110 protein-coding genes and 1 riboswitch (2 of these 111 running past the window's edge) are annotated in these 111973 nt (G+C 63.7%); of the genes, 63 read left to right on the top strand and 47 right to left on the bottom strand.

What is annotated here, in order from left to right:
* Together BGO64_RS14975 and BGO64_RS14970 are read right to left on the bottom strand one after the other, a co-directional pair.
* Window positions 1–579, bottom strand: the 5' portion of a protein-coding gene (locus tag BGO64_RS14975) for a calcium:cation antiporter (protein WP_010672612.1). Its footprint begins 519 nt before the window's first position; only the first 579 of its 1098 coding nucleotides appear in the window; it begins with the start codon at window positions 577–579; the stop codon falls past the left edge of the window.
* A gap of 151 nt (window positions 580–730) precedes the next feature.
* On the bottom strand, window positions 731–2266 hold the full coding sequence (locus tag BGO64_RS14970) for an EAL domain-containing protein (RefSeq protein WP_286700937.1): 1536 nt from the start codon (window positions 2264–2266) through the stop codon (window positions 731–733).
* A gap of 513 nt (window positions 2267–2779) precedes the next feature.
* On the opposite strand from BGO64_RS14970, the gene BGO64_RS14965 reads away from it, so the two are divergent.
* Entirely contained in the window at window positions 2780–4699 is a 1920-nt protein-coding gene (locus tag BGO64_RS14965) for an EAL domain-containing protein (protein WP_010672614.1), read from the top strand.
* Here the strand turns inward: BGO64_RS14965 and BGO64_RS14960 are convergent.
* Window positions 4696–5610, bottom strand: coding sequence for a 1-aminocyclopropane-1-carboxylate deaminase/D-cysteine desulfhydrase (locus BGO64_RS14960; RefSeq protein ID WP_193758469.1), 915 nt, complete (start codon window positions 5608–5610; stop codon window positions 4696–4698). The genes BGO64_RS14965 and BGO64_RS14960 overlap by 4 nt on opposite strands.
* Before the next feature lie 120 nt (window positions 5611–5730).
* Between BGO64_RS14960 and BGO64_RS14955 the strand changes: the two genes are divergently transcribed.
* The 27 genes from BGO64_RS14955 to BGO64_RS14825 all read left to right on the top strand — a co-directional run bounded on the left by BGO64_RS14955 (window position 5731) and on the right by BGO64_RS14825 (window position 35805).
* Window positions 5731–6594, top strand: a complete 864-nt coding sequence (locus tag BGO64_RS14955) for a hypothetical protein (RefSeq protein ID WP_041214302.1) — start codon at window positions 5731–5733, stop codon at window positions 6592–6594.
* Window positions 6594–7187: a PilN domain-containing protein gene (locus BGO64_RS14950; protein ID WP_010672617.1), complete on the top strand. Its 594-nt coding sequence runs from the start codon at window positions 6594–6596 to the stop codon at window positions 7185–7187. Before BGO64_RS14955 ends, BGO64_RS14950 begins: the two co-directional genes overlap by 1 nt.
* Window positions 7187–7834 (top strand): type II secretion system protein M, encoded by a 648-nt coding sequence (locus BGO64_RS14945; RefSeq protein WP_128312907.1) that lies wholly within the window; start codon window positions 7187–7189, stop codon window positions 7832–7834. Before BGO64_RS14950 ends, BGO64_RS14945 begins: the two co-directional genes overlap by 1 nt.
* A 28-nt stretch (window positions 7835–7862) precedes the next feature.
* A complete protein-coding gene (locus tag BGO64_RS14940) occupies window positions 7863–8192 on the top strand; it encodes a SctD/MshK family protein (protein ID WP_042015443.1) in 330 nt (109 codons plus the stop codon).
* A gap of 70 nt (window positions 8193–8262) precedes the next feature.
* The gene (gene mshL / locus BGO64_RS14935) at window positions 8263–9939 is read left to right on the top strand and encodes a pilus (MSHA type) biogenesis protein MshL (RefSeq protein WP_010672620.1); all 1677 of its coding nucleotides are present in this window, start codon (window positions 8263–8265) and stop codon (window positions 9937–9939) included.
* Window positions 9918–10100, top strand: a complete 183-nt coding sequence (locus BGO64_RS14930) for a hypothetical protein (RefSeq protein ID WP_128296304.1) — start codon at window positions 9918–9920, stop codon at window positions 10098–10100. The genes mshL and BGO64_RS14930 overlap by 22 nt, the downstream gene beginning before the upstream one ends.
* Window positions 10091–10981 (top strand): ExeA family protein, encoded by an 891-nt coding sequence (locus tag BGO64_RS14925; RefSeq protein ID WP_286700936.1) that lies wholly within the window; start codon window positions 10091–10093, stop codon window positions 10979–10981. Before BGO64_RS14930 ends, BGO64_RS14925 begins: the two co-directional genes overlap by 10 nt.
* Window positions 10978–12114: a tetratricopeptide repeat protein gene (locus BGO64_RS14920; RefSeq protein ID WP_286700935.1), complete on the top strand. Its 1137-nt coding sequence runs from the start codon at window positions 10978–10980 to the stop codon at window positions 12112–12114. The genes BGO64_RS14925 and BGO64_RS14920 overlap by 4 nt, the downstream gene beginning before the upstream one ends.
* Before the next feature lie 73 nt (window positions 12115–12187).
* Window positions 12188–13900: an MSHA fimbrial ATPase MshE gene (gene mshE, locus BGO64_RS14915; protein WP_042015316.1), complete on the top strand. Its 1713-nt coding sequence runs from the start codon at window positions 12188–12190 to the stop codon at window positions 13898–13900.
* A 47-nt stretch (window positions 13901–13947) separates the two neighbouring features.
* Window positions 13948–15168, top strand: a complete 1221-nt coding sequence (locus BGO64_RS14910) for a type II secretion system F family protein (RefSeq protein ID WP_043154386.1) — start codon at window positions 13948–13950, stop codon at window positions 15166–15168.
* Between the two features lie 100 nt (window positions 15169–15268).
* Complete coding sequence (locus BGO64_RS14905) at window positions 15269–15730, top strand: hypothetical protein (RefSeq protein ID WP_286700934.1); 462 nt, start codon at window positions 15269–15271, stop codon at window positions 15728–15730.
* 77 nt (window positions 15731–15807) lie between these two features.
* A complete protein-coding gene (locus BGO64_RS14900) occupies window positions 15808–16467 on the top strand; it encodes a type II secretion system protein (RefSeq protein ID WP_286700933.1) in 660 nt (219 codons plus the stop codon).
* A gap of 19 nt (window positions 16468–16486) precedes the next feature.
* Entirely contained in the window at window positions 16487–16954 is a 468-nt protein-coding gene (locus BGO64_RS14895; protein ID WP_045522947.1) for a prepilin-type N-terminal cleavage/methylation domain-containing protein, read from the top strand.
* 60 nt (window positions 16955–17014) lie between these two features.
* Window positions 17015–17485, top strand: coding sequence for a pilus assembly FimT family protein (locus tag BGO64_RS14890; RefSeq protein WP_045522946.1), 471 nt, complete (start codon window positions 17015–17017; stop codon window positions 17483–17485).
* Window positions 17472–18044, top strand: a complete 573-nt coding sequence (locus BGO64_RS14885; protein ID WP_214004966.1) for a prepilin-type N-terminal cleavage/methylation domain-containing protein — start codon at window positions 17472–17474, stop codon at window positions 18042–18044. Before BGO64_RS14890 ends, BGO64_RS14885 begins: the two co-directional genes overlap by 14 nt.
* The gene (locus BGO64_RS14880) at window positions 18044–18889 is read left to right on the top strand and encodes a PilW family protein (RefSeq protein ID WP_103244113.1); all 846 of its coding nucleotides are present in this window, start codon (window positions 18044–18046) and stop codon (window positions 18887–18889) included. Before BGO64_RS14885 ends, BGO64_RS14880 begins: the two co-directional genes overlap by 1 nt.
* Entirely contained in the window at window positions 18879–19343 is a 465-nt protein-coding gene (locus BGO64_RS14875) for an MSHA biogenesis protein MshP (RefSeq protein ID WP_286700932.1), read from the top strand. The genes BGO64_RS14880 and BGO64_RS14875 overlap by 11 nt, the downstream gene beginning before the upstream one ends.
* A gap of 25 nt (window positions 19344–19368) precedes the next feature.
* A complete protein-coding gene (locus tag BGO64_RS14870) occupies window positions 19369–23691 on the top strand; it encodes a DUF6701 domain-containing protein (protein WP_286700931.1) in 4323 nt (1440 codons plus the stop codon).
* Window positions 23692–23907: 216 nt separating this feature from the next.
* A complete protein-coding gene (locus BGO64_RS14865; protein ID WP_005308111.1) occupies window positions 23908–24948 on the top strand; it encodes a rod shape-determining protein in 1041 nt (346 codons plus the stop codon).
* Window positions 24949–24989: 41 nt separating this feature from the next.
* Complete coding sequence (gene mreC / locus BGO64_RS14860; protein ID WP_029313545.1) at window positions 24990–25898, top strand: rod shape-determining protein MreC; 909 nt, start codon at window positions 24990–24992, stop codon at window positions 25896–25898.
* On the top strand, window positions 25898–26383 hold the full coding sequence (mreD, locus tag BGO64_RS14855) for a rod shape-determining protein MreD (RefSeq protein WP_010672635.1): 486 nt from the start codon (window positions 25898–25900) through the stop codon (window positions 26381–26383). The genes mreC and mreD overlap by 1 nt, the downstream gene beginning before the upstream one ends.
* A gap of 52 nt (window positions 26384–26435) precedes the next feature.
* Window positions 26436–27023 (top strand): Maf family protein, encoded by a 588-nt coding sequence (locus BGO64_RS14850; RefSeq protein WP_010672636.1) that lies wholly within the window; start codon window positions 26436–26438, stop codon window positions 27021–27023.
* A 79-nt stretch (window positions 27024–27102) separates the two neighbouring features.
* Complete coding sequence (rng, locus tag BGO64_RS14845) at window positions 27103–28572, top strand: ribonuclease G (RefSeq protein ID WP_010672637.1); 1470 nt, start codon at window positions 27103–27105, stop codon at window positions 28570–28572.
* Window positions 28573–32472 (top strand): YhdP family protein, encoded by a 3900-nt coding sequence (locus BGO64_RS14840; RefSeq protein ID WP_286700930.1) that lies wholly within the window; start codon window positions 28573–28575, stop codon window positions 32470–32472.
* 125 nt (window positions 32473–32597) lie between these two features.
* A complete protein-coding gene (locus BGO64_RS14835) occupies window positions 32598–33404 on the top strand; it encodes a carbon-nitrogen hydrolase family protein (RefSeq protein WP_043154366.1) in 807 nt (268 codons plus the stop codon).
* 57 nt (window positions 33405–33461) lie between these two features.
* On the top strand, window positions 33462–34910 hold the full coding sequence (gene tldD, locus BGO64_RS14830) for a metalloprotease TldD (protein ID WP_041212218.1): 1449 nt from the start codon (window positions 33462–33464) through the stop codon (window positions 34908–34910).
* Between the two features lie 31 nt (window positions 34911–34941).
* Window positions 34942–35805, top strand: a complete 864-nt coding sequence (locus tag BGO64_RS14825) for an SIS domain-containing protein (RefSeq protein WP_010672641.1) — start codon at window positions 34942–34944, stop codon at window positions 35803–35805.
* 88 nt (window positions 35806–35893) lie between these two features.
* Here the strand turns inward: BGO64_RS14825 and BGO64_RS14820 are convergent, their stop codons facing one another.
* The 8 genes from BGO64_RS14820 to BGO64_RS14785 all read right to left on the bottom strand — a co-directional run bounded on the left by BGO64_RS14820 (window position 35894) and on the right by BGO64_RS14785 (window position 42954).
* Window positions 35894–36499 (bottom strand): DUF2057 family protein, encoded by a 606-nt coding sequence (locus BGO64_RS14820; RefSeq protein WP_286700929.1) that lies wholly within the window; start codon window positions 36497–36499, stop codon window positions 35894–35896.
* 47 nt (window positions 36500–36546) lie between these two features.
* Window positions 36547–37203, bottom strand: a complete 657-nt coding sequence (locus BGO64_RS14815; RefSeq protein WP_286700947.1) for a porin — start codon at window positions 37201–37203, stop codon at window positions 36547–36549.
* Window positions 37098–37613: a porin gene (locus BGO64_RS14810; protein WP_286700928.1), complete on the bottom strand. Its 516-nt coding sequence runs from the start codon at window positions 37611–37613 to the stop codon at window positions 37098–37100. Before BGO64_RS14810 ends, BGO64_RS14815 begins: the two co-directional genes overlap by 106 nt.
* A gap of 102 nt (window positions 37614–37715) precedes the next feature.
* On the bottom strand, window positions 37716–39170 hold the full coding sequence (murP, locus tag BGO64_RS14805) for a PTS N-acetylmuramic acid transporter subunit IIBC (RefSeq protein WP_286700927.1): 1455 nt from the start codon (window positions 39168–39170) through the stop codon (window positions 37716–37718).
* A 98-nt stretch (window positions 39171–39268) separates the two neighbouring features.
* Complete coding sequence (gene murQ, locus BGO64_RS14800; protein ID WP_103244120.1) at window positions 39269–40165, bottom strand: N-acetylmuramic acid 6-phosphate etherase; 897 nt, start codon at window positions 40163–40165, stop codon at window positions 39269–39271.
* A gap of 266 nt (window positions 40166–40431) precedes the next feature.
* Window positions 40432–40635: a hypothetical protein gene (locus tag BGO64_RS14795; protein ID WP_041212219.1), complete on the bottom strand. Its 204-nt coding sequence runs from the start codon at window positions 40633–40635 to the stop codon at window positions 40432–40434.
* Between the two features lie 159 nt (window positions 40636–40794).
* Entirely contained in the window at window positions 40795–41517 is a 723-nt protein-coding gene (locus BGO64_RS14790) for a MarC family NAAT transporter (RefSeq protein WP_268451453.1), read from the bottom strand.
* Between the two features lie 120 nt (window positions 41518–41637).
* Entirely contained in the window at window positions 41638–42954 is a 1317-nt protein-coding gene (locus BGO64_RS14785; protein ID WP_143238169.1) for an MFS transporter, read from the bottom strand.
* Between the two features lie 154 nt (window positions 42955–43108).
* Here BGO64_RS14785 and BGO64_RS14780 point away from each other — a divergent pair, with 154 nt between their 5' ends.
* Window positions 43109–43783 (top strand): Dph6-related ATP pyrophosphatase, encoded by a 675-nt coding sequence (locus BGO64_RS14780; RefSeq protein ID WP_286700926.1) that lies wholly within the window; start codon window positions 43109–43111, stop codon window positions 43781–43783.
* On the opposite strand, the gene BGO64_RS14775 is transcribed toward BGO64_RS14780, so the two are convergent.
* From BGO64_RS14775 to BGO64_RS14755, 5 genes are read right to left on the bottom strand one after another with little or no spacing between them, the layout of a single operon-like run.
* On the bottom strand, window positions 43780–44910 hold the full coding sequence (locus BGO64_RS14775; protein WP_043154351.1) for an HD-GYP domain-containing protein: 1131 nt from the start codon (window positions 44908–44910) through the stop codon (window positions 43780–43782). The two genes, BGO64_RS14780 and BGO64_RS14775, sit on opposite strands and share 4 nt — an antisense overlap.
* 9 nt (window positions 44911–44919) lie before the next feature.
* Window positions 44920–47586 (bottom strand): response regulator, encoded by a 2667-nt coding sequence (locus BGO64_RS14770; RefSeq protein ID WP_286700925.1) that lies wholly within the window; start codon window positions 47584–47586, stop codon window positions 44920–44922.
* On the bottom strand, window positions 47587–48657 hold the full coding sequence (locus tag BGO64_RS14765; protein WP_286700924.1) for an ATP-binding SpoIIE family protein phosphatase: 1071 nt from the start codon (window positions 48655–48657) through the stop codon (window positions 47587–47589).
* Window positions 48658–48663: 6 nt separating this feature from the next.
* Complete coding sequence (locus tag BGO64_RS14760; RefSeq protein WP_076361671.1) at window positions 48664–49038, bottom strand: STAS domain-containing protein; 375 nt, start codon at window positions 49036–49038, stop codon at window positions 48664–48666.
* Window positions 49039–49047: 9 nt separating this feature from the next.
* Window positions 49048–50268, bottom strand: coding sequence for a PAS domain S-box protein (locus BGO64_RS14755; RefSeq protein ID WP_286700923.1), 1221 nt, complete (start codon window positions 50266–50268; stop codon window positions 49048–49050).
* A gap of 164 nt (window positions 50269–50432) precedes the next feature.
* Between BGO64_RS14755 and BGO64_RS14750 the strand changes: the two genes are divergently transcribed.
* Window positions 50433–50570 carry a hypothetical protein gene (locus BGO64_RS14750; protein WP_286700922.1) on the top strand — a complete coding sequence of 46 codons (138 nt, stop codon included), beginning with the start codon at window positions 50433–50435 and terminating at the stop codon, window positions 50568–50570.
* Window positions 50567–50911 carry an HAD family acid phosphatase gene (locus BGO64_RS14745; protein WP_286700921.1) on the top strand — a complete coding sequence of 115 codons (345 nt, stop codon included), beginning with the start codon at window positions 50567–50569 and terminating at the stop codon, window positions 50909–50911. The genes BGO64_RS14750 and BGO64_RS14745 overlap by 4 nt, the downstream gene beginning before the upstream one ends.
* Window positions 50912–50971: 60 nt before the next feature.
* On the opposite strand, the gene ypfJ is transcribed toward BGO64_RS14745, so the two are convergent.
* Together ypfJ and BGO64_RS14735 are read right to left on the bottom strand one after the other, a co-directional pair.
* Complete coding sequence (gene ypfJ, locus BGO64_RS14740; RefSeq protein WP_286700920.1) at window positions 50972–51823, bottom strand: KPN_02809 family neutral zinc metallopeptidase; 852 nt, start codon at window positions 51821–51823, stop codon at window positions 50972–50974.
* Window positions 51824–51897: 74 nt separating this feature from the next.
* On the bottom strand, window positions 51898–52161 hold the full coding sequence (locus tag BGO64_RS14735) for a hypothetical protein (protein ID WP_039040440.1): 264 nt from the start codon (window positions 52159–52161) through the stop codon (window positions 51898–51900).
* 140 nt (window positions 52162–52301) lie between these two features.
* Between BGO64_RS14735 and BGO64_RS14730 the strand changes: the two genes are divergently transcribed.
* Window positions 52302–52823, top strand: coding sequence for a GNAT family N-acetyltransferase (locus BGO64_RS14730; RefSeq protein ID WP_042015334.1), 522 nt, complete (start codon window positions 52302–52304; stop codon window positions 52821–52823).
* A 101-nt stretch (window positions 52824–52924) separates the two neighbouring features.
* Here BGO64_RS14730 and BGO64_RS14725 read toward each other — a convergent pair whose 3' ends face one another.
* Window positions 52925–53101: a hypothetical protein gene (locus BGO64_RS14725; RefSeq protein WP_010672653.1), complete on the bottom strand. Its 177-nt coding sequence runs from the start codon at window positions 53099–53101 to the stop codon at window positions 52925–52927.
* Between the two features lie 471 nt (window positions 53102–53572).
* Window positions 53573–54850, bottom strand: coding sequence for a cation:proton antiporter (locus tag BGO64_RS14720; RefSeq protein WP_042880492.1), 1278 nt, complete (start codon window positions 54848–54850; stop codon window positions 53573–53575).
* Window positions 54851–55054: 204 nt separating this feature from the next.
* Between BGO64_RS14720 and metH the strand changes: the two genes are divergently transcribed.
* The 3 genes from metH to rimK all read left to right on the top strand — a co-directional run bounded on the left by metH (window position 55055) and on the right by rimK (window position 60985).
* Complete coding sequence (gene metH, locus BGO64_RS14715) at window positions 55055–58750, top strand: methionine synthase (RefSeq protein WP_286700919.1); 3696 nt, start codon at window positions 55055–55057, stop codon at window positions 58748–58750.
* Window positions 58751–58817: 67 nt separating this feature from the next.
* Window positions 58818–59885, top strand: a complete 1068-nt coding sequence (locus BGO64_RS14710; protein WP_286700918.1) for a Gfo/Idh/MocA family oxidoreductase — start codon at window positions 58818–58820, stop codon at window positions 59883–59885.
* 203 nt (window positions 59886–60088) lie between these two features.
* Window positions 60089–60985 (top strand): 30S ribosomal protein S6--L-glutamate ligase, encoded by an 897-nt coding sequence (rimK, locus tag BGO64_RS14705; protein ID WP_010672657.1) that lies wholly within the window; start codon window positions 60089–60091, stop codon window positions 60983–60985.
* 154 nt (window positions 60986–61139) lie between these two features.
* On the opposite strand, the gene BGO64_RS14700 is transcribed toward rimK, so the two are convergent.
* Both BGO64_RS14700 and BGO64_RS14695 read right to left on the bottom strand, forming a co-directional pair.
* Window positions 61140–62396, bottom strand: a complete 1257-nt coding sequence (locus BGO64_RS14700; protein WP_124245175.1) for a sensor histidine kinase — start codon at window positions 62394–62396, stop codon at window positions 61140–61142.
* Window positions 62393–63061, bottom strand: coding sequence for a response regulator transcription factor (locus BGO64_RS14695; RefSeq protein WP_039040446.1), 669 nt, complete (start codon window positions 63059–63061; stop codon window positions 62393–62395). Before BGO64_RS14695 ends, BGO64_RS14700 begins: the two co-directional genes overlap by 4 nt.
* A gap of 90 nt (window positions 63062–63151) precedes the next feature.
* Between BGO64_RS14695 and BGO64_RS14690 the strand changes: the two genes are divergently transcribed.
* From BGO64_RS14690 to thiH, 8 genes are all read left to right on the top strand, one after another.
* Window positions 63152–63580: a hypothetical protein gene (locus BGO64_RS14690; protein WP_286700917.1), complete on the top strand. Its 429-nt coding sequence runs from the start codon at window positions 63152–63154 to the stop codon at window positions 63578–63580.
* Window positions 63581–63658: 78 nt separating this feature from the next.
* Complete coding sequence (locus BGO64_RS14685) at window positions 63659–64147, top strand: hypothetical protein (RefSeq protein ID WP_039040448.1); 489 nt, start codon at window positions 63659–63661, stop codon at window positions 64145–64147.
* Window positions 64148–64209: 62 nt separating this feature from the next.
* A riboswitch (TPP riboswitch) is annotated at window positions 64210–64323 on the top strand.
* A gap of 257 nt (window positions 64324–64580) precedes the next feature.
* Entirely contained in the window at window positions 64581–66572 is a 1992-nt protein-coding gene (gene thiC, locus BGO64_RS14680; protein ID WP_286700916.1) for a phosphomethylpyrimidine synthase ThiC, read from the top strand.
* Window positions 66569–68197 (top strand): thiamine phosphate synthase, encoded by a 1629-nt coding sequence (thiE, locus tag BGO64_RS14675; RefSeq protein WP_286700915.1) that lies wholly within the window; start codon window positions 66569–66571, stop codon window positions 68195–68197. The genes thiC and thiE overlap by 4 nt, the downstream gene beginning before the upstream one ends.
* The gene (locus BGO64_RS14670) at window positions 68187–68966 is read left to right on the top strand and encodes a HesA/MoeB/ThiF family protein (RefSeq protein WP_042864550.1); all 780 of its coding nucleotides are present in this window, start codon (window positions 68187–68189) and stop codon (window positions 68964–68966) included. The genes thiE and BGO64_RS14670 overlap by 11 nt, the downstream gene beginning before the upstream one ends.
* Window positions 68967–68968: 2 nt before the next feature.
* On the top strand, window positions 68969–69169 hold the full coding sequence (gene thiS, locus BGO64_RS14665) for a sulfur carrier protein ThiS (protein WP_039040452.1): 201 nt from the start codon (window positions 68969–68971) through the stop codon (window positions 69167–69169).
* 85 nt (window positions 69170–69254) lie between these two features.
* Complete coding sequence (locus tag BGO64_RS14660; protein ID WP_286700914.1) at window positions 69255–70022, top strand: thiazole synthase; 768 nt, start codon at window positions 69255–69257, stop codon at window positions 70020–70022.
* Window positions 70019–71290, top strand: a complete 1272-nt coding sequence (thiH, locus tag BGO64_RS14655; RefSeq protein ID WP_286700913.1) for a 2-iminoacetate synthase ThiH — start codon at window positions 70019–70021, stop codon at window positions 71288–71290. Before BGO64_RS14660 ends, thiH begins: the two co-directional genes overlap by 4 nt.
* A 443-nt stretch (window positions 71291–71733) precedes the next feature.
* Here the strand turns inward: thiH and BGO64_RS14650 are convergent, their stop codons facing one another.
* The 7 genes from BGO64_RS14650 to BGO64_RS14620 all read right to left on the bottom strand — a co-directional run bounded on the left by BGO64_RS14650 (window position 71734) and on the right by BGO64_RS14620 (window position 75535).
* Window positions 71734–72054 carry a helix-turn-helix domain-containing protein gene (locus tag BGO64_RS14650; RefSeq protein ID WP_139735912.1) on the bottom strand — a complete coding sequence of 107 codons (321 nt, stop codon included), beginning with the start codon at window positions 72052–72054 and terminating at the stop codon, window positions 71734–71736.
* 3 nt (window positions 72055–72057) lie between these two features.
* Window positions 72058–72363, bottom strand: coding sequence for a hypothetical protein (locus tag BGO64_RS14645; protein WP_139735913.1), 306 nt, complete (start codon window positions 72361–72363; stop codon window positions 72058–72060).
* A gap of 459 nt (window positions 72364–72822) precedes the next feature.
* On the bottom strand, window positions 72823–73047 hold the full coding sequence (locus BGO64_RS14640; protein ID WP_160881181.1) for a hypothetical protein: 225 nt from the start codon (window positions 73045–73047) through the stop codon (window positions 72823–72825).
* Window positions 73048–73259: 212 nt separating this feature from the next.
* The gene (locus BGO64_RS14635; protein ID WP_286700912.1) at window positions 73260–73775 is read right to left on the bottom strand and encodes a hypothetical protein; all 516 of its coding nucleotides are present in this window, start codon (window positions 73773–73775) and stop codon (window positions 73260–73262) included.
* 4 nt (window positions 73776–73779) lie between these two features.
* The gene (locus BGO64_RS14630) at window positions 73780–74193 is read right to left on the bottom strand and encodes a GNAT family N-acetyltransferase (protein WP_286700911.1); all 414 of its coding nucleotides are present in this window, start codon (window positions 74191–74193) and stop codon (window positions 73780–73782) included.
* A gap of 155 nt (window positions 74194–74348) precedes the next feature.
* Window positions 74349–74780, bottom strand: coding sequence for a GNAT family N-acetyltransferase (locus tag BGO64_RS14625; RefSeq protein WP_286700910.1), 432 nt, complete (start codon window positions 74778–74780; stop codon window positions 74349–74351).
* Window positions 74781–74902: 122 nt separating this feature from the next.
* The gene (locus tag BGO64_RS14620; RefSeq protein WP_286700909.1) at window positions 74903–75535 is read right to left on the bottom strand and encodes a Vat family streptogramin A O-acetyltransferase; all 633 of its coding nucleotides are present in this window, start codon (window positions 75533–75535) and stop codon (window positions 74903–74905) included.
* 222 nt (window positions 75536–75757) lie between these two features.
* Between BGO64_RS14620 and BGO64_RS14615 the strand changes: the two genes are divergently transcribed.
* Both BGO64_RS14615 and BGO64_RS14610 read left to right on the top strand, forming a co-directional pair.
* Window positions 75758–76342: an LpoB-related protein gene (locus BGO64_RS14615; RefSeq protein WP_039040515.1), complete on the top strand. Its 585-nt coding sequence runs from the start codon at window positions 75758–75760 to the stop codon at window positions 76340–76342.
* A 394-nt stretch (window positions 76343–76736) separates the two neighbouring features.
* Window positions 76737–77627 carry a sensor domain-containing diguanylate cyclase gene (locus BGO64_RS14610; RefSeq protein WP_042015352.1) on the top strand — a complete coding sequence of 297 codons (891 nt, stop codon included), beginning with the start codon at window positions 76737–76739 and terminating at the stop codon, window positions 77625–77627.
* A gap of 63 nt (window positions 77628–77690) precedes the next feature.
* Here the strand turns inward: BGO64_RS14610 and BGO64_RS14605 are convergent, their stop codons facing one another.
* Window positions 77691–78329 carry an exopolysaccharide biosynthesis protein gene (locus tag BGO64_RS14605; protein ID WP_286700908.1) on the bottom strand — a complete coding sequence of 213 codons (639 nt, stop codon included), beginning with the start codon at window positions 78327–78329 and terminating at the stop codon, window positions 77691–77693.
* A 201-nt stretch (window positions 78330–78530) separates the two neighbouring features.
* Between BGO64_RS14605 and BGO64_RS14600 the strand changes: the two genes are divergently transcribed.
* Window positions 78531–79145 carry an outer membrane beta-barrel protein gene (locus BGO64_RS14600; RefSeq protein WP_270835311.1) on the top strand — a complete coding sequence of 205 codons (615 nt, stop codon included), beginning with the start codon at window positions 78531–78533 and terminating at the stop codon, window positions 79143–79145.
* Window positions 79146–79190: 45 nt separating this feature from the next.
* Window positions 79191–79721, top strand: a complete 531-nt coding sequence (locus BGO64_RS14595; protein ID WP_128313311.1) for a GNAT family N-acetyltransferase — start codon at window positions 79191–79193, stop codon at window positions 79719–79721.
* Here the strand turns inward: BGO64_RS14595 and BGO64_RS14590 are convergent.
* Complete coding sequence (locus BGO64_RS14590) at window positions 79702–80007, bottom strand: monooxygenase (RefSeq protein WP_103261951.1); 306 nt, start codon at window positions 80005–80007, stop codon at window positions 79702–79704. The two genes, BGO64_RS14595 and BGO64_RS14590, sit on opposite strands and share 20 nt — an antisense overlap.
* A 121-nt stretch (window positions 80008–80128) precedes the next feature.
* On the opposite strand from BGO64_RS14590, the gene BGO64_RS14585 reads away from it, so the two are divergent.
* On the top strand, window positions 80129–80485 hold the full coding sequence (locus BGO64_RS14585) for a winged helix-turn-helix transcriptional regulator (RefSeq protein WP_039040461.1): 357 nt from the start codon (window positions 80129–80131) through the stop codon (window positions 80483–80485).
* On the opposite strand, the gene BGO64_RS14580 is transcribed toward BGO64_RS14585, so the two are convergent.
* From BGO64_RS14580 to BGO64_RS14570, 3 genes are all read right to left on the bottom strand, one after another.
* Window positions 80457–81494 (bottom strand): acyltransferase, encoded by a 1038-nt coding sequence (locus tag BGO64_RS14580; protein ID WP_286700907.1) that lies wholly within the window; start codon window positions 81492–81494, stop codon window positions 80457–80459. The two genes, BGO64_RS14585 and BGO64_RS14580, sit on opposite strands and share 29 nt — an antisense overlap.
* A 176-nt stretch (window positions 81495–81670) precedes the next feature.
* Window positions 81671–82291, bottom strand: a complete 621-nt coding sequence (locus BGO64_RS14575) for a PepSY-associated TM helix domain-containing protein (RefSeq protein ID WP_286700906.1) — start codon at window positions 82289–82291, stop codon at window positions 81671–81673.
* Window positions 82292–82356: 65 nt separating this feature from the next.
* Entirely contained in the window at window positions 82357–84399 is a 2043-nt protein-coding gene (locus BGO64_RS14570) for a TonB-dependent receptor (RefSeq protein WP_286700905.1), read from the bottom strand.
* Between the two features lie 273 nt (window positions 84400–84672).
* Between BGO64_RS14570 and BGO64_RS14565 the strand changes: the two genes are divergently transcribed.
* Together BGO64_RS14565 and BGO64_RS14560 are read left to right on the top strand one after the other, a co-directional pair.
* Window positions 84673–85155 (top strand): GNAT family N-acetyltransferase, encoded by a 483-nt coding sequence (locus BGO64_RS14565; RefSeq protein WP_286700904.1) that lies wholly within the window; start codon window positions 84673–84675, stop codon window positions 85153–85155.
* A gap of 470 nt (window positions 85156–85625) precedes the next feature.
* Entirely contained in the window at window positions 85626–86363 is a 738-nt protein-coding gene (locus BGO64_RS14560) for a class I SAM-dependent methyltransferase (protein WP_286700903.1), read from the top strand.
* Window positions 86364–86422: 59 nt separating this feature from the next.
* Here BGO64_RS14560 and BGO64_RS14555 read toward each other — a convergent pair whose 3' ends face one another.
* Complete coding sequence (locus tag BGO64_RS14555; protein WP_029313567.1) at window positions 86423–87481, bottom strand: porin; 1059 nt, start codon at window positions 87479–87481, stop codon at window positions 86423–86425.
* A gap of 218 nt (window positions 87482–87699) precedes the next feature.
* Between BGO64_RS14555 and glpX the strand changes: the two genes are divergently transcribed.
* A complete protein-coding gene (gene glpX / locus BGO64_RS14550) occupies window positions 87700–88710 on the top strand; it encodes a class II fructose-bisphosphatase (RefSeq protein WP_039040467.1) in 1011 nt (336 codons plus the stop codon).
* A 141-nt stretch (window positions 88711–88851) separates the two neighbouring features.
* The gene (locus tag BGO64_RS14545; RefSeq protein ID WP_010675884.1) at window positions 88852–89103 is read left to right on the top strand and encodes a YkgJ family cysteine cluster protein; all 252 of its coding nucleotides are present in this window, start codon (window positions 88852–88854) and stop codon (window positions 89101–89103) included.
* A 167-nt stretch (window positions 89104–89270) separates the two neighbouring features.
* On the opposite strand, the gene BGO64_RS14540 is transcribed toward BGO64_RS14545, so the two are convergent.
* From BGO64_RS14540 to hemC, 4 genes are read right to left on the bottom strand one after another with little or no spacing between them, the layout of a single operon-like run.
* Window positions 89271–90434 (bottom strand): heme biosynthesis HemY N-terminal domain-containing protein, encoded by a 1164-nt coding sequence (locus tag BGO64_RS14540; protein ID WP_286700902.1) that lies wholly within the window; start codon window positions 90432–90434, stop codon window positions 89271–89273.
* Between the two features lie 10 nt (window positions 90435–90444).
* Window positions 90445–91521, bottom strand: a complete 1077-nt coding sequence (locus tag BGO64_RS14535; RefSeq protein WP_039039811.1) for a uroporphyrinogen-III C-methyltransferase — start codon at window positions 91519–91521, stop codon at window positions 90445–90447.
* Window positions 91518–92252, bottom strand: a complete 735-nt coding sequence (locus BGO64_RS14530) for a uroporphyrinogen-III synthase (protein WP_039039810.1) — start codon at window positions 92250–92252, stop codon at window positions 91518–91520. Before BGO64_RS14530 ends, BGO64_RS14535 begins: the two co-directional genes overlap by 4 nt.
* A gap of 46 nt (window positions 92253–92298) precedes the next feature.
* Window positions 92299–93228, bottom strand: coding sequence for a hydroxymethylbilane synthase (gene hemC, locus BGO64_RS14525; protein ID WP_286700901.1), 930 nt, complete (start codon window positions 93226–93228; stop codon window positions 92299–92301).
* Between the two features lie 322 nt (window positions 93229–93550).
* Between hemC and BGO64_RS14520 the strand changes: the two genes are divergently transcribed.
* On the top strand, window positions 93551–96070 hold the full coding sequence (locus BGO64_RS14520) for a class I adenylate cyclase (RefSeq protein ID WP_042879398.1): 2520 nt from the start codon (window positions 93551–93553) through the stop codon (window positions 96068–96070).
* Between the two features lie 187 nt (window positions 96071–96257).
* Here BGO64_RS14520 and BGO64_RS14515 read toward each other — a convergent pair whose 3' ends face one another.
* Both BGO64_RS14515 and cyaY read right to left on the bottom strand, forming a co-directional pair.
* Window positions 96258–96911, bottom strand: a complete 654-nt coding sequence (locus tag BGO64_RS14515; protein ID WP_286700900.1) for an alpha/beta hydrolase — start codon at window positions 96909–96911, stop codon at window positions 96258–96260.
* A complete protein-coding gene (gene cyaY, locus BGO64_RS14510) occupies window positions 96908–97222 on the bottom strand; it encodes an iron donor protein CyaY (RefSeq protein WP_010672698.1) in 315 nt (104 codons plus the stop codon). Before cyaY ends, BGO64_RS14515 begins: the two co-directional genes overlap by 4 nt.
* Before the next feature lie 73 nt (window positions 97223–97295).
* On the opposite strand from cyaY, the gene lptM reads away from it, so the two are divergent.
* From lptM to BGO64_RS14475, 7 genes are all read left to right on the top strand, one after another.
* Window positions 97296–97496 (top strand): LPS translocon maturation chaperone LptM, encoded by a 201-nt coding sequence (gene lptM / locus BGO64_RS14505; protein WP_010672699.1) that lies wholly within the window; start codon window positions 97296–97298, stop codon window positions 97494–97496.
* Window positions 97497–97516: 20 nt separating this feature from the next.
* Window positions 97517–98767, top strand: a complete 1251-nt coding sequence (gene lysA / locus BGO64_RS14500) for a diaminopimelate decarboxylase (protein WP_039039806.1) — start codon at window positions 97517–97519, stop codon at window positions 98765–98767.
* Window positions 98768–98829: 62 nt separating this feature from the next.
* Entirely contained in the window at window positions 98830–99660 is an 831-nt protein-coding gene (gene dapF / locus BGO64_RS14495) for a diaminopimelate epimerase (RefSeq protein WP_029313578.1), read from the top strand.
* 79 nt (window positions 99661–99739) lie between these two features.
* Complete coding sequence (locus BGO64_RS14490) at window positions 99740–100420, top strand: DUF484 family protein (protein ID WP_010672702.1); 681 nt, start codon at window positions 99740–99742, stop codon at window positions 100418–100420.
* Complete coding sequence (gene xerC, locus BGO64_RS14485; protein ID WP_286700899.1) at window positions 100413–101390, top strand: tyrosine recombinase XerC; 978 nt, start codon at window positions 100413–100415, stop codon at window positions 101388–101390. Before BGO64_RS14490 ends, xerC begins: the two co-directional genes overlap by 8 nt.
* Window positions 101391–101485: 95 nt before the next feature.
* On the top strand, window positions 101486–102196 hold the full coding sequence (locus BGO64_RS14480; RefSeq protein ID WP_045523035.1) for an HAD-IA family hydrolase: 711 nt from the start codon (window positions 101486–101488) through the stop codon (window positions 102194–102196).
* Between the two features lie 71 nt (window positions 102197–102267).
* On the top strand, window positions 102268–102672 hold the full coding sequence (locus tag BGO64_RS14475) for a hypothetical protein (protein WP_043154050.1): 405 nt from the start codon (window positions 102268–102270) through the stop codon (window positions 102670–102672).
* 151 nt (window positions 102673–102823) lie between these two features.
* Here BGO64_RS14475 and BGO64_RS14470 read toward each other — a convergent pair whose 3' ends face one another.
* From BGO64_RS14470 to BGO64_RS14460, 3 genes are all read right to left on the bottom strand, one after another.
* Window positions 102824–103594, bottom strand: coding sequence for a gamma-glutamyl-gamma-aminobutyrate hydrolase family protein (locus tag BGO64_RS14470; protein ID WP_039039802.1), 771 nt, complete (start codon window positions 103592–103594; stop codon window positions 102824–102826).
* A gap of 363 nt (window positions 103595–103957) precedes the next feature.
* Window positions 103958–104767 carry a sugar-phosphatase gene (gene yidA, locus BGO64_RS14465; RefSeq protein WP_041214347.1) on the bottom strand — a complete coding sequence of 270 codons (810 nt, stop codon included), beginning with the start codon at window positions 104765–104767 and terminating at the stop codon, window positions 103958–103960.
* 113 nt (window positions 104768–104880) lie between these two features.
* On the bottom strand, window positions 104881–106545 hold the full coding sequence (locus BGO64_RS14460) for a flagellar assembly protein A (protein ID WP_353743888.1): 1665 nt from the start codon (window positions 106543–106545) through the stop codon (window positions 104881–104883).
* A 394-nt stretch (window positions 106546–106939) separates the two neighbouring features.
* On the opposite strand from BGO64_RS14460, the gene BGO64_RS14455 reads away from it, so the two are divergent.
* Window positions 106940–107455 (top strand): metal-dependent hydrolase, encoded by a 516-nt coding sequence (locus tag BGO64_RS14455; RefSeq protein WP_010672710.1) that lies wholly within the window; start codon window positions 106940–106942, stop codon window positions 107453–107455.
* On the opposite strand, the gene BGO64_RS14450 is transcribed toward BGO64_RS14455, so the two are convergent.
* Together BGO64_RS14450 and BGO64_RS14445 are read right to left on the bottom strand one after the other, a co-directional pair.
* Complete coding sequence (locus tag BGO64_RS14450; protein WP_286700898.1) at window positions 107452–108627, bottom strand: competence/damage-inducible protein A; 1176 nt, start codon at window positions 108625–108627, stop codon at window positions 107452–107454. The genes BGO64_RS14455 and BGO64_RS14450 overlap by 4 nt on opposite strands.
* Before the next feature lie 28 nt (window positions 108628–108655).
* Window positions 108656–109900 (bottom strand): HD-GYP domain-containing protein, encoded by a 1245-nt coding sequence (locus BGO64_RS14445; RefSeq protein ID WP_182951455.1) that lies wholly within the window; start codon window positions 109898–109900, stop codon window positions 108656–108658.
* Between the two features lie 144 nt (window positions 109901–110044).
* Here BGO64_RS14445 and metA point away from each other — a divergent pair, with 144 nt between their 5' ends.
* On the top strand, window positions 110045–110992 hold the full coding sequence (metA, locus tag BGO64_RS14440) for a homoserine O-acetyltransferase MetA (RefSeq protein WP_010672713.1): 948 nt from the start codon (window positions 110045–110047) through the stop codon (window positions 110990–110992).
* 6 nt (window positions 110993–110998) lie between these two features.
* On the opposite strand, the gene BGO64_RS14435 is transcribed toward metA, so the two are convergent.
* Window positions 110999–111517, bottom strand: a complete 519-nt coding sequence (locus BGO64_RS14435; protein WP_286700897.1) for a phosphatase domain-containing protein — start codon at window positions 111515–111517, stop codon at window positions 110999–111001.
* 149 nt (window positions 111518–111666) lie between these two features.
* Here BGO64_RS14435 and BGO64_RS14430 point away from each other — a divergent pair, with 149 nt between their 5' ends.
* Window positions 111667–111973: the 5' portion of an Lrp/AsnC family transcriptional regulator gene (locus BGO64_RS14430; protein ID WP_010672715.1), read on the top strand. The gene runs 164 nt beyond the window's last position; only the first 307 of its 471 coding nucleotides appear in the window; the start codon lies at window positions 111667–111669; its stop codon lies off the right edge, out of view.

The following is a 111973-nucleotide window of genomic DNA, read 5'->3' as shown; positions in this document are numbered from 1 at the left end:
GCGGGTCTGGATCAGCAGGAAGACACCATAGAGCAGGATGGAGATGATGATCAGCATCCATGACATGGCCTTGGAGAGGCTGCCCAGAGTGCCGCCCTGGGTGAAGTTCGGCAGGACCAGACAGAGCAGTGCCAGGGGAATGATGGCCACCAGATAGGATTTGACCCCGTCCAGATTGAAGTTCTGGGTGTGATAGCGCCAGCCGCCAAACAGCAGGGTGAAGCCCACCAGACCGTTGGTGACCAGCATCACCACCGCGAACATGGTGTCCCGGGCCATGGTGGGATTGGGATCGCCGGTCAGCATGACGGAGGAGATCATCACCACTTCCAGGGAGATGACCGAGAGGGTCAGGATCAGGGTACCGAAGGGTTCCCCGAGCTTGATGGCGAGGGCGTCAGAGTGACGCACGACGGAGAAGATGGCCCAGGTTACGATGGCAAGCAGGGCCAGCGACACCGGCAGGTAGACCGCAAGGGGGGTTGTCTCTGCCAGCAGGTCGCTCCCCAGGGTTTTGAAGAAGAGCAGGGTCAGCAGACCGGCAGGCAGAGCAATCTCTTGTCGGATAAAAGACTTCATAGGCAGTGGTTCTCATCTCGGGGCGGCCTCGGCCGACGGGGTATGGAGCGACTTGGTGCACCCAAGGTGCACAGACCCATGATAAGGGGAGATGCTCCTCATGCGGAGCATCATTTTGTTGCAAAGGGTGAGAGACGGGGCAGATACCGCCTCAGTGCGGGTCGGAGGGGCTGGTTGTCTCGCCCTCTTGCCATGCCATCAGCCAGATCTTCAGTTTGCTCAGGGGCATGGGCTTGGCATAGACGTAGCCCTGGATCAGGTGGACTCCGTGGCGATGCAGGTATTCCACCTGCTCCTGGGTTTCGACCCCTTCGGCGATCATCTCCATGCCCGATTTGAGGCCGAAGGCGATGGTGGCATCCAGCACGCTGCGCTTGAGGTCGTCCGTGCCTATGGTATCCACGAACATCTTGTCGATCTTGATCTGGCGAATGCCGAGCCGTTGCAAGTAGGCAAAGCCGCCATAACCGGTGCCGAAGTCATCCAGCTTGAAGTGATAGCCCCTCTCCTGCAGGGCTGCGATCTCCGCCATGGCCCCCTGGATGTGCTTGATGGGATCCCGCTCGGTGAGTTCGAAGGTGAGGCGGGCCGGCGAGGGCCAGCCATGGCGCTGCAACTGGGTGCGCAGACGAGGCTGCTCGATATGGCCCGCCACCAGATTGACGCTGACCCACTGGTGCGGGGCCAGGACGGGGAGATCCGCCAGGATGCGCTCCAGCAGTTGATCCGTCATCGGCAGGATCAGCCCCTGCTCCTCTGCATAGGCGATGAAGGTGCCTGGCGACACCAGATCCCGTCCTCGCTGCCAGCGCAGCAAGGCCTCGAAGCCCACCACCCTTCGGTTTCTGCTGTCCACTATGGGCTGATAGAAGGGGATGAACTCCCGCCGAGCCAGCCCTCTTTGCAGCAATCCTTTGAGGGAGCGCCGGTAGTTTCTAAGGCTCCAGTAGAGGGCCGCCAGCAGCGCCCCCAGCGCCCCGGCCGACCAGAGGCCATCACGGTGTATCTGTGAGCGGGCGTAGCGTTTCAGTGCCTCGCCAGCCCAGAGGGTCTGTTCCACCTGATGCTGGGGATCGAAACTGAGCAGCCGCATCGGGTGTGCCTCTTCTCGAATGTGCTTGTTGCCACGGGGGAAAAAGAGCCCGGACTGGGTCGGGTGCTTGTGGTTGAACTCCAGGTAGAAACAGTCGTTGCAGGGGGTGCGCAGCAGCTCATGGCTCCAGCTGCTGTCGAGTACCCAATAGGCCAGATTGCCGTTGCGCCTCGCATAGACCAGGGTTTCGCGTTCGGTATCGAACATGGGGGCCGTGCTGGATATATGAAAGTCGGGGGAGACCGGTATGCCGGCGTCGGCAAGCTGGGGGAGGGCGGGGCCCAGAGTGGAGCAGCCGCTCCCGTTGGCAAGCTGCAGGCCGGCCAGGCGAATATGGCGGTTGTAATACTGGGGTGAGCGCAGCAGCGCCATGTCTTTGGGGCCGCAATCGAAGGCAAAGTGGGCGAGTTGAGCGGGGACATCGTGATCCAGGAGCTGGTTGCGCTCCTGCTGGTAGTCGAGCAGAGCCCTTTCCTTTGTCTGCAACAGGTGGTGAGCCAGCTTGTCGCTCAACAGGGGGGTGAGCAACAGCATCAGCAGCGGGGGCACACAGAAGAGGCCCAGAGGAATCCATAACGGAGATCGTGCAGACATGGTGGGCATCCTTCTTCCATGAAATGAAACAACCCGATTGAGACTCAAGCATCATAGCATTAGCTGCATCGATTTGAGCCAAGTTGGTCACACTTGGAACAAAAACGATAATTAATTGATAAATAAAGGATATGGCTACACACCTGAACAAGATTCAATCGCTGACCTGTCATAAATGACAATTGTCCAGCTTATCTGAAGTGGCTAAAGTAGCGGTGCGGTTTGACTCACCGTGTGTTCAATACTCCTGTATCTATTTTTGTCAGTAGCACAGAGTGTTAGTTTTGATATGAGTGTTTCTTTTGGTCCCCGTTGTGGGACCATTTTTCTGTCCGCTCCTCAGCCTGTGTCCCCTCGTTCTCTCCCTTGATGCCTGTTTTGCGGCCCGCACAACGGCGCCGCATGACGCATCCGCCCGCTTATTTGCAGAAGCGGGATCTTCATCCATAGGCGGCGTTTGGTCTGGGCTGATACCATGATGCCCTATGGATGCTGTCGGCTACGGAAAGGCACATGAAACTGACCACTCAACTCGTCTCTTTTATTACGCTGTGCGTGATCTCGGCCATGGCCATGGTGATGCTCGGCGGGGTCTTCAGTTTCCGCCAGATGGGAATGGAGCTGCAGCAGAACCGGGTCGACTCCCTGGTAGAGATCATCGACAAGCAGCTCGGGGTGACCGATGACCAGCAAGCCCTTGCCCGCTGGCTGCCCTCCCTGTTGCGGGCCTCCCATGTGGTGGAGCTGGAGATCCGTCAGGACAAGCAGCGAGTCTACTGGTTTCGCGATGTGCAGCAGCAGACGGACGAGAGTCTGCTGATCGCCTACAGCGAGGCGATCCCCAATCAGGCCGGGATGCGGGCCGACTTCAAGCTGGACAGGCCGTTCAAGGAGTTCGAGTACTCCATGAAGGCGATGTTCGGCATCTCTCTGGGTATCTTCATCGTGGTGTTCGGGCTCTGGTACTCCATCCGCTGGCTCCGCCAGCAGTTGCGCGGTGCCGAGCTGCTGGCGGAGCGTGCCCAGCTGATCCTGGATGGCAAGCTGACCAAGCTGGCCCATGATCCTGCCGAAGAGTGGCCTGTCTCGGCCAGTCAGGCCCTCACCCATCTGCTGACCGAGCTGGCCGACGCCCGCAAGGAGCGCAGCCGCTTCGACAACTTCATCCGCAGCAACGCCTTCGTCGACAAGACGACGGGCATCGGCAATCGCCTCTTCTTCGACAACCGGCTGGAGAGCGCCATCATGGAGGCAAGCGTGATCAGCGGCGGCGTGTTGCTGATTGAGCTGGCCGGTCTGGAGGAGCTGGATCCCGAGCTGAGCGGGCGCCCGAGCCAGGAACTCCTGATGGAGGCGAGCGCCACCATCGCCGCCTTCGTGCGCAAGCACAGCGGAGCCCTGCAGGCGCGCTATGCCGGTCAGGTCTTTGCCGTGCTGCTGCCGAACATGTCAGAGAGCGAGATGGTGGACGGCGCCAGCCAGTTGCTCAAGAGTCTGCAACGACTGCACTGGCCCGAAGCGGTCAATGCCGACACCGCCGTCTATCTCGGTGCGGTCTGCTATCAAGCACAGGATTCCCTGCTCAAGGTGCAGGAAGAGGCGGAGCTGGCGCTCAAGAGCGCGCGCCTGCAAGGACACAGCGGCTGGTTCCTGTTCGAGAAATCCCTCAACGAGGAGGCGAGCAGCAAGGGAACGGTGCGCTGGCGCACCCTGATCAGCCGTCGCATCGAGGAGCAGGGCATCGACTTCTACGTCCAGCCTGTGCAGCAGGAGCGGGATCAGGTGGTGTTGCAGCAGGAGCTGCTCATCCGCCTTCACGACGAGCAGGGCCGGGAGCTGCAGGCGGGGGTCTTCATGCCCATGGCGGAGAAGGCCGGTCTGCTGCTGCCGCTGGACAGGCTGGTGGTGGCCCGAGCCTTGCGACTGCTGCGCCAGCGACCGGCATCGAGCTGCCCCATCAGCCTCTCTCTGTGCGCCCAGAACCTGCTCACCCGCGAGTTCCAGCGCGAGCTCTTCTTCGAGCTGTTCCAGTTGCCGCGCAGTACCAACGAGGGGTTGATCCTGCAGTTGTCGGAGTCTCAGGTGACCCGCCACTACGAAGCCCTCAAGCGGCCGCTTCGGGCGATGCGCATGCTGGGGTGCAGGCTTGCCATCGATCATGCGGGCCAGGACGTGGTGAGCACCCAGTACATCAAGGAGTTCGAGATCCACTTCCTCAAGCTGCACCCCAGCCTGGTGCGGGAGATCCACCTGCGCCAGGTCAACCAGATGGCGGTACGCAGTCTGGTGGGGGGCTGTGCCAATACCCAGGCCCGGGTCATCGCGGTGGGGGTGGAGAGTGGCGACGAGTGGAAGATGCTGCGACACCTAGGCGTGCATGCCGGTCAAGGTCCCTGGTTTGCCGACCCCGAGCCCCTCAACCTGCCTGACTAGCGCCCCGGCCGGGGTGACAGGCGGCCCTGCTCCTCCAGGCCCGCCAGCCCCTGCAAGCCACCTGTGTGGATGAAGATGATCTTGCTGCCGCGCGCAATGCGGCCTGCCGCCAGTTCGCGAAACAGCCCCCACATCGCCTTACCACTGTAGATGGGTTCCAGCGGCAAGCCGGTTTCGGCACTGAATGCCTGCACCCATTGCCAGAGTGCCGGACTGAACCTGGCATAGCCGCCGTCGTGGTGATCCAGCGCAATGCGCCAGCCCGGAGTAGTGGCCGCTGCCGGATGCAACCGGCATACCTCGCCGGTGATGAAGTCGGCCCCCTTGAGCACCGCGATGGCCAGGATCTGCTCCTGCGCCCGCTTGCCCGCGATGAGCCCCGCCAGGGTGCCGCCGCTGGCGCAGGGCAGCACCCAGAGATCCGGCGAGAAGGGCACCTCGTCGACCAGCTCGGCCACCCCGGGGATGGCCAGCGGGCTGCTGCCTCCTTCCGGTACCAGCAGGGTGTCGTCATCCTCGAACCGGGCAAGCCATTCGGGATCCTGGCGCCGGCGATAGTCCTGCCGGTCGACAAAAACGAGATCCATGCCCCAGCCTTTGGCCGCTTTCAGGGTGGGATTGCTGACGGTATCCCCTTCACCGCGTATGATGCCCGTGGTACGCAGTCCCAGTCTGAGTCCTGCTGCGGCCAGGGCGTGGATGTGATTGGAGTAGGCGCCGCCAAAGGAGAGGATGTGGCCCTTGCCCAGCATCTGTGCCTGTTGCAGATGGTATTTGAGCTTTCGCCACTTGTTGCCGGAGAGGGTCGGGTGGATCAGATCATCCCGCTTGCACCAGAGCGTGACGTCATGGGCGGCCAGCAGAGGATGCCGGATCCGGTGCAGGGGGGAGGGGAGCTGAAGGGGAGCCATGGGATCGTCTCCCGTGGGTGCCAGCGTGGCCGTCGATGCATCGTTTGTCATAAAGTTGGAGGCTAATAGCCTGTTTATGTTAAGGTTTAGTCCGTTTTACGCGGCCAGGTGAAGATCCAGATGAAGTCACTGTTCAGGCGTTCTCCCTCCAGCCATCAGGTCGGGATCCTGCTGGCCAGCGATCGCATTCTGCTGGCCTGCGTGGACCCCGTTCCTGTGTTTGCCAGCCAGCCTGTCAACGGCCCCCACGACTGGTCCAAGGCCCTGGCCGAGCTGTTTTCCCGGCACGGTCTGGCCAAGTCTAAGGTGCGGGTGGCCCTCGCGGCCAGCCTTTATCAGCAGATCCAGATCGACAAGCCCGCCGTCCCCGATGCCGAGATGGCGGGGGCCCTGCCCTGGGCTATCAAGGATTTCGTCAACGAGCCGGTGTTGCAGCTCGCCATGGATTATGTGGACCTGCCGACGCCCCCTGCCGGGCGTCCGCGCATCAACGTTGTCTGCATGCCCAAGAGCCGGGTGCAACAGGTGGCGGATGCGGTCAACGGCGCGGCGACCCTGGAGGCCATCGTCAGTGACGAGCTGGCCATGACGGCCCTCTACGAGGCGGACCAGATGGTGCGCATGCTGCTCTGGCAACCCCGGGGGCAGGAGCTGCAACTGCTGGTCTTCCATCGGGGCGGACTCTGTTTCTCCCGCCAGTTGCGCGGATTTGCGAGCCTCACCGGCAGCCATGAGCCAGATGCCGACCAGCTCGACGCGCTGGCGCTGGAGATCCAGCGATCCATCGATTATCTGGCCGGCCATCTCAAGCTGCCCGAGCCCGGCCAGTTGCAACTGGCCATCGCCTCCTCCGCCATGGGGGTATTGGTGCGTCACCTGGAACAGACATTCGGTTTCCCGGTGTCGGCCATGGCAAACAAGGCGGTACTGGCAGGAGTCGAATACCTCAGTGCCTATGGCGCGGCCCTGGGCAGGAGCGACTGATGAAACACCATATCAACCTCTATGGCGCCGAATTCCGGCCAAGACGCCTGTGGGCCAGCCTGCCCCAGATGGCGTTGGTCTGGGGCGGCGTCCTGGTGCTGCTGCTGGGGGCCACCCTCTTCTATGGCTGGCAACAGCAGGGCCTCGATCGTGAATTGGCTGGCGTGCGGGCACAGCTCGACGTGCAGCGCGGCGAGGCCAGGCGTCTCGATGCGGAGCTGGCGCGCCATCTGGCGAATGCAGACTTGCAGCGGCAACTGGCCGACAAGCGGGAAGAGCTGGGGGCCAAACAGGCGCTGATGCAGCAGCTTGGCCACCTCTCCCTGCAAAAATCCCAGGGCTATGCGGGGGTGATGGCGGACCTGGCCCGCCTGCGGGATCCCCGCCTCTCCCTGCAACGGATCGAAATAAGCGACGGGCGCATCAACCTCGCGGGCGTGGCCGAACGCAGTCAGGACGTGCCCGCCTGGGTGAACCGCTTCAAGCAGACCCCCTCCCTGGCGGGCAAGCAGTTTGGCGAGCTCACCCTGAGTCGGGACAAGGAGGGCCAGCTTGCCTTCCAGCTCAGTGGCATAGCGCGGGAGACTCCCTGATGGACATGAAGGCACAATGGCAGGGATGGGCGCAGCAGATCGCAGCCCTCAGCCTGCGTGAGCGGATCCTCATTCTGTTGACCGGGGTCGTGCTGCTCGGGGCCATGGGCATCTATGGCTGGCTGGATGACGCCGACACCCGGCTGGACCAGGATCGGCAGGCCCTGGCTGCGGCGCAGCGGGATCTGGAGATCCTGACCCTGGAAAACCAGGGCAAGCAGGCCAGGCTGGGGCGGGATCCCGATGCCCAGGTACGCGAGCAGCTCGCCGGTGTCGAGACCACTCTGCGCCAGATGGATGCCGAGCTGCTGGCTCAGACGGTGGATCTGATCCCCGCCCACGAAATGCCCGCGGTGCTGGAGGCCCTGTTGTCCCGCTCCGCCAACCTGCATATGCTGGCGCTCACCTCCCTCAAACCCGAGCCGCTGATGGCCGGGGAGCAGAAGGTGAACCTGTTCAGGCACGGCATCCGGCTTCAGCTGGAGGGCGGCTATTTCGATGTCTACCAGTACCTGAAAGCGCTCGAAGCCCTGCCTCGGCACTTCTACTGGAAGGGCTTTGACTACCGGGTGGTCGAGCATCCCAAGGCGGCGGTAGCGATGGAGATCTACACCCTCAGCACCAGCAAGGAGTTCATCCGTGGTTAAGCGGCATGTCGGCGGGACGGGATCCCGCATTTTTGCCTTCCCATCCTGGCGCTGGCTGGCCCTGTGGGGGAGCCTGCTCGCGCTGCAGGCCCAGGCCGAGGTGCTGCAGGATCCCACCTTGCCCCTGGCGGGATCCGGCTCGGCGGCGAGTGTCGCCAAGGAGGCCGGTCTGCCCAGGTTGCAGAGCGTCATCCTGGGGAGCGGGCCTGCCCTGGCGGTGCTCGACGGTCAAAGCTACCGGGTCGGCCAGCAGGTCAACGGATTCCGGCTGGTGGGGATCAGCGCCGACAGCGTGGTGCTGGAAAAAGCGGGCAAACGCCAGACACTGACCCTGTTTGGCAGCAAGATCCGGATGTGAAGTGGGTGTCGCACGGGATGGTGCGGGCCAGGTTTGTCGAGTTTCATAGCGAGTCAGGTGCACGAATAACATGAAAAAACACCCTTTTTGTCTGCTTCCCCTCGCGCTGGCGGTGGCGGGTTGCACTACCTATCGTCACCCCGAGCCGGTACAGGCCAAAGATGCACTCAAGCAGGCGATGAGCGAGCAGAGCCCGACCGCCCCCCTGACTTCCCTGCCGCCCTCGGTGCAGAGCGAGCTGTTGCAGCTCAATCGTCCTCAGCAGCCGATGACCATTCCCGAGAAGCGGATGCGCATCGCGGCCCATGACGTGGACGCGGTGGAGTTCTTCGGCTCCCTGTTCAAGGGCTCCCGCTACAGCGTGGCGGTCCATCCCGGTGTGGCGGGTGTCATTTCGGTAGAGCTCAAGGATGTGACCCTGCAGGAGGCGCTGGCGACCGTCGGCGACATGTACGGCTTCGACGTACAGCGCAAGGGCAACGTGTTCCACGTCTATCCCGCCGGTCTGCGCACCGAGACCATTCCGGTCAACTACCTGATGATGGCCCGGCGCGGTCTCTCCCGTACCTCGGTGAGCACAGGCGGGGTGACGGCCAACGACAACAACAATGGCAATAACAACAACTTCGACAACGGCCTGAACAACAGCGGCAACAACAACAGCCAGGGCAACACCGCCAGCGGTGACAACAACACCAACAGCAACGGCACCCGCATCGAGACGGACAGCAACAACGACTACTGGACCGATCTGCGGGATGCCCTGCAGACCCTGATCGGCACAGGGGAAGGGCGGGCCGTCATCACCAGTCCCCAGGCGGGCCTGGTCACGGTGCGTGCCTATCCCAAAGAGCTCAAGGCGGTGCGCGAGTTCCTGGACCAGTCCGGCGAACACCTCAAGCGCCAGGTGGTGCTGGAGGCGCGGATCCTGGAAGTGTCCCTCAACGAGGGTTACGAGCAGGGGGTGGACTGGAGCGGCCTCTCCGCAAGCTGGGACGGCGGCAAGGGCATCACGGGGGGCGGCTCCCTCATGGACAGCCCCATCGCTTCGACCCCCAACCAGATCTTCCGGGCTCTGGGGGGCGGCGCCGGCTTCACCATCTCTGATGGCAACTTCAACGTCGCGGTCAGCCTGCTCAAGACCCAGGGGGATGTGAACACCCTCTCCAGCCCGCGTGTGACGGCCACCAACAACCAGAAAGCGGTGATCAAGGTGGGGACGGACGAATACTTCGTCACCAACGCCTCGACCACCACCACCACCTCGGGGACTTCGGCCCCCATCGTCACCCCGAACGTGGAGCTGACCCCCTTCTTCTCGGGGATAGCCCTGGACGTGACGCCCCAGATCGACGAGCAGGGCAAGGTATTGCTGCATATCCACCCCTCCGTCATCGACACCGAAGAGCAGAGCAAGACCATCAACGTCGGCACCGCCGATCCCCTGGTGTTGCCGCTGGCCAAGAGCTCCATCCGCGAGTCCGATACCGTGGTGCAGGCCAACAATGGGGACATCATCGTCATCGGTGGTCTGATGAAGACCGACAGGCAGGAGATTGTCAGCAAGGTGCCCCTGCTGGGTGACATCCCCTGGGTCGGCGAGGCCTTCACCAACCGCCGGGAGAGCAACCGCAAGGTGGAGCTGGTGATCCTGCTCAAGCCCACCGTGGTGGAAAAGGACACCTGGCAGAAAGAGCTGCAACGCTCCTCGGAGCTGCTCGACAAATGGTATCCCCCCAAGGGCTGATCCGGGATGACGCGCCTGTTGAGCACTCCTTCTCCCATGTGGCGGCGCCTCCCGGCTGTCGCCAGTCTGCCCTGCCCGACGGCGGTGGCGCCATGTCGCTGATCCGGGGCTGTCTGCGGCTGCGCGCCCTGGACTCTGGCCGGGAGGGTGCATGTATCTGAGTCACTTCGGACTGCGGGAGGCCCCCTTCGGCCTGACCCCGAACACCGGTTTCTATTACGGCCTGCCCCCCCACGAGGAGGCCATGCAGGTGCTCAACTGGGCGCTTTCCCAGGGGGAGGGGTTCATCAAGGTGACCGGCGAGGTCGGCACCGGCAAGACCCTGCTCTGTCGCAAACTGCTGAGCGAGCTCGGCTCCGAGGCCTGCCCGGTGCGCCTGGCCTGGCTGCCCAACCCCCATCTCACTCCGGGGGAGCTGCGCATGGCCCTGGCCCTGGAGCTGGGGTTGACGCTGGCGGGGGAGAGCGAGCTGGATCTCACGGATCGTATTCACCGCCATCTGATCTCCCTGCATCGTCAGGGGAGCCGGGTGGTGGTGCTGATCGACGAGGCGCAAGCCCTGCCGGACGAGACCCTGGAGGCGATCCGGCTGTTTGGCAACCTGGAAACCGAATCCAGCAAGCTGCTGCAAATCGTGCTGTTCGGCCAGCCCGAGCTGGATGCCAGGCTCGGGCAGCCCCGTCTTCGCCAGTTGCGCCAGCGCATCGGTTTTTCCTACCGCCTGCGGCCGCTGCGGCTCGACGAGACCCGGGCCTATCTGGAGTACCGGCTGCAGGTGTCCGGCTATCGCGGGGCCGCCCTGTTCGATGGCCTCGCCTTGCGCAGGCTGTGGCGCGCATCCCGCGGCATTCCCCGCCTCATCAACATACTGGCGCAGAAGTGCCTGATGCTGGCCTATGGCCGCGGTGTGCGGCGGATCGACAGCGCCCTGGTCCGGCTCGCCATCCGGGATACCGATGATGCCCGCCGTGGCCGTCTCACCCTCTGGTGGCCCCTGTTGTTGTTGCTGGGCACTGCCCTGGCGTATGGAGTCTGGTCATGAGCGTGATCAATCAGATGCTGAAAGATCTGGATAGGCGTCAGCAAGAGGCCGAGGGCGCCGCCGTCTATGTGGCGCCGGTGCGCCAGCAAGGCTGGTGGATGCTGGTGCTGACCCTGCTGTGTACCCTGGCCCTGGGGATCCTCGGCTGGCGCACCTGGATCTTCTGGCAGCAGAGCCAGCGAGCCTCCCTGCCAGCGGCGCAGGTCGAGGCCCCCCGCATCGCCCCTGCGGTGGCGCCATCCGCGCCCCTGGCGGTGGTGGCCACCACGCAGGCGGTCTCCTCTGCCGCGCCAGTGGCAAAGGTGCCCGCCGCCAGTGCCGAGTCGACCGCCGCCAGAGTGGCCCCCTCCGCAGCCGAGCAGGCTCCGGCCGATGAGGCCGTGCTCGCCGATGAGGGCAATCCGGAGGAAGCGCTGGGGGACGAGACGATCCCGAGCGACGAGGAGCTGCAACCGGACCTCTATGCCGAACTGGCTGCTGAGCAGGGCGCCGAAGAGGCGCCTGCACCCGCCGCGCCGCGCAAACCCGGGATCCTGAAGATCGAGACGGTGGAACTCTCCGACGCCGAGCTGGCCACCCTGGCCGAGCGCAAGGCGACCACGGCCATGGCCAAGGGACGGATGGAGGAGGCGCAGGATGGCTACTACGAGGTGCTGGCCCACGATCCCCACAACCAGGGGGCGCGGGAACAGCTGGCGGGCCTGCTCTATGGCGCCGGACGGCTGACCGAGGCCGCCCAGGTGCTGGAAGAGGGGCTGAGGCTGGATCCCGCGCAGGCGGACCTGCGTCTGCTGCTGGCCCGTGTGGCCATCAGCGGCGGGGATCGGCAGAAGGCGCTGGACTGGCTCACCGGCTATCAGCCCGATATCGCCAGCAATCTGGATTATTACGCCACCTGGGCCGGTCTTGCCCAGGAGATGGGGCAGCCTGTCCAGGCGTCCGAGATGTACGTCAGGCTGTTGCGCCAGCAGCCGGATCAGGGGCGCTGGTGGCTGGGACTGGGGGTGGCGGAGGATGGTCAGGGACACCGTCAGCGGGCACTGGATGCCTATCGCAATGCCCAGTTGCACGGCAATCTGGGGGAGGCCTCCACCCAATGGCTCGAACAACGAATTGGCCAACTGACCCATTGATAGAACGGCAGTTCGATGAGCCCATGCCATCGGACCAGGCAGCGGGCGTGAAGCAACAGAGATCGGAGCAACAATGGCACAACCCAGACTGAAAATGCGCCTAGGCGACCTGCTGGTACAGGAACAGATCATCTCGGATGATCAGCTGCAGCTCGCCCTGCAGCAGCAGCGCCAGACCGGCCGCAAGCTGGGGACCACCCTCATCGATCTCGGCTTCATCAGCGAGGTGCAACTGCTGACCTTCCTCGCCCGTCAGCTGGATGTGCCTTTCTTCGATCTCAACAACCTCACCATCGACGTCTCGGCCGTGGCGCTGTTGCCCGAGGTGCAGGCGCGTCGCTACCGGGCGCTGGCCGTCAACCTGAGCGACGACAAGGTCACCGTGGTGATGTCGGATCCGGCGGATCTGAGCGCCCTCGACGCCATCGCCGCCCTGCTCAGCCCGCGGGAGCTGGTGCTGGCCGTGGCCCGTGAAGGCCAGCTGCTGGAGTATTTCGACCGCCTCTATCGCCGCACCCGGGAGATAGAGAACTTCGCGGTGCAACTGCACGAAGAGCACCAGGAGACCGGCTTCGAGCTGGGGGCTGGCAGCCTCAATGCCGCAACCGACGAGGGGGAGGCGACGGTGGCCAAGCTGCTGCGCTCCCTGTTCGAGGACGCGGTACAGGTGGGGGCCTCCGACATCCATATCGAACCGGACGAGAAGGTGCTGCGCATTCGCCAGCGTATCGACGGTGTGCTGCACGAGAACATCCTGAGCGAGGTGCGCATCGCCCAGGCGCTGGTGCTGCGCCTCAAGCTGGTGGCCGGGCTCGACATCTCGGAGAAGCGTCTGCCCCAGGATGGCCGCTTCAACATGAAGGTGCGCGGCCGCGACGTGGATGTGCGGATGTCCACCATGCCGGTGCAATATGGCGAGTCCGTGGTGATGCGGCTGCTGGATCAATCCTCCGGCATCTTGTCGCTCGCCGAGACCGGGATGCCACCCGCCATCCTGACCCGCTTTCGTCGTCAGCTCAAACGCCCTCACGGTATGATCCTGGTGACGGGCCCGACCGGCAGCGGCAAGACCACGACGCTCTACGGCGCCCTCTCCGAGCTCAACCAGGCCAGCCACAAGATCATCACGGTGGAAGATCCGGTGGAGTACCGTCTGCCCCGCATCAGCCAGGTGCAGGTCAATCCCAAGATAGGGCTCACCTTCTCCCAGGTGCTGCGCTCCACCCTGCGCCAGGATCCGGACATCCTGCTGGTGGGGGAGATGCGGGACAACGAGACGGTGGAGATCGGCCTGCGCGGTGCCATCACGGGCCACCTGGTGCTGACCACCTTGCACACCAACGACGCCGTGACCAGCGCCCTGCGTCTCATCGACATGGGGGCGCCCGGCTATCTGGTGGCGAGCGCCCTGCGGGCCGTGGTGGCCCAGCGCCTGGTGCGGCGGGTGTGTGAACACTGCGCCTGCGAGACGGCGCCGGACGAGGGGCAGGCCACCTGGCTCTCCGTGCTTTCCGGTGAAGCGCCGGGGCAGCATCGCTATCGCAAGGGGCGGGGTTGCCAGAGCTGCAACTTCACCGGCTACGCGGGCCGGATCGGGGTGTACGAGCTGCTGGAGCTGGATCAACCCATGATGGATGCCCTGCGCCGCAACGATGCCGAGGGGTTTGCCCGAGCGGCACGGGCGCACGAGCACTACCGTCCCCTGGCCCTGACGGCGCTCGACTATGCCCGCGAGGGGATCACCTCGGTGGACGAGGTGCTCCGGCTGGCCGAGGACCTGGGGTAGCGCATGAGGCATCTGGATCGTACTGAATCACTCTGCCGGGGTCGCCCATGAACCGTTTTGCTTACAAGGGGCGTGACAGCCAGGGCCAGGCCGTCAGCGGCGTGGTGGAAGCGGTCAGCGAGCTGGCCGCCGCCGAGCAGCTGATGCGCCGCGGGGTGATGCCCACCGAGCTGAAGGCCGGCAAGGCCAGGTCTGCCAGCATCGACTGGTCGCTGCTGCTGGAAGGGAGCGTCAAGCTGGAGGAGCTGGTGGTCTTCAGCCGCCAGATGTATGCCCTGACCCGTGCAGGCATCCCTATCCTGCGCGCCATCGCGGGGCTGGAGGAGAGCGCCCACAGCAAGCCCCTCAAGCGGGCGCTTCACGCTCTGGGGGAGGATCTGGCCAACGGCCGGCCGCTGTCGAGCGCGATGCAGTCGCACCCGAAGGTGTTCAGCAGCCTTTTCGTGGCCATCATCCACGTGGGGGAGAACACGGGTCAGCTGGAGGAGGCCTTCCTGCAGCTCGCCAACTATTTCGATCTGGAGCTGGAGACCCGCAAGCGGATCAAGACCGCCATGCGCTACCCCACCTTCGTGCTGATTGCCATCGCCGTCGCCATGGTGATCCTCAACATCATGGTGATCCCCGTCTTTGCCGGGATGTTTGCCAAGTTCGGGGTGGAGCTGCCGCTGGCGACCCGGATCCTGCTGGCCACCTCCCACTTCTTCGTTCACTACTGGTGGCTGCTGCTCGCCATCCTGGTGGGCGCCGTCGTCGGCTGGCGACGCTGGGTCGCCACCACCAAAGGCAGGCTGACCTGGCACAGATGGCAGCTGCGGCTGCCCATCGTCGGCTCCATCATAGAGCGCTCCCTGCTTGCCCGTTTTGCCCGCAGCTTCTCCATGATGCTCAAGGCCGGGGTGCCGCTCAACACGGCGCTGACCCTGGTGGCCGATGCGGTGGACAACGCCTGGATGGCGGGGCAGATCCGCGACATGCGGGGCGGCATCGAGCGGGGGGAGAGCCTGCTGCGCACCGCCGGGGCCAGCGGCCTCTTCACCCCTCTGGTGATGCAGATGATCGCGGTGGGAGAGGAGACCGGCCAGGTGGACGAGCTGCTGCACGAAGCGGCCGAGTATTACGAGCGTGAGGTGGATTATGACCTCAAGAGCCTCACCGCCCGCATCGAACCCATCCTCATCGGCATAGTGGCGGTCATGGTACTGGTGCTGGCGCTGGGTATCTTCACTCCCATGTGGGACATGATGCGGGCCGTGCGTGGTCAATAGACGGTATCTTCACTCCTCCTGGTGGGGGACATGATGAGAGCGGTGCGGGGGCAGTGATGAGCTGGGCTATTTTCACTGCCAAACAGGATGCGGGAGAGGTATGAGCAGACAGTCCGAGCAGGATGAGCGCTGGCTGGGAGGCTACAGGCGGTTGATCGCCTGCATCCTGCTGTTGGTCATCCTTGCCACCCTGGCCCTGAGCTATCGCAGCCACAGGGAAGAGGCGCTGGCGGTCAGCCTGACCCTGCTGGGGGAGCAGTTTGCCGAGCGAGTCCAGGGGCTGCACGGGCGCTGGCTCGATGAGCGGCGCCCCGCCGTGCTCCATGCAGAGGGGCGGGCCTGGCAGTTTGATGGACGGGGCTGGCCGCTGGCGGTGTTGCCGCTACAGTCACCGTCCGAGAACTGCCGCGGGCTCTGGTCGGCCTTGCTCGGCCAGGAGGCGCTGTCGATGCCCACCCTGCAGGTGCTGGCTAGCCCGGATGGGGAGGGATGCGAATTTGGTTGGGAGGCTAACTGGTTGATCTATCGCTTCGCCGACGGCAGTTTTCTGAACAAATCTTGAACAGTATCGTTCTAGCGTCTCGGCGACATGATTTTTTTCTATCTGCATGAAATAATGCGGAACATTACGGAGGCAGCATGGCAACAAAGAGAGTGATACCCGGCCAGGGGCCCGGTCAGATGGCCGGTTTTTCCCTGATTGAGCTGGTGATCGTCATCGTGATCCTGGGGATCCTGGCCGTCACCGCCTTGCCCCGTTTTCTCGATGTGACCGACGAGGCGAAGAAGGCGAGCGTGGAAGGGGTGTCCGGCGGTTTCGCCACCGGGGTCTCCCTGGTGCGGGCCCAGTGGGAGGCCGAGGGGCGTGCCAGGCAGGATGGACTCAACACCGTGCTCTATGACGGCTCGCGTTTCTATCTGACCACGCCGACCGACAGCCAGGTCAGCAATGGCGAGCTCTCTCCCGGGTATCCCATGGACACGGCGTCAAGCGGCACGCCCGATGTGGATCCGGCCAGCCTGACGGCGGCCCGCTGCCTCAATATTTGGGAGGGGTTGTTGCAGAATCCTCCCAAGGCTACTGCCCGCTTTGACGAGGTGCGCGGTAGCGGCAATGACCTGAAGTTCTATGCCACGGTGAGCAACAATGGACTGGATTCGGTCTGCCGTTACTATCTGGTCAACAGCCTGAGCAAGGGAAGTGATGGACGTTATCAGGACCCGCAAGGGAGCACGGATGCGTTCATGAGTTTCAGTTATCGCCCGGCCTCCGGCCAGGTGACCACCCATATCAATTGATAAACCGAGGAAAGACGTAATGAAAAAGCAATCGGGCTTTACCCTGATCGAACTGGTCATCGTGATCATCATTCTGGGCATTCTGGCGGTCACCGCCGCACCCAAGTTCCTGAATCTGCAGGATGATGCCAAGGCCGCTGCGGCACAGGGTGTACAAGCTGCACTGCAAAGTGCTTCTGGTCTGGTGTACAGCAAGGCTGCCTTGGAAGGTGTTGAGGCATCCTCTACCGTGAAGAATGTCTCTGTTGCTGGCGGTACTGTCACCACTCTGTTTGGTTACCCGACTGCAAATGCTGACGGTATTGTGAAAGCGGTCAGCCTGGACGGTTGGGCGATCAGTGGCGCGGGTTCTACCGACGCTGGTGGTATCGCAAAGTTCTATCCGACAAATACCAAGGGTGATGGTTGCTATGTTGTCTATACCGCAGCCACCTCCACCTCTACAGCGACTGCCGCTGTGTCAGGTTCTTTGGCAACCTGTAAATAACGTCTAAATGAACGGGGCATCTTAAGTTGCCCCGTTCATTTTTCATTTAATAGGGTCTTTATGCAGAAGGGTTTCACCCTGATTGAACTGGTGATCGTGATCCTGTTGCTCGGGATTCTGGCCGCCTTTGCCGTGCCTAAATGGCTGGGCAAAGGCGGCTTTGAAACCCATACCCTGCGTGACGAGCTGGTGGCCCGGCTGCGGCTGGTGCAGACCATGAACATGCAGGAAGGGGACGCGCGCTGCACCCAGCTGGTGCTGGAGGCGGGGCGTTTTGGCCATCTGACCGGGGCGAGCTGTGCGCCTGCCCCCATTTCAGGCTGGCGTGGGAATGAGCAGAGTCGCGGGCGCCTGGTGCAGGCGTCCGGCAACCTGCAATTCTCCCCCCAGGGGACATTCCATTTCGACAAGCGCAGCGGCAGGCCCCTGTGGCCTGGCTGCATCAACGGCTGTGAACTGGCGGTCAGCAGCGGCCAGGAGAGTGCCCGGCTGCGCATCGAGCCGGAAGGCTATATCCATGCGATCCCCTAAGATCTGCCGCGGCTTCACCCTGGTCGAGTTCGTGGTCGGCATCGTGCTGCTGGCCGTCGCCCTGACCGGCATCCTGGGGCTTCTTATCAATCAGGCTCCCCAGGCGGTGGATCCGGTGCAGCAGGTACGCGCCGCCCAGCTCGCCCAGCGCATCCTCGGCGAGATGCTGGAGAAGTCTTTCGACGAGCATTCCGATCACAACGGCGGCCGTTTTCGCTGTGGCGAGACGGCTGGTGTGCCCGTCTTCACCTATCCCCCCTGCACGGCGAGCGCCGACTATGGCCCCGATGGTGGCGAGACCCGCCCCTACACGTTCAACGACGTGGACGATTTCGACACGGCAGGCCGCTGGGTGGACGCCAGCTACTTTACCCAGGCCTCGGCCGCGAGCAGCGAAGAGGAGTATCGGCGCTACCAGGTGAAGATCGCGGTAGTGCCGGATACCCTCTTTGGCAGCGCGGGGGAGGGAGCCGAGTCCATCGGCAAGCGCATCACCCTGACCGTGCGCCTGCCGGACGGGAGCGAGCTGGTCTTCGGCCTCTATCGGGGGAACTACTGATGGGCAAGCCACATTCCCGTGATGCCGCGTGGGAACAGCCATGTGCCAGACTCGCCCGTGACCGCGTTCGACCCGGGCGTGAGGGGGGCTTCACCCTGGTGGAGCTGGTGATGGTGATCCTGCTGCTCGGGGTGATGGCGACATTTTCCAGCCAGTTTATCGGCATCGGTACCCAGATCTACGGAGATGCCAGCCGCCGCGAGCAACTGATGAGCGATGCCCGTTTCGCCCTGGAGCGGCTCAATCGCGAGGTGCGCGACGCGGTCCCCGGTTCGGTGCGGGTCGAGGACGAAGGGGGCGGTGCCCAGGAGCAGGGGGCCTGTCTGCGGTTCTGGCCCATCGCTACCGCCAGTCGCTATCTGGGCTCTGTGGCCAGCACTGGGCTCAGCATAGTCACGCCATCCGTGCTCCCCAAGAAAAATGAGGATCTTGCCATCGTGTATCCCCTCGCGAGCACGGGCCTCCTGAATCAGGGCTGCCTGCAGGGAAGCTGTACCGCCCGCGTCACCGATGTGGGCAGCGACGTATCGGGCGCACTGCCCTTGACTCTCAGTAACGGTTTCGTCAAGGACTCGCCGGGGCAGCGCATCTATTTTGCGAACCAGCAGGTGCTCTATTGCGTGAGAGGGGGCAGCCTCTGGCGCATGGCCATGCCCCTGGACGACACCCTGAGCAGCAGCGAGACCACCCAGTTGATGGCGGAGCATATTCGTCCCGCCGCCTATTACTTCTATCGGGAACCCGCCGCCTTCAACCAGAGCGAGGTGGGGCTGCGGCTGGAGTTCGAGCAGCGCGACGAGCGCGTCGTCTTCCACCACAAGCTGGAGACCCTCAATGCGCCCTGACACTCCCTCCATGGTGAGGTCTCAGCGGGGCAGCGCCATCCTGATCGCCCTCTTCGTCATCGTCATCATGGCCCTGCTGGCGGCGGCCATGGGGCGTTTCCTGGTGGACAGCAGTGAGAAGCACACGGTGGAGGTGCGCGGTGTGCGTGCCCTGATGGCGGCCCAGAGCGGGCTGGAAATTGCCCTCTATCGACTCTATCCCAATGGCCAGTGGCAAGGGCAGCAATGCGCCGCCAGCACCAGTCTCAGTTTCACCGATGCGGGACTGACGGGCTGTCAGGCCATCGTCACCTGCAACAAGGTGCCGGTGAGTGCGGCCGGCGGGACCCAAACCGGATACCGATTCAGCAGCGAAGGGCGCTGTGGCCAGCCCGATGCCGGCAGTAGCCCGAACCCCGATTTTGCCGTCAGCCGCACCCTGGTGGCGGAAGCCTTTGATGGAGCGACGCCATGAGCCCCCTGCCAAGGAGCCAGACCCCATGAAGTCCAGCCAGCCTCTTCGCGGCGCCCTGTTGTGGATCTTGCTGGGATCCACCTCGGTGCAGGCCGCCAGCCAGTGTACCGAAGCCTTCCTCTTCCCGGTGCAGAGCCACGCCTCCCCCGGCGTGCTGAGCATGAACAATGAAAGCAAGATCATCAGCACCACTGTGGGGGCCAGTTACCCCTTCCTGACCAAAAACATCCAGCCCAACGCCAACTGCAACAACGGTGGTTTCTGGAACAACGGCACCTGGGTCTCCAATTGCAACGTCAGCGGCACCCTTGCCAGTGTGCTCAAGGATGTGACCTTCATCAGCGATCCCGACGCGTTTCCGGCCAACCCGGGGGGCTTCCCCTCCTACAGCGGGAAAAATGATCTCGCTTGCGACGGGACCACCTCTCCTGCTGCCGGTGACTACAAGAACGCCTCGTGGGGGGGCAACAGCTGCGTGGCGACCCTGAAATCGGGCCAGACCTATCGCTTCGATACCTTGTCTATCAGCGAAGGGGCGATGCTCAACCTCAACGGTGCGACCGTCTATGCCCAGAAGATGACCATCAAGAATGGTTACAACAGTGGCGTCACCGGGTCGGGAGATCTTCATGTGAACGATCTGACGGTGACGGGTCAGGGCAAGCTCAATGACGCCAGGGTCACCGTCTACAGCACCCTTGAGGTCTCGGGCAATGGCAATACCGGGACTGCCGTCTTCCAGCCGCACTACCTGGACAAGGTCACCATGGAGGTCTCTGCCAGTGGCCAGAGCGTGCTCATGGGGGCAGGGGACTGGTTTATCAAAAGCCTGGGGATGAAGAGCAACAGTGCCATGACCTTCCAGGGGCAGAGCTCCCTCGCCGTCTATGGGCTCAAGATGGAAAACGAGAGCCGGATCTCCGCTGCGGGGAGTCGCAGCGACCTGACGCTCCAGCTTCACCAGACCCTGGAGGTGAGTGGCAACGGCACCATCAACGGATATCTGCAGGCCCGCTACCTCAAGACGTTCAAACACCAGAGCACCTCCAACATCAATTTCTACTTTCGTGGCGGCAACCACTGGATAGACAAGATGGAGCTCGGTCAGAACGACAAGCTGATCTTTGACAGCGGCAGTGCCGCGAGGTTGTACATCAAGAGCGATCTGGCCCTGAGCGACCAGATGGAGGTCAATGCCGGGGGCAAGGCCAACGACCTGATGATGTATCACTTCGGCAAGGTCACCATGAGCGGCAACACCAAACTCAACGCCATTCTCTATGTGAACACCGGGGATCTGGCCATGAGTGGTCAGGCCGTGCTGACCGGTGCCGTGTCGGCGGTGAACGTCTCCATGACCAACAACAGCAAGGTGATCCACGAGCCCTTCAACGGCGACTGGCCGGGCATGTGTGAAGACCCACTGACCTGTTTCAGCGACGACTTCTCCGCCAGCACCCTTGGCAGCGACTGGGTGGTGGCTCAACGCAATGGCAGCACCTTGCCCTCTTTGCAAAACGGTCGCCTGCGGCTGACCCAGAATACGACCAACCAGGCCACCTCTGCGACCTTCCAGCGCCTCTTCCCGGGGGCCAGCAATCTGGTGACTATCGAGTTCGATCAGTATGCCTACAAGACCTCCGGCTCGAGCGGGGCGGACGGGATGGCGGTGGTGCTCTCCGATGCGACGATCACGCCCCAGCCCGGCGCCTTCGGTGGCCCGCTGGGTTATGGCTTCAAGACCGGGATCAGCGGTTTTGCCGGTGGCTGGATGGGGGTCGGTATCGACGAATACGGCAACTATGCCAACGAGGGGGGCTCCTATAATCCCGGGTCTCGTCCTCAGGCCGTTTCCATTCGTGGCTCCGGTGCCAGCTCGGGGACCTCGGGCTATCGCTATCTGGCGGGAACGGCGAGCAACCTGAGCCCGGCAGTGGACAGCGGAACCAATGGCAACCGCCCCCATCGTTACCGCATCACCATTGACTCGCGCACTGCCGGCAGTTCACTTGCGTCGGTTGAGCGGAACACGGGCTCGGGCTACACCATGCTGGTGGGGCCCATCAATATGGTGAACCAGACGGGGCAGGCGGCGGTGCCCGCCAACTTCCTGCTGTCGCTCACCGGCTCCACCGGTTCTGTGACGAACTACCATGAGCTCGACAACGTCCGGATCTGCGCCCTCAAATCCAATCCGGTGGGCACCCAGATCGATCACTTCGAGTTCGATCACTCCGGTCAGGCCCTGACCTGCAACCCGGAGACCCTCGTCATACGGGCCTGCGCCAACGCCAGTTGCAGCCAACTGTTCACGGACCCGGTGAGCGCCATCCTGACCCCCCTCAAGAATGGCAGCAACGGCTGGATAGCCGACAGCCAGGTGAGCTACAACGGCAACACGGCCACCGTGAATTTCAGCGGCGGCACGACCACCTTGCAGCTACGCAACAATCTGGCGACGGCCATCACAGTGGGGGTGAGCGGCTCGACGCCGTCCACCAAACCCCTGAGCACCACCCTGTGCCGCGCCGGCAGTGGTGCCCTGAGCGCCGCCGCCTGTACCTTGAGCTTTGCCGACAGCGGCTTCGTGTTCGATGTGCTGGATACCCTGGCGAACAGGCCGCAGCAGGTGGTGATGAAGGCAGTCAAGAAAGACGATGCCAGCCAGCAGTGCGTGCCGAGCTTTGCCGGTGTGAGCAAACCTGTTCGTTTCTGGAGCGACTATGTGAGCCCGGCGAGCAACACCTTCGGCAGCAAGGTGACGGTCAACGGCAATGCCATCGCTACGTCGCAGGGGGCGTCCACCATCAGCAACCTGAGCTTCGATAGCAAAGGGGAGACTACCCTGACGGTGAGCTACCCGGATGCGGGCCAGATGCGGCTCAATGCCCGCCACGATGGCAGCGGTGATACCGCAGGGCTGGTGATGACGGGCTCGGATCTGTTCGTGAGCCGCCCGGTAGGGCTCTGCATCACGCCCACCCAGGGGGCCTGCGCGGCAGGTGATATCACCTGCCCTGTGTTCAAGAGGACGGGAGACAGCTTCTCGCTCAATATCCAGGCCATGGCGTGGCAGAGCGACAGCGATGGGGATATCTGCACCGGCAATGGCACCACCCCCAACTTCGTGTTGTCCGACATCGCCCTGACCAGCGAGCTGGTGGCTCCTCAGGGTGGTGTGGTCGCCCAGGTCACCCCGACCAGGTACAGCCACGTTGCAGCCAGTGCCAGCCTCAATACACCCGCCCTCAGCCTCAACGAGGTCGGGGTCTTCAGGATCAAGGCGACGCCACCAGCGGCTACGTTGCCAGAGGGAAGCACAGTATCAACGGGCTATTTCGGTTACACCATCCCTCCCGCCACCAGCGTACCGTTGGGGCGCTTCGTACCCTGGGACTTCAACATGACGAGCGGTACCGTCACCCCGGCCTGCGGCGGTTTCAGCTATATGAGCCAGCCATTCGGGATACAGACGGTGGTGGAGGCGCGCAACAAGGAAGGGAGTGTCACGAGGAACTACCGTGATGCCTTTGCCAGAGGGGCCCTCACCCTGGTGGCCGCCAACAATCAGGACGGGGTGGACAGATCCAATCGGTTGGCACCTCTGGCCGCCAGCTGGACCGAAGGAACAGGCAAGCAGTCAGGTCAAACCCGCTTTATGCGGCTGCGCGAACTGACCCCTAGCCTGACCGCACCGGAAGAGCCCTTGCCGCTCCTGCGACTAGGGCTCAGAGTGACGGACGGTGAGACTCCTGAGACCAGCTTCCTCAGCGGTCGGAACATGAATCCGGCCGTCAGCGGCAACTGCCAGAGCGGGGTGAACTGCACCGCCAGGCAGCTCTCTATTTTGCAAGGGAAGAACGACACCATGATCGCCTATTACGGCCGCCTGCTGGCCAGCACTCGTCAGGGGGCGGCCAGCGCCCCGCTGGCGCTGCCGCTTCAGGTGCAATATTTCGAAGGGGGCCAGTGGCGGGTGAATCAGGACGATCTCTGTACCCGGATATCCCTCGCGAACGATGGCATTCGCTTTACCGATGGCGAGCAGCATTACGACGCCGCGACCGGAGATCTGGGCCTCAAGGATGGCCCCCGGATCCGTCTCGGCCTGGGGCCGGTTGCCCCTGGCGGCAGCGATGTTCGCATCAATGGTGGGGAGACCCGGTTCCATTTCGCCGCGCCGAACCAGAGTGTGCGCATTCCCTACGAGATCCTGCTGGACAAACAGCCCCTCTCCCCCGTTTGGCTGGCGGATCCGGCCACGGCGGATCACCTGCTGGGAGAGGCAATTTTTGGCCGGGATCGGGGTAATGACAGAATTATTTATCGCCGCGAAGTGATGCCCTGACACCCGGGCTGACACGAGGAGATAGACGCATTGCTGTACAGTGGCGTCTTATCTCCTTGTTTCGTAGTGTTTGTCGGCCTGAGCGGGTGAGTGATGACTCGCATTTTTGTCGCGCCTGATTGATTGGCGACAGTTTGAGCGCTTGCCCATTGGGGTGGGCATTGGTAAAGTTAGCCGGTTTTCTGCACCTCCAAATTCTTAGGATTTCCCGTAGCCATGTTCAAAAAGCTCAGAGGCGTCTTTTCCAACGATCTGTCGATCGACTTGGGAACTGCCAACACCCTGATCTATGTAAAAGATCAAGGGATCGTCCTTAACGAACCCTCAGTTGTCGCCATTCGCCAAGAGCGCGGGAACGCCAAATCGGTCGCTGCTGTCGGTCATGCCGCCAAGCAGATGCTGGGTCGTACCCCGGGTAACATCTCCGCCATTCGCCCGATGAAAGACGGCGTGATCGCCGATTTCTACGTGACCGAGAAGATGCTGCAGCACTTCATCAAACAGGTTCACGACAACAACTATTTCCGCCCCAGCCCGCGCGTGCTGGTGTGCGTACCCTGCGGCTCCACCCAGGTGGAACGTCGCGCCATCAAGGAATCCGCTCTGGGCGCCGGCGCCCGCGAGGTTTACCTGATCGATGAACCCATGGCTGCCGCCATCGGTGCCGGCCTGCCGGTCTCCGAAGCGACCGGTTCCATGGTGGTGGACATCGGTGGCGGTACCACCGAAGTGGCCATCATCTCCCTGAACGGCGTGGTCTACTCCCAGTCCGTCCGTATCGGTGGCGACAAGTTCGACGAAGCCATCATCAGCTACGTCCGTCGCAACTACGGCAGCCTGATCGGGGAAGCCACCGCCGAGCGCATCAAGCACGAGATCGGCTCCGCCTATCCGGGCGAAGAGGTGCGCGAGATCGAAGTACGCGGTCGCAACCTGGCCGAGGGTGTGCCCCGCAGCTTCACCCTGAACTCCAACGAGATCCTGGAAGCGCTGCAAGAGCCGCTCTCCGGCATCGTCTCCGCCGTCATGGTGGCCCTGGAGCAATCCCCGCCCGAGCTGGCGTCCGACATCTCCGAGCGCGGCATGGTGCTGACCGGTGGTGGCGCCCTGCTCAAGGACATCGACCGTCTGCTGATGGAAGAGACCGGCATCCCGGTCGTCGTGGCTGAAGATCCCCTCACCTGTGTCGCCCGTGGCGGTGGCAAGGCGCTGGAGCTGATCGATATGCACGGTGGCGATCTGTTCCACTACGAATAAGACCCAAAGCCGGCCGAGCGCCGGCTCTTTTTTGACGACTCATGAAACCCATCTTCGGTAGAGGCCCTTCGCTTCAGTTACGGTTGTTTCTCGCCGTCATCATCTCCGTCGCTGCCATCGTCGCGGATTCCCGCTTCGGTGTGTTCAGCCATGTCCGCGTTTATCTGAGCTCCCTGGTGAGCCCGCTGCAATACATCGCCAACGCCCCCGGCACCCTGCTCGACACCATGTCGACCCAAGTGCAGACCCGCGCCGATCTCATCGAGCAGACCAAGCAGCAGGAGCAGCAACTGTTCACCCTGCGCTCGCGCCTGCTCAAGATGGATCAGCTGGAGCACGAGAACCAGCGTCTGCGCGAGCTGCTGGGGTCGCCGGTACACAAGGAGTCCCGCAAGATGGTGGCCGAGCTGCTGTCGGTGGATTCCGACCCCTTCAGCCATCAGGTGCTGATCAACAAGGGGGCGCTGGACGGCGTCTACAACGGCCAGCCGGTGATCAACGATCAGGGGGTGGTCGGTCAGGTGCTCCACGTGGGCTCCACCACCAGTCGCGTCCTGCTCATCACCGACTCCAGCCACGGCATCCCGGTGCGGGTGTTGCGCAACGACTTGCGCGCCATCGCCTCCGGCAGCGGTGAGCTGGACAAGCTGGAGCTGCGCAACCTGCCCCGCAACACCGACGTCCAGGTCGGCGATCTGCTGGTCACCTCGGGCCTGGGCGGCCGCTTCCCGGAAGGTTATCCGGTGGCGACCGTGACCCGCTCCGACTACGTGGAGGGCAAGCCCTTCGCCCAGATCGAGGCCAAGCCGCTGGTGGCGCTGGACCGTCTGCGCTACCTGCTGCTGCTGTGGACCGACAAGAAACCGGAAGTACACGACAAGGATGCCCTTGAGCCTGCGGCGAGCGCCTCGGCGGCCACGGCAACCTCGGCGGCGGGGGCGACGCGCTGATGCTGCAACCCGCCAGCGGCAGGATCTGGATCTGGTGTTCGATCCTGCTGGCCCTGTGCCTCTCCATCCTGCCGCTTCCCTTTCAATTCGAACCCTTCCGTCCGGACTGGCTCGCCATGGTGCTCATCTACTGGGCGCTGGCGCTGCCGCACCGGACCAACGTCGGCACCGCCTGGGTGGCGGGCCTGCTGCTGGACGTGCTGCTCGGCAGCACCCTCGGCGTGCGGGCCATGGCCATGGCCATCACCACCTACCTGGCGGCATTCCAGTTCCAGAAGATCCGCAACTTCTCCCTCTGGCAGCAGGCGCTGATCATCGGTCTGCTCTCCCTGGTGGGGAAGATCACCGTGTTCTGGGCGGAGCATCTGTTCAGCCGGGCCAGCCTCAACTTCGCCTACTTTTGGTCGACGTTGACGACGATGTTAATATGGCCCTGGATTTTTATGGTCTTGCGCAAGGTGCGGCGTCGCTTCAATATCAAGTGAATGTGAATAAAAACAACGCATTGTAACTGCGCATCGTCTCATTGAGTGAAGTATGAACAAGCACAACGAACTGCAACTCTATCTCGCCTCGGGCTCCCCCCGCCGGCACGAGCTTCTGACCCGCCTGGGCTACCGTTTCGAGGTCCTCAAGCTGGATGTGCCGGAGCTGCGCAACGACGGTGAGAAGCCCCAGGATTACGTCTGCCGGCTGGCCCGCGACAAGGCCATGGCCGGTGTGGCCGCGGCGCCGACGGCGCTGCCTGTGCTGGGGGCCGACACCATAGTGGTGCTGGGGGAGCGGGTGCTGGAGAAACCCTCCGACCTGCTGGACGCCAAGGACATGCTGGAAGCCCTCTCCGGGCGGGTACACCAGGTGATGACGGCGGTGGCTCTGGCCACCCCGGAGCGGTGCGATGTGCGGCTGGTCACCACCAACGTGGCGTTTCGCAAGCTGGACGAGGCCGAGATCGAAGCCTACTGGCGCACCGGCGAGCCGTGCGACAAGGCGGGCGCCTATGCTATCCAGGGCATTGCCGGCAAATTCGTCAGTCGCCTCGAGGGGAGCTACAGTGCCGTGGTCGGTCTGCCCCTGCTGGAGACGGACCTGTTGATCAAGCAACACCTCGAGCAGACCCGGTAATCCTCTCGTCAGCAGTGCGCTGCTGAGTTACCCGTTGTTCGTCGTGCCAGAATTCAAAACTAGAAAGGCAAGGTAACTTATGTCGGTAGAACTGCTGGTAAACGTCACCCCCTCCGAAACCCGGGTCGCCCTGGTCGAGAACGGTCTGCTGCAGGAAGTGCATGTGGAGCGTCAGGCCAAGCGCGGCATCGTGGGCAACATCTACAAGGGCAAGATCAGCCGCGTGCTGCCCGGCATGCAGGCCGCCTTCGTCGACATCGGCATGGACAAGGCCGCCTTTCTGCACGCCTCCGACATCGTCCCCCATACCGAGTGCGTGGCGATCAAGGAGAAGGAGCAGTTCCAGGCCGGCAACATCGCCGAACTGGTGCGCCAGGGGCAGGACATCATGGTACAGGTGGTCAAAGACCCGCTCGGTACCAAGGGGGCCCGCCTCACCACCGACATCACCCTGCCATCCCGTTATCTGGTCTTCATGCCGGGCAGTGCCCACGTGGGGGTCTCCCAGCGCATCGAATCCGAGGCGGAGCGCGAGCGCCTCAAGCGCACCGTGGCCGGCTATGTGGACGAACTGGGCGGCTACATCATCCGCACCGCCGCCGAAGGGGTGGGGGAGCAGGAGCTGGAGCAGGACGCCGCCTTCTTGAAGCGCCTGTGGCGCAAGATCCTCGAGCGCAAGCAGAAGTACCCCCCCTGCAAGATCCTCTACGAGGATCCCAGCCTGGCGTTCAGGGTGGTGCGTGACTTCGTCGGTGCCGAGCTCGACAAGATCCGGGTCGACTCGCGCCAGAGCTTCGATCAGCTCAAGCGCTTCACTGAGGAGTACGTGCCCGAGCTTGCCAACAAGCTGGAGTACTACACCGGCGAGTCGCCGATCTTCGATCTCTACGACGTGGAGAACGAGATCCAGCGGGCCCTGGAGCGCAAGGTGGAGCTCAAATCCGGCGGCTACCTCATCATCGACCAGACCGAAGCCATGACCACGGTGGACATCAACACCGGGGCCTTCGTCGGCCATCGCAATCTGGAAGAGACCATCTTCAACACCAACGTCGAGGCCACCGCCGCCATCGCCCGTCACCTGCGCCTGCGCAACCTCGGCGGCATCATCATCATCGACTTCATCGACATGCAGTCCGAGGATCACCGTCGCCGGGTGCTGCACAGCCTGGAGCTGGCGCTGGCCAAGGACAGGGCCAAGACCAACGTCAACGGTTTCTCCCAGCTCGGGCTGGTGGAGATGACCCGCAAGCGCACCCGGGAGAGCCTGGAACACGTGCTCTGCGCCGAGTGCCCCGAGTGCAAGGGGCGCGGCCGGGTCAAGACGGTGGAGTCGGTCTGCTTCGAGATCCTGCGGGAGATCATCCGGGTCAACCGCGCCTACGACGCGGATCAGTTCACCGTCTATGCGGCCCCCTCGGTGGCCGATTACCTGCGGGGGGAGGAGTCCCACAGTCTGGCGGAGCTGGAAGTCTTCATCGGCAAGCAGGTCAGGGTGGTCTCCGAGCCGCTCTGTGGGCAGGAACAGTTCGATGTGGTGATGATGTAATTGGTCTATCGCTGGCTGAGTCGGGGCTGGTTGGCCCTCGGAGTCTTCTTCGTGCTGCTGGCCGTTCTGGTCAGCGTGGTACGACTGGGCGGCCCTTTGCTCAACCAGCACCGAGCGGCCGTGATAGGGACCCTGCTCGGAGAGAGTCAGCTCGAGGTGAGCGTGGATCACGTCGGGCTGGAGTGGACTCCCCGCGGCCCGGCCATCGGGCTGGAAGGACTGGCCATCGCCCCCGATTCGGGGCGTTTCTCCCTGCGCCTTGGCAAGGTGTGGGCCCACCTCGACTTCTGGCGCTCCCTCAACGAACTCAGACCGGTGTTTGGCCAGCTGATCCTGAGCGACGGCAACATCGCGCTGGACATGACCCAGCCCGCCACCCCCGTCAGCGGGAAGAGCGCGAACCAGCAGGAGGCCCTGCTGCGCTTCCTGCTGACCCAGCTCTCCACCTTCGACATTCACGACACTCGCCTGAGCCTCACCACGGCACTGGGGGAGGTGCGCGCCCTCGACATCGCCCAGTTGCGCTGGCAGAACCGCGGCAAGCGGCATCAGGGGGTCGGCAAGGCCTATCTCATCAACGGGGTGGGGGAGAGCACCCTGGACCTCATCATCGATGTGGATGCCCCCGAGGTGCGGCTCGACCGCCTCAAGGGCCAGCTCTATCTGGGGGCCCGGGAGCTGGACATCAGCCCCATGCTGGCCCGGATCCACGCCGGCGCGCCGCCGGTGAGCGGCCAGCTCGACTTCCAGCTCTGGAGCGAGTTCGAGAAGGGCAGGCTCGGCAACTCCCTGCTGGCCTTTGGCAACAACCACCTGATCTGGAAAGACGAGATCAAGGGGGAGCCGCACCGCCTCGACCTGCAGGGGGGCAAGATCCAGCTGCGCCGGGACGGCGAGGCGTGGCAGCTCGCCAGCCACGACGTCATCTTCAAGCTCGATGGCGCCACCTGGCTACACAGCCGCCTGCAGCTCGAGCGCATCGGCTCGCGCATCCAGGGCTATGTGCCCGCCATCGATCTCGACCAGATTGCCAACCTGAGCCAGCTGGTCTCCGGCCTCTATCCCGAGCTGACCGAGACCCTCAAGCGCACCCGGCCAAGGGGCCAGTTGCAGGAGCTGGTCCTGCAGGCCGACGGGGACTGGCAGGGGCTCTCTTTGCAGGGGCAACTGCGCGGCTTCGAGACCCGGGCCTGGCACGATGTGCCCGGTCTGCAAAAGCTGGACGGCGACTTCTGGCTGACCCCGAACGGGGGACGCGCCCGCCTGATCCTGGGCAAAGGCAAGGTGGATCCGGCCCGCCACTTCAAGGAACCCATCCCGGTGGACAGCCTGAGTGCGGCCCTCGACTGGTGGCGGGCGCCGCAAGGCTGGGTGCTCTATGGCCAGGACATTTCCCTGGACAACCCGGATCTGCGCCTCGCCAGCCGGTTTCGCCTCGAGCTGTTCGAGCACCCCTTCCTCGCCCTGACCGGGCGGATCGACGTCAAGAACGCGGCCCATGCGGATCGCTACTACCCCCTGGCGGTGATGGATGAGGGGCTGGTGAGCTACCTGAGCGGCGCCATCAAGGGGGGCAAGGCCAAGGGGGCCGACCTGCTCTGGTACGGCGAATTCCGTGACTTCCCCTACGACAACGGCAAGGGCGTCTTCCAGGTGGCGGTGCCGCTGCAACAGGCCACCTACGAGTTTTTCCCGGGCTGGCAGCCGCTGACCGACCTGCAGATCGATCTGCTGTTCCAGAACGCCAGCCTCGACATGAACAGCCGCGCCACCCAGCTCGGCAAGGCCAGCTCCGACTCGGTGCACGCCTGGATCCCGGACCTCTATCCGGGGGCTCACCTCTACGTGGATGCCAAGGTTGAGGGTGAGGGCAAGGCCATCAGCGACTATTTGCAGGACTCGCCGCTGGGGGGATCCGTCGGTCAGGCGCTGCGGGAGGTGGAGATCCGCGGCCCCATGAAGGGCACGGTGAAGCTCGACATACCGCTGGATGGCGAGGGGGAGGTCAAGGCCAGCGGGGAAGCCAGCTTCAAGGACAACAAGGTGAGGATCGCCTCCCTGGATCTGCCCCTCGACGGGGTCGCAGGGACGCTCGAGTATGACAACGAGCAGACGCGCATTCACAACCTCAAGGCCAGTCTGTGGAACCAGCCGCTGACCCTGGATTATCAGGGGCGGCAACTGCCCCACGGCTATCAGGCCGACCTCAAGTTCCAGGGGCAGTGGGACAGCCGCCGCCAGCGCCGGGACATACCGGCCCTCGAGATGCTCCAGGGGCGCAGCAACTGGTCCGGTACCCTGGGGCTGACCCTGCCCGAGAACAAGGCGTTCAGCTTCCAGCTGGCGCTGGACTCCAACCTGCAGGGCATGGGGCTGGATCTGCCTGTGCCCCTGACCAAGGCGGCGGGTACCCGGCTGCCCCTCAAGGTGACGGCCCGTGGGCGGGATGGCAGCGCCGACATCCGCGCCGTGCTGGGGGCGGACATCGACATGCAGAGCCGCCTGGTGTACGGCGACGGCGTCCCCTACCTCAGCCGGGTGCGGGTCAACATCGGCCAGCCCGGGGCGCGGGTGATGCAGGACAAGCCCATGCTGCTCGCCATCAACCAGCAGCAGGCGGACGTGGCCGGCTGGCTGGCTCGTCTCAAGCAGTGGCTGCCGGCCGGTTCGGCGCCGAGTGACAATGCGGTGGTGGGCCCCTCTTTCTTGCCCCAGGAGTGGTGGGTGGATGGCCAGCTGGCCCGTGCCGACATCGGCAGTGCCAGCCTCAAGGCGGTACATTTCACCCTGGGGCCGGTGAACCAGGCCACCGAGGTGATGATCGACAGCCCCGACGTGATGGGGGTGGTGCGGGTGCCGGTGGCCGATGGGCGCCCCATCGATGCCAAGTTTGCCCGCATCTACTGGTCCGGCAAGGGGACCGATCTCAGCCCGGATCCCGATGAGCGCCAGGACAGGGCCATCATGAATGCCATTCCCTGGCTCACCTTCAGCTGCGTGGATTGCCGCTTCGGCGAGCTGCCCCTGGGTGAGGTGAAAGGGGAGCTGCTGCCCGGGGCCAACCGGCTGGATCTCAAGGGACTGGAGATGCGCCTGGCGGGCAGCACCCTGCGCGGCAGCGCCGAGTGGCTGGCCCGTGGCAGCCAGATGCAGACCCGTGCCAGGGTGAACCTCGAGACCCGCAACAGCGAGCTGCTGCTCAAGCGGCTCGGCTACACCTCACCCATCGGGGATGCCCCGGGCAAGCTGGCGCTGGATCTGAACTGGCGTGACGTGCCCTACCGCCTGAGCCTGCCGACTCTGGCGGGCAGTGCCGACTACCAGCTGGAGGGAGGCACCCTGCGGGAGGTCAACGACAAGGGGGCCCGGCTGCTCTCCCTGCTGAGCCTCGACTCCCTGATGCGCAAGCTGCGCCTCGATTTTCGCGATGTGTTCGACAAGGGCTTCTATTTCGAGTCCATGTCCGCCTCCGCCAAGGTCAATCAGGGGGTGGTGGAGAACAACGATTTCTACATGAAGGGGGCCGCGGGCAACCTGCGGGGCAAGGGCATCGCGGATCTGGTGCGCTGGCGGCTCGACTTTGATCTGAGCTTCTCCCCGAACCTGGGGGGCACCCTGCCGGTGGTGGCGGCCTTCTCCCTGACCCCCATCACCGGGCTCTATGTGCTGGCCCTCTCCAAGCTGCTGGAGCCCGTGGTGGACGTGGTGACCCGCATCGATTTTCGGGTCTCCGGCCCGCTGGACGCCCCCAGGCTGGTGGAGGCGGGGCGGGATCGCGCCCGCATCAAGCTCAACCAGCACCAGAAGGATGCGGTGGATGCGGTGGCGCCCGGCCTGCCCGCCAAGGAGGTCACCCCCTTCCTGCTCGATCCCAAGCATCAGGGCTCGGGTCAGCGCTGAGGGCATGTACCGGGCAGGGGGACTTTCCCCCGGCCGCCAAACCCCTCATAGTGCAGATATTGCCCCGCGAGCCGAGAAGGCCTTCTGTCACCGGTCACCGGCTCGCCCAACAGAAGGAGCGCGTCATGTGGCTAGCCGCCATGCAGTTGATTTCGGGTCGTACCTGGCAGGATAACCGGGAGCGGATCGCCGCCGAGCTGGCGAGTCTGCCCGGGGAGCGCCCCTTGCTGGTGCTGCTGCCGGAAAACTTCGCCCTCTTTGGCGAGCGGCAGGGGTATCTGGACGGGGCAGAGCCATTGGGAAATGGCCCAATCCAGCAGCAACTCTCTGATTGGGCCAAATCCCACGGCATCTGGCTGGTGGCCGGGGCCATGCCCACCGCCATCGCCGGTGCCGACCACATCCACACCAGTACCCTGGTGTTCGATCCCGACGGCGAGCTCAAGGGGCATTACCACAAGATCCACCTGTTCGACGTGGACGTGGCGGACAATCACGGCCGCTACCGGGAGTCGGAGACCTTCAGCCCGGGTGATCAGCCTGTGCTGGTGGACTCCCCCTTTGGTCCCCTCGGCCTTTCTATCTGTTATGATCTGCGCTTTCCCGAGCTGTACCGCCAGTTGGCCAGGGCCGGTGCCCGGGTGCTGCTGGTGCCTGCCGCCTTTACCGCCGTCACCGGCGAGGCGCACTGGGAACCTCTGCTGCGGGCCCGTGCCATCGAGAACCAGTGCTACGTGGTGGCCGCCAACCAGGGGGGCACCCACGAGACGGGGCGCCAGACCTGGGGCCACAGCATGGTGATCGACCCCTGGGGCCGGGTGCTGGCCTGTCGGGCGTCGGGGCAGGGCACTGTGCTGGCGCCGCTGGATGGGGCCCTGGTCGATGAATTGAAACGCACCATGCCGGTGCTGCAACACGCCCGCCTGCTGTGAGCCCGCGGCCGTGGATTTAACCGTTACGACATCTCGCATGAGAGTGGAGAGAAAGATTTGAGTCTATTGAGCCAGGTTAGTGCCTCCCTGTTGGCCCCGAACGATCTCGACGAAGGGCGGCTGCAACAGCTGCTCGGCAGCCTGATGAGCCATCAGGTGGAGTTCGGCGACCTCTATTTCCAGCGCAGCTGGCACGAGTCCTGGATGCTGGAGGACGGCATCGTCAAGGATGGCAGCTACAACATCGATCAGGGGGTGGGGGTGCGCGCCGTCAGCGGCGAGAAGACCGGTTTCGCCTACTCGGACGAGCTGAGCCTGCTGGCGCTGCAACAGTCGGTGACTGCCGCTCGCGGCATCGCCGCCGCCGGTGCGCAGGGCAAGGTAAAAGCATGGGCTCGCACCGAAGCAAACCTGCTCTACCCGGCGCTGGATCCCCTGCAGACCCTCGACAAGCAGCAGAAAATTGCCCTGCTGGAGCAGATGGACAAGTTCGCCAGAAGCCTGGATCCCGCCATCAATCAGGTGATGGCCTCCATCAGCGGGGTCTATGAAGAGATCCTGGTGGCCGCCACCGATGGCACCCTGGCCGCCGACGTGCGTCCGCTGGTGCGCCTCTCGGTGACCGTCATCGCCGAGAAGGGGGATCGCCGTGAGCGCGGCAGCGCGGGGGGCGGTGGCCGCTTCGGTTACGACCATTTCCTCGAGCTGGACGGGCTCGAGAGCCGGGCGTTTGGCTATGTGCGCGAAGCGGTACGCCAGGCGCTGGTCAACCTGGAGGCCATCGACGCCCCGGCCGGCACCATGCCGGTGGTGCTCGGTGCCGGCTGGCCCGGTGTGCTGCTGCACGAGGCGGTGGGTCACGGTCTGGAAGGGGACTTCAACCGCAAGGGCTCCTCCGCCTTTGCCGGGCGCATCGGCGAGCAGGTGGCTTCCAAACACTGCACCATCGTCGATGACGGCACCCTGCCGGGTCGGCGCGGCTCCGTCTCCATCGACGACGAGGGGACGCCGGGGGGTTACAACGTGCTGATCGAGAACGGCATTCTCAAGGGTTACCTGCAGGACAAGCAGAACGCCCGCCTGATGGGGGTGCCGCTCACCGGCAACGGCCGCCGCGAATCCTACGCCGCCCTGCCGATGCCGCGCATGACCAACACCTACATGCTGGCGGGTCAGTACGATCCGGCGGAGATCATCGCCTCGGTGAAGAAGGGCATTTACGCCCCCAACTTCGGTGGCGGCCAGGTGGACATCACCTCCGGCAAGTTCGTCTTCTCCGCCTCCGAGGCCTACCTCATCGAGGATGGCAGGATCACTGCGCCCATCAAGGGGGCGACCCTGATCGGCAACGGCCCCGAGGCGATGAGCCAGGTTTCCATGGTGGGCCGTGATCTCGCGCTGGATCGCGGGGTCGGGGTCTGCGGCAAGGAGGGGCAGAGCGTGCCGGTCGGCGTCGGCCAGCCCACCCTCAAGCTGGATCAGCTCACCGTGGGCGGCACCCAGTAAGGGGCCGCAGAACAAGCAGCAGAGAGAATCCATGCTTACCCTGTCAAAAATTTCCAATATCCGCAGTCAGCTCTCCCCCAGCGAGCTCAAGATCGCCGATTACATCCTGGCGTGCCCGGAGCAGGTGACCCACTTCTCCTCTCAGGAGCTGGCGCAGCAGGCTGACGTCAGCCAGTCGAGCATAGTGAAGTTCACCCAGAAGATCGGGTTCAAGGGCTTCACCGCCTTCAAGCTGGCGGTGAGCGAGGATCTGGGGCGCAAGCACGCCATCAAGACCGACAACGTAGGGGATCTCTACAACGGCATCGGCCGGGACGACGATCTGGAGACCATGGCCAAGAAGCTGGCCCAGGAGAAGATCAACTCCATCGTAGAGACCACCCAGGCCCTCGACAATGCCACTTTGGCGCGGGTGCTGGACGTCATCAACCAGGCTGGCCGGGTCCAGCTGGTGGGGATCGGCGGCTCGGCGCTGACCGCCAAGGATCTCTGGTACAAGCTGCTCAAGATCGGGGTCACCACCCTGTTCGCCCAGGACAGCCACGTGCAGATCTCCATCGCCCAGACCCTGGGCCCGGGGGACGTGCAGCTGGTGGTCTCCTATTCCGGCGCCAGCCGGGATGTGCTGGCGGCGGCCGAGCTGGCCAAGCGCAACGGCGCCACCCTGATCGCGGTCACCTCGTTTCGCAACACCCCTCTGCGGCAGATGGCCGACATGGTGCTGGACACGGTGGCCGACGAGAACGAGCTGCGCATCTCCTCCATCTCGTCGCGTACCGCCCAGAACACCATCACCGACATCCTGTTCCTCGGTCTGGTGCAGCGCCGTGACGAGCAGGCCTGGGCCCTCATCGATGGCACGCGGGACGCCATCGACCGTCTCAACAAGGAGTGACGCGGGCCCGGCTGCAACAGACGCCGAGACCTGCCTAAAGAGAAAAACCACCCGCCTGCGGGTGGTTTTTTTATGGGCCAGTGCCGGCTCAGAGGGCGAGAGCCCAGCGCAGGAAGGCCTTGCGCTGAGCCTCGTCGGCGGCGAGGTAGCGCCGTTGCAGTTCGGGGTCGACGGGCACGGCGCCCGGGGTGGCTGCGGGCAGCACGGGCGTGACGGCTGGCAGGGCGGTGGCTGCGCTGGCTGACCCGTCGTAACGGGCCAGCAGCGCCTGATAATCCGTCATTAGACTGTCCTGGCTGCGGGGGAGGGTGGTTGCCGACAGGGGGTGGCTACCCTCGGGGGTCTCAAGCCGCAGGTTGGGGTGGGTGGCAAAGTGGCGAATGGCCCGGGAGTCGGCCAGCGGCGGAGTGGTCAGTTTCAGGGTGCCGCTGGCGGGCAGGGTCAGGGTCAGCAGCAGCGGGGCGGAGCGGACGCGCCCCTGGCTCTCGTTGGTGGAGCCGGGGTCGAGGGGGCTGTCGAAACGTACCAGCAGCCGGGTGTCGCCAGCGGGCAGGGTGAGCGCTCGATCGAAGGGGGAGACCTGGCCCCGGGATGAGGCCAGCAGGACGAGGGTGTCTGCCAGCTCCAGCCGGGCGGCCTGGACCGACAGGGTCATGGGCAGCAGCAGGATGAAGAGGAACAGGAGGCGGATCATGGGGAGCTCCAGCAGAAAGAAAATGCCGGCCAGAGGCCGGCAGGGGATCAGAACTCGTAGCGCAGGCCGAGGTGGTAGAAGCTCTCGCTGTTGCTGCTGCCGCCAAAGCTGGTGATGGTGTTGTCAGCCAGACCATCCTCGCCATCACGGAACACGTAGGCGCTGTAGAGGGAGGATCGCGGGGTGAGCTTGTACTGCAGCTCCAGGGTGGTATCCCGCAGACTCATGCCGTCTCCCCCGTCGTTGTCGAGGTGACGATAGCCTGCGCGGGCTGCCCACTTCTGGCTGATGTCGTAGACAGCGGTCAGTTCCCATACCTTGTCCTCACTTTCTGCCCGGCCGTTGCGATAGCTCACCTGATCCTTCGCGTAGAGGGCGCCCAGCATCAGCGAACCCAGGGTGTAGCGGGCGCCGATGCCGCTGAAGCGGTACTGGTCGGCGTCGGGATCCACCTTGCTGGCATCGGTCTGGGCCGCCTTGCTCTGCTGGTAGGCGATGACCGGTGCCAGCTTGCCCGCCGCGCCGAGGTCGAAGGTGTAACGCAGGGCGCCGTTGTAGCCGTAGTCGAGATCCGAGGTGCCGTTGCCGAGGATGTAGGCTAGCGATACATCCAGATTGCCGAGGGTGTTCTGGTATTGCAGGGTACCGTCCTGGCGGAACACCTGGACCGCAGTGGAGTCCACTTTGCTGGCCTGGCGCGCCATGGAGACATCGGAGGCGGCAAACACGTCGCCGATGTCGGTGAACATGATGAGGCCGGAAGAGACCCGGTCACCTTGCCCCACTCGCCGCCATCGAGCCCGGCCCAGACGTAACGGGCGGTGAGGTCGCTGCTGTTCTTCTGCACGTTGTTGGCGTATTCGGCGGCATTGACCTGGTACTGGGCCATGCCGATCACGGCCACCTGCTCGTTGACAGTCTGGCGGGCGGTAAAGCCGATGCGACCGTCGAAGTCCCCCTGGCTGTTGCCGTTCTTCTTGTCCGAGACGTTGAAGCCGAGGCGACCGTAGAGATCGACGTTGGAGCCGTCATCGGCCTGGTAGGTGACGGCGGCCTGCGCCGTACCGGCGGCAAACAGGGCAGGAATGGCCAGGGCAAGCATGGACTGTTTCATTGTTGTCTTTCCTGTGTGGGCTCTTGTGCCAGAGCCGGGGTGAGTGAAGCCGTGACCCCGATTGCTCGGGGCCAGATAGCCAGCTGGATAGAGGAGAGAGGGTTAGCTCAGATCGACGTTCTTGCAGCCGAAGAGCAGGGTGAAGAGGTAACCGCCGAAGTAGGCAACCGCCAGACCGAGGCCATAGACCATCATGCCGGGGAAGATCCCCTGGGCCGAGGTCATCAGCGGCAGCGCGACGATGCCGGAAGGGCCGAACACGGTGTTGAGGCCGACCGGAAGGCCCATCCAGGAGATGAGACCGACCACGAACCCCCCCAGCGATCCGCCGCAGCAGGCGGTGATGAAGGGTTTGACCCGCGGCAAGGTGACGCCGTAGATGAGCGGCTCACCGACCCCGAGCAGGCCGGGGATGATGGTGCCCTTGACCTGGGTGCGCAGCAGGGAGTCCTTGGCTGCGCGACTGTAAAGCGCCAGGGCGGCGCCGACCTGGCCGGCCCCTGCCAGCGCGAGGATGGGGAAGAGGGAGTTGAAGCCCTGGGCATCCATCAGTGCGAAGTAAACGGGCACGAACCCCTGGTGAATGCCGAACATCACCGAGATGAGGAACAAACCGGCCAGGATGGCGGTACCGAACGGGTTGCCGTTGAGGTGGATGAAGAGCCAGGACATGCCGTTGTAGAGTTGCACCCCCAGGGGCATGATCAGGACGAAGGTGACGGCCCCCATGATCAGCAGGGTGATGCAGGAGGTGAGTATCATGTCGAGGCTGTCCGGCATGAAGCGACGCACCTGGCGTTCCACCGAGGCGCCGATGATGCAGGCGATCAGCACCCCGATTATGTTGCCACGAGGATCAATGTGGTGGCCGAAGAAATCGGTGATGCCTGAGTAGATGCCGCTGGTGGCTTGGGGGTCATAGCCCATCACAAACAGGGAGGCCAGGATGGCACCGTTGACCCCGGAGCCGCCGAACGCCTTCTGGGCGTTGTAGCCGATGAGAATGCTGAGGAAGCTGAACAATCCCTTGCTGAACAGCTTCATGTAACCGACCAGCTCCACCAGCATGCCGCTGGTGGCTGCGCCGTCCTGCAGCAGGGTCTGTTCGATCAGGGTGGCCAAGCCGAGCAGCAGCCCCGCGGCGATAAAGCCGGGGATCAGTGGTGTAAAAATGGTGGCAAACTTGGCCAGGAAGCGGTGGGCCGCACTGCTCTGTTTCTGCTTGAGTGCCTGCTTGTTGGCCGAGGCGATGTCGCCAAGCTCGGTGGGGGCCGCAGCCGGAGCCTCCAGCGCCCCCAGTCCTGCGCTCAGCATGTCGTTCATCAGCTCGCAGGCGGCCTGGGCCTTGCCCGGCCCCAGCACGATCTGGAACTGGTTGTCGCTCTCAATCACCCCCATGACGCCGGCGATGCGCTTGATGGTATCGCGATCCGCATGCAGGCTGTCCGCCAGGCTCAGTCGCAATCGGGTCATGCAGTGGCCGCAGTGAGTGATGTTGTCCCGGCCGCCGATGGCCTGGATGATCTGGCCGATCATGGTGTCAGTTATTTTTGCCATAAAGAACCCAGTCAGTCTGTGGTGTCAGCAGGGTGCCTGGCACCCTGTTCTCGTTATGTGATGGTCATCCCTGGCCTGGCCAATGTGCGGTTGGCCGATCAGTGGGTGCATTGGCTGATGAAGCCGTTGCTGCTCTGCAGACGGGTGCGGGCTTCGTCGGCCGTGAGTCCGGCCAGGATCATCACGATGGCTGTCTTGCAGTGGTTGTCCGCCTGCGCCAGCGCCCGCTCCGCCACGGCGCGCTCGCAGTCGGTGGCCTCCATCACGATGCGTTTTTGCCGCTCCACCAGCTTGGCGTTGGTGGCTTCCACGTCCACCATCAGGTTGCCGTAGACCTTGCCGGTGCGGATCATGGCGCCGGTGGAGAGCATGTTGAGGATCAGCTTCTGCGCCGTGCCCGCCTTCATGCGGGAGGAGCCGGTGACGATCTCGGGGCCGACCACCGCCACCATGCTGATGTCGGCGGCCCGGGCCAGCGGGCTGCCGGGGTTGCAGCTGATGCTGCAGACCGTGGCACCCACCGCGCTGGCGTGGGCCATGGCGCCCAGTACGTAGGGGGTTCTGCCGCTGGCGGCGATGCCCACCAGCACATCGTTGGCGCAGAACTGGATGTTCTTCAGATCCCGGGCACCCAGCTCTGCGTCATCCTCGGCGTTCTCGACCGCCTGCAAGATGGCCTTGTGGCCGCCAGCAATCAGGCCTATCACCTGCTCGGCAGAGACGCCATAGGTGGGCGGGCATTCACTGGCATCCAGGATGCCGAGCCGGCCCGAGGTGCCGGCGCCGATATAGACCAGGCGCCCGCCCTTGCCAAAGGCTGCCGCGATGGCATCGACCGCCCGGGCGATTTCGGGCAGCAGTTGGCCCACCGCCAGCGCCACCTGCTGATCCTCCTGATTGATGACGCGCAGCATCTCCAGGGTCGACAGCTGGTCGATTTCGACGCTGGCCGGGTTGCGGGTCTCGGTAATCATGCTTGATAGGTCAATGGTCATCGTTTCCTCTGCTTAAGGTCATCGCCACTCCCGGCGTAAAACATCCCTCTCGATGATGAACATGATCATCGATTTTTGATTTCTATGATGAGATCAATGTCGCATAATTAATTATTCCGTTAATTTCTAATTATTAGCTGTGAAAATTCCTGCACGGAGAGGGTTGGGTGGGACTGGGGTGATGCCGATGGCACTAGAGGGGGGAGAGGCTGAAGGGCAGCCAATAAAAAGCCCCGGCAGGCGCCGGGGCTGGGAAAGGGCTCGGGTCAGTTGACCGAAATGGCGCGGGCGTCGATGAAGAAGCGGGCGTGGCCGTGGTCATCCACCCTTATCTGGGCGAGCAGGCGATCCTTTCGCTTGAACTCCCATCCTGTCTTGATCCGGGTCAGCGCGGGGCTGGCGGCACCGACCACATTCAGATACTCATGAAACAGGCTGTAGCTTCCAATCTCGGTCAGCATCTTTTCCATTTGCATATCTCCTCAAGTAATGGGCTCAGCACATGCCACGCTAGCGGCAACCTTCTGAACCCTGCCTGTACAAAAACCAGACTACCCCATCAAGATGAAGGCAATATGATCAGGCGCAAGATCAGGAGGGATTTGCACGAAAAATGACACCGTTTTCAATCAGGGCTGGCGCGGCACGGCGAGATGATCGAAGGCGGTGGATCCGGCATGGGACGGCAAGGCGGCAGCGGGTTGTTCCATCACCTGACCATGGAAGACGGGATCCTGCGCCACCTCCTTGACGCCGTTGATGCAGAACTGCATACCCATGCACACCAGCAGGAAACCCATGATGCGTGTCATGGCGTCGATGCCGGTGGCACCCAGGATCTTGCACACGGGATCTGCCAGCTTGAGCACACCCCAGCTGATCAGGCTCATCAGGGCGAAGGCGGTGACCATGGCGGCATAGATGACGACGCGATCGGCCTCGGCCGGCAGCTCGGCGATCTGGGCCGCGCCGCTGATCACCAGCGCCATGGTGCCGGGTCCGCACATGCTGGGCATGGTGAGGGGCACGAAGGCGATATTCTGGTTGGCCTCGATCCCCGCAGACTGGTTTGGCGAGGGGAAGAGCATGCGAAAGCCGATGAAGGCGATGATGAGGCCACCGGCCAGGCGCAGCCCGGGAATGGAGATCCCGAACAGATCCAGGATGGAGGATCCGATGAAGAAGCTGACGCACAGGGTGGCGAACAGATAGAGGGTGGCCATGTTGATCTGGCGGCGGATGTGCTCGCGGGACATGCCCTTGCTCAGTCCCAGCAGAAGGGTGGCCGTGGTGGGCGGGTTGACCATGGGCAGCAGGGCCAGCAAGGCGAGAAAGACGACCTGGAAGAACATAGTGGACCTCGGGCAGGTGGACGGATTGGGGTGAGCTGGCAGGTCCGCAGCGGACCGCCACCCGGTCGATGATATCCGCAAAGAACAAGCCCCGACAGTGCGGGGCTTGCTTGGGAAGGATCAGGCGGCCTGCGGGGTGGCCTGGCGTTGGCCGCGCTGGCGCAGCCAGAGCCAGATGCCGAGTACGAAACCGAGGGCGGCCAGGCTGACCACATAGTGGGAGGGGGCCAGCACATCGTTCTTCATCCAGAGGGTGACCAGCATAGGGGTCAGGCCGCCGAAGATGGCGTAGGCCACGTTGTAGGAGAACGACAGCCCGGAGAAGCGCACCACCGGCGGGAAGGCATTGACCATGACGTAGGGCACGGCGCCGACGATCCCCACCGCAAAGCCCGCCAGCATGTAGAGGGGCACCAGCTGATCCGTGCCCGCCGCCAGGCTGTGGTAGAAGGAGTAAGTGGCACCGGCCAGCAGCAGGGAGCCCAGGATGAAGGTAGGACCGCTGCCGATGGCATCGATCAGGCGGCCATAGACGATGCAGCCCAGGGTGAGGGCGACGATGGCCAGGGAGTTGGCGGTCAGGGCATCGGCCGGGCTGATGCCGTGCACCTTCTGCAGATAGGTCGGGGTCATCAGGATCACCACCACGATGCCGGCGGAGAGCAGCCAGGTCAGCAGCATGGAGACGACGACGCTGCCCTTGTGTTCACGCAGCACCGTCTTGAGGGGCAGCTCCTCGGCCAGGGACTTGTTGGCCTGCATCTCGGCGAAGACCGGGGTTTCGTGCAGCCAGCGGCGCAGGTACATGGCGACGATGCCGAACACGCCGCCGAGCACGAAGGCCAGACGCCAGCCCCAGTCGCTCACATCGCCCGGGCTCATGCCACGGTTGATGGCGGTCGCCACCAGGGAGCCGAGCAGGATGCCGGCGGTCAGCCCCGCGGTGAGGGTGCCGCAGGCGACACCGACTCGGCGGGCGGGCACGTGCTCGGCCACGAAGACCCAGGCACCGGGGACTTCCCCGCCGATGGCGGCCCCTTGCAGGATCCGCAGCAGCAGCAACAGCAGGGGGGCGGCGATGCCGAGCACGGCGTAGGTGGGCAGCAGGCCGATCAGCAGGGTCGGCAAGGCCATCAGGATGATGCTGAGGGTGAACATCCGCTTGCGGCCGATGAGATCGCCAAAGTGGGCCATGATGATGCCCCCCAGGGGGCGGGCCAGGTAGCCGGCGGCGAAGATGCCGAAGGTCTGGAACTGGCGCAGCCACTCGGGAATGTCGGCCGGGAAGAAGAGCTCGCCGATGACCACGGCGAAGAAGACGAAGATGATGAAGTCGTAGAATTCGAGGGCGCCGCCCAGCGCCGCCAGGCTCAGGGTCTTGTAATCCTGTCGATTGAGGGGGCGACCGTGGTCGTGCGATGTGCTGACTTTACTCATATCCTTATGTTTCCCATCGTTTTTTTAGTTATTCTCCCCGGTGTGCTGCGGGGATACGCTCACCCACGAGGGTATGCTTTTGTGTCCCGCAATGTAAATCGCACAATTCGCAACACTGTCTTGCAGCACGGTGCGGCAAGTAGCTGGAGAGATCATGACGAAGAAAAAGGTACTGCTCTCCTGGAGCAGCGGAAAAGACAGCGCCTGGGCCTTGCATCGCCTGCGCCAGGATCCGGCCATCGAGGTGGTGGGGCTGTTCACCACCCTCAACCAGGCGTTCGAGCGGGTGGCCATGCACGGGGTGCGCAAGCAGTTGCTGCTGGCACAGGCTGAGTGTGTGGGCTTGCCGCTGACCACCATCGACCTGCCCTGGCCCTGCAGTAACGAGGAGTATGGGCGCATCATGACGGGCTTCATCGCCGATGTGCAGGCCAAGGACATTTACCACATGGCGTTCGGGGATCTCTTTCTTGAGGATGTGCGCGCCTATCGGGAGCGGCAACTGGTGGGGACCGGCATCACGCCGCTCTTCCCGCTCTGGGGCAGCGACACGACCGAGATGGCGCAGGCGATGATCGACGCCGGGCTCAAGGCCAGGGTCTGCACCCTGGATCCGGGCAAGCTGGACGCCGGGTTAGGTGGTCATGAATTCGGTCCGGCCTTGCTGGCTGCCCTGCCCGCCGGGGTGGATCCCTGCGGCGAGAACGGGGAATTTCACACCCTGGCCTGGGACGGCCCCATGTTCCTGCATCCCTTGCCCATCCGGGTGGGGGAGACGGTGCTGCGGGACGGCTTCGTCTTCACCGATCTGCTGCCCGCCACCGCCTAGTCGCGATTGGACTCCCGCTCGCCCTTGTCGTCGTTGTAACGCAGGGCGATCTCGTGGAACTGCTGGTGGATGCGGGCAAAGGCGTCCGTGATGTCGGGGTCGAAGTGATTGCCTCGTCCCGCCAGTATGATCGGCACCACCTCCTGGTGGGACATGGCAGCCTTGTAGCAGCGCTTGCTGATGAGGGCGTCGTACACGTCGGCCAGCGCCATCAAGCGGGCCGAGAGCGGGATCTCGTCACCGTGCAGGCCATAGGGATAGCCGGTGCCGTCCCACTTTTCGTGGTGGTAGCAGGCGATCTCCTTGGCCAGTCGCAGAAATTCCACCTCTACCCCCAGCGCCTCCTCGGCATGGACGATGGCCTCCTTGCCGAGAATGGAGTGGTGCTTCATCTGGGCAAACTCGTCCGCATCCAGCTTGCCAGGCTTGAGCAGGATCCGGTCTGGCACGCCGACCTTGCCGATGTCGTGCAGCGGGGCCGATTTGAACAGCAGATCGATGGTCTTGGGGGTCAGCTCTGCACGAAAGCGGGCATGCTCGCAGAGGGTCTCCGCCAGCAGCCGCACATAGTGCTGGGTGCGCAGGATATGGTTGCCGGTCTCGTTGTCGCGGGTTTCGGCAAGAGAGGCGAGGGAGTGGATGGTGATGTTCTGGATCAGTTCGTTCTCCCGGGTGCGCCGCTCCACCTCCTGCTCCAGAAAGGCGTTCTGGTCGTGCAGCAGATCCCGCGCCGCTTTCAGCTCCAGGTGGTTTCTGACCCGGGCCAGCACGATGGCGGGGGTGATCGGCTTGTGGATGTAGTCGACGGCCCCCAGCGCCAGGCCGTGCGCCTCCGCACTCTCCTCCACCTTGGCGGTCAGGAAGATCACCGGGATCTCCCGCACCTGCGGCATCTCCTGCAGCGCCTGCATCACCTGATAGCCGTCCATCTGGGGCATCACCACGTCGAGCAGGATCAGATCCACCCGGGTGCCGGCCGAGAGGATCTCCAGCGCCCGCTGGCCGCTGATGGCGACCTTGACCCGGTAGTGGGGGCTGAGCAGGGCGCTGAGCAGGGAGAGGTTCTCCGGTGTGTCATCGACCACCAGCAGGGTGGGTTTGGTATCGGGATCCAGCAAGTTGAGCATGATGGCGCCTCACTCTTGGTTGAACAGATCGGGTCTGAGGGCCCGGACTTGTTGCAGATATGCCAGGGCATCGGCGAAGCGAAAACGGGTCATGGCATCGTGCATGGCCGGTGCTGCCTCGCCCAGCAGGGGAGCGAGCCTGGCCTGATTGTGCTGGAACAGGATGAAGGCTTCCGCATCGTCTTCCAGCAGCAGCCCGGTCAGCTGGTGCAGCAGGGGGGCCAGCTCGGCGGGGGTAGCCTCCGGCAAGCCGGGGGTGGCAGGGGCCGGCAGCAGTGTCAGCAGGCTGGCGGCCAGTTGCTGCTGCTGTTGCAGCCCCAGCTCGGCCAGCGGCAGCAGGCTGGTGGCATCGTCTCCCCGGGCGAGGGCGCTCTCCAGCCGGGCCGAGACATCCTGCAGCGACCCGGCCCCCAGCGTTGCGGCTATGCCCTTGAGGGTATGGGCCTGTCGATGCGCTTCTTCCCGGTCATTCGCCTGCAGGGCGGCCAGCAGGGTTTCCATCGGCTGACTCCCCTGGCGGGCGAAACGTTGCAGCAGATCCCGATACCACTCCCAGTTGTGCATCAATCGTTGCAGGGCTGGCTCGGCGTTGAGCCCGATCGCCTGCAACTGTGGCAGCAAGGCGGTGGCGGGTGATGCGTGTGAGGCAGTGAGCGTGCTGTTGACCTCGCGGCTGAAGGAGGTTGCCCAGCGCTGCAGGGCCGCATACAGCCTGTCGGGGTCGATGGGCTTGGCAATGTGATCGTCCATCCCGGCAGCGAGGCAGCGTTCGCGGTCACCGGCCATGACGTTGGCCGTCATCGCCAGGATCGGGGTGTGTTGCCCGATGTCTTCCCGCTCGCGCAACAGCCGGGTGGCGGCCAGGCCATCCATCACCGGCATCTGCATGTCCATCAGGATCAGGTCGTAGTGGGTCTGGACCACCATCTCCAGCGCGATGGCACCATTGCCGGCGATGCTGACATCGGCACCGACCGCCCGCAGCAGCTCCAGCGCGACTTGTTGATTGAGCTCGTTGTCTTCCGCCAGCAGGATCCTGAGTCCGTCGAAGCGGTAGCGATGGGTCACCTGCGGTGGTTTGAAGGTGAGTGAACTGGTTTGCTGGCCAAACAGGCCGATGACGGTATCGAACAGCACGGAGGCGCATACGGGCTTGACCAGCACCCGATCAAAGCCGGCGGCATCGGCCTGGCGAAAGACCTCTTCCCGTCCGTAGCCGGTCACCATGACCCGATAGGGACGCGGGCCCATGCCGCGGGCGATGAGGCGGCGACCGGTCTCGATGCCATCCAGCCCCGGCATGTGCCAGTCCAGCAATACCACTTCGTAAGGCTGTCCCTCCTGCTCGGCGCCGGCGATCATCTGTAGTGCCTGCTGGCCCGACTCGGCGGTGTCCACCACAAAGCTCATGCTGCGCAGCAGGGCGGCCATGATGGTGCGGGCGCTGGCACTGTCGTCGGCCACCAGCATGCGGCGCCCGCGCAGATCCAGGCTCGGCAGATAGCGGGATCTGCGCCTGCCCCTACCGAGTCGGGCGGTAAACCAGAAGGTGCTGCCCTGGCCTGGTTCGCTCTGTACCCCCACCTCGCCGCCCATCAGCTCGGCCAGTTTGCGGGAGATGGCGAGGCCGAGGCCGGTGCCGCCGTACTTGCGGGTGGTGGAGCTGTCCGCCTGCTGGAATGACTGGAACAGCCGCTGCTGCTGCTCCTGGCTCATGCCGATCCCGGTGTCCTGTACCGAGCAGTGCAGCAACACCTCCTGGGGTTGTTTCTCCAGGCAGCTGACCTTGACCAGGATCTCCCCCTGCTCGGTGAACTTGACCGCGTTGTTGGCGTAGTTGATCAGGATCTGGCCGAGGCGAAGGGGATCGCCATAGAGCAGGGTGTCGAGCTGGTGGTCGACCTCGAACAGCAACTCTATGCCCTTGGCTTCCGCCTTTTCGCCCACCAGGGTGGTCAGATTCTCCAGTACATGGTCGAGATCGAATTCGATCCGCTCCAGATCCAGCTTGCCGGCCTCGATCTTGGAGAAGTCGAGGATGTCGTTGATGATGCCGAGCAGATGCTGGGCCGAACGCTGGATCTTGCTGACATAGTCGAACTGCTGCGGATCGAGCCGGGTCTGCAGGGCGAGATGGGACATGCCGAGGATGGCGTTCATGGGAGTACGGATCTCGTGGCTCATGTTGGCGAGAAAATCGCTCTTGGCCCGGGTTGCGCCCTCCGCCAGCTCATAGGCCACTTCCAGCTCCTGGTTCTTGGCCTGCATCACCGCAAACAGCTCGTCCCGGGTCGGTTCTGCGAACTGCTGTTGCATCTGTTGCAGCAGCAGTTCATCGGGCCAGCGGGGCAGGCGATAGACCAGGGCGATGGCGTTGTCCGCGTGCGCGACCAATCGGATGCCACATGAATGGCGGCCGTCCGGCTCGGGGGGGATGGGGGCGTCAGCCGAGAGCGAGAGCCACAACTCCTGTGTGCTAGGCTCCAGCCACAACTGCAGTTGCAGCGGCTCCGTGTTCGCCACCAGCTGGCGTACCAGCTCGGAGGTGGCGCCCGCCAGCGGTGCCACGAAGGTGGGGCTTCTGTCGAGGCAGGTGAGTACCTGGATCACCTTGCGCCGGGCGGTGAGTGCTGCCGCCGGGCCTGACAGCAGGGTTTCGCCGATCAGTTGCCGCATCTAGTCCTCCTTTCCTGCCAGCACGCGCAGCACGATGCAGCTGGCATCGTCGGTGCTGCGGCCACTGTGGGCGATCACCTGGCGTGCCAGCTGGGCGGGCTCGGCGGCCAGATCCAGCGCACCGTCGCGCAGGTTGAGGGATTCGCTGATACCGTCCGAATAGAGCATCACCACGTCCCCCGCGACGAGCTGCTGGCGCTGCAGCAAAGGGGTGGGGAAACGCTCCCCAAGCACCCCGTCGCGGGAGATGCCGCGCCAGGGTTCGTGGCCGCGCAGGCAGATGCGGGTATTGCCGATGCCGGCATAGCTCAGCTCACCCCGTTCGCCGTTGACCAGGGCCACGCCGGCGGCGGCGCCCCGGGTACCGATGCAGTGCTGGTGCAGCAGTTGCAACAGGCGGGCCGGTTCCTGCTCGTGGGTTTGCTGCAGCGCTGCCTCCAGCACCTGTACCAGCTTGTTGGCCGAGGCACCGTGGCCGCTCACGTCGATCAGGATCAGCGATACCCCCTCCGGCCCCGGTCTGATGAAGGCCAGATCACCGGAGACCCGTTCCGGATAGCAGGGGCGGTTCTCGCTGGCCCATGTCAGTTGCAGGCCGGCGTGCAGCTGGCCTGTGCAGGCGAGGGGAGCGATTGGCCTGGATACCAGAGGGGCCGCGCCCAGCCACTTGCGGGCCTGTACCAGAGTTCCCCCTTCCGGCGGGGTGCTGATGGTGAGTTCCGACATCATGCGGCGCACGCCGGGCAGGCCTAGCCCCAGGGTGCCCGAGGTGCTGTAGTGGTCCTGCATGGCCTGATGCACATCCCCAATGCCGGGTCCCTGATCGCGGGCGATGATGTCGATGCAGGGACGCCCGCTGGGATGGTGGAGGGTGAGGGTGATCTCCCCCCGCTCGGCGTATTTCAGGATGTTGCTGCCAAGCTCGGAGACCACGGTGGAGAGCATGGCACGGTCCACCTCGGGCAGGTTGGCGATGAAGGGGAGGCGGCGTACCGCCATCACCGTCAGGTGCAGGTCGATGTCGTGGCGCAGCGGGTAGCTGGCTTCTTGAAGGCTCTGTTCCAACTGCATGATGCGCTACTCCTCATCCTTGAGCGTCCTGCGAACATGGGCGAAGGCATCGTCCATGTCGAGAAAGCAGCGCAGCGGCCCGGGCTCGGCATCGGCCAGCGCCAGGAAGGCGGCGATCCCCGCATTCAGCCCCACCAGCAGGCAGACGGCACCGAGCAGGCGGCACACCTCGGCCAGTTTGCGTACCTGCCTGAATTCGTGGTGATCGAGCAGCATGACCCCGGAGAAGTCGAGCAGTACCGCGTGCTGGCGGCCCAGCATCAGCCGCTGGGAAAGGGCCTGCATCAGTTGCTGTATGCCCTCGTCACCGAGGTCGGGACGCATGCTGACTACGATGCAGTCGGCCACGTCGGCGATGCCCAGATCATTGTTGAGCAGCATGCATCTCTCCTAGAGGGTGGATCCGACCCGCTTGAGGGCGATCTCGAAGGCATCCCGCAGGGTCGCCGTGGTACGGATGTCGCCGACAGAGACCCCCAGCTCCACCATGGTGCGGGCGATGGCGGGCGAGACGCCGGAGATGATGGCCTCGCACCCCATGAACTGGGTTGCCTTGGTGATCTTGATCAGCTGGTTGGCGACGCCGGTATCCACGGTGGCGACCCCGGCGATGTCCAGCACGAAGACCCGGGCCCGGGTCTCGGCAATCTTGGTGAGCGACTTGTTCATCACGTCGGCGGTGCGCATGGAATCGATGATCCCCACCAGCGGCAGCAGCAGGATCCCGTCCCAGATGGGGGTGACCGGGGTCGACATCTCCTGCAGCGACTTGTGCAGCTCCTCGCGCACCCTGGCGGCCTCTTCCGCCTCCTCCATGGCGCGCTTGAGCTGGTGATGCTGTTCTACTTGGGCTGTGATGTCGGTGGCAAACTTGACGATCTTGCTGGGCTTGCCGGTGAGATCCAGCACCGGGTTGTAGGAGCCCTGGATCCAGATCTCTTCACCCTGTTTGCCGATTCGGCAGAACTCTCCCGCCAGGAATTCACCGCGGCGCAGGGTTTCCCAGAAGGTGCGATAGTCGGCCGACTGGGCGTAGTCGGGATCGACCAGCAGCCTGTGGTGCTGGCCCTTCAGCTCTTCCAGCTGATAGCCCACAGTCTCCAGGAAGCGGGCATTGGCATCGAGGATGATGCCATCCAGTGAAAACTCCACCTTGCCCATGACCCGGCTCAGGGCGTTAAGCTGCCCCTCGAAGTTGGCGTTCATCTGCTTCTGTTCGGTCAGGTCCATGGTGTATTCGATGACCTGAACCAGCGCGCCCTGTTCGTCCAGCAGGGGGCTGCAACTGCCTCGCAGCCATATGTCCCGCCCCTGCCGATCCCGGCGGCGAAACTCTCCCTCCTGTGCCTGCCCCGTTCGCAGCGCCTGCCAACGGGCGGCTTCGTCGGCGGATTCTTCTGCCTCCGAGGGGAACAGCATGCTGTAGTGCTGACCCTTGAGCTCGGCCAGCTGGTATCCCATGATGGCGAGAAAGCGGGGGTTGGCATCCAGAATCAATCCGTCTGGCGCGATCTCGAGCCGGGCCATCAGCTGGTCGACGGCCTCCAGTCTGGCCTGGGATGAAGCGGGAGTGACAGTATTCGAATGGGTAGCTGCGGTGTGCACGTCCATGGCATCTCCGGTAAATGGTGCAATTGATTTGAATGCCATTAGAAGGCGTACAGCAGTTATAGCCCACCGGGGCGAGAGCGGGGGACAAGAAGTGCCGAAAGAGCCTGCTGGTAGGGGGGGCTTGGGCCTGGGGAGTTCGTCATGAACACCTTATATCGGGATTAATGTCATTATCGCCCCGCTTTGCCCTGGTTGCCGCCAGCCTGACCCTGCCCGCCGTGGCAATCGAAATCCCGACCAGCCCCGCCGGTGTCATTGCGGTGAGCCTGGCCCAGCAGGCCCCTTTCACTGGGTGTCGGTGACGCAGATTGCCAGGAGCCTGGATGGGCTGCTGCCGATGGCGGTGGGTTTCGACATCGACGACACCCTGCTCTTCTCCTGCCCGGGGTGCTATCGCGGCAAGCAGGCGTTCTCCCCCAATGGTGAGAGCTACCTGAAGAATCCGGCCTTCTGGGAGAAGATGAGCAACGGCTGGGACGCGTTCAGCGTGCCGAAAGAGGTGGGCAAGGCGCTCATCGCCATGCACTTCCCGCGCGGCGATCACATCTACTTCGTCACCGGCCGTTCGGCCAACTCCACCTACTTGCCCCTGCCGCTGGCTGGCGCATGGGAGGAGGAGGTGATCGTCAACTCCCTGTACTGAGGTTCCCATGCATGGCAAAAGGGCCGGATCCTGTCAGGTTCCGGCCCTTCTTTTGGGCGTCTAGCGGGCGGCGAAGGTGTCGCAACTGGCGGGCTTGCCGCTGTCAAAACCGCGTTTGAACCAGGCGAGGCGCTGGGCCGAGGTGCCGTGGGTGAAGCTGTCGGGAACGACCCGGCCCTGACCTTGCTGCTGCAACCTGTCGTCGCCGATGGCCTGGGCGGCATTGAGCGCCTCTTCCAGATCGCCGCGCTCCAGCACCTGCTCTTTTTCCATGTAGTGGCCCCAGACCCCGGCGAAGCAGTCCGCCTGCAGTTCGAGCTTGACCGACAACCGGTTCTGGGCGACCTGGCTCAGCCCCTGTTGCTGCTGGCGCACCTTGGTGGAGATGCCGAGCAGGTTCTGCACGTGGTGGCCCACTTCGTGGGCGATCACATAGCCCTGGGCGAAGTCGCCGTCGGCCCCCAGCTTGTCGCGCATGTCCTGATAGAAGGAGAGATCGATGTAGACGGTGCTGTCGGCCGGACAGTAGAAGGGCCCCATCACCGACTGCCCCTGGCCGCAGCCGGTGCGGGTCGCACCGCGATAGAGCACCAGTCTGGGGGCCTGATAGTGGTTGCCGCTTTGCTGGAACATCTCGTCCCAGGCGTCCTCCGTGGAGGCGAGCATCACCGAGGTGAAGCGGGCGAGGGGATCGTTTGCAGCCTGGGACGAGTTCTGACGCTGGGGCTGGCTCTGCGGGGCCGGATCCTGCAGCAGGGGGCCGAGGTCCACGCCGTAGTACCCCGCCACCATGACCACCACCAGCAGGATCAGACGCCCCTTGCCACCGATGGGCAGGCCGCCGCCCCCGTTGCCGCCTTGCTGGCGTCGGTCTTCCACATTGTTGCTCTCACGGCGATCTTGCCAGCGCATATCCCCATACTCCCGTCATTGGTGGTGGCAGTAATGATAATGGCTGGCGCCGGGGCTTGCCTAATCGGCCCGGGTCATTCGGCCCAGGGCATCTCGGGCAGGCTGTCGAGAAACTCGCCGTAACGGACGAGGTTGAAGGGGCCCTGTTCGGCTTCCATGGCCATGAGTTCGGCGCCCAGGGCGCAGGCGATGTATTGCAGCGCCTCTTCCCGAGGGGTGCCCTTCATCACCAGGCGCATCAGGGTGGCTTTCACCTGGAGGGGATGGCCGTCGGCGAGCTGGTTCTCCACCATCTCCAGCAGTGTCTCTTCATCAAAAAATTCGGGGGTATCGGTCATGGCCGTTCTCCTGCCTGTTCCATGGGGTGGGCAGTATAGCGGGGACGCGGCTCCCGGGGCGAAAATATCGTCCGGGTCTTGCCAAGGAAGCGGGGCGGGAGCAGTCTTGGACACTCTCTACTGCCGAACGAGCCCATGTCATGATCCTCTCCGAGCGCCTGGAACTGCGCAAACTGACCATTGTCGATGCCCCCTTCATTCTCGAACTGCTCAACGATGGTGATTTTCACCGCTACATCGGCGATCGCGGGGTGCGTACCCTGGCGGATGCCGAAAACTACATCCAGCAGGGGCCTGCGGTCAGTTATGCCCGCCACGGTCACGGACTCTATCTGGTGGTGCGGCGGGAAGACGGGGCCAGGCTCGGCATCTGCGGTCTGATCAAGCGCGATACCCTGCCCTGTGAAGACATCGGCTATGCCTTCCTGCCCGCCTGGCGCGGCCAGGGCTATGCCATCGAAGCCGCGCGGGCGGCCATGGCAGATGGCCGTGAACGGCTCGGCATCGAGCGGGTGGTCGCCATCGTCACCCCGGGCAATGAGCGCTCGGTCCGGCTACTCGCCAAGCTGGGGCTGAGTCAGGGCAAACGGGTTAGGCTGGGAGCCGGCGAGGAGGAGTGCCTGCTGCTGGAGGCGCCGGACAAGGAGACTTGCGGGGTCTAGTCATCGCTCGGGTGGTGAGGCCATGCAGACTATGACGTCAGGCAAGGAGGCCGCCGTGAGTTGCGGCCTGTCTGCATCGGGCGCTGCCTGGGCAGGCAGGATCAGTTGAGCTCTTCGATGGAGAACTCGCCGGCGATGCCATCACAGGAGATGGCGAAGCCGCCGCTGAAGCGGGTGCTGAACTGGATCAGGAACGCATCGTCGTCGTGCTCTTGCACGGGCAGGTTGATGGGTTTGCTGCGACGCAGGGGTTTGCGGATCTGTACGTGTTTCATCATGGTATTTCTCTATATAAATTAAGTGTTTGCTCCTTGTATTGGCAAATGTCAGGTCAATGGGCGCGGTCAGCACGATGGCGGACGAGCGCGCAGGAATACCCAGCCCGGTTCAGGGGCGTCTGCACTTTCAAGGAAGGCGCCAAGGACCACGCGGATGCATGATGCTACTTGGGAGTGGGCAGATCGGGTCTGCACCGTGAGAGCCGGGCAACGCAGGCAGACAGCCTGAACGGTTCTCAAGGCGAGTAAATCAGAAGAAGGTTATGCGGGTACTGGCAGGATTCATCGTGAGGTGAAGCATTGCGAACATAATCAGGGCTGATTAACTAGCCGGCGCGCATTCTCTCCTCGAAATGTGTAAAAAGCAAACACTAATTGTGCGTTCACCCAATCATTCCCTGTTTTTCACTGCCACGGGGACGGCAAAAGGGCTCCCGAGGGAGCCCTTTTCATTGCCGGTCAGGGACGGGCTCAGGCGTCGCCACAGGCCTTCTTGGCGGCGGTGATCATGGGGGTAATGGTCATGCCCTGTACCACGATGGAGAACATCACCACCGAGTAGGTCATCACCAGGATCACCTGGCGCAGATCGACGTTGTGTTCCGGGATCATCATGACACCGGATGGCAGGGCCAGGGCCATGGCCATGGCCAGGCCGCCACGCAGGCCGCCCCAGGTGAGGATGCGCACCGAGAAGGTGTTGTAGCTGCGGAACTTGCGGAACGCCACATAGGGCAGGGAGACGCTGATGAAGCGGGCGGCCAGGCAGAGCGGCACCGCGATGACCAGCAGGATCCAGTCGCGCCAGGCCAGATCCAGCAGCACCAGTGCCAGACCGATCAGCAGGAACAGCAGGGCGTTGAGGAACTGATCCATCAACTCCCAGAAGTGATCCAGGTGGTGCTGGCTCTGCTCGGAGAAGCCGGAATGACGGGTCCAGTTGCCGATCATGATGCCGGTCACCACCATGGCCAGGGCGCCGGAGACGCCGATCATGTTGGCGAAGGCGAAGCCCGCGGTCGGGATGCAGAGGGTCAGCAGCAGCTCCAGGGAGCCGTCGTCGGTGGCGCTGATCATCACGTGGGCGATGAGGCCCAACACGGCCCCGAACAGGATGCCGCCGAGGGCCTCATGCAGGAACAGACCGGCCACGCTGCCGAAGGTGGGCTCCACGCCGCCAAAGGCCACGGCAAACACGGTGGCGAAGATGACGAGGCCGACACCGTCGTTGAACAGGGATTCCCCCTCGATCTGGATGGCGATCTGGGGTGGCGCCTTCATCTTCTTGACGATGGCCAGTACGGCGATGGGGTCGGTGGGGGAGATCAGGGCACCGAACAACATGCAGTAGACCAGCGGCAGGTCCCAGCCCAGCAGCTTGGCGATGAACCAGAAGCCGTAGCCGATGAGGAAGGTGGAGAGCAGGGTGGCGGCTATGGCCAGAATGGTGATTTCCCACTTCTGGCTACGCAACGCCTTGAGGTTGATGCCAAGGCCGCCGGCGAACAGCAGGAAGCCCAGGATCCCCTTCAACAGGAAGTTCTGGAAGTCGATGCTCTCCATGGTCTTGATGGCGAGAGGCTCCAGATTGAACCAACCCAGTTTGCCAAACAGCACCAGCAGCGCGGAGATCAGCATGGAGCCCGCAGTGATGGCGATGGTGGTCTGGATCTTCACAACATACTGGTTGGCAAAGGCGATGAAGATCGCCAACGCTGCCAGGAAGCAGAGTGTGTAGTAGACGCTCATAGTTATTTTTCTCTTTGGTAAACAGCAAGCACGTATCCCTCTTGAGGACGGGCATAGGGTACTCCCGGGTTAGATCATGCTCATTACCTATTTATGGTTATATTTAATCGTCACCACGGACAGATAGACGGCTAGATTTCCATTTAATTTGATTGCTGCTAGGATGGGCATCACGCAGTTGCATGGATGTAAGGGGTACGAGCGGTGTCGAGCAGAGAGTCGAACAAGAAAGCGGATGTCACAACCAGGCTGGAAGCCTGTCTCAAGGAGCGGATCCTGATCATCGACGGGGCCATGGGCACCATGATCCAGGGTTACAAACTCGGTGAGGCGGACTATCGGGGGGAGCGGTTTGCCGACTGGCATACCGACATCAAGGGCAACAACGACCTGCTGGTGTTGAGCCGTCCCGCCGTCATTCGCGAGATCCACGACCAGTATTGTGCCGCCGGGGCCGACATCCTCGAGACCAACACCTTCAACGCCACCCGCATCGCCATGGCGGACTACGAGATGGAAGCGCTCTCGGCCGAGATAAACCGGGAGGCGGCCCGCCTGGCCCGCGCCGTGGCGGACGAGTGGACCGCCAAGGACCCGGCGAAACCGCGCTTTGTGGCAGGGGTTCTGGGCCCCACCAACCGTACCGCCTCCATCTCGCCGGACGTGAACGATCCGGGCAAGCGCAACGTCACCTATGACGAGCTGGTGGCCGCCTACACCGAATCGACCCACGCCCTCATCGAGGGCGGTGCCGACATCATCCTGATCGAGACCATCTTCGACACCCTCAACGCCAAGGCGGCCGCCTTCGCGGTGGACCTGGTGTTCGAGGAGCTGGGTTACAGCCTGCCGGTGATGATCTCCGGCACCATCACGGACGCCTCCGGTCGTACTCTCTCGGGCCAGACCACCGAGGCCTTCTACCACTCCCTTCGCCACGTCAAACCGGTCTCCTTCGGCCTCAACTGTGCGCTGGGGCCGGACGAGCTGCGCCAGTACGTGGAGGAGCTGTCCCGCATCAGCGAGACCCATGTCAGCGCCCACCCCAACGCCGGTCTGCCCAATGCGTTTGGCGAGTACGATCTGGACGCGGTCGAGATGGCGGAGCATATCCGCGAGTGGGCTTCGAGCGGCTTTCTCAACCTGGTGGGCGGCTGCTGCGGCACCACCCCGACCCACATCCGCGCCATGGCGGACGCCGTGGCGGGCATCACACCCCGCGCCCTGCCGGATCTGCCGGTGGCCTGTCGGTTGTCGGGCCTGGAGCCTCTCATCATCACGGCGGACTCCATGTTCGTGAACGTGGGTGAGCGGACCAACGTCACCGGTTCGGCCAAGTTCAAGCGCTTGATAAAAGAAGGGCTCTACGACGAGGCCCTGGACGTGGCCAAGCAGCAGGTGGAAAACGGCGCCCAGATCATCGACATCAACATGGATGAGGGGATGCTGGACGCCGAGGCGGCCATGGTGCGCTTCCTGAACCTCATCGCCGGGGAACCGGACATCGCCCGGGTGCCGGTGATGATCGACTCCTCCAAGTGGGAGGTGCTGGAGGCGGGCCTCAAGTGCGTGCAGGGCAAGCCGGTGGTCAACTCCATCTCCATGAAGGAGGGGGAGGACAAATTCATCGAGCAGGCGAAACTGCTGCGCCGCTACGGCGCCGCCGTCATCGTCATGGCGTTCGACGAGGTGGGCCAGGCCGATACCCGGGCCCGCAAGTTCGAGATCTGCCAGCGTGCCTACCGCATTCTGGTGGACCGCGTCGGCTTCCCGCCGGAAGACATCATCTTTGACCCCAACATCTTCGCGGTGGCGACCGGCATCGACGAGCACAACAACTACGCGGTGGACTTCATCGAAGCGGTGAAGGACATCAAGGAGCACCTGCCCCACGCCATGATCTCCGGCGGCGTCTCCAACGTCTCCTTCTCGTTTAGGGGCAACGAGCCGGTGCGCGAAGCCATCCACGCCGTCTTCCTCTACCACGCCATCAGGAACGGCATGGACATGGGGATCGTCAACGCGGGCCAGCTTGCCATCTACGAAGACATCCCGGCCGAGCTCAAAGAGAAGGTCGAGGCGGTGGTGCTGAACCTCAATTCGGACGCCACCGAGGCGCTGCTGGCCATCGCAGAGAAGTATCGCGGCGCGGGTGCCCAGGCGGAGGATCCGCGGGATCAGGCGTGGCGCAGCTGGCCGGTGGGCAAGCGGCTCGAACACGCCCTGGTCAAGGGGATCACTGATTTCATCGAGGAGGATACCGAGGAGGCGCGCGCCCAGGCCGAGAAGCCGCTGCACGTCATCGAGGGGCCGCTGATGGATGGCATGAATGTGGTGGGCGATTTGTTCGGCGCCGGCAAGATGTTCCTGCCCCAGGTGGTGAAGTCGGCCCGGGTGATGAAGCGGGCGGTGGCCTACCTGCAACCCTACATCGAGGCGGAGAAGTCCGGCGGCTCCAGCAACGGCAAAATCGTGCTGGCCACCGTCAAGGGCGACGTGCACGACATCGGCAAGAACATCGTCGGGGTGGTGCTCCAGTGCAACAACTTCGAGATCGTGGATCTCGGGGTCATGGTCTCCTGCGAGACCATCCTCAAGACGGCCCGGGAAGTGAACGCCGACATCATCGGCCTGTCGGGCCTCATCACTCCGTCCCTGGACGAGATGGTGCACGTAGCAAAGGAGATGGAGCGTCAGGGGTTCAAGCTGCCGCTGCTCATCGGCGGTGCCACCACTTCCAAGGCCCACACCGCGGTGAAGATAGAGCAGAACTACTCCGAGCCCGTGGTCTATGTCTCCAACGCCTCCCGCGCCGTGGGGGTGGCCCAGAGCCTGCTGAGCCCGGAGCTCAAGCCCGCCTTCGTCGCCCGCATCGACAAGGAGTACGAGATTGCCCGGGATCAGCATGCCCGCAAGCAGCCGCGCTCCAAGCCGGTCAGCCTGGCCCATGCCCGGGCCAACCGCCATCAGCTGGACTGGGTGGGCTATGAGCCCCCGGCGCCCCGGGAGCCCGGCGTGCAGACCTTCGAAAACGTGCCCATTTCAGTGCTGCGCCCCTACATCGACTGGACGCCGTTCTTCCTGAGCTGGGAGCTGGCGGGCAAGTTCCCCCGCATCCTGGAGGATGACGTCGTGGGGGAGGAGGCGACGCGCCTCTACGCCGACGCCAACGCCATGCTGGACCAGCTGGAGAAGGATCAGAGCGTGCGCTGCGCAGGCATTGTCGGCCTGTTCCCCGCCAACGCCGTGGGGGACAGCATCGAGGTCTACACCGACGAGTCCCGCACTGAAGTGAAAAAAGTGCTGCACCACCTGCGCCAGCAGAGCGAGAAGCAGGGCTTCCCCAACTACTGTCTGGCGGACTATGTGGCGCCGAAAGAGAGCGGCAAGGCCGACTGGATCGGTGCCTTCGCGGTGACCGGCGGCATCGGCGAGGAGGCCATCGCCAAGGCCTACAAGGCGGACCACGACGACTACAACGCCATTCTCATCCAGGCGGTGTGCGATCGCCTCGCCGAGGCCTTTGCCGAGTACCTGCACGAGCAGGTGCGCAAAGTGCACTGGGGCTATGCCCCGGACGAGGCGCTCAGCAACGAGGAACTGATTCGCGAAAATTACCAGGGGATACGTCCGGCGCCGGGCTACCCGGCCTGCCCGGAGCACACCGAGAAGGGGAGCATCTGGGAGTTGCTGGACGTGGAGCAGGCCATCGGCATGCAGCTCACCGAGTCCTACGCCATGTGGCCGGGGGCAGCGGTGTCGGGCTGGTACTTCTCCCACCCCGAGAGCAAGTATTTCGCCGTGGCCCAGATCCAGCAGGATCAGGTGGAAGACTACGCCATGCGCAAGGGGATGACCCTGGCAGAGGCCGAACGCTGGCTGGGGCCCAACCTGCATTGATCCCCGTCTGCCCCGTCTCACGCGGTGCGGGGCAGGCGCCGGGTACGCACGCCATATCGAGGTTGCCATGAAGATTGGATTTGTCGGTCTGGGGGCCGTAGTGCAGACAGCCTATCTACCTGCACTCACCGCACTGGCGGAAAATCCCGAGATATGGGGTTTTGATCCCGCCATCACCCTGCCCGGCGTCATGTCTGCCTCGACCCTGGAAGCTCTGCTGGCCGAACCCCTGGATCGGCTGGTGATCGCCACGCCCTCCCTGCTGCATCTGCCCGTGCTGGAACAGGCACTGGCCAGCGCCATTCCCCTCATCCTGGTGGAGAAACCCGTGGTGGCCACCCTGGCCCAGCACGATCGCCTGCACGCCCTGCTGGCGGACCCCGAGGTCGCGGCCAGGGTGCTGGCGCTGGATCACTGGATGGCCCGCAATGCCGTCCAGCAGTTGCTGCTGAGCGGCAAACTGGATGAAGGCTGGCAGCCTCGGGAACCAGGCTGCGCCGGGGTCGGGCTGGCCACCCTCGCCGATATCAGCGCGGTGGAGGGCTTTTTGCTGGAACCCTGCGGCCTGGACGAGGCGGGGCATCCCTATGCCCTCAACTTCGCCACCGGCGAGCCGGATCGGCGGCTGTTGCGCCACCCGGACGGTGTCATCCTCGACATCGGCACCCATCTGCTGGCGATGATCCGGGAACTGCTGGTGGCCCTGGGTGGGGACGACCGCCTGCACCTGATCGCGGAGGGCGTCTGCGACCGGCTGGGGCAGCCCATCCGGCGCGGGGATCTGGAGACTGCCGAGGGGCGGGCCTGCCTGCGCGGCGAGGCGGCAGGGGTGCCTCTGACCCTCTGGCTCGACAAGTATGCAGGTCCCGGGGTGGAGAAGAAGGGGCTTTGCCTGCACTTCAAAGACGGGCGGCGCATCGAGCTGCTTCGCCGCGGCAACCTGGAGTGGTTGCACCATCACGACGTCGACGGGATGCGGGGCTGGCAACATGAGGGGCCTCTCTATCGCCACTGCATCGCCCAGACCCTGCTGGCCCCCGTGCCTTTGGGAGGCTGGGCCGGCACCACGGCGCGCCGTTTGCAGGAGGTCGCCCTGCTGCTTGAGTTGCAGCAAGGGCTGCGCGGCCCCCATTGACGTCGCTGGCGTCATCGGGCATGAGGGCTGGTGGCTGGCGCCGTCTTGCAGAACGGTCTCTGGCTTTGGTCCGTCTTGAGTGCGGCACTCTCGGTTTTTGCCCGTTCTTGCAGAACCGCGCATGGTGAGGGGAAAGGATTGGCGTTGCCAGTCGTTCATGGCACCTTATACTCTCCAGTCCGATTATCAGGTCTGCCATTTCCATGAATATTGCCATTTTATCCCGTGAGCCCAACAACTACTCCACCCGCCGTCTGGTCGAGGTGGCCCGGGCCCGTGGGCACCAGGTCGAGGTGCTCGACACCCTGCGCTGCTACATGAACATCGCCTCCCACAGCCCCTCCATCCATTACGAAGGACGGGAGCTGGAGAGCTATGACGCCGTGATCCCGCGCATCGGTGCCAGCATCACCTTCTATGGCACCGCCGTGCTGCGCCAGTTCGAGATGATGAGCACCATGGCCCTCAACAGCTCGGTGGCCATCTCCCGCTCCCGGGACAAGCTGCGCGCCATGCAGCTGCTCTCCCGTCACGGCATCGGCCTGCCGGTGACCGGCTATGCCCACAGCACCCACGACGTACCGGATCTCATCACCATGGTGGGGGGGGCCCCCCTGGTGGTGAAACTGCTGGAGGGCACCCAGGGGATTGGCGTGGTGCTGTGCGAGACCCAGAAGGCCGCCGAGAGCGTCATCGAGGCCTTTATCCAGACCAACAACAACATCCTGGTGCAGGAGTACATCCGCGAGGCCAACGGCGCCGACATCCGCTGCCTGGTGGTCAACGGCAAGGTGGTGGCCGCCATGCGCCGCCAGGCCCAGCCGGGGGAGTTTCGCTCCAACCTGCACCGGGGCGGCACCGCCGAAGCCATCAAGATCACGCCGGAAGAGCGTGCCACCGCCGTGCAGGCCGCCAAGATCATGGGGCTGGACGTGGCCGGGGTGGACATCCTGCGAAGCGCCCGCGGCCCGCTGGTGCTGGAGGTGAACTCCTCCCCCGGCCTGCAGGGGGTGGAAGCTGCCTCCGGCAAGGACGTGGCGGGCAAGATCATCGAGTTCCTCGAGCTCAAGGCGAGCCGCAAGCACAAGCCGGCGGAATGAGTCCCAAACGAGTGTCAGACAGGTAAACACAGGGCGCCCTCGGGCGCCTTGTTGCTATCTGGGGGGGGGGCTGGAAGGCAGCGGGCTTGCCGGGAAGTGTCTCCCTTCTCCCGCTGTGTTGAACAGCCGGGGAGAAGGGCCGGGGATGAGGGGGCTATGCCGCCCCGGGGGCGCCGGGGATCATCACCAGCCGAGCGCTGAAGACCCCATCCACCAGGTGGGTCTCAATCTGCCAGCCCAGCTTCTCGCAGATGCGCTGGATGATGGTGAGGCCGCAGCCGTAGCCGAGGATCTGATCCGGCGCGGCGGCGGTGGGGTTGCTGATGGTGAGCACCTGCTCGTGAAGGGTGATCTCGATGTGCCCCTCGGCGTAGCTCAGGGCGTTTTTCAAGAGGTTGCCGAGGGCGATGGCGAGCAGGGAGAGGGGGGCCTGCACCTCGCTCTCCTCGTCCAGTTGCAGGCGAATGTCCAGCGTCTCCCGTTGCAGCAGGGGGGCGAGGCGGGTCAGCTCCCGGCGAATGAGCGGCGCCACCTGCTGGGGCGGGCGCTCCACGGCCTCCTTGCGTCCCAGCAGCAGGAAGGTTTCGGTGAGCAGGGCCATCTCGTCGGCGGCGGCGCGGATGCGGCTGACGGCGCGGGCTGCCGGGGCGGGCAGGTCATTCACCTTGCCGAGCAGGGCCGCGGATCCCTGGATCACCATGTTGGGGGTGCGCAGCTCGTGGCTGGCAAAGCGGCTGAACTCCTGTTCACGGGCAAACACGGCGGCTACCTCGTGCTTGCCCGCCAGCAGCGCCTGCTCTATCTCTCGCAGCTCCTGCCAGGGGGCATCGGGCACGAAGTCCCCCTGATCCGGGGTGAGGTGGGCGACCCGCTGGCGCAGCCGCTCCAGCGGCCTGGTGATGTGACGCACCAGCCAGATGCCGAAGGCGAGGCTCCCCAGCAGCAGAGCCAGGCCGATGAGGCGGGTCACCAGATGCAGCTTGGCTTCGTAAGGGTCGAGGTAGTCGTCCGCATCGTCGTTGAACACCAGATAGAGCAGCCCCTGACCCGAGGGGTGGGCGCGTACCAGGAAGTGCTTGTCCTCCCGACCCAGCTGATGCTCGAAGAAGCCGGGGCTCTGGTAGGCCTTGAGCCAGGCGGGCAGGCGGCCCGCCTCTGTCCAGTAGCTGGAGAACTGGCGCGGGCTGGGGGCGGGGGCCGCCATCCCGAGGCGCAACCAGTCGTCGTCATAGCGGGTTGCCTCCGCCTCCAGCCAGTGGCGCAGGCTCAGCTCCTCCATCTTGTTCTCGGCCACCACCATCAGCAGGCTCAGGATCACCAGCAGCAGCAGACCGGCCCCTCCCAGCGCCAGCACCAGGCGCCGGCGCAGGCTCGGCAGACCGGAGGCAAGGGGCGGCGTCGGGTTCGTCATGGGGTCACCAGCCGGTAGCCCTGGCCGTGCAGGGTCTCCAGCATGGGGGTGGGGAAGGGCTTGTCGAGTACATTGCGCAGGGCATAGATGTGGCTGCGCAGGGCGTCTGAGTCGGGCTCCTCGTCGCCCCAGACGGTGTCGAGCACCTCCTGGCGCGTCACCAGCTGTGGCGCGCGCTTCACCAGCAGGGTGAGGATCTGGAACGGGATCTTGCCGAGTTTGAGCTCCACCCCGGCGCGGGTGGCGCGGCCGCTGGCGGGATCCACCGTCAGATCGCCAAAGCAGAGCACGCCCATGTCCCCTCTGGGGCCACGCAGGCTGAGGGCCTCCAGGCGCACCTCCAGCTCCTCCATGGCGAACGGCTTGACCAGATAGTCGTCGCCCCCCGCCCGAAAGCCTGCCAGCTTGTCCTCCAGGCTGTCACGGGCGGTGAGAAAGAGCACCGGGGTCGCGATGCCGTCCGCACGCAGCCGCTCCACGGTACGCAGGCCGTCGAGGCGCGGCATCATGACGTCCATGATGATGACGTCGAAGCGCTCCTGGGCCAGCAGTTGCAGGGCCGCCTGGCCGTGATAGGCGCAATCTACCCTGTGCCCGGCCAGCGCCAGATAGTCCATGATGGTCTCCGCCACCTGGGGACTGTCTTCCACCACCAGTATTTTCATGCTCTGATCTCCTGGTCTGCGCCGCTATTTCACGGCCATTTCACACCGGATGGGTCATCCTGTGTGCCAGTGTAACCCCGAGGATCCCCGATGAAGAAGTCTCTCCGCGCCTTCTGGTTATTGATTCTATTGCCTTTTGGTCTGGTGCAGGCGGCCGAGTTCAAGCTCACGGGCCGCACCACCTGGCAGCTTGGCCAGTTGATGGTCAATGGCATTCCCTTCGTGATCGATGAGCGCACCCGCTTCAAGGATGGCCTGGATGAGGACGATCTCGGCGGGACCTGGGTCGATCTGGAAGGGGTCGTGCAGGAGACGGCGGCAGGGGCGCGGCGGCTCGTTCGCGAGGTGGAGGCGCTGGAAGAGGGGGACGAGATGGAACTGGAAGGGCCGGTGGAAGGGGGGCGGATCTGGGGCTATGTCACCTCGGATGGGAGCCTCTCCCCGTTCGAGGGACGCTGGCTGGAGCTGGAGTGCAAGTTTGACGGCATGCGCCTGAGCCAGTGCCGGGAGGATGACTGACCGGTCAGGGCGGACCGGGAAAAATTGCCCGTCCGGGGCCATAGTTAAACCTCACCCCGTGACCCCGGACCGCCTGCCATGACCCGAACCGCACTCTGCCTGCTGCTGTTGCCCTTCTGCACCCTTGCCGACGACGCCGAGCTCTGGCTGGTGGAGCTGGAGCACAACGACGGGGTGCGCCTGCAATTCCAGGGGGCTGAGCTGGAGCTCGGCAGTGCCGAACTGCACGGCGTGGCGCAGCCGGACGGGCTAGTGCCCGGCATGCACCTCGCGATCCAGAGCCGCTACGGCGTCGCCGAGACGATCCGGGTGCTCGACGGGGCGCCGGATCCGGCGCTCGGGGCCAGCTGGCGGCGGGCGGAGGATCGACTGCTCACCCATAATCAGCAGGCATTGCTGCTACAGGATCTCGGCGTGCTGGTGTTTGATGCTGACACTCGCTGGATCAACGGCAGCGCCGCCGATCTGCAACCGGGTCGCCGCCTGGTGCTGAGCCGGGATGAAGAGGGCCGCCTCACCGACATCCTCATTCCTGACCCCGAGGATCCCCTCGACGCCGAAGAGTGAGACCTCTCTCCCTTTCCCCTTGTTAATGGCTTGTACTTTAAATTTCCCCACTTATACTGGCGCACATCTTGTCGGAGTGCTGACCGTCGAACGACGCTAAGCTGAGACCGTTAATTCGGGATCCGTGGAACCTGATCAGGTTAAGACCTGCGAAGGGAAACAAGGGTAACTTGCGGGTTACCGCGCCGGGGAAGGCACACCTTTCCGCCAGCTGGAGGCAGACCGCCTCTGGCTGGCACAGGCGCACAGGGGGAGGTTGTCCCGCCGGGCCGTCAGGCCTGCGGATCTGCCACACCGGGCAGAGGGACGGCAGAGCAGGGAAGATCCATGCCCGACTCACTCCCCCGAGCACACCCCGCCGCAAGTTCATCTTCTCCTCGAACTCCAGACAAGCAAACACCCATAACTTCAACCAGTTAATGTGAGTTTTGCTATGTCTACCAATGTTTCTGATACCGCCAAATCCAGCCGCCGCGAGCAGCGCTCCAGCGCCCAGACCTTTATCGACAACCTCAAGGGGATGGCTCACCCCAACTCCCGCCGCATCTTTATCCAGGGTTCTCGCCCTGACATCCGGGTGCCTTTGCGGGAAATCCAGCTGGCCGACACCTTCGTCGGCGGCACCAAGGATGCTCCCCAGTTCGAGCCCAACGAGCCGGTGCCGGTTTACGATACCTCGGGCCCCTATGGGGAAGAGGCCGCCCCCATCGACGTGCGCCGCGGTCTGCCGCGCCTGCGGGAGAATTGGGTGCTGGAGCGGGATGACACCGACGCGCTGGACGGGCTGAGCTCCACCTTCACTCAGGAGCGGCTGGCGGACGAGGGGCTGGATCACCTGCGTTTCGAACATTTGCCGAGCGCCCGCCGTGCCAAGCCGGGCCGCCGGGTCACCCAGCTGCACTATGCCCGCCAAGGCATCGTCACCCCCGAGATGGAATTTATTGCCCTGCGCGAGAACATGGGCCGCGAGCGGGTGCGCTCCGAGCTCCTGCGCACCCAGCATCCGGGTCAGGGCTTTGGCGCCAGACTGCCCCAGAACATCACCCCCGAGTTCGTGCGTGATGAGGTGGCCGCCGGTCGCGCCATCATCCCCAGCAACATCAACCACCCGGAAGCGGAGCCCATGATCATCGGCCGCAACTTCCTGGTGAAGATCAACGCCAACATCGGCAACTCGGCGGTCACTTCCAGCATCGAAGAGGAAGTGGAGAAGCTGGTCTGGTCCACCCGCTGGGGCGCCGACACCGTGATGGATCTCTCCACCGGCCGCTACATCCACGAGACCCGCGAGTGGATCCTGCGCAACAGCCCGGTGCCCATCGGTACCGTGCCCATCTATCAGGCGCTGGAGAAGACCAACGGCATCGCCGAGGATCTCACCTGGGAGCTGTTCCGCGACACCCTGCTGGAGCAGGCCGAGCAGGGGGTGGACTACTTCACCATCCACGCAGGCGTCTTGCTGCGCTTCGTGCCCATGACCGCCAAGCGCCTCACCGGCATCGTTTCGCGCGGTGGCAGCATCATGGCCAAGTGGTGCCTGTCGCACCACAAGGAGAACTTCCTCTACGAGCACTTCCGCGAAATCTGCGAGATCTGCGCCGCCTACGACGTGAGCTTGTCGCTGGGTGACGGTCTGCGTCCGGGCTCCGTCTATGACGCCAACGACGAGGCCCAGTTCGCCGAGCTGCGCACCCTGGGCGAGCTCACCAAAATTGCCTGGGAATACGACGTGCAGGTGATGATCGAGGGGCCTGGTCACGTGCCCATGCACATGATCGAGCGCAACATGACCGAGCAGCTCGAGCACTGCCACGAGGCGCCCTTCTATACCCTGGGCCCGCTCACCACCGACATTGCCCCGGGGTACGATCACTTCACCTCCGGCATCGGCGCCGCGCTCATCGGCTGGTACGGCTGCGCCATGCTCTGCTACGTGACTCCCAAGGAACACCTGGGCCTGCCCAACAAGGAGGACGTGAAGCAGGGGCTCATTACCTACAAGATCGCCGCCCACGCGGCTGACCTTGCCAAGGGCCACCCGGGCGCCCAGATCCGCGACAACGCCATGTCCAAGGCGCGCTTCGAGTTCCGCTGGGAGGATCAATTCAACCTGGCCCTGGATCCCGACACCGCCCGCGCCTACCACGACGAGACCCTGCCTCAGGAGTCCGGCAAAGTGGCCCACTTCTGCTCCATGTGCGGGCCCAAGTTCTGCTCCATGAAGATCACCCAGGACGTGCGCGATTATGCGGCGAAACTGGAAGCCGTGGAGATCAAGCTGGTCGGCATGGACGGTCAGCAGGAGCGGGTGGTGGCCGAGGTGGAGAGCGGCATGGCCCGCATGGCGGAAACCTTCAAGGAGACCGGCGGCGAGATCTACCATCAGGCGGCGACCCTGAAGCAGGCCGCAGGGGAGGAGGCGTGAGCAGCGAGCGCGGGGCTGTCAGCCCCGCCGACCTGTCCGCCGTGACGGCGGCCCGCCCCCTGGGCTGTGCCCTCAAAATGAGAGTCTGGACCATCGCCGGGTCCGACTCCGGCGGCGGGGCCGGCATTCAGGCCGACTTGCACACGATGCATGACCTCGGCGTGCACGGCTGCTCCGTCATCTCCGCCATCACGGCCCAGAACTCGGTGGCGGTGAAGATGGTCGACCCCGTGCTGATGCAGACCTTCGCCGCCCAGATCGATGCCCTGGGGCTGGATCTGCCACCCGCCGCCATCAAGATCGGCCTGCTGCCGACCCGGCTGCATGTGGAGGTGCTGGCACGCAGGTTGTCGACCGTCGAGGCTCCCTTCGTGGTCTACGACCCGGTGGCCATCGCCAGCACCGGCACCCCCATGGCGGAGCCCGGCATGCTGGTGGCGGTGCGCGAGCACCTGCTGCCGCGCCTCTCCTTGATCACCCCCAATGGTCCCGAGCTGGAAGCCCTGACCGGCCTGCCCGCCACCAGTCCAGAGCTGGTGCGCCTCGCCGCCCGGCGGCTGCGCGAACTCGGCGCTCGCGCCGTGCTGGTCAAGGGGGGCCACCTTGAATGGGGCGGGGATCTCTGCCTCGACTACTACCAGGATGAGACCCGCGAATTCTGGCTCGCCGCGCCGCGCCTCGATACCCGCCACGGTCACGGCACCGGTTGCGCTTACGCCAGCGCCATCGCCGCCGTGGTGGCGCAGGACTATCCGGTGGAGGACGCCATCACCCTGGCGCGCGCCTACCTGCAACAGGGCTTGGCGGCGGCGCAAGGGGTGGGGGCAGGCCCGGGTCCCATCGCCCATCTCGGCTGGCCTGCCGATCTTGCCCACTTCCCCCGTGCCGTGCTGGCGGGCTCACCGCTCGATCGCCGCTTTGGATTGTATGAAGCGAGCAGCGCCCGTCTGCCGCAGGGCCCCTTTGCGCCGACCGAACACAACCTCGGCCTCTATCCGGTGGTGGACTCGGTCAAGTGGCTCAAACGCCTGCTGGGGGCCGGGGTCAAGACCATCCAGCTGCGGATCAAGAATCTGCCCGCCACAGAGGTGGCGCCGGCCATTCGTGATGCGGTAGCGCTCGGTCGCCGCCATGGGGCGCGGCTCTTTATCAACGACTACTGGCAGCAGGCCATCGAGGCGGGCGCCTGGGGCGTGCATCTGGGGCAGGAGGATATGGAGACCGCCGATCTCGCCGCCATTCAGGCGGCGGGGCTGCGCCTTGGCATCTCCACCCACGGCTACTTCGAGCTGATGCGGGCCCGCGAGCTTGCCCCCTCCTATATCGCGCTGGGCCATATCTTCCCGACCAACACCAAGGCGATGCCTTCGCGCCCCCAGGGGCTGGAGCGGCTGCATCGCTACCGCGCCCTGATGGCGCAGTGGCCGACGGTGGCCATCGGCGGCATCAGCGAGGAGCGGGTGGCGGCGGTCAAGGCAAGCGGGGTCGGCAGTATCGCGCTGGTCTCGGCCATCACGGCGAGCGATGACTGGCAGGGGGCGACCGAGCGGCTGCTCGCCGCCGTGGGGGCGGGGGATGAGCCGCGTTCGGCCACCGTGATACGGGAGGCTGAACATGCGCTCTGATGCCGCTTCTCTTAGTGACAAAGAGTACCTGAGATACGGCCGCCAGCTGATGCTGGCGGAAGTGGGGGAGGCGGGTCAGGCGCGGCTCAAGGATAAATCCGTGCTGATCGTGGGCCTCGGCGGGCTTGGCTCGCCGCTGGCCCTCTATCTGGCCGGTGCCGGGGTAGGCACCCTCTGGCTGGCCGATGGCGACACGGTGGATTCCAGCAATCTGCCGCGCCAGATCCTGTTCGATAGCGAGGCAGTCAACCACTCCAAAGCGGAGCTGGCCCGCGAGCGCTTGGCGGTCCACAACCCGTTGGTGGAGCTGATTGCCATCAACCAGCGGCTCGATGCCGCCAGCCTGCCGGAGTTTGTGGCGGAGGTGGATCTGGTGATCGACTGCTGCGATAACCTCGCCACCCGCCAGGCCATCAACGCCGCCTGCGTGGCTCAGGGCAAGCCCTGGATCTCCGCTGCCGCGGTGGGTTGGCAGGGGCAGCTGATGGCGCGCACCAGCAGTGAGCACGCCTGCTACGCCTGCCTCTATCCGCAGGATACCAAGATCAAGGAGAGCTGCGAGACCAGTGGCGTCACCGGCCCGCTGGTCGGGGTGATGGGCTCTTTGCAGGCGCTGGAGGCGCTGAAACTGCTGCTCGGGATGCCGAGCCCGGTGGCGGGCACATTGCGCCGGTTCGATGCGTTGACCCATCAGTGGCAGACCCTCACGCTGGCTCCCGACCCCGATTGCCCGGTTTGCGGCAGCACCCACCCGGCCCTGGAGAATTAACCATGAAGATCCGATTGAACGATATCGAGCTGACGCTGCCCACCGGCCAGCGCCTGACTGAGCTGCTGGCGGTGCAGGAGATTCCCCCTCAGGGGGTAGCGGTGGCCCTCAACGGCGCCGTGCTGCCCCGTGGCCGCTGGGCCGAGACCCGTCTCAATGACGGGGATGAACTTCACCTCTTCACCGCCATCGCGGGAGGCTGACCCATGATGCTCGCAGTCCCATCTTCGAGCGCCCTGCCTTGCGGCGGGGCCTCATCTCTTCTTATCGCAGTGGCCGGAGGCTGACATGCTCAAGATTGCCGATCACACCTTCTCTTCGCGCCTCTTCACCGGCACCGGCAAGTTTGCCCGCCCGGAACTGATGGCCGCCGCCATCGAGGCAAGTGGCTCCCAGCTGGTGACCATGGCCATCAAGCGCCTCGAACCGGGCAAGACCCACGACGATATCCTCACGCCTCTTCGACAACTCGGGGTCAAGCTGCTGCCCAACACCTCCGGCGCCAAGACCGCCGCCGAGGCGGTGTTTGCCGCCCACCTGGCCCGCGAGGCGCTGGGGACGAACTGGTTGAAGCTGGAGATCCACCCCGATCCGCGCTATCTGCTGCCCGATCCCATCGAGACGCTGAAAGCCGCCGAGCAGCTGGTCAAAGAGGGTTTCGTGGTGTTGCCCTACTGCGGTGCCGACCCTGTGCTGTGCAAACGGCTCGAAGAGGTGGGCTGCGCCGCCGTGATGCCGCTCGGCGCCCCCATCGGCTCCAATCAGGGGCTGGTGACCCGGGAGTTTCTCTCCATCATCGTCGAGCAGGCCAATGTGCCCGTGGTGGTAGATGCGGGCATAGGGGCGCCGAGCCACGCGGCCGCCGCCTTTGAACTGGGTGCCGATGCCGTGCTGGTCAACACCGCCATTGCGGTGAGCGGCGACCCGATCGCCATGGGCCGCGCCTTTGCGCTGGCCTGTGAGGCAGGCCGTAGCGCCTATAAGGCGGGCCTCGGCGCCCGCGCCCTGCAGGCCCAAGCCTCCAGCCCGCTTACCGATTTTCTGGGGGCGTTATGAGTCAGCATGCCAATGACCCCACCCCGACCCTCCCCTTGCCAGGGGAGGGAGTGTCGACTCCGCCCTCTTGTGAAGTAGGAGATCGGGGGAGCGGATTAACACCTCCCCCTTGTGAAGGGGGAGGCCGGGAGGGGGTTGAGAGAAAGTCGGAGAGTTTTCTCGATAGATGGCAGGAGCTGGAGTGGGACGATATCGGCATGCAGATCCGCGCCAAAACTGCCGCCGATGTGGCACGCGCCCTGAGTGCCCCGCGCCGCACCCTGAGCGATTTTATGGCGCTGATCTCCCCGGCCGCCGAGGCGTATCTGCCGCAGATGGCAGCCGAGGCCGAGCGCCTCACCCGCCAGCGCTTTGGCAACACCATCGGCTTCTATGTGCCCCTCTATCTGTCGAACCTGTGCGCCAACGACTGCACCTACTGCGGCTTCTCCATGAGCAACCGCCTCAAGCGCAAGACCTTGAATAGCGAGGAGATTGAGCGCGAGTGTCTGGCCATCAAGGCGCGCGGTTTTGACAGCGTGCTGCTGGTGACCGGTGAGCACGAGCACAAGGTGGGGCTCGCCTATTTTCGGCAGGTGATGCCCATCATCCGCCGCCACTTCAGCACGGTGGGGATGGAGGTGCAGCCCCTCTCTCAGGACGAATATGCCGAGCTGAAAACCCTCGGCCTCGATTCGGTCATGGTCTATCAGGAGACCTACCACGCCCCCACCTATGCCCGCCATCACCTGCGCGGCAACAAGCGGGACATCGCATGGCGCCTCGCCACGCCGGATCGGCTCGGCCACGCCGGTATCGACAAAATCGGGTTGGGGGCGCTGATCGGTCTCTCCTCGGACTGGCGCGCCGACAGCTACTTTGTCGCCGAGCACCTCGCCTGGCTGGAGCGCCACCACTGGCAGAGCCGCTACTCCCTCTCCTTCCCGCGCCTGCGCCCCTGCACCGGCGGGCTGGAGCCTGCCGTGGTCATGTCGGATCGCCAGCTGGCCCAGCTTATCTGCGCCTGGCGCCTCTTCTCGCCCACGCTGGATTTGTCCCTCTCCACCCGCGAGTCCGCCACCTTTCGCAACGGCGCGGTGCGCCTTGGTATCACCCAGATGTCGGCCGAGTCGCGCACCCAGCCCGGCGGCTATGCGGAGGGGGATGCCGAGGAGCTGGAGCAGTTCGCCATCCACGACGACCGCCCGGTGGGGGAAGTGGCCGCTGCCGTACGACAGGCGGGTTTGCAGCCGGTGTTTAAAGATTGGGAACCGTTTTTGGGTCGCTAAAGAGGCGTATCCCCAGTGATAACAGACAGCGGCAAGCAGATCGGAGGGGCATATCCCCGCCACTGCTTGCCGCTTTGCTTTGTTTGTTCCAACAGGATTGTCTCTCTGGTGTAACGATGGCTCTTGATATCGTTTCGCCAGTGCAAAAATCGTGGCTGCTGCTCAGCTTATCGAATTGGTCATTGCGACCATTAGCAATGGCCGATTTGGGGGAAAGGGGTTGCCGGTGGCGGCTATGTAGCCTGCGTAGGGTGCAATAAGCGGAGCGCATTACACCGCGATTGTGACAAGAGGTGCAACTCACTTCATTCATTACACTCTATGATGCAGATTTGTATTTGTTGCAGGAGGTTTAATCAAGCAAGAAAAGCAAAAAAATAAATGGCAGCACAAATATTGCCATTTATCTAATTCGTAGCTTTTTATTTTTTCCAATGTGAATGTCAGCTATTATTGTTATGTCTTTTCTCACGTAACAATACCTCAAATATCTGGATCATCTCTGAGATTTCTGCTGAGTTTGTTATATCTCTTACTTCATCTATTAGTTGAGATGGTTCGTTGAACTCATCAATGGGCACGTTGAATAACGATGATGCCTTTGATAATATTTTTTTTGATGGGCATTTTTTTCCATTTTCTATAGATGATAGATACGATGTTGTTATGTCTAATGCATCAGCAGTATATGCGAGACTATACTGCATCTTAATTCTCAGCCCTTTTAATTTGAATCCCGCAAAGGCCATGTTAATTTTAGTCATCACTTACTCTCTTTTAAGGTTTAAATGTTTAATTTGTAATTCACATCCCCCTCTAGTGTTGTGGTGAACAAGAGTTGACCACATATGAGCGCTACTAATAAAGATACCTGACCGTTCTTTAAAGTATAGTTTTAGTTTGTTGAATATAGACACAAAGTTTTCTCTGGCTTCGCTCGTTATTGCCACCGTCAGCCAAGGCTTAGGCTTTAATTCAGAGTCTCTACCTGCATAGATAAATCCAAGTTCACTGGATAATAGTTCCTCCAATACTATATCTATAGATAGGATTTCTTTATGGAAAAATTCCATTTTTTCTATCCTATTGAGATTGGAAATAACCATGTTAGCAAGTCTCTAATCAAAATTGAAAACCTGTTGATTACTTATCCTAAGCAAGGAAAATAGTCAGATTCTCTTGCTTTACAAAAAAGTGATTGCTTCACTTTTTTGCAGTACGGTCAATGGTTATGCTAAGAGAAATGAACTTTTCATGTTGCATACCTATAACCAAATGGAGTCAAAAGACTTGTTTTAGACAGATTTTTATAGTGTAGCTGTCATACCTATCACTTTGATGTACTATCTCAGTGCTTCCGGCATTGAGGGCTCGTTGTTGTTTACCAAAATACTTGGTGGCCCCAGTAATTGCAGTGACTGTACCACTGTGTTTTATTGTTACACCTCCATTAATGACAAATTTAATTATTTGTCGGCTATGGAGAGCTAAATTTGTAAGCTTGCAAGGCCTACAGTGAAGCGAGTGCTGTGTTAGGAGTCGGACAGTAAATCGAAAATGAACTTAAAAAGACCAATGGTCTTGATAATAGTGTTAGTGTTGAGTGCACTATTATCCAGATCGAGTAACAGTTGTTCTTTCACGTCACTCAACTGCTTAGTCATATCGTCTTGTTGATTCCTTGTTGTTGCTTCAATCAAGCTCTCAATCATTACCACAGCACGTTTGATTGCTTCACGATCATTATTAAATTTCATAGTGATACCTTATAGGTCAAGCGTGAAGCAATCACATTGACTGTATGGAGCTAGTAATCACGTCTAATCAACATGATGGAAGATAGCATTGAGCAAAAGTGAGATCAATTGATTTTTTAAAGTTTTTAACTTTTCCTGGGTGATGTTAATGACCCACATGATCCGCGTCTCATTGGCAGTTCGATACAGCAGTGATAACGAAGTACTTGCTGTTACGGCACTACTTTGGCAAGCCCAGTAAGGTAATCAATCAGCGAGAAAGGCTGAGCAAATTCCTTCATCCCGGCCAATCTATCCAGCTCTGCTTGGCCGACTTGCTGTAACTGGGTTTGCTGGGATGGCGTCAGGGTGGTAGCTCTCGCCTTGATCAGGGTGTCGAGAAAACTGCGGTCTCCCTCAACCGCCTGATGGAACGCCTTGAGCGCCAGCGCATCGACTTCTGCTGCGGTGCAGCGCTCCATGCTTTTCTCATGCAGATAGATCAGCACGGTCGCCTGCTGTGCTTTCTCCAGTGACCAGAAGGGGTCGCTTTTCGCGGGTAGTGTGGCGCTGTGTTGTGACTTGATCGCTGCGCACCGCTCAAATGCCGGATCCAGATCGTGTAGTGACAGGGCTAGGACGCTGGAGCTGGTTGCAAGCAGCGCAAAGAGCAAGGCAAGGCGCCTGTAGAAGGAGAAACTCCGGCTACCCGGCGCCTTGTCTATTGCAGGGCTGTTGCGGCCGCTCATCGGCTTATGACTGCTTTTTCAGAAAGTAACTGATATGCCCCGGCGGCATATCGGGCAGCTGGCCAAAGACCTCGTAACCCTGCTTCTGGTAGAAGGGGAGGGCCTGAAAACTGGTGGTTTCCAGGTGGTAGTTGGTGATGCCCTTGCTTTGGGCGTACTGCTCCATGGCGCCGAGCAGGCGGCCGCCCCAGCCGTCGCGGCGGATGCGTTCGTCGATCCAGAGCCAGTCGACGTGCAGCCAGCCCCACTTGATGTCGGCGATGATGCCGCCGTGAACCTTGCCCTCTTCATCCTTGATAAAGCTGGCGATCCGCTCGCGTAGATGGGTGCCGGCGTGATCCTTGTTGTAGCCCGAGAGACCAATGCGCAGCGCCTCAACATCATCGTCCTGAGGCGGTTGGGGTGGGGTGAGTTGCATGGTGCTTCCTGTTTGATGATGGCTGGGGGATGGCTTCCTGCACGGCTATCTGCCCGCGGCTGTTCAGTGTCACCTGCGGCTGACCTGTTCCACCGGGCAGACAAGAAGGCGGATATCCCAACATGACAGTCCCGGGTATGAAGGTGAATGATTGGTCAGGACTTTTCGGCGGCAACCCGCTTAAGCCCCATACCAAGACTGGCAGGCGCCGTGAGCGAGAAACCGAATTGTTGATAGAGTCGGTACGCCTCCCCATCTGCCAGCAAGCTGACATAGCCTGACTCCGGTACCTCGCGGGCGATATAGTCGGCGATCTCCGTCATGATCTTTTTGCCTACCCCTTGACCCTGATATTCAGGTAGCACTGCAATATCAACCACTTGATAAAATGTCCCGCCATCTCCGATGATGCGGCCCATGCCGATGGCGGTCTGGCCGCAAAACACCTGGACGGCAAACAGCGTATTGGGCAGACCACGCTCTGCGGCTTCAAGCGTCTTTGGGCTGAGCCCGGCTGCGGTTCGAAGATAGCGATAGGTTTCGACGGGCGGTGTTGAGTGGACGACAGTGAAAGCGGGTGTGGTCATGTTGATAACTCCAGTGGGACCTGATTGTTTTAAATTCCTTGTAACGCACTGATCTGGTTATGGATCCGTGCTCTCCAGGGCTGTTTGGGGAGGTTCTCCCGATGCCTTCAGGTGGGCAGCCATCACCCCGCCCTCTCCAACTCGTCCATTTCCCCGCCGCCGATCAAGTTCAAATTCCGGCTGATCCGCTCCACCGGCCAGTCCCACCAGGCGAGGGCGCCCAAACGGGCGATGGTGTCGTCGTCAAAGCGATAGCGGATCACCTTGGCGGGGTTGCCGCCGACCACGGCGTAGTCGGGCACGTCCGTGGTGACCACGGAGCGGGCGGCGATGATGGCGCCGTTGCCGACTTGGACCCCTGGCATGATCAGGGCGTCATAGCCTATCCAGACATCGTTGCCGATGACGGTATCCCCCTTGTAGGGGAGGCTGCCAGGGGCCGGGGCGGCACTCTCCCAGCCGTTGCCGAAGATAAAGAAGGGGTAGGTGGAGAAGCCGGAGGTCTGGTGGTTGGCACCGTTCATGATGAACTTCACCCCGCGGGCGATGGCGCAGAACTTGCCGATGATGAGCTTGTCGCCGATGAAGGGGAAGTGGTAGAGAACGTTGCGCTCGAAGCCCGCCGCATCCTCCGGGTCGTCGTAATAGGTGTAGTCACCCACCTCGATATTGGGTCCCTTGATGGTGTTCTTGATAAAGCACACCTGGGGGAAGCCGTTCATGGGGTGGGGGTTGGCGGGATCGGGTCCGTGCATGGGGGCTCCTCTGGGGTCTGGGGTCTGGCTACCCTAACGGAATCGGGTGGAGCCTTGCCACCCTTTTGTGCCCTCCGCTTCGCCAGTCTCTGTCGCCCCCTGCCCATGTGCGCATCGACCCGGGGCGGGTTTGTCTCTAGCATGGAGGGGCGGCGGAGTCTGGCTCCGTCAAAATGGATGATGGACGAAGTGCGCCTTGCACACTTCTGGCGGAGAGAAAAGATGAAGCTGCGTTCCTTGTTGATGGTGGGTGCCCTGCTGCTGGGCGGGTGTGCGGTCAATCCCTATGGGGGAACGCCTGCGCCGGTCGGCGAGCCGGACAAGCCGGTGACCAAACCAGAGAAACCCGTGGCCGAGCCTGACAAGGCCGAGCCGGTGCCTGCCCCCAAACCCGTGGCACCGACGGGGCTGGCGGTCGCCTTGGCCGATGACTTCCTGAAGGCCGCCGATGTGCAGGCACTGGCGGGCAGCAGCCCGGTACTGCTGCTGATGGCGCCCCAGAACGGCACAGGGGAAGCCTTCAGCACCCAGCCCCTGGCGGTGGCCATGATCCAGCGCATTCAGGCCAATAGCGGTTTTCGTTTCGCAGACCCGGGCCAGGTGGCGGCCATCACGGGTCAGCTCGAATACCAGCAGGGGGGCATGAACCCCGCCTCCCTGGTGCGTCTGGGTCGCCAGACCGGGGCGGGTTACATGCTCTACGGGGATCTCCTCTCTGAAGGGGGCCGCTATCGGCTCGCCATGAGCCTGATGGATCTCAAGAGCGGCGAACTGCTCTGGAATGCCAGCCGATCCGCTGCCCGCTGATGTCGGCTCGCCATGAGCCTGATGGATCTCAAGGGCGGCGAACTGCTCTGGAACGCCAGTCGATCCGCTGCCCGTGCCGGATCCCTCTTGACCGGGATCCGGCCTTGTCCCCCTTGTCCGGGGGCGGGAATACCCCTGTGGCGCCCCTGACGTCACAGGGGTTGGCATGTCGCACTGCCTGAAGGCAAAAAAACCTTCCTGACTGTCTGACAGCTCTGGTTCTGACAGCATCCCCGATTGCTACCATTCACTTTGCCGGAGGCTTGTCCGGTGAACACGTCACCGATCGCATTCTTCCCGCCCGGCAGGCAGCTTTCTGCCCCTGTGCGATACTCGATGAGTCTTGTATAACAGGAGTACAGGGACCCACTCCCACGGATAGCAAGGAGCTCGGATGGCGCTCTCAGTGGCACAACTCTACGAAGTGATGGCCCAGTTGCCGGATCCCGTTTTCATCCTCAGCGAAGATGGCTACTACATCGAGTACATCGGCGGGATGGAGCAGCAGTCCTACCAGAACGGCAACCCGCTGATCGGCAGACAACTGCTGGACGTGCTGCCCGAGGACAAGGCGCAGTGGGTGATGGCGCAGGTGGCTCAGGCCCTCGCCAGCGGCCAGGTGCAGGTGGTGGAGTATGACCTCTCCCCCGCCGAGGTGGACGGCATCGACGCCGACGCCGGGCCCCAGGGAATGCAGCGTTTCGAGGGCAAGATAGCGCCCTTGCCCTCTTTATATGAGGGGAAGCGGGCGGTGGCCTGGATGACCCGCAGCATCACCCGCCAGCACGAGCTGCAACAGCGGCTCAAGCGGCTCGGGGAGACGGATCAGCTCACCGGCCTCTACAACCGCCACTTCTTCTTCGACCAGTATCACCACAGGGTGCAGGGGCAGCATCTCACCGGCCTCATCATGCTGGATCTCGATCACTTCAAGCAGATCAACGATCGCTTCGGCCACCAGACCGGAGACAAGGTCTTGTGCCGGGTCTGCGAGTGCGTCTCTGCCCAGTTGCGGGGGGAGGATCTCTTCGTGCGCAGCGGTGGCGAGGAGTTTCTGATCCTGCTGCCGCAGATAGACGAGGGGATATTGCTGAAGGTGGCGGAGCGGATCCGCGCCGCAGTGGCGGCCATGGCGCCGGATCCCGCCCCCGTGACCGTGAGCCTGGGCACCACCCTGATCCGGCCGGGAGAGGATCTTGGCACCGTGCTGGCCCGGGCGGACGAGTGGCTCTATCGGGCCAAGCGGGGCGGGCGCAACCGGGTGGCCCACGATGGGGCGCCCTGAGGGGCGCAGTGAACAGGAAAGAGGGCGACCCGGGGTCGCCCTCTTTCATTTGGCCGGGCCAGATCAGCCGAACAGGGTCGAGATATTCTGCCCCGCCATCAGCAGGCCGATGGCCAGGGCGCTGAACCAGACCAGGGTAGCGGCGACCAGGACATAGCCGAGGGCGACGAAGAGCCCGTCCCGCTGCAACATGCCGATGGCCAGCAGCAGGATGGCCCAGGCGGGCATGGCGTTGGTGAAGGGAATGGCGCCCAGCGGCAGCATCAGCAGCAGGGCGGCCAGCATGATGAGCAGGCCGTTGCAGCGGTTGATGGTCACGCTGCCGGTCAGGATGAGCAGGCGCGGGCGGATGAAGCGGTCGATGCGGGCCAGCAGATCCGCCCCCTTGTGCAGGGTCGGCTTGAGGTGCTCGGCGGCGAAGCGGCGCTCCATCAGGAAGGCGGGCAGCCAGGGCACCCGGTTGAGGGTGATGCCGATGCCGATGAAGAGGATCAGCAGGCCAAAGGGGGTGCTGACGCCGGGAATGGAAACCGGCAGCAGGAAGGGAACCGTGAGCAGCACGCAAAACAGCAGCATGCCCTGCTCGCCCACCAGGGCCAGCATCTGGCGCAAGCTGATGTGGCTCTCCTCGATGGCGTGGGCGGTGGCCCTCAGGGTATCGGAGAGCGTGCTTTGGGGGTCGTTGAGTTGCGCGGCAACCATTCCTGAGATCCTCGTCTGTTGATGCCACCGCTGTGGCGCCGTCAGCTTACGGGGGCGAGGTTAATCCCGGATGAATAACCCCGGGGAGCACAGATATTTCCATCGGGAGCGGGGCAATGGGGCTGGTACAGCCCCCGTCCAGTGTGGGAGACGGGCGCTCTGATATGCTTTGCGCAGGTCTTTTCACCAAAGGATGAGCACATGAGAGGAGCGATGGGGATGGTGCCGGGGTTGCTGCTGCCCCTGGCGGGCTGGGCAGCCGAGCCCCCGGCGACGGGCTGGCAGCTGACTCCCTTTGCGGGATACAGCTCGGCCATCGACTTTCGGGCCATGGACGAGCCGGCCCCCACGCCGCACGGGAGCGACATCGACACCCTGCAAGGGGAGCGCTCCGGCAGCTGGGGGCTCTTCATCAGCAGGGAGGTGGACGACCCTGGCATGATAGAGCTGCTCTACAGCCACCAGTCGACCCGGGTGTCCCCCGAACTGCCCGACAGGCTGACGGTGGACACCCTGCAGTTTGCCGGGGCCCTGACTCTCTCGGACAACCTGATGGCCCCCTATATCGGTGCCGGGATCGGGGTCACCCGCTTCGATGCCTACGACAGCGAGACGGCCCCTTCCATGTCCCTGGCCCTCGGGGTGCAGCCGCGCCTGACCGAACATCTGGCCGTGCGGGCCGAGGTGCGCGGTTATGGTGCCCTGGTCAACGACGACAGCCAGTTTCTCTGCAACCCCGAGATCTGCGCCTTTCGGGTGAGGGGGGAGCTGATCACCCAGTGGCAGGCCAATATCGGCTTGACCCTGAGGTTCTGAGCCTCATGATGGGACTCCTTTGACCAGACAAGGCGATACGACTCCGTGCCATCCCTGCCCCGTGAACTGCCCGTACTGCTGACCCCAAGGGGGCGACTGCGCCCCTTCGATGGGCGGGATGCTGCCGATCTCTTCGCCATCTACGGGGATCCCCTGGTGATGCGCTTCGTCGGGGAGCCGCCGTTTCCCTCCCTTGCCACCGTGTCGCAGATGCTGGCTAGCGTCGAGCGGTTGCTGGCTGGCGGCGAGTCGCTGGAGTGGGGGCTGGTGTTGCGCGGCAGCGGCCGCCTGGTGGGTACCTGCGGCTTGCACAGCTTTGCGGCCGGCGCCAGCCTGCGCCAGGCGGAGGTGGGCTGCATGCTGGCCCGCAGCCACTGGGGACAAGGTTTGATGGGGGAGGCGCTGAGCGCCCTGATCGCCTATGCCCGCCAGCTTGGCATCATCACCCTGCTTGCGGATATCGAACCGGACAATCTGCCCAGCCAGCGGCTGTTTGAGCGGCTGGGCTTCATCTGGCAGCAGGATACAAGCTACCGGTTGCTGCTGGGCGAGGAGATCACACCAGACCGCGCGTGACGCGGCTGAGGGGCTCGTTGACGTCGAACACCTTGTACTGCACCGCGCTGGCGCCCATGGCGAGCACCCGCTGCTCATGCATGGTGGCGTAGGCGAGGGCGCTCCCCTCATCTTCGAACAGATAGATGCCGCCCGCCTCGCCGGTGCGCGGGTTCTCGGTCCAGATCTTGGAGATGAAGCCGGGCTCCCGGGTGATGGAGTCGGCCAGCGGCATGGCCGCAGCAGTGAGGGCTGGTCCCATCATCTGGGCGGGGAAGTTGAAATGGATCTGCAGCAGGCTGGGCATGATAAACCTCTCGTGGGCGTTGATTGGCGGAATCCGCATCATAGGAAGCCAGCATCTTGGCTGCAAGAAGGCACATTTTCGTGGCATAGTTACCGCAAAGTAACCACTCACGAGCCATACCGTGCCCTCACTGCCCTGTCCCGCCTATCAGGTATTGCGCCTGCTGACCGGCAAATGGAAGCCGGCCATTCTGTTTCATCTGCGCGAACAGACCCTGCGTTTTGGCGACCTGCGCCGCTGCCTGCCCGAGGTGAGCCAGAAGGTGCTCACCGCCCAGCTCAAGGAGCTGGAGAGCGACGGTGTCATCATCCGCACCCTCTACCCCGACGTACCGCCCAGGGTGGAGTACTGTCTGAGCCCCCTTGGCGTCGCCCTGATCCCCCTGCTCCAGCAGATGCACGATTTTGCGCTGAACCACGTTGATCTGCTGGCTGGTCAGGGTCCTGTTTCTAGCGAGCCCGCAGCAACCAGCGGCTGAGGGCGGTGGCCGCCAGCAGTCGGTAGCCGAGCAGAGTGAACGCCAGCAGCGCGGGTACCTTGAGGAGTTCCCACCACACCTGTTTGCCCTGGGGGCCGAAGATCATCAGCCACACCACCAGCATCATGTGCAGACAGTAGAGGCCGAGCACCTTGGGGGCCTGGCGCTCCAGCCAGCTGCCTTTGCCCCATGCGGGGTTGGCCAGCAGCAGGCCGAACAGCCCCAGCGCCCAGGGGAGTGAACCCAGCAGGAAATCATGACGAGCGAGGGGGACGGCGGCAACGCGCAGCAGACCTGCGGCCTCCAGGGCATAAAGCCCCATCCCCGTCATCATCATCAGGGCGCAGCGCCTGGCGTCCGGCTGCCAGGCACGCAGGCGCAGCTCGGCGCCGAGTGCCACGAACAGCAAGGAGAAGAAGGGGCCGTTACGGGTCAGCAGGGCCCACTCGCCCCCCAGCAGCGGCGGGCCATAGGAGCCACCGATCAGGGCCAGGCCGTAGAGCAGGGCCCCCAGCAGCAGGGCCAGCCTCGGCAGGCGGACCTGCTGGCAGAGCCCCAGGATCAGCACCGCCACCATCAGGGCGGGCAGGAACCATAGGTGGATCATGCCGCCCACCCACCAGACGTTGAGCGGATCCCCGAGCTGCATCTGCCACTGGCCCGCCATGGCGGGCAGGTAGCCCTCGCTCACCGCCGCGAGCGGGTTGAACGGTATCAGCACGTAGAGCAGGCTCCACGCCAGCCAGAGCCCCAGCAGGGGTCGGGAGTAGCGCAGTGCGACCGTCAGGGGGTGGCCCGCGGCGAGGGCGGGTTGCAAGAAGTAACCGGCGCACAGGAAGAACAGCGGCACCGCGAAGCGGCAGAGCTGGTTGATGACGGCCCCGACCAGAGGGTAGGGCGTGCCGTCCCACAGGGCGGGGTCGAAGGGGTTGCTGAAGGGGGAGAGATGGATGGTCATCACGGCCAGGATGGCCACCACTCGCCCGCATTCGATGCTGGAGATGCGCATGATTCCTCGCGGCGTTCGGGAGCTGGGCGCACCCTATCAGCCGCAGGCGTTCCCTATCCAGCCGCCTGGTCGCCAACTGTGACCCCCATCGGCGGCCGGTTACCCTTTGTTACCCGAGGTGCGGGCAAGGTTACCGCCGCCGGGAGCGGGATCCCGTTTTGGTGTCGGTAAAAGGGCTAGAGCAGGGCCACCAGCACGGTGACCAGGGCGCCCAGCAGCAGCAGGGTGATGCCGCGACCGGCGGGGCCGTGCAGCTTGTTCCACATCAGCAGGCTGGTGAGGGCCAGCAGCAGCATGGCCAGGGCTGCCAAATCCCCCACCAGTTGCCAGGGCAGGCCGGTGCCCATGCCACGGTGCAGCCGGTTGAGGCTGGCAGCGAAGTTGGCCTGCTGCAGCTCGGTGCGCACCAGCAGAGTGCCTTCCACATAGCTGGCGGTCACGCTCTGGCTGAGGGTGACGCCGCGCAGCTCCCAGCGGGCCGGCAGGGTGAGGGCGCCGGATGGTGTGGGCAGGGTCTGGGGCGGGGTGATCTGGGGTCGCCCCTCCTCGAACATGTCTGCATAACGCTGTTGCAGCAGGGCTTCCAATTCATCCGGGCTGGCCAGCGGCGTGCTCAGTACTATCTCTTCGCTCGATTTGGCGGTGTGGGGACCGGGCAGGGGCAGCACGGCTCTGTGTTGCAGCCAGAGGCCGGTGAGGCCATAGAGCAGCATCAGGGTGAGGGTGGCAAAGCCTGCCCAGGCGTGGATGCGGCGCACCCACTTGTTGTTGTGCAGGGGGAGTTTTCTGCGTGTCATCGTTCGGTGCTTCATAACAATCTGGCCAGCGAACGCTGGCCAGAGGGGTCGGTAAACAGGGAGGATCAGAAGCGGTAGGCGGCGGTCAGGTGCAGCTGACGGGGCGTGCCCGGCATGATCTGGGCCGCGCTGGTGGCGCTGACGAAGTAGTCGTGATCGGTCAGGTTCTCCACGCTCAGCTGGGCTTCCCACTGGGGCCAGCGGTAGCCGGCACGGGCGTCGAAGCGGGCGTAACCGGGCAAGGTGGTGGTGTTGGCGTTGTCGGCGAAGCGATCCCCCACCGCCGTCATCCCGGTCTCGCCGAACCAGCCCTGCTTGCCGCTCTGGTAGCCGGCGAACAGCTGGCCGTTCTGGCGGGAGACGTTCATCGGCCGCTTGCCTTGCAGGTCCGCGTCTGCCTTGACCTGCTCGGCATCCTGGATGGCGACGCCGCCGCGCAGATAGATCTCGTCGGTCAGCTGGGCACGGGCGCTCAGCTCGATGCCGTCGGTGCGCTGCAGACCGGTGAGGATCACCCGGGTGGGATCCAGCGGATCCTTGCTGCGTTTGTTGTACATCTCCAGCCGGTAGAGAGAGAAGGTGGTGGCGAGGCGGCCGTTCAGCCAGTCGCTCTTCACGCCCCCTTCATAGAGCCGGGTGTGCTGGGGATCCAGGTTGTTGTTCTTGTCCCCCGGGGTGATGCCGATAAGCTCACCGCCCACCGGGGTGAAGGTCTTGCTGTAGGAGGTGTAGAAGGCATGCTCCTCGATGGGGTTCCACACCAGGCCCAGGCGCGGACTCAGGCTGGTGACCGAGAGGGTCTCTTCCTTGTCGAGGTCGTTGCGGCGGCTGGTGACGGTGAAGTCGTCGCGGCGCAGGCCTGCCAGCAGGTGCCAGTCGCCCAGGCTGAGCTGATCCTGCACATAGAGGCCGACACCGCGCACCCTGTGATGGGCGTCGCTGGAGAGTTTCATGGCGCCGTCGTAGGTGGGCAGGGAGCCCGGATCATAGAGGTTGCCTGCCGGGATCGGGTTGGCGTTCTGGTAGAGCTTGGGGGTGCGATCCTGCCAGCCCTGCTCCAGACCCACCAGCAGACGATGGGCGATGGGGCCGGTTTGCAGCTGGCCTTCCGCCTCGGTGTTGCTGGTGAGGCTGCTGGCCTTGAGATCCTGCTGCCAGCGGGCGCGGGTCACCTTGTCACCCTTGACGCTGGTGACATAGGTATTGTCGAACTGGCTGTCGAGGGTGGTGTAGCCGAGCTGCTGGCGCAGTTGCCACTGATCGTTGATGTCCCAGGTGAAGCGGGAGCGGGTGGACTGGGCCACATCGTCGATGAAGTCGCGGCGGGTGTCGCTGTAGACGCTCTCGATGGGGACATCCGCCGGGCGACCATCGACGCCGGGAATGCCGCGATCCGGGGTGCGATCGTGCTCGTTGCGCTCGTATTGCACCAGCCAGTTCAGGGTGTCGGTGATCTCCCAGTTGACGGAGGGGGCCAGCAGGGTGCGCTTGCTGGTCACGTCGTCGCGAAAGCTGTCTTTGTCTTCCTGGGCCAGGTTCAGGCGCACCTGTACCCGCTCTCCTGCCTCGCCGTTGAGGTCGGCGGCGAAGCGTCGGCTGTCGAAGCTGCCTACCTGGGCGCTGACGCTGGAGGCCTGCCCCTTCTGGGGAACCTTGCTGACCCGGTTGACGATGCCGCCCGTGCTGCCACGGCCGTAGAGCACGGCGGCGGGGCCCTTGAGCACTTCGACCCGTTCGATGTTGCCAAGGTCGCGGGTGTATTGCATGTCATCGCGCAGGCCGTCGAGGTAGAAGTCGTTACTGGCGCTGAAACCGCGGATGGTGACGCCGTCAAAACGGGTGTCGCCGCTGGCGTTGACGCCAGGGATGCCGGTCAGGGCTTCACTCAGGGTGGGCTGGCCGAAGGCGGTCAGCTCGCTTGCCTTGACGCTCTCGATGCTCTGGGGCACCAGCTTGGCCGGTGTGGCGGTGCGGGTCGCGGTGGCGACCTCTTCATGTTGGCTGCGTTTGCCGACCACGGTCAGGGTTTCGTCTTCGGCACGGGGGCTGGTGCAAACCGCCAGCAAGGCGACGCCCAGCAAGGCGCGCGGGGGGATGGAATGGTTCATCTGGGTGTGACTCTTTGTCGACCAATCGGCCTGAACTTGTTGATTTATTTGTAATTATTCATTTCTCTCATCGCGAGAAGTTGCTAATGATATTGATTTTCATTTGCCTTGCAAGGAGAAGATGCAAGAAAAAGAGATCATTGGCGGGCAGGCACTGAGGGGGCTGGAACCTCGGGGAAAAGGCCGGGGGAAACCTTGGTTCGGTTCGGAGGGGACGCTACCATGGTGGCCTCGCGCCTTGGCGCACCATCCGGCACACACAGGGAGAGAAACATGGTTGAGATCATCAGGGCGGATCTGCACAACCCTCGCCACGGCGAAGCGCTGATCGCGATGCTGGACGAATACGCCAGGGATGAGATGGGGGGCGGCAGTGCACTGGCGGACGAGGTGAAAGCGAATCTGGCCGAAGCCCTGGCCGCGCGACCCGGAGCCCATGTGCTGCTGGCCTGGGTCGATGGGGAGCCCGCTGGCGTTGCCACCTGCTTCGAGGGTTTTTCGACCTTCGCCTGTCAGCCGCTGCTCAATATCCACGACGTGGCGGTGCACCCTGCCCATCGCGGCCAGGGCATCGGCAAGCAGCTGTTGGCGGAGGCGGAGCGGCTCGCCCGGGAGCTCGGTTGCTGCAAGCTGACCCTGGAGGTGCTGGAGGGGAACAAGGTGGCCCAGGCTGCCTATCGTGCCAGCGGCTTTGCGGGTTATGAGCTGGATCCCGAGGTGGGCCGTGCCCTGTTCTGGCAGAAGAAGCTGGGGTGAGAGGGTCGGCAAACATGATCTGCCGGGCTTGCCTCTGAGACTCCTGTCCCCTAGAGTGGCACCAGATTTTTCAATGTGTTGATGGAACCGGCCCGGCCGGGTGAGTGACATGACCCTTTATGCTTCGGATCAGCGAGTGACCCGAATGAACTCCGTACAGATGCGCACGATGAAGCATTGTCCGGAGCCGGTGGAGGCCCAGACCTCCCATCCATTCATCGTGCAGTGACGACCGGATCTCGCTACCTCGCGGGAGCCGTGACCTTGCCGCACGACTGAACCAAGGCCATAGACGTTGCCTCGTCTATGGCCTTTTTTGTTGCCCCGCAGGCAGGCTGCGGGTGCGAGACAGAGCAGAGGCCCGCCCGGGTCTCTGCTTTTTTTATGGTCTGTCATGACCGACGGGTATGCTTGGCAAGGGCCGGGTCGTCGGCCAGAGAGGCTGACCATCTTCAAGAGGAAACAGTGCAATGTCACAAAATATCTATGACGAACCAGGGTTTTTTGAGGGCTATGCCCAACTGCCACGCTCCCTTCACGGGCTGGCGGGGGCGCCGGAGTGGCCGGCGCTGCACGCCATGCTGCCGGAGCTTGCCGGCAAGCGGGTGCTGGATCTGGGCTGCGGTTATGGCTGGTTCTGCCGGGCAGCCAGAGATCTCGGGGCTGCCGATGTGGTCGGTATCGATCTCTCCGCGAAGATGCTGGCCCGTGCCGCCGAGCTGACCCGGGATGAGGCCATCCGCTATCGGCAGGGGGATCTGGACGGTCTTGCGCTGTCCGATGAGCCTTTCGATCTCATCTACAGCTCCTTGGCGCTCCATTACCTGCCCGAGGTGGCGCCGCTGTTTGCGGAGATCCACCGTGCGCTGGTGGCTGGCGGCAGCCTGGTGTTCTCGGTGGAGCACCCCATCTTCACCTGCCCGCAGCCGCAAGGCTGGCTGGTGGATGCAGAGGGACGCCGCTCCTGGCCCGTCAACGGCTACCAGGCCGAGGGCAAGCGGGTCAGCAACTGGCTGGCGGAGGGGGTGGTCAAGTATCACCGCACCCTGGGCACCTACCTCAATGCCCTTGTCGCCGCCGGGTTCCAGATCCGCCGCGTGGAGGAGTGGGGGCCGACGGCGGCGCAGATTGCGGCCAACCCGGCCCTGGCGGAGGAGGCGGAGCGCCCCATGCTGTTGCTGGTGTCGGCGTACAAACCCCTGGCCTGACGCAATAAAAAACGGCGCGCAGAGTGCTCTGCGCGCCGTGTCGTCAGGTGGTTGCCGACTTAGAAGTCGTAGCGGGCCGCCAGCTGGAAGTCATCCTTGGTGTTGAGCTTGCCGCTGTCATGGCTGTCGAGGTTGTTGATGCGGTACTCGCCGATGACGCGCAGGTTCTTGTTGAACTTGTACTGGGCACCCAGGGTGTAGTAGTCGATGGAGTCGTAGTCAGACTTGCCAGCCTGCTCCACCTTCTGCTTGTTCCACAGGGCCATCAGGCCGAAGCCGCTCTCGAAGTTGTAACCCAGTGCCCCTTCCCAGCCGGTGTGATCCTTGCCGGTGGCCAGGAAGTCGCTGCCGTCGGCATAGCTCAGGGCGGCGTAGAGGGCCTTGTTGTCGTACTTGGCGGAGAGCAGCCACAGCTTGGCATCCTCTTCACCGCTCTTGTCGCGGATGCCCACGTTGTAGGCGGTCCCCAGGGAGAGATTGAACGGGAAGGTGTAGGCCACGGCGGCACCGTAGGCGGCATCGCTGTCCTTGCTGGAGGTCTCTTCGGTGTCACCGCCATCGAACTTGTAGCTGGTATCTACCTGGAAACCGTTGAACAGGCCGGAGTACTTCAGCACGGAGCCGGCGCGGTTGGTGGCGAAGGTGTCGGTCTTTGCGCCCAGTGCCTCGTTGCCGTAACCGTCGGAGAGAGAGACATCAGTCCAGTCCGCCAGGAAGCCAGGAGCCCCCTTCTGGCGACCGAAGGTGACGGTCCCCCAGTTGGCGCCGACACCGGCGAACGCCAGACGGGTACGCAGGTTGTCGGAGTTCTCGCTGACGGTCTTCTCGCTGTCGTTGATGTACATCTGCAGTTCGTACTGGGCCAGCGCCTTGAGACCCGGGTTGATCTCGCTCTCTACCTTGGCGCCCAGACGGACAAACTGGTTGGCCCCCTGCTTGTCGCTGTATTCGTTCTTGATGTCACCGTTGGCGTCCAGCTCTTTCTTCTCGCCGAAGAACTGGCCGGCGTAGATGCGGCCGTAGAGGTCGAGCAGGGTGCTCTCGTTTTTGTACACTTCGACGGCTTGAGCCTGGAAGGCGGCGGTAAGAGCCAATGCTACTACTGTCAGCTTTTTCATCATGATCCCTTGTGTTGCAAGCTTTTGTTTTAAAAGACGGGGCCATGCTAGAAGTGACAGATGACAGTCGGGTGACCGTGCAATGAACAAACCGTGTCGGTTCCATGTCAGCGGGATGAAAACCGGGATTTATGTGGCTGGTCGCCACTTTTACGCGCAAAGGTTTGCCCTTGTGGTAGAATGCCGCCCGTTTTCGAGCTCCTAAGGTTGGATATGCGATGAGACGTGAACTGGCAATCGAATTTTCCCGAGTGACGGAAGCGGCTGCACTGGCTGGCTACAAGTGGCTCGGACGTGGTGACAAGAATATCGCCGATGGCGCGGCCGTGGCGGCCATGCGTCACATCCTCAATCAGATCCAGATCGATGGCGAGATTGTGATCGGCGAAGGGGAGATCGACGAAGCCCCCATGCTTTACATCGGCGAGAAGGTGGGCACGGGTCAGGGCGACGCCGTGGACATCGCGGTAGACCCCATCGAGGGGACCCGCATGACCGCCATGGGTCAGGCCAATGCCCTGGCCGTGCTGGCGGTGGGCGACAAGGGATCCTTCCTCAAGGCCCCCGACATGTACATGGAAAAGCTGATCGTGGGCCCCAAGGCGAGAGGCGCCATCGATCTCGATCAGGCCCTGGAGCTGAACCTCAAGGCCGTGGCCAAGGCGCTCGGCAAGCCCCTCTCCCGTCTGACCGTCATCACCCTGGCCAAGCCGCGTCATGACAAGGCGATCAAGGAGATGCAGGGCCTGGGGGTGCGGGTGTTCGCCATTCCCGACGGTGACGTGGCCGCCTCCATCCTCACCTGTCTGCCGGACAGCGAAGTGGACATGCTCTACGGCATCGGTGGCGCGCCGGAAGGGGTGATCTCCGCCGCGGTGATCCGCGCCCTGGACGGCGACATGCAGGCTCGCCTGATCCCCCGCCACCAGGTCAAGGGTGACAGCCCCGAGGTTCGCGCCCTGGGTGAACAGGAGATCGCGCGCTGCGAGGAGCTGGGCATCGACGTGAGCAAGGTGCTCAAGCTCGAAGATCTGGCCAAGAATGACAACGTCATCTTCTCGGCCACCGGCATCACCAAGGGTGATCTGCTGGAAGGGATCACCAGCGACGGCGTCATGGCGACCACCGAGACCCTGCTGATCCGCGGTAAATCGCGCACCATCCGTCGTATCAAGTCGATCCACTTCCTGGATCGCAAGGACAGCGTGGTACGCGACATCATCCTGTGATGTGCTGACTCCCGCAGCAAAAAGCCCGGCACTGCCGGGCTTTTTGCGCTCTGCAGGGCGCCAGGGTGCCCGGGCAGGGATAAGGCTTAGGAGAAACCGGACTCCTTGCTACACTGCGGTGCCCCACAGAGGAAAAATCACATGGAATGTCGTCAGGGATGCGGTGCCTGCTGCATCGCCCCCAGCATCAGCAGTGCCATTCCCGGCATGCCGGACGGCAAGCCCGCCGGTGTGCCCTGTGTGCAGCTCGATGCGCACCTGGGGTGCAAGATCTTCGGCCAGCCGGAGCGCCCGGCGGTGTGCGGCGGCTTTCGCCCCATGGCGGACGTGTGCGGCTCCCATCGCCAGGAGGCCATCTGGCTTATCGGCGAGCTGGAGCGGCTGACCGCCTGAGCCCTTGACCCTCTCCCTCGGGGAAAGGGTGCCTGCTTGTCCTCCTCATCCCCGCCCCTTTTCCTACAAGGTGAGAAGAGAGCCGCCATTCGGAACAATGCCAATAAACAATCCCAGTAAAAAGAGGCCGCAATTGCGGCCTCTTCCTGTTTCGTGACGAACTGGCGTCAGACGTCGGCCAGCTGCAATGCCTGGCGGTAGTACTCGTTGGCCTTGTTGGTCAGGCGGCGCTTGTCCATCACTTGGCCGAGGGCGTGGTAGAGGGCGGCATCCGGCGCCTTCGCCACTTCCTGCTCCAGCAGGCGCTGGGCTTCGTCCAGCTGACCGGCCAGCAGGCAGACCCGGGCCAGTGCCGCTTCGGCGCCCGGCTGATCCTGGATCTTTCTGAGCAGGGTCAGCATGGGCTGGTAGTCGTCCAGTTTGAGCTTGGGCAGGCGGGCGAACAGCTCGGGGGAGGGATCCTTGCGCAGGGCCTCCAGCCAGAGGTCGGCGGCTTCGGCATCGGCCCCCAATCGGCGCAGGCGATCCCCGTAACTGGCCAGCAGCACGGGATCCTGGCGCTGTTTGCGGGGCAGACCCTGCCAGACTGTGCGCAGGGTGTCGAGGGTGCCGCTGGCGGCCTCCAGACGACCGCACCACGCCTGGTGCAGCAGGGCCTCTTCCTGCTGGGCGGTCAGCTTGCCCACCTTGCGCAGGGCAGGGGCGAGATCGATGAGGGCCGCCCAGTCTTCACGGGCCAGATACACCTGACGCAGCTGATCCAGCACCATGGGGTGGCGCGGGTTGAGGGCATAGATGGACTCGAGGCGACCGAGGGCGCTGTCGTACTGGCCCTGCTCAATCTGCAACTGGGTCTGGATCAGGGTCAGTGCCAGCTCTGCCTTGGGGTTCTCTTCCTGGGCTTTCTGCAGGTAGTGGTCCCGGCGCACGTCGTCGCCCCGGGCCTGGGCCACCCGGGCGGCGCTCAGGTAGTTGAGCAGCGGGGTGTCGCTGTTGTCGGCCCCTTTGATCAGCAGCTTCTCGGCCTGGTTGTAGTGCCCCTCTGCCATGGCCAGGGTGGCATTGACGGTTTGCAGGTTGGCCTTGCGGCGGCGGCGGGAGCCGAACCAGCCCTGGGTCTTGCGGCGCAGGCCGAACAGGCGGGCCAGCACCCATTCCACGATGAGCAGGGCGCCGTAGAACAGCACCGCCAGGATCACCGCGCTGGTGACTGAGGATTCCACCGTGTAGTTGCCCAGCGAGATGAGCACATAGCCCTTGTTGCCGGAGGCTTCGGGCCCGAAGATGAGGCCCGCCACCATCACGGCGACTATGACGATCAGACGAATCATGGTCTCCTCCTCAGTTGCCGGCCAGGATGCGTTGCAGGCGTTCGGTCAGCACCTGTTCCAGCATGGTCTGGGTCTTGAACTGATCCGGGTAGTCAAACTGGATCTGCTCGCCTTTGAGCTTGTCGAGCTCGGACTGCATGTACTGGGTGGCGCTGTTGTCGGCATCGAAATACTGGGTCAGCCAGCGCTGGGCCTTCTCCAGGCTGTCGACATAGAGGGACTGCTGTTCACGATAGACGGCGAGCTGGGCCTGCAGCAGCTTGGTCTTGAGGTTCTCCCGCAGGAAGATCTCCTGCTGCGGGGAGAGCAGGGCTTCCACGGCGCCATCGCGGCGACGGATGGTGATGAAGTTTTCGGTGAACTTGACCCAGTTCTTCTTCAGGTTGCTCTGCCACTCGTCCGGGTTGGTGCTGACGGTCTGGTCGGGCTCGCTCTTGGCTTCCGGCATGCTGACGGTGGAGAGGGGCAGCAGCTCGATCTGGTCCGAGAGGGCGGCCAGCTTCAGGGTCAACCCCTCGCGATCGACCCGTGGCATCCCCTTGAGCTTGGCGATGTCTTCCGCCAGCGCCTTGCGAATGGGCATCAGGCTGGGGTCGTTGAGCGCCTTGATGCGCTCGTCGGCGTTGCCGAGCAATGTGATGGCGGAGACGATGTCGTGTTCGAGCCACAGCTTGCGGCCCGCCATGCGCACCAGGTATTCGGATTCGGCCAACATCCAGTCATTGGGGCGCTTGTCGTCCAGATCCAGCACCTTGGTCTGCAAGGCGTCCAGCGCCTCCTGCAACTGCTGCTGGCTCTTGCCGAGGGCACCGATCTGTTCGGCATCCTTGCTGCTGCCCTGATCAATTCTGGTCATGGCGTCGGCCAGTTGCTGCTTGAGGGCTACCAGTTCGGCCTGCTGGGCAACGGCGTTCTGGTGTCCGTGCACATAGAGACCACCGGCCAGCCCCAGGGCCAGCAGGATGGCGATGCCGCCAAGCACGGTGCCAGAGCTGCCCTTCTTGCTCCCTGTCGTTCCGGGAGCGGGCTTGTTGTTGTCGGCCACGGTGGCCGCGGCACTCGGCTGGACTTCTTGCTGTTCAGTCATTCCATCTTCCTCAGTTCCAGGGCGGCCACCAGAGCCTGGTTGGATGCACCTTGGGCAATCACGATACGGGTAAAACCAGCCCCTTCTGCCATCTCGGCCACCCGGGGACTGGGCACCACCAGCAGGCGGTCATAAAGCCAGGGGTGCTGCGGGCCGGGCACCAGGGCCAGCAACCGCTGCAACAATTCGCCACTGGTGATGAGCAGGCTGTCGAGCCCGGCTGCCTGCCAGTGGCGGGTCAATGCGTCCCCGTCAAGATCGGGGTAGTGGCGCTCATAGGTGGCACAATAGTGCACCAGTGCGCCCCGTGAGGCCAGCGTCCGGGCGATGAGATCCCGCCCGTCGTTGCCGCGCAGGATCAGCACCCGGCGGCCACTCACCCCTTGCAGCGCCGGCAGGGCCAGCAGCCCTTCACTGCGGGGATCGGCCGGGCACAGGGCCTGGATGCCCGCCTCGGCGAAGGCATCCGCACTCGCCTGGCCGACTGCAAAGTAATCAATATGTGGCCAGGTCTGACCAGTTTGCAACAGAAAATGATGTGCAAAATGAACGGCATGCATGCTGACGGCGATAACGAGGTCCGCCTCCCGCAGCATGTCACCCAGGTGAGGGAGGTCGCATCCCGGCCGGGTTTCCAGCAACGGACAGCAGAGCGGTGCATGACCCAACTGGTGCAGCATCTGCACCAGCTGGTTGGCCTGGGCGGCCGGGCGCACCACCAGGGGGACCATCAGGGGGCGCTCCAGGCAGATGACCGTGAACCTGGCTGTGCTGCACTCATGCCCGGTAGACCTCGGCCAGGATGACGTCGGCGCCGGCGGCCAGCAGGCGCTGGGCCAGGGTGTGGCCCAGCGCCTCGCCCTCTGCCAGGGGGCCGCGGATCTCATCGCGAATGACGTGGCTGCCATCCGGGCTGCCCACCAGGCCGCGCAGCCATACTTCTTCTCCCTGTACCAGAGCATAGGCCCCGATGGGCACCTGACAGCCCCCTTGCAGGGCGCGGTTCATGGCGCGCTCGGTCAGCACCCGGATGCGGGTTTCGGGGTGTTCGAGCGGCGCCAGCAGGGCGTGCAGCTCGTGATCGTCGAGGCGGCATTCGATGCCGACCGCCCCCTGGCCGTTGGCGGGCAGGCTCTGCTCGGGCTCGATGAAGGCGGCGATGCGATGGGCCATCTCCAGTCGTTTCAGGCCGGCGGCGGCCAGGATGATGGCGTCATAATCACCGGCATCCAGCTTGGCGAGGCGGGTGTTGACGTTGCCCCGCAGGTCGCGGATCACGAGATCAGGGCGGGCAGCGCGCAGCTGGCACTGACGGCGCAGGCTGGAGGTGCCGACCACGGCCCCTTGAGGCAGCTCGTCTATCTGGTTGAAATGGTTGGAAACAAAGGCATCACGCGGGTCTTCGCGCTCACAGATGGTGTGCAGGCCGAGTCCGTCGGGGAACTCCACAGGTACGTCTTTCATGGAGTGGACAGCGATGTCGGCACGCCCTTCCAGCATGGCAGTCTCCAGCTCCTTGACGAACAACCCCTTGCCGCCGACCTTGGCGAGGGGGGTGTCGAGGATCTTGTCACCCTGGGTGCTCATGGGCACCAGTTCGACCTGCAGATCCGGATGGAGTGCCTCCAGCCGATCTTTCACAAAATTGGCCTGCCACAGGGCCAGTGGGCTCTTTCGAGTGGCAATTCTCAGGGTTCGGGCTGCCATATCAATCAGTTGTTTCATCTTTTGAGAGGAAAACGATCTTACCACCCTTTGCAGGGGCTTTCATGGCGCAGCCCGCAAAAGCGGGGCCAAGCTCAAAAACGGGGGCTGAAAATTATTTTCATTCAGCCAATAATTGATTTTAAGTTATTGAAAGTAAGCAACTTTATTGCTTTCCTCTGATACCGTTACGAACGGGGTCAGAAATAATCCGGTGATTGTGTGCGGGCTTGTTTACCACTGCTGTTTGCATTGTTAACATGATCACACTTTTTTGACGTCTCCCCGTTTTGGTGCGTCATTTCTCTTCCCCATAGGTAGGGCATTGCTGGTTAAACTCGACACGCTGGTGGCGCGCTACGACGAACTCAATCGTCTCAAGACGCAACGAGCGCTGGATCTCATGAGTCGCTACGGGCAGCAGGTTTTCCACTTGCTGCCTGTCATGCTGCACTTCAATCACCCCCTGTTGCCCGGTTATGTGGCAGGGGATGTGCCTCATGGTATCTGGAGTTTTGTCGCCAACGAGGCCCAGCAGGCCTTCATCCAGGATCTCTGCCAGAACGCCAACTGCCAGGGCGGTCTCAGTACCCACGACAAGTCCATCCAGGGCCTCTACTCCATGGGGAGCACCTCCTCCATCGGTCAGTGCTGCCACTCGGATCTCGACATCTGGGTCTGTCACGTGGCCGGTCTGTCGAGCGAGCGCCTCGCCCTGCTGGAACAGAAGTGCCAGCACCTCTCCATGTGGGCGGAGCAGCGGGGGGTCGATCTCAACTTCTTCCTGATCCCCGAAGACAAGTTCCGTCAGCGCAACGATGCCCAGATGCAGGGGGAGAGCTGCGGCAGCGCCCAGCACCTGCTGCTGCTCGACGAGTTCTACCGCAGCGCCATGCACATCGCCGGCAAGCGGCTGCTCTGGTATCTGGTGCCTGCCGAATATGACGATCACTACGACGACTACGTCAACGGCCTGTTTGCCCACGGCAAGTTGAGCCAGGATGACTGGCTCGATCTGGGGGGTTTTGATCGCATTCCTGCCGAGGAGTATTTCGGCTCCGCCCTGTGGCAGCTCTACAAGGGAATCGACTCCCCCTACAAGGCGGTGCTCAAGTCGGTGCTGATGGAGGCCTACTCCCACGAGTATCCCAACACCCGGCTGCTGTCGGTGACCAGTCGCGACTGGTTCCAGCACAACGAGGGGATGCACTACCGCCTCGACAACTACTGCCTGATGCTGGACAAGGTGACCAACTACCTGAAGTCCATCGGCGACATGCAGCGCCTCGATCTGGTGCGTCGCTGCTTCTATCTGAAGGTGTGCGACGGGCTGAGCCATCCCAAGGAAGATCACTCCCCGGACTGGCGCCGGGAGCAGATGGCCCAGCTGGTAGCCTACTGGGGCTGGAGTCCGGAGCGCCTTTACCACCTTGATCACCGCCAGGAGTGGAAGGTCGAGGACGTCAAGGTGGCCTACGCCGAGTTGCTGGAAGCCCTGATGCAGAGCTACCGCAACCTCATCCAGTTCGCCCGGCGCAACAACATCAGCGAGTCCATCAACCCGGAAGACATCGGCATCCTGTCGCGCAAGCTCTATGCCGCATTCGAGAGCCTGCCGGGCAAGGTGCAGCGCATCAACCTCAAGATTGCGCCGGATCTCGGCGAGCCGGATCTCAGTCTGGTACAGGTGCCCCATGGCCGCCTGAATCGCGCCGGCTGGTATCTCTACAAGCATTCCCTCGAACCCGCCGACATCATTGGCCGGGCGCCGCTCGAATATAACGGCTACATCAGCAAGCTGGTGGCCTGGGCCTATTTCAACGGCCTGCTGACGCCCCAGTCCCGGGTACACCTGTTCAACCAGGGCTCGGATCTGCACATCGACAACCTGCATCAGTTCTGTCGCGATCTCTCCGGGACCTTCCCGGTCAAGTATCCCCGCGCGACCAACCTGGCCCTGAGCCGGCCGTGCGAGATCCGCCAGCTCTCCATCTTCCTGAACCTGGAGACGGACCCGTCCAGCCACTGGGTGGGGCAGGTGATCGAGTTCGATGCCAACGCCGCGGACGTCTTCTCGTTCGGTCGCAACCAGGAGTGTCTGGTGGGATCCGTGGATCTCGTCTATCGCAACTCCTGGAGCGAGATCCGCACCCTGCACTTCGAGGGAGAGGAAGCCGTGGTGGACGCCCTCACCACCATCCTCGGCAAGATGCACCAGGACGCCGCGGCCCCCGAGATGATCGAGGTGTTCTGCTACAGCCAGCACTTCCGCTCCCTGGTGCGCACCCGCTTCCAGCAGCTTGTGGCTGAATGCATCGAGTTGCGCCTGGCCCGGGACAAGCAGCAGCTGGTCAAGACGCTGGCGCTCGGCAAGGAGAAGTACGGCATCTTCTTCGAGCGGCGCGGGGTGTCGGTCAAGAAGCTGGAAAACGCCATCGACTTCTACCGCCACATCTCCCACAACAAGCTGGATCACCTGCCGCTGCGCCTCGACAAGACTCACAGCCAGCATCTGCCCGGCATCGTCGACGCCTACGCCAGCGAAGGGCTGGTGCAGTTCTTCTTCGATACCCGGGATGCAGGCACCAACATCTATATCCTGGACGAGGCGAATCGGGTGGAGATCTACCAGCACTTCGCCGGCAACAAGGACGAACTGGTACAGGGGGTGAACCGGTTTTACACCTCGGGTCACGAGCGATTCAGCAATGCGGGTCAGTTCAGCAACTTCAACCTGCCCCAGTACTACGAAATCGTGCAGGTGGGTGACAAACTCGATGTGATCCCCTACCGCAGCCAGAGCCCGCAGCGGGACACCCCAGGAGCGGCGCGGGAAGTAGGATGATGCGCTGATAACAGCACCGGCAAGATGGCAAACGGCCTGCATGATGCAGGCCGTTGTCGTATCCGTGGTGCGGGAATCAGGCGTGGAGGGGGCGCAGCCAGTGGGGGGATGCCGTCGAGCATCGCCGTCAGGGATGAAAGCAAACGGCCTGCTGATGCAGGCCGTTGTCTTACCCGTGAGCCGACAATCAGGCGCCGAGGCGGGCCAGCAACCAGCTGCGAATGTCGCCCAGCTGGGGGCGGCAGATCTCGTGGCGCATGGGGTATTCGTGCCACTCGGGGCTGAGTCCCGCCGCTTCCAGCCGGTTCTTGGCGTCCCAGCCCATGGAGAGGTTCACCACGTCGTCATAGATGCCGTGCATGTAGCAGATGGGCAGGGTGCGGGCCGCCTCGCTCATTTCGCCGGGCAGGGCATCGGGTACCGCCAGATAGGTGGACATGCAGAGCAGGCCTGCCAGTGGCACCGGATGGCGCAGGGCGGTGAAGGAGGCGATGACGCCCCCCTGGGAGAAGCCGGCCAGCACGATGCGCTCGGGGGGGTAACCCTCGGCCACCAACTGTTCGATCAGCGCGGCGATACGGGCTGCTGACTCCCTGACATGGGACTCCACGGCGCGATCCGCCGGATCCTCGAAGCTCTTGATGTCGTACCAGCCGCGCATCCTGTAGCCCATGTTGATGGTGATGGGGCGCTCGGGCGCATCGGGCAGCAGATGGCGGACGGGCAGGTCGGCGGGCAGGGCCAGTGCCTCCACCAGGGGGGCGAGGCCGGCGCCGGAGTCCCCCAGCCCGTGCAGCCAGATCACCGCATGGCGGGCACCTTCGGGATGCAGATCCGTCATGAGAAGACCACGGGCTCGCCGGCCTGGGTGGTGCAGGCCCGGGTCAGCAGGGCCTTGAGCTCGTCGCCGAAGCGGTTGTCGATCCAGCTGTCACCGCGCAGCTCGAAGTGGAAGCCGTTCTCCCGGGTGGCGACCCAGATCTGGTGCAGGGGCTCCTGCTTGTTGATGATGACCTTGGTCTTGTTCTCGAAGCTCAGGGTCAGCACCCCGCCGGCGCGTTCGCAGTCGATATCCGGATACCCCTCGTCGATGGTGTCTTCCACATACTGGAAAAAGGCGTCGGTCAGGGCGTGATACTCGTGATCCTTCATCGGTTTATCCTGTTGCTTTTAACAATGTGAGTGCGATTATAGAGGGCCAAAAATTTTTTCGCAGCGAACCATTATGATTACCCAGTTCACCAAGTGCCTGTTTGCCGCGTCGCTGTCGCTCGGGTTGGCCGCCTGTGGCCTGACGGGGCCGCTCTACATGCCGCCGGCCGAACAGCCCGCACCTGCAGAGCAGACACAGCCCAAGACAGAGAGTACACCGCAAGCCGCCTCGCCTGCGACCGCTACACCGGCCTCAGAGGCCGCGCCGCAATAATCTAGGAAGGAACCGCCCCCTTGGATCACTTTAACTACGACGCAGACGGTCAGCTTCAGGCCGAACAGCTTCCCCTGCAACAGCTTGCCGACCAGTACGGCACTCCGCTCTATGTCTACTCCCGCGCCACCCTGGAACGCCACTGGCATGCCTTCGACCAGGCGGCTGGCGACATTCCCCACCTGATCTGCTATGCGGTCAAGGCCAACTCCAACCTGGCCCTGCTCAATCTGCTGGCACGCCTCGGTTCGGGCTTTGACATCGTCTCCGGCGGCGAGCTGTCCCGGGTGCTGGCGGCGGGCGGTGATCCGGCCAAGGTGGTCTTCTCCGGCGTCGCCAAGAGCGAAGCCGAGATGCGCCTTGCGCTGGAAAAAGAGATCCTCTGCTTCAACCTGGAGTCCGAAGCCGAGCTGGAGCGCCTGAACCGGGTCGCAGGCAGCATGGGCAAGAAGGCGCGGGTCTCGGTGCGGGTCAACCCGGACATCGACGCAGGCACGCACCCCTATATCTCCACCGGCCTCAAGCAGAACAAGTTCGGCATCCCCATCGAACAGGCGCCCGCCATCTACCGCAAGGCAGCGGCCATGGCCCACATCGAGATCAAGGGGGTGGATTGCCACATCGGCTCGCAACTCACTGAATTGAATCCCTTTATGGAGGCGGCGGACAAGCTGCTCAAGCTCATCGACGAGCTGGCGGCGGAAGGCATCCACATCCATCACCTGGACGTGGGCGGCGGTCTGGGGGTCAACTACGGCGCCGAGCAGCCGCCGCACCCCACCGAGTATGCCGAGGCGCTCAAGCAGAAGCTGGCGGGCCGGGATCTGACCCTCTTGTTCGAACCGGGCCGCGCCATCGTCGCCAACGCCGGTGTGCTGCTGACCCGGGTCGAGTTCCTCAAACCCGGCGAGACCCGCAACTTCGCCCTGATCGACGCCGGCATGAACGATCTGCTGCGCCCCTCCCTCTACGGCGCCTGGATGAACATCATCGAGGTGGACAGCCGGGCGACCCACGAGAAGGCACTCTATGACGTGGTGGGCCCGGTGTGCGAGACCGGCGACTTCCTCGGCAAGGAGCGTACCCTGGCGATTGCCGAGGGCTCCCTGCTGGCGGTGCGTTCCGCTGGCGCCTACGGCTTTACCATGTCCTCCAACTACAACACCCGACCCCGTGCGGCCGAGGTGCTGGTGGACGGTGACCAGGCGCACCTCATCCGTGAGCGGGAGCAGTTGGCGGATCTCTGGCGTGGCGAGCACCTGCTGCCGTGATGGATGGATTTTCAGCGTTCCTCCATGTGAGAGCGTGATTAACGGTGAGACAGGAACGCGCGATGTTGATTGAGTTTTCCAAAATGCACGGCCTCGGTAACGACTTCATGGTGGTGGATGGCGTCACCCAGAAGGTGTTCTTCAGCAACGACATCATCAAGAAGCTGGCGGATCGTCACTTCGGTATCGGCTTCGACCAGCTGTTGCTGGTGGAGCCGCCCTATGACCCCGAGCTCGACTTCCATTACCGCATCTTCAATGCCGACGGCAGCGAGGTGGAACAGTGCGGCAACGGGGCCCGTTGCTTCGCCCGTTTCGTGCGTCTCAAGGGGCTGGTCAACCGGGATCGCATCGCGGTCAGCACCGCCCGGGGCCGCATCACTCTGCAGCTGGAAGGGGAGAACCAGGTCACGGTCAACATGGGGGTGCCCCAGTTCGAGCCGGGCAAGATCCCGTTCCGTGCCCAGAAGGCGGAGAAGACGTATCTGCTGCGGGCCCAGGATCACACAGTGATGTGCGGCGCCGTCTCCATGGGCAACCCTCACTGCGTCATCGAGGTGCCCTCGGTGGCCGATGCGCCGGTGGAGACCCTGGGACCCATCATGGAGCGCCACGAGCGCTTCCCCGAGCGGGTCAACGTCGGCTTCATGGAGATGGTCAACGCCAGCGAGATCAAGCTACGGGTCTTCGAGCGCGGGGTGGGGGAGACCCTGGCCTGCGGGACCGGGGCCTGTGCGGCCGTGGTGATAGGCATCAGCCAGGGCAAGCTCAAGGAGCGGGTCACCGTCACCCTGCCGGGTGGCAAGCTGACCATCGCCTGGAAGGGACCGGGTCAGCCCGTCTACATGACGGGACCGGCCGAGCACGTCTTTGACGGCCAGATAGAGTTGTAGACAAGGAGCGGGTGATCCCGCTCCATCAACGGATCATATCGGGGCCCTTGGCCCCTTTTTCGGATGGATCAACCAAGTTATGAGCGAACTCAAACGGCAGGAATCACTGGTGGATGAAGCCACAGTGCTGGAGTACCTGGCCCGTTATCCCGAGTTTTTCCTGCGTCACGGGGCCATGCTGGACAAGATCCGCATTCCCCATGCGCAAAAGGGCACCATCTCCCTGGTGGAGCGCCAGCTGGACAGACAGCGGGAGCGCATCGAGCAGCTGGAGCAGGAGATCACCGAACTGATGGGGGTCGCCAGCGAGAACGAGCGGATCTTCCGGGTCTATGCGGATCTCTACGGGGAGATCTACGGCTGCCAGACCCTGTTCGAGCTGAGCGCCGTGATGGGCAAGGCCTTCGTCCAGCGGCTGCGACTCACCGGCCTGCGGCTCTGGCTCAACCCCAGGCATTTCCAGCTGAGCGGCCCCGAGCAGCGTTTCCTGGCGCAGGGCAAACAGCTCGAACAACTGCTGGGTCAGCGCCTGCCCGGCACGGACTACTATTTCGGCCGCCTCAACCAGAGCGAGAAGCAGGCGCTGTTTGGCAATGATGTGCTGGTCAACTCGGTGGCCCTGATGCGGCTCGGGGAGCTCGGCGTGCTGGCCTTCGCGAGCTCGGATCCCAGCCACTTCACCCCCCACAACGACACCCTGCTGCTGGGTCAGCTGGGGCGTCTGTTGCAGCTGCGTCTGCCCGAGCTGGCCCGTGGCTAAGGCAACGACCCGATCCGCTGCCAAGACTCCCCCTGCCGCCGACCCCCTGCCGGTCGCACTGGCGGGGGAGCTGGACGCCTTTATCGAATACCTGCGGGTCGAGCGCCAGCTCAGCCCCCACACCCGCAGCAACTATCAGGCCCACTTAGAAGCGATGACCGCCGAGCTGGTGAAGCTCGGGGTCGACGACTGGGCCCGGCTCGAGGCGAGCCAGGTGCGCAGTCTGGTGACCCGGATGCACAAGGGGGGGCTGGCGCCCCGTTCCCTTGCCACCAAGGTGTCGGCCCTGCGCAGCTTCTGCGACTGGCAGGTGCGCCAGGGGCGGCTCACCGCCAACCCGGCGCGTGGCATCGTCACCCCCAAGCAGGGGCGGCCCCTGCCCAAGAACCTGGACGTGGACGAGATGTACCAGCTGCTCAACATCACCGACGAGCAGGATCCGCTGGCGGTGCGGGATCGCGCCATCATGGAGTTGATGTACTCCTCCGGCCTGCGCCTTGCCGAGCTGGTGGGGCTCAACCTCGCGGACGTGAAGCTCGAGGAGCGCCAGCTCAGGGTGATCGGCAAGGGCTCGCGGGAGCGGGTGCTGCCCATCGGGCGGATGGCGGTGGAGTGGTTGCACAAGTGGTTCAAGGTACGCCCCCTGCTGGCCGGTGACGAGGGGGAGGCATTGTTCGTCTCCAAGCGCAGGCAGCGGCTCTCGGCCCGCTCGGTACAGGAGCGGCTCGACGGCTGGGGCAACAAGCAGGCTCTCAATGCCCACGTGCACCCCCACAAGCTGCGCCACAGCTTCGCCACCCACATGCTGGAATCCTCCGGCGATCTGCGGGCGGTGCAGGAGCTGCTGGGGCATGCGGATCTCTCCACCACCCAGATCTATACCCACCTCGACTTCCAGCATCTGGCCAAGGTATATGACAGTGCCCACCCGCGGGCGAAGCGGGATCCGGAAACGCCGGAGGATGAGTGATGTGGTGTGCGATCTGCGGGGATGACAATCTCCACGTCGCCCCGGTCAGGCGGGAGCTCGCAACGCCAGAGGATGAGGAGTAAAGAGGAACAGCCATGCAGTTTTACCGTCGCTGGCAGCCGGTGGCCGCCATCTCGTTCGATCTGGACGACACCCTCTATGACAACGGCCCCGCCATCGCGCGGGCGGAACAGTGGATGCTGGACCACCTGCGCAGCGAATACCTGGCTACCGCCATGCTGGACAAGCCGCGCTGGCTCGCGCTCAAGCGCCAGTTGCTGCTGGACCACCCGGCGCTGAGCCACGACGTCAGCCTGGCGCGCCAGCGTGGCATTCGCGAGGCCCTGGTGCAGGGGGGCATGGAGCCCGGGCTGGCGGAGCAGCAGGCCCGGGCGGTGTTCACCGGCTTCATGGCCGAGCGCTCGAAGATAGAGGTGAGCGAGGCGACTCACGCCCTGCTGGCTCGTCTGGCGGCGCGCTACCCGCTGGCGGTGATCACCAACGGCAACCTGGATCTGGAGCAGGCAGGTCTGGCTGGCTACTTCACCCTGGTCTGCAAGGCGGGAGCGGGAGCCAGAATGAAACCGGCGCCCGACATGTTCGTGCAGGTGCAAGAGGCCCTGAGGCTGGCCCCCGGCCGCATCCTTCATGTGGGGGATCACCCGGTGACCGACGTGCTGGGGGCCAGGCTGCACGGCTTTCGGGCCGCCTGGCTCAACGAGAGCGGTCAGTCCTGGCAGTCGCTGTCGCTGCTGCCGGATGTGGAGCTGGGGCAGCTGCAGGATCTGGCCACCCTGCTGCTCTGAGCTGGGGATGAGGGACAGATTCCGTGATCTATATCTGGCAATAATAACAAGGGAGCAAGGGCGTGAAGGGAATGAAGGGTGTCATCTGGCTGGCGATCCCCGTGATGCTGGCGGGATGCGATCTGGTGCAAGACCGTTACCGGATGGAGTTCAGGGACGGATCCTGGCGGGAGATCGCCATCTCCCCGTTTTCCAACGAGGCGCGCTGGCGCGAGGGGTGTGCCACCGGCGAGATCCAGGTGGACATGACCCTGCCACTGAAACGGGGCAAGGTGGTGAATGGCCGGGAGCAACTACTCATCGGCGGCGAGCTGTTCGAGCTGGAGGATGCCCGTCTCTATCGCGGCAACGGCATGGTGCTCGGGCAGGCCCCGGACCATATCCAGCGGGGCCTCAAGGGGCTGGATGTCTGCCGAACCCTGCGTCCTGATCGCGGGGCTCTGCCCAAGCTCAAGGGCAAGGGATTTGGCGACTAGCCCGTCTGCTGCCTGAACGGGCAGGAGGCGTCGCCGAAGGCAGTGGGCAGCTTGATGGAGTGGGGGGGTCACAGGCCCGTCACGTCGGATGCCTCTGGGTAGCCCCCGATGTACGAGGCCCTGCCCAGGCTCAAGGGCAAGGGGTCGGCGACTAGCCGACCTGCTGCCTGAACCGGCGACAGGCGTCGCCAAAGGCGGTGAAGAGCTTGATGGAGTGGGGGTTCTCGCTGGCCTTCCACTCCGGGTGCCACTGCACCGCCAGCAGGAAGGGGGAGAGGGCGGGAGCGTGGATCGCCTCGATCAGCCCGTCTTCGGCATGGGCCAGGGGGGCCAGCCCCTTGGCCAGCGTCTTGATCCCCTGCCCGTGGAGGGAGTTGACCGGAATCGACGGCTGCCCCATCAGCTCGGCCAGCCAGGTACCGGGCACCAGCTCGACCTGATGGCTCTCGCCATACTGCTCGTCCACCGGGTCATCCGCATCCTCCCGATGATCGTCATAACCCGGCTCGCAATAGACCTTCTGGTGAATGTCGCCTCCCAGGGCCACGTTGATCTCCTGCATGCCGCGGCAGATCCCGAGGATCGGCAGGCCACGGTCGAGGGCGGCGCGCACCAGGGGAATATCGAACAGATCCCTGTCCCTGTCCTGGGGCTTCTCCGGGGTGAGGTTCTCCTGGCCATAGAGGGCAGGATCGATGTTGGAGCCAGCACCGCTCAGATAGACCCCGTCGGCGAGGTCCAGATACTGCTCCAGATCCTCGGTGCCACAGCAGGTGGGCACCAGCAGCGGCACGCAGCCGCTGATCTCCACCAGAGGCTTGATGTATTTGTGGGTCATGACCTGGTAGGCGTGGCCACTGCGGGCCTGGGCCCCCATGGTCATCAGCACGACGGGTTTGTTATGGGCACTGGGGTTGGGCATAGGTCACCTTGGCTATCCTTGGCGGTCTCATCCTGCGCCTTGGGAAGGCCCTTGCCGCCTCGGCTCGCAAGGGCATGCCTCAAGGCATGGTCGTGGGATCAGGGTCGCGCCAGCGTGCCAGAATCGTCGGTCAGCCTTGGCAACGACAGCCTGGATCCTGCCTCCAGTCTGCCAAGGCCGTTCAATATGTCAAACAAAATGATGCAATTATGTTAAACGTTGATGCCGGAATACGGCTGAGAGTCCCATTTAAAGGGGCTTGAGGGGGAGGGGCTGGTGCGGTGAGAGATTTGATGGTGGATATATTAAACATCTGGCCGGGCGGCCGGATAGCAGAAGGGGCCCACAGGGCCCCTTGTCGACTCAGGCGTTCAGGATGAAACGTTCGATCACCTGGGCGACCCCGTCTTCATCGTTGCGCCCCGTGGTGTGCTGTGCCAGCGCCTTGATCTCGTCGGTGGCGTTGCCCATGGCGACCCCGAGTCCGGCGTAGGCGATCATGTGGTGATCGTTGCCCGCATCCCCCACCGCGATCACCTGGGAGGCATCCAGCCCCAGGTGCTCGGCCAGGGCGGCGACGCCGGTGCCCTTGTTGCTGCGCTTGTTCATGAACTCGAGGAAGTAGGGTGCGCTGCGCACCACGGTATAGCGCTCGTGGAGTTCGGCGGGCAGCTGGGCGATGGCACGGGAGAGCAGGGGCTCTGGGTCAATCATCATCACCTTCATGATCTGCTCGTCGTCGGGCAGGGTGGCGAAGTCCACCAGGTTGATGGGTTGACCGATGAGGCGGGATTCGTGCTCGGTGTAGGGGCTGATCCTGGGGCTGATGAGCCCCTGGCGGACGGAGAAGCCGTGGATGTTCACCCCCAGCTCACAGGCCAGGTGGGCGATGGCACGGGCGTCGCTGCCGGTCAGCAACTGGCTGCGGATGATGCGTTGCTCGGATACCTGCTGCACCAGGGCGCCGTTGTAGCAGATGACGTAGTCATCCTGGCCGGTGAGGCCCAGCTCGGTCAGGGCGGCGGTCATGCCTTCCAGCGGGCGGCCGGAGGCCAGCACCACGGTCACGCCCCTGGCGCGGGCTGCCGCGATGGCGGCCTGGGTGCGGGGGGAGATTCGGCCCTCTGGGGTCAGCAGGGTGCCATCCATATCCAATGCGATCAGCTTGTACATCTTCTCACTACCTGAGTCTGGCCGGCCCGCCCGATGGGGCCATGGGGAGGCCGAGTGTAGCGAAAATCGCCGCCGGGATCACGCCGCCTGCCGAAGCGGGGGCACGTTGCCCCTCAGCGCTGGCCCTGGTAGGGGGTCAGTTGCAGCTGATCTTCCCGGATGGCGAAGTGGATGGGGCCGTGCTCGATGTCGACCCTGTTGTGGTGATGGGCCATCTCCACCTCGACGCCGGGGAAGAGGCGCTGGGTGGCGATGATGTCCATGTTGGCCATGAGCGCCTGCAGCTCCCGCTGCGCCTCGGCGAGCTGCTCGTCCAGGCTCTTGCTCTCGTCGAACTGGCGGGTGCGCAGCGCCTTGATCTTCTGCAGGGTCTCGGGATTGCGCTTGTCACGAGGCAGTTGCAGCAGACGCAGGATGAGATCCTGCAGCTTGTCTATCTGCTCGGCGCAGGTCTGTTTGCGCTGGCGAAGCGCCAGCTCCTGCTCCTTCTGGCTGAAATAGCCGCCGAGGATCTGCAACCGGGTCCGGTTGGCCGCCGAGGCTCCGAGCACCGGTGCCATGATGAGCCGGTTGGCGATGTTGATGCCGCCGATGAGGTGCCCCTTGCGCATGGCGCTGTCCCCCACCTTGAGATCCTGGCCGCTGCGGCAATAGCAGTGACTGAGCTGGCTCAGGATATGGATGTCGCCATCGGCCTCCAGCCTGGCGTACTGGGCATAGCTGGCGTGGATCTCCCCCCCGGCGTTGAGGTGGCAGAGGTATTCGTCGTCTGCCAGCTTGCGCCCTATGATGCCGTTGCGCACCGTGATGGTGCCGCCGGATTCGATGTAGCCGCCCTCGACGAAGCCGCCGATCACCACGTCCCCGCTGGTCTTGACGCGCATGCCGGGCATGACGTCCCCGGTGACCAGCAGGGATCCCTCGAACTCGACGTGGCCGTGGCGGATGTCGACCTGCTTGACGTTGAGCACCTCGTCGACCCGCATCCCGGCACGCTCCTGACAGGGGAGTCCCGGGCGTGTCGCCAGCAGCAGGTCCGGATCCTCGGGGGAGAGGCAGGTGCCGTCACCCGGCGTCATGGCGCTCTCCTTGCCGTGGTGGGCGGTCAGGGTCTGGCCCGTCACGGTGAAGCCGTCGATGCCCTGGGTGGCGGGGTGCCTGCGCATCAGCAACGCCCCCGCCTTGACGGTGAGCAGGGTGCCGAGGTCGCGCATGTCCACCTTGCCGTGATCCCGCTCCTGGGGTTTGAGGATCCGCTCGGCTGCGGTCTCCACCAGCCGCTCCAGGCGGGTATCCAGGCCGTGCCTGGCGGCCTTGCCGAGGGCGATGACGGGATTGAGCTGGGCACCGGGGGTCGCCTCACCCGCTGCCTGGATGGCGGCGGCAAGGAGTCGCTCGCTCACCCCCTGCTTGACCGTGCTGGCCGCCAGGGCCTCCTGCAACTGGGCCAGGGTCAGGGGCTGGCCGCCCCAGTCCGCGGTGATCTGCGCCCTGGCGCTCATCTGGTCCTTGTCCACCTGGATGAGCAGCCTGGCATCCTGGCGCCGGGCAATGGGGACTGGCGGATGCGCGGGGGCATCCGGCTCTGCGATGAGGGCGTTGAGCAGGGTGACGGCTTCGCGGATCCCCTCGCCGAGGGGTTCGTAGCGCCGACAGTTGGAGAGTCGCAGCAGGGCCAGGACGTCGCTTTCCTGGATGGGCTCGGTGAGGCCCGGGGTGATGCGCAGGCAGACATAGCTCATGTCGGCCGACAGCTGAAACCACGCTTTGCTTAACACCGGGCCCTCCTTCGTTGTCCCTGTCCGGTTTGCCCCATGCCGGGGCCTCTCCTTGCCGGCATCCAATGCCGCCGGGGCGGATCCAACGCGCAGTATTCGGGTATTTTTCCTTCCGGGTCAACGATCTGAATGCAAATGGGTGAGCCGGGTTGAGGAAATTTCGGCTGACGGGAGAGGGGCAGAGCCGGCCATGTCATGGGTTCCATTGCAGTTTTTTAGCGCAATATGCTGACGTTTTATGCTTTCGCTATCCAGGGTGTCCATCACGTTGAGGGAGGCGATGCAAATCACCTTGCCAGACAGGAAGAGAAGGATTTTAATCTGCCGCCGCCCCAGGGCGAGGACCCTGGTCGCCACCGATCAGCCCCTTTTTCTGTCCAACCGAACGAGCCCCATGACCGCCCAAGGCCACCTGCTGTTTTCCGTCACCTGCGTCCTGCTTGCCCACAAGGTTGAACTGACTCCGGCCCTGGCCGATGCCAGCCTGTGGCACATCGTTCCCATGGCCCTGGCGAGCGCCCTGCTGCCGGATCTCGATCACCCCCGCTCCCTGCTCGGGCGGCAACTGCCCTGGATCTCGGGGCCGCTCTCCCGGCTGTTCGGCCATCGTGGCTTCACCCACAGCCTGCTGGCGGTGGGGATGGGGGTCTGGGGGCTGGCCCAGGTAGAAGCTCCCTGGTTGCTGTCGGGGGCGGTGAAGGATGCCCTCATCGTGGGCTATCTCAGCCATCTGCTGGGGGACTGGCTCACCCCCATGGGCATTCCCCTGCTCTGGCCCTGGCGTCGGCGCTTTCGCCTGCCTGGCCTGCCCCTCAAGAGCGGCGGGGGTTACGAGAGGGCCTTCTGCCTGCTGACCCTGGCGCTTGCCGGGTACTGGGTCCATGGTGGCGCAGGTTTGGCTCATTTCTAGCCCCGGGCACCCTCCTGGCACCTGGCCGTTCGGGTCAGGGTGAGGTAATCGGCGAGCACCGGCAGCCCCAGCAGGTGGCGGCGCAGCATGTCGAGGGCGGCGAAGGCGAGGATCCGGCGACCGCTCGCGGGATCCGGGTGGCTGACCCTGAGCGTCTGGCCGTGCAGTTGCCCGTCGGCGCAGAGCAGCAGCGGCACGCCGTCAGGACCGGCACGGCCTATGGTGAGGCTCAGGGGGGCGTCGGGCACTGCCAGTTGAGTCAGATCGTCGCTCAGGGTGTGGCTGAAGCCGGCAGTCAGGGCAGGGTGCCCGTGACACATGACCAGCAGGGTGCCCCGGCTCTCCCCTTCCTGCAGGTGCAGCGACCGCTCCCCCAGCAGGGCCAGGATCTGGCTGGCAGGCGCCTCGTTGCCACGCCCCACCAGCCAGGGGGCGATGGCCGCAAGCAGCCTCGCCTCGGCGGCGTCCATGTCGGCGGTGCTGGCACCGTGGCCGATGAGCTTGAGCTCGATGAGCGGCATGGAGGAGCGGTAGCCCAGCTCGATGCCGGCAGGCCAGGGGGCCGCATCCAGCATGTCGCTGAGGGCGGACTCCGAGACGCCGAAGGTGTAGAAACGGCGCAGCTCGGTGTCGGTCTCTTCCCCGGCCAGCGCCTTGAGGCGGGGCATGATCTGTTCGCGCACCATCTGCTTGAACTCGAACGGCACGCCCGGGGTGAAGAAGAGCCGGCTCTGGCCGTGGCTGGCCGGGTGGCGGACCACAAAGCCGCAGGCGGTGCCCACCGGGTTGTCGAGGATCTCGCAGTCCCGGGGCAGCCAGGCCTGCTTGGTGTTGCTCCGTGCCATGGTGCGGCCCCGGCTGGCATAGCGTTCGGCCATGGTGGCGAGCCAGTCCGGGAACAGGGTCAGGGGTTGGTCAAACGCCTCGGCCGCGGCCTGGGCGGTGAGGTCGTCCGCCGTGGGGCCGAGCCCCCCGCACACCAGTACCACCTCGGCGCGGTTGGCGCTCTCCTGCAGCACGGCTGTCAGATCCGCGAGGTTGTCCCCCACGGTGGCGCGGCGGCGCACCTGCCAGCCCTGCTCCAGCAAGAGGGCGCTGAGCCAGGCGGCATTGGTGTCCACCACCAGGCCGGTCACTATCTCGTCGCCTGTGCTGATGATCTCGATGCGCATGGGGACTCCTTGGGTGGGGCCAGCCCTCTCAGGGCTTGCCGTGTTCGAAGTAGTAGCTGATCCGGGTGCGGGGGTTGAGGTATTCGAACACCGCCGGGGGCAGGCGTTTGGGCTGGATCACCTTGGCGATGGTCAGCCCGGCCGCGTCGAGGTCGATGATGGCCGCCTCCTGGCGCGGAATGCGGGGGTCGTATACCAGCACGGCGGGGTAGAGCAGGCGGGAGGCGTTGACCGACATCACCAGCCCCACCTGGCCGTTGGAGAGCTGCACCACGCTGCCCGGGGGATAGACCCCCATCAGCCGGATCAGCATGCCGAGGTGATCGGCGTTGAACTGGGACTTGCGCTGCTTGTAGAGGCTGCCGAGGGCCGCGTAGGGCACCTTGGCCTCCAGGTGGCAGAGGTTGTCGTACTCGTTGATGAGGGAGACGATCTGGGTGAGGGGATCGAGCTGATCGCCCTTGAGCCCCTGGGGGCCGGTGCCGTCCAGGTACTCGTGGTGGTTCTGCACTATCTGCTTGGCCGCTTCCGGAAAATCGCTGACGAGCCCCAGCAGTTCCAGGCCGTAGCGGGGATGCTGGGCCATCAGGTTCTGCTCCGGCTTGGTCAGCGGCTCCGTCTTGCGCAGGATCTGGCTCGGGATCCTCAGCTTGCCGATGTCGTGGAACAGGGCCCCCATGCCGACCTGGCGGATTGCCTCGGCCGGCAACTTGCACTCCCGGGCGAGCAGCATGCTGAGCACGCTGACGTTGAGGGAGTGAAACTGCAGGCTGTTGCCATCATCGCTGTCGGAGACCAGGTGCAGCACCATCTCGTCCACCGAGAGGAGCTGCTCCGTCATGGCGTTGATCAGCTCCTGGGCCTCGCTGATGGCGTTGAGGGGGCGGGACTGGATCTTGCCCATCAGGTTGCGCACCTGGGCCAGGGATTGGCGGAACTGTTTCTCGCACTGCTGCAGGTCGCGGCGATAGCGCTGCAACTGCTCGATGCGCCGCAGTTTCTCCTGCTGCATCTCCTCCTGGCGGGCGAGGAGACCTTCCCCCTCAACCTCATCTGCCTGGGGCTGGGTCTGGCCGAGGGGCTTGGGCGGCGTGTCGCTCTTGTCGGGAATGATGGTCACCAGCTTGAGGCCAAGGCGACGAATGAGCTCGATCTCCTCCTCGCTCTTGAGCTTGAAGCTGGAGAACAGAAACGGGTGCTCACGCCATCCCAAAGGCAGGGAGACATAATTGCCGACTTGCAGCCGTTCTACGGAGATCTTGATTCCTGTCATGGGGTTGGGCACGAGGGACACACTGAGCCGTATGCTAGTCAAAGGGCGGGGTGAATACAAAAGGTATCTGATGACAGCGGGAGCGCTTTATTATAGGCTTCTAGATGTCCAGACATATTTACCGATGCAGTACAGGGAGTCAGCATGCCGATCAAGATCCCGGACCAGTTGCCCGCCGCCGAAGTGCTGGGGCAGGAGAACATCTTCGTGATGACGGAATCCCGGGCCGTCACCCAGAACATCCGCCCGCTGCGGGTGCTCATCCTCAATCTGATGCCCAAGAAGATAGAAACCGAGATCCAGCTGATGCGGATGCTCTCCAACTCGCCCTTGCAGGTGGACGTGGATCTGTTGCGCATCGACGATCGGGAGTCGAAAAACACGCCCCAGGCGCACCTGGAGAACTTCTATCACGATTTTGAGCAGGTGAGAGGCAACAACTACGACGGCATGATCATCACGGGGGCGCCGCTCGGGCTGGTGGAGTTCGAGGAGGTGGTCTATTGGCCACGCATCGTCGAGATCATCGAGTGGTCCCATCAGCATGTCACCTCCACCCTCTTCCTCTGCTGGGCGGTGCAGGCGGCGCTGAAAGCCTTGTACGGCATGGAAAAGCAGACCCACGGCGAGAAGCTTTCCGGGGTCTATCGCCACCACCGCCTCGACGAGCACGAGGCGCTGCTGCGCGGCTTCGATGACGAATTCGTGGCGCCCCACTCCCGCTATGCGGCCTTCGACGGGGATCTCATCCGCGCCCACACCGATCTGCAGATCTTCGCCGAGTCGGAAGAGGCGGGCGTCTATCTGGCCGCCACCAAGGATTGTCGCCAGGTGTTCGTCACCGGCCATCCGGAATATGACGCCCTGACCCTGGATGGGGAATATAGGCGGGATCTGGCGGCCGGGCTCACCCCCGTCATTCCGGTCAACTATTACCCGAACAACGACCCAAGCCAGACCCCGCGCGCCACCTGGCGCAGCCACGGTCACCTGCTGTTTTCCAACTGGCTCAACTATTACGTCTACCAGTTGACCAGCTACAAGGTGGAAGACATCGGCAAGGTGTTTACCTACCAGCAGCCCAAGGGATAGAGCCCATCAGTCCGCCCCGGCCAGCAGCCGTCCACGGGTATCGAGCCAGTGACGGTGGCAGGCCAGGGTGAAGGCCCGTGGCCGTCTGGCCCGGATGAGGGTCATGGCCTCCTGCTGGGGCAGCCCCTGGGTCATCAGCAGCAGGGCGGCCGCCAGCCCGGTACGCCCGCTTCCTCCGTGGCAGTGAATGGCAAGGTGCCGTCCCTCGCGCAGCAGGGCGAGCAGTCGGGGTTGCACCCCGGGCCAGGCCTGTTCGAAGGCGGCATCCGGTGCCTCGTCATCCGCAAAGGGCAGATGGAACCAGCTCATGCCTCTGGCCTGCACCAGCTGCCCGAGAGAGAGGGGCCCGCACAGGGCCAGCTCCTCCACCGTCATCAGGGTCAGCACCCCGCCGGCACCGGCCAGCTGCAACTGGGCAAGGGCGTCGGCCATGGGGACCTGCTGGCTGCCGGGGCAGGGGGTGAGCAGGAGCTGGCCGTCGAGCCGTGGAACGTCCAGGCTCCAGAAGGGATGGGCACTGAGCATGGGGTTCCTCGTGGTGGTCGGGGTCAACGGGATCGGCATCCCGCGGGTGCGGCACAGCATAGAGGGGCCGGAGGCGATGTCAATCTGCGTTGTGTTCGGCCCGGTTTACGGGCAGAGTCTAAAAAAATCGAGCGATGCAAGGAGTAAAGATGAGAAACCTGGATCAACTGGACTTGGACATCCTGGCCCATCTGTTTCGCGATGCGGGCATGACCAACAAGGATTTGGCGGCCCTGGTCGGGGTGGCGCCGTCCACCTGTCTGGAGCGGGTGCGCAAGCTGCAGCAGGATGGCGTGCTCAAGGGGGCGCACTGCGAGGTGGATTACCAGGCCCTGGGCGGTCACATCCAGGCCATGGTCTCCTTGCAACTGGCCCGTCACAGCCGCCAGATCATCGATGCGTTTCGCGACGCCATCCTGGCCCTGCCCGAGGTGATCAGCCTGTTCCACATGGGCG

Source organism: Aeromonas sp. 62-46 (genome assembly GCF_001898585.1).
GTDB lineage: Bacteria > Pseudomonadota > Gammaproteobacteria > Enterobacterales > Aeromonadaceae > Aeromonas > Aeromonas caviae.
The sequence above is the reverse complement of the archived record's forward strand: the minus strand, read 5'-3'. Positions and strand labels throughout refer to the sequence as shown.

What these genes read in the sequence shown, in the direction of transcription:
- BGO64_RS14780 (WP_286700926.1), top strand. Translation starts at nt 43,109, where the DNA reads ATGACGAAGAAAAAGGTACTGCTCTCCTGGAGCAGCGGAAAAGACAGC.
- BGO64_RS14555 (WP_029313567.1), bottom strand. Translation starts at nt 87,481, where the DNA reads ATGAAAAAGCTGACAGTAGTAGCATTGGCTCTTACCGCCGCCTTCCAG.
- BGO64_RS14450 (WP_286700898.1), bottom strand. Translation starts at nt 108,627, where the DNA reads ATGCGCATCGAGATCATCAGCACAGGCGACGAGATAGTGACCGGCCTG.
- BGO64_RS14445 (WP_182951455.1), bottom strand. Translation starts at nt 109,900, where the DNA reads ATGACAGGAATCAAGATCTCCGTAGAACGGCTGCAAGTCGGCAATTAT.
- BGO64_RS14435 (WP_286700897.1), bottom strand. Translation starts at nt 111,517, where the DNA reads ATGCTCAGTGCCCATCCCTTCTGGAGCCTGGACGTTCCACGGCTCGAC.
- BGO64_RS14930 (WP_128296304.1), top strand. Translation starts at nt 9,918, where the DNA reads ATGGTATCCCCCCAAGGGCTGATCCGGGATGACGCGCCTGTTGAGCAC.
- BGO64_RS14725 (WP_010672653.1), bottom strand. Translation starts at nt 53,101, where the DNA reads ATGATGAAACACGTACAGATCCGCAAACCCCTGCGTCGCAGCAAACCC.
- BGO64_RS14885 (WP_214004966.1), top strand. Translation starts at nt 17,472, where the DNA reads ATGCGATCCCCTAAGATCTGCCGCGGCTTCACCCTGGTCGAGTTCGTG.
- BGO64_RS14570 (WP_286700905.1), bottom strand. Translation starts at nt 84,399, where the DNA reads ATGAACCATTCCATCCCCCCGCGCGCCTTGCTGGGCGTCGCCTTGCTG.
- BGO64_RS14545 (WP_010675884.1), top strand. Translation starts at nt 88,852, where the DNA reads ATGGAATGTCGTCAGGGATGCGGTGCCTGCTGCATCGCCCCCAGCATC.
- BGO64_RS14815 (WP_286700947.1), bottom strand. Translation starts at nt 37,203, where the DNA reads ATGGCGCGCCAGGCCAGCAAAGTGGACTCCACTGCGGTCCAGGTGTTC.
- BGO64_RS14890 (WP_045522946.1), top strand. Translation starts at nt 17,015, where the DNA reads ATGCAGAAGGGTTTCACCCTGATTGAACTGGTGATCGTGATCCTGTTG.
- mreD (WP_010672635.1), top strand. Translation starts at nt 25,898, where the DNA reads ATGCTGCAACCCGCCAGCGGCAGGATCTGGATCTGGTGTTCGATCCTG.
- BGO64_RS14700 (WP_124245175.1), bottom strand. Translation starts at nt 62,396, where the DNA reads ATGACGAACCCGACGCCGCCCCTTGCCTCCGGTCTGCCGAGCCTGCGC.
- BGO64_RS14575 (WP_286700906.1), bottom strand. Translation starts at nt 82,291, where the DNA reads ATGACACGCAGAAAACTCCCCCTGCACAACAACAAGTGGGTGCGCCGC.
- BGO64_RS14475 (WP_043154050.1), top strand. Translation starts at nt 102,268, where the DNA reads ATGAAGGGTGTCATCTGGCTGGCGATCCCCGTGATGCTGGCGGGATGC.
- BGO64_RS14660 (WP_286700914.1), top strand. Translation starts at nt 69,255, where the DNA reads ATGCTCAAGATTGCCGATCACACCTTCTCTTCGCGCCTCTTCACCGGC.
- BGO64_RS14535 (WP_039039811.1), bottom strand. Translation starts at nt 91,521, where the DNA reads ATGACTGAACAGCAAGAAGTCCAGCCGAGTGCCGCGGCCACCGTGGCC.
- murQ (WP_103244120.1), bottom strand. Translation starts at nt 40,165, where the DNA reads ATGACCATTGACCTATCAAGCATGATTACCGAGACCCGCAACCCGGCC.
- BGO64_RS14880 (WP_103244113.1), top strand. Translation starts at nt 18,044, where the DNA reads ATGGGCAAGCCACATTCCCGTGATGCCGCGTGGGAACAGCCATGTGCC.
- rng (WP_010672637.1), top strand. Translation starts at nt 27,103, where the DNA reads ATGTCGGTAGAACTGCTGGTAAACGTCACCCCCTCCGAAACCCGGGTC.
- BGO64_RS14605 (WP_286700908.1), bottom strand. Translation starts at nt 78,329, where the DNA reads ATGGTTGCCGCGCAACTCAACGACCCCCAAAGCACGCTCTCCGATACC.
- BGO64_RS14920 (WP_286700935.1), top strand. Translation starts at nt 10,978, where the DNA reads ATGAGCGTGATCAATCAGATGCTGAAAGATCTGGATAGGCGTCAGCAA.
- thiS (WP_039040452.1), top strand. Translation starts at nt 68,969, where the DNA reads ATGAAGATCCGATTGAACGATATCGAGCTGACGCTGCCCACCGGCCAG.
- mshE (WP_042015316.1), top strand. Translation starts at nt 12,188, where the DNA reads ATGGCACAACCCAGACTGAAAATGCGCCTAGGCGACCTGCTGGTACAG.
- thiH (WP_286700913.1), top strand. Translation starts at nt 70,019, where the DNA reads ATGAGTCAGCATGCCAATGACCCCACCCCGACCCTCCCCTTGCCAGGG.
- BGO64_RS14755 (WP_286700923.1), bottom strand. Translation starts at nt 50,268, where the DNA reads ATGGACGTGCACACCGCAGCTACCCATTCGAATACTGTCACTCCCGCT.
- BGO64_RS14970 (WP_286700937.1), bottom strand. Translation starts at nt 2,266, where the DNA reads ATGTCTGCACGATCTCCGTTATGGATTCCTCTGGGCCTCTTCTGTGTG.
- BGO64_RS14710 (WP_286700918.1), top strand. Translation starts at nt 58,818, where the DNA reads ATGAAGATTGGATTTGTCGGTCTGGGGGCCGTAGTGCAGACAGCCTAT.
- BGO64_RS14685 (WP_039040448.1), top strand. Translation starts at nt 63,659, where the DNA reads ATGACCCGAACCGCACTCTGCCTGCTGCTGTTGCCCTTCTGCACCCTT.
- BGO64_RS14820 (WP_286700929.1), bottom strand. Translation starts at nt 36,499, where the DNA reads ATGATCCGCCTCCTGTTCCTCTTCATCCTGCTGCTGCCCATGACCCTG.
- BGO64_RS14810 (WP_286700928.1), bottom strand. Translation starts at nt 37,613, where the DNA reads ATGAAACAGTCCATGCTTGCCCTGGCCATTCCTGCCCTGTTTGCCGCC.
- BGO64_RS14785 (WP_143238169.1), bottom strand. Translation starts at nt 42,954, where the DNA reads ATGAGTAAAGTCAGCACATCGCACGACCACGGTCGCCCCCTCAATCGA.
- BGO64_RS14960 (WP_193758469.1), bottom strand. Translation starts at nt 5,610, where the DNA reads ATGGCTCCCCTTCAGCTCCCCTCCCCCCTGCACCGGATCCGGCATCCT.
- BGO64_RS14895 (WP_045522947.1), top strand. Translation starts at nt 16,487, where the DNA reads ATGAAAAAGCAATCGGGCTTTACCCTGATCGAACTGGTCATCGTGATC.
- BGO64_RS14835 (WP_043154366.1), top strand. Translation starts at nt 32,598, where the DNA reads ATGTGGCTAGCCGCCATGCAGTTGATTTCGGGTCGTACCTGGCAGGAT.
- mreC (WP_029313545.1), top strand. Translation starts at nt 24,990, where the DNA reads ATGAAACCCATCTTCGGTAGAGGCCCTTCGCTTCAGTTACGGTTGTTT.
- BGO64_RS14760 (WP_076361671.1), bottom strand. Translation starts at nt 49,038, where the DNA reads ATGCTGCTCAACAATGATCTGGGCATCGCCGACGTGGCCGACTGCATC.
- BGO64_RS14850 (WP_010672636.1), top strand. Translation starts at nt 26,436, where the DNA reads ATGAACAAGCACAACGAACTGCAACTCTATCTCGCCTCGGGCTCCCCC.
- yidA (WP_041214347.1), bottom strand. Translation starts at nt 104,767, where the DNA reads ATGTACAAGCTGATCGCATTGGATATGGATGGCACCCTGCTGACCCCA.
- glpX (WP_039040467.1), top strand. Translation starts at nt 87,700, where the DNA reads ATGAGACGTGAACTGGCAATCGAATTTTCCCGAGTGACGGAAGCGGCT.
- BGO64_RS14600 (WP_270835311.1), top strand. Translation starts at nt 78,531, where the DNA reads ATGAGAGGAGCGATGGGGATGGTGCCGGGGTTGCTGCTGCCCCTGGCG.
- hemC (WP_286700901.1), bottom strand. Translation starts at nt 93,228, where the DNA reads ATGGCAGCCCGAACCCTGAGAATTGCCACTCGAAAGAGCCCACTGGCC.
- BGO64_RS14950 (WP_010672617.1), top strand. Translation starts at nt 6,594, where the DNA reads ATGAAACACCATATCAACCTCTATGGCGCCGAATTCCGGCCAAGACGC.
- BGO64_RS14910 (WP_043154386.1), top strand. Translation starts at nt 13,948, where the DNA reads ATGAACCGTTTTGCTTACAAGGGGCGTGACAGCCAGGGCCAGGCCGTC.
- BGO64_RS14515 (WP_286700900.1), bottom strand. Translation starts at nt 96,911, where the DNA reads ATGACGGATCTGCATCCCGAAGGTGCCCGCCATGCGGTGATCTGGCTG.
- BGO64_RS14905 (WP_286700934.1), top strand. Translation starts at nt 15,269, where the DNA reads ATGAGCAGACAGTCCGAGCAGGATGAGCGCTGGCTGGGAGGCTACAGG.
- BGO64_RS14620 (WP_286700909.1), bottom strand. Translation starts at nt 75,535, where the DNA reads ATGCACGGACCCGATCCCGCCAACCCCCACCCCATGAACGGCTTCCCC.
- BGO64_RS14615 (WP_039040515.1), top strand. Translation starts at nt 75,758, where the DNA reads ATGAAGCTGCGTTCCTTGTTGATGGTGGGTGCCCTGCTGCTGGGCGGG.
- lptM (WP_010672699.1), top strand. Translation starts at nt 97,296, where the DNA reads ATGATTACCCAGTTCACCAAGTGCCTGTTTGCCGCGTCGCTGTCGCTC.
- BGO64_RS14590 (WP_103261951.1), bottom strand. Translation starts at nt 80,007, where the DNA reads ATGCCCAGCCTGCTGCAGATCCATTTCAACTTCCCCGCCCAGATGATG.
- BGO64_RS14955 (WP_041214302.1), top strand. Translation starts at nt 5,731, where the DNA reads ATGAAGTCACTGTTCAGGCGTTCTCCCTCCAGCCATCAGGTCGGGATC.
- cyaY (WP_010672698.1), bottom strand. Translation starts at nt 97,222, where the DNA reads ATGAAGGATCACGAGTATCACGCCCTGACCGACGCCTTTTTCCAGTAT.
- BGO64_RS14925 (WP_286700936.1), top strand. Translation starts at nt 10,091, where the DNA reads ATGTATCTGAGTCACTTCGGACTGCGGGAGGCCCCCTTCGGCCTGACC.
- BGO64_RS14490 (WP_010672702.1), top strand. Translation starts at nt 99,740, where the DNA reads ATGAGCGAACTCAAACGGCAGGAATCACTGGTGGATGAAGCCACAGTG.
- rimK (WP_010672657.1), top strand. Translation starts at nt 60,089, where the DNA reads ATGAATATTGCCATTTTATCCCGTGAGCCCAACAACTACTCCACCCGC.
- BGO64_RS14790 (WP_268451453.1), bottom strand. Translation starts at nt 41,517, where the DNA reads ATGTTCTTCCAGGTCGTCTTTCTCGCCTTGCTGGCCCTGCTGCCCATG.
- mshL (WP_010672620.1), top strand. Translation starts at nt 8,263, where the DNA reads ATGAAAAAACACCCTTTTTGTCTGCTTCCCCTCGCGCTGGCGGTGGCG.
- BGO64_RS14795 (WP_041212219.1), bottom strand. Translation starts at nt 40,635, where the DNA reads ATGGAAAAGATGCTGACCGAGATTGGAAGCTACAGCCTGTTTCATGAG.
- BGO64_RS14825 (WP_010672641.1), top strand. Translation starts at nt 34,942, where the DNA reads ATGCTTACCCTGTCAAAAATTTCCAATATCCGCAGTCAGCTCTCCCCC.
- BGO64_RS14625 (WP_286700910.1), bottom strand. Translation starts at nt 74,780, where the DNA reads ATGACCACACCCGCTTTCACTGTCGTCCACTCAACACCGCCCGTCGAA.
- BGO64_RS14900 (WP_286700933.1), top strand. Translation starts at nt 15,808, where the DNA reads ATGGCAACAAAGAGAGTGATACCCGGCCAGGGGCCCGGTCAGATGGCC.
- BGO64_RS14635 (WP_286700912.1), bottom strand. Translation starts at nt 73,775, where the DNA reads ATGAGCGGCCGCAACAGCCCTGCAATAGACAAGGCGCCGGGTAGCCGG.
- thiC (WP_286700916.1), top strand. Translation starts at nt 64,581, where the DNA reads ATGTCTACCAATGTTTCTGATACCGCCAAATCCAGCCGCCGCGAGCAG.
- BGO64_RS14695 (WP_039040446.1), bottom strand. Translation starts at nt 63,061, where the DNA reads ATGAAAATACTGGTGGTGGAAGACAGTCCCCAGGTGGCGGAGACCATC.
- BGO64_RS14870 (WP_286700931.1), top strand. Translation starts at nt 19,369, where the DNA reads ATGAAGTCCAGCCAGCCTCTTCGCGGCGCCCTGTTGTGGATCTTGCTG.
- metA (WP_010672713.1), top strand. Translation starts at nt 110,045, where the DNA reads ATGCCGATCAAGATCCCGGACCAGTTGCCCGCCGCCGAAGTGCTGGGG.
- BGO64_RS14645 (WP_139735913.1), bottom strand. Translation starts at nt 72,363, where the DNA reads ATGGAATTTTTCCATAAAGAAATCCTATCTATAGATATAGTATTGGAG.
- BGO64_RS14865 (WP_005308111.1), top strand. Translation starts at nt 23,908, where the DNA reads ATGTTCAAAAAGCTCAGAGGCGTCTTTTCCAACGATCTGTCGATCGAC.
- BGO64_RS14630 (WP_286700911.1), bottom strand. Translation starts at nt 74,193, where the DNA reads ATGCAACTCACCCCACCCCAACCGCCTCAGGACGATGATGTTGAGGCG.
- ypfJ (WP_286700920.1), bottom strand. Translation starts at nt 51,823, where the DNA reads ATGCGCTGGCAAGATCGCCGTGAGAGCAACAATGTGGAAGACCGACGC.
- BGO64_RS14560 (WP_286700903.1), top strand. Translation starts at nt 85,626, where the DNA reads ATGTCACAAAATATCTATGACGAACCAGGGTTTTTTGAGGGCTATGCC.
- BGO64_RS14775 (WP_043154351.1), bottom strand. Translation starts at nt 44,910, where the DNA reads ATGCTCAACTTGCTGGATCCCGATACCAAACCCACCCTGCTGGTGGTC.
- BGO64_RS14735 (WP_039040440.1), bottom strand. Translation starts at nt 52,161, where the DNA reads ATGACCGATACCCCCGAATTTTTTGATGAAGAGACACTGCTGGAGATG.
- BGO64_RS14765 (WP_286700924.1), bottom strand. Translation starts at nt 48,657, where the DNA reads ATGCAGTTGGAACAGAGCCTTCAAGAAGCCAGCTACCCGCTGCGCCAC.
- BGO64_RS14750 (WP_286700922.1), top strand. Translation starts at nt 50,433, where the DNA reads ATGTCATTATCGCCCCGCTTTGCCCTGGTTGCCGCCAGCCTGACCCTG.
- BGO64_RS14470 (WP_039039802.1), bottom strand. Translation starts at nt 103,594, where the DNA reads ATGCCCAACCCCAGTGCCCATAACAAACCCGTCGTGCTGATGACCATG.
- BGO64_RS14580 (WP_286700907.1), bottom strand. Translation starts at nt 81,494, where the DNA reads ATGCGCATCTCCAGCATCGAATGCGGGCGAGTGGTGGCCATCCTGGCC.
- BGO64_RS14480 (WP_045523035.1), top strand. Translation starts at nt 101,486, where the DNA reads ATGCAGTTTTACCGTCGCTGGCAGCCGGTGGCCGCCATCTCGTTCGAT.
- BGO64_RS14690 (WP_286700917.1), top strand. Translation starts at nt 63,152, where the DNA reads ATGAAGAAGTCTCTCCGCGCCTTCTGGTTATTGATTCTATTGCCTTTT.
- BGO64_RS14540 (WP_286700902.1), bottom strand. Translation starts at nt 90,434, where the DNA reads ATGATTCGTCTGATCGTCATAGTCGCCGTGATGGTGGCGGGCCTCATC.
- BGO64_RS14610 (WP_042015352.1), top strand. Translation starts at nt 76,737, where the DNA reads ATGGCGCTCTCAGTGGCACAACTCTACGAAGTGATGGCCCAGTTGCCG.
- BGO64_RS14640 (WP_160881181.1), bottom strand. Translation starts at nt 73,047, where the DNA reads ATGAAATTTAATAATGATCGTGAAGCAATCAAACGTGCTGTGGTAATG.
- BGO64_RS14875 (WP_286700932.1), top strand. Translation starts at nt 18,879, where the DNA reads ATGCGCCCTGACACTCCCTCCATGGTGAGGTCTCAGCGGGGCAGCGCC.
- BGO64_RS14965 (WP_010672614.1), top strand. Translation starts at nt 2,780, where the DNA reads ATGAAACTGACCACTCAACTCGTCTCTTTTATTACGCTGTGCGTGATC.
- BGO64_RS14455 (WP_010672710.1), top strand. Translation starts at nt 106,940, where the DNA reads ATGACCGCCCAAGGCCACCTGCTGTTTTCCGTCACCTGCGTCCTGCTT.
- dapF (WP_029313578.1), top strand. Translation starts at nt 98,830, where the DNA reads ATGTTGATTGAGTTTTCCAAAATGCACGGCCTCGGTAACGACTTCATG.
- BGO64_RS14945 (WP_128312907.1), top strand. Translation starts at nt 7,187, where the DNA reads ATGGACATGAAGGCACAATGGCAGGGATGGGCGCAGCAGATCGCAGCC.
- BGO64_RS14720 (WP_042880492.1), bottom strand. Translation starts at nt 54,850, where the DNA reads ATGAGCGTCTACTACACACTCTGCTTCCTGGCAGCGTTGGCGATCTTC.
- murP (WP_286700927.1), bottom strand. Translation starts at nt 39,170, where the DNA reads ATGGCAAAAATAACTGACACCATGATCGGCCAGATCATCCAGGCCATC.
- BGO64_RS14670 (WP_042864550.1), top strand. Translation starts at nt 68,187, where the DNA reads ATGCGCTCTGATGCCGCTTCTCTTAGTGACAAAGAGTACCTGAGATAC.
- BGO64_RS14770 (WP_286700925.1), bottom strand. Translation starts at nt 47,586, where the DNA reads ATGCGGCAACTGATCGGCGAAACCCTGCTGTCAGGCCCGGCGGCAGCA.
- BGO64_RS14730 (WP_042015334.1), top strand. Translation starts at nt 52,302, where the DNA reads ATGATCCTCTCCGAGCGCCTGGAACTGCGCAAACTGACCATTGTCGAT.
- BGO64_RS14650 (WP_139735912.1), bottom strand. Translation starts at nt 72,054, where the DNA reads ATGACTAAAATTAACATGGCCTTTGCGGGATTCAAATTAAAAGGGCTG.
- BGO64_RS14565 (WP_286700904.1), top strand. Translation starts at nt 84,673, where the DNA reads ATGGTTGAGATCATCAGGGCGGATCTGCACAACCCTCGCCACGGCGAA.
- BGO64_RS14530 (WP_039039810.1), bottom strand. Translation starts at nt 92,252, where the DNA reads ATGGTCCCCCTGGTGGTGCGCCCGGCCGCCCAGGCCAACCAGCTGGTG.